This window comes from Rhizobium sophorae, assembly GCF_013087515.1.
GTDB classification, from domain to species: domain Bacteria; phylum Pseudomonadota; class Alphaproteobacteria; order Rhizobiales; family Rhizobiaceae; genus Rhizobium; species Rhizobium sophorae.
On the sequence record NZ_JABFCN010000016.1, the window covers coordinates 224,500 to 338,875 of the forward strand.

General features: G+C 60.8%; 102 protein-coding genes, 4 tRNA genes, 3 pseudogenes and 1 riboswitch (1 of these 110 cut by a window edge). Of the genes and pseudogenes, 63 read left to right on the forward strand and 46 right to left on the reverse strand.

Going from position 1 to position 114,376, the window contains the following annotated elements; genetic code table 11:
* From G9X64_RS10560 to G9X64_RS10580, 5 genes are all read left to right on the forward strand, one after another.
* Nucleotides 1–1,647, forward strand: the 3' portion of a protein-coding gene (locus G9X64_RS10560) for a cellulose biosynthesis cyclic di-GMP-binding regulatory protein BcsB (protein WP_171376536.1). 810 nt of this gene lie to the left of the window's left edge; only the last 1,647 of its 2,457 coding nucleotides appear in the window; its start codon lies off the left edge, out of view; it ends in the stop codon at nt 1,645–1,647.
* Complete coding sequence (locus G9X64_RS10565) at nt 1,644–2,690, forward strand: family 8 glycosyl hydrolase (RefSeq protein ID WP_171376537.1); 1,047 nt, start codon at nt 1,644–1,646, stop codon at nt 2,688–2,690. Before G9X64_RS10560 ends, G9X64_RS10565 begins: the two co-directional genes overlap by 4 nt.
* Nucleotides 2,687–5,032, forward strand: a complete 2,346-nt coding sequence (locus G9X64_RS10570; protein ID WP_312864035.1) for a tetratricopeptide repeat protein — start codon at nt 2,687–2,689, stop codon at nt 5,030–5,032. The genes G9X64_RS10565 and G9X64_RS10570 overlap by 4 nt, the downstream gene beginning before the upstream one ends.
* A gap of 76 nt (nt 5,033–5,108) precedes the next feature.
* Entirely contained in the window at nt 5,109–5,777 is a 669-nt protein-coding gene (locus G9X64_RS10575) for an HAD family hydrolase (RefSeq protein ID WP_171376538.1), read from the forward strand.
* 98 nt (nt 5,778–5,875) lie between these two features.
* Nucleotides 5,876–5,952 (forward strand) — tRNA-Pro (locus G9X64_RS10580).
* A gap of 187 nt (nt 5,953–6,139) precedes the next feature.
* Here G9X64_RS10580 and G9X64_RS10585 read toward each other — a convergent pair.
* Complete coding sequence (locus G9X64_RS10585) at nt 6,140–6,772, reverse strand: class I SAM-dependent methyltransferase (RefSeq protein WP_168309885.1); 633 nt, start codon at nt 6,770–6,772, stop codon at nt 6,140–6,142.
* Between the two features lie 521 nt (nt 6,773–7,293).
* On the opposite strand from G9X64_RS10585, the gene G9X64_RS10590 reads away from it, so the two are divergent.
* The gene (locus G9X64_RS10590; RefSeq protein WP_017990988.1) at nt 7,294–7,515 is read left to right on the forward strand and encodes a hypothetical protein; all 222 of its coding nucleotides are present in this window, start codon (nt 7,294–7,296) and stop codon (nt 7,513–7,515) included.
* A gap of 5 nt (nt 7,516–7,520) precedes the next feature.
* Here G9X64_RS10590 and G9X64_RS10595 read toward each other — a convergent pair whose 3' ends face one another.
* Nucleotides 7,521–7,754 carry a DUF982 domain-containing protein gene (locus G9X64_RS10595; protein ID WP_017990989.1) on the reverse strand — a complete coding sequence of 78 codons (234 nt, stop codon included), beginning with the start codon at nt 7,752–7,754 and terminating at the stop codon, nt 7,521–7,523.
* Between the two features lie 197 nt (nt 7,755–7,951).
* Between G9X64_RS10595 and G9X64_RS10600 the strand changes: the two genes are divergently transcribed.
* A complete protein-coding gene (locus G9X64_RS10600) occupies nt 7,952–8,164 on the forward strand; it encodes a hypothetical protein (protein ID WP_029872887.1) in 213 nt (70 codons plus the stop codon).
* Nucleotides 8,165–8,167: 3 nt separating this feature from the next.
* Here the strand turns inward: G9X64_RS10600 and G9X64_RS10605 are convergent, their stop codons facing one another.
* The 4 genes from G9X64_RS10605 to G9X64_RS10620 all read right to left on the reverse strand — a co-directional run bounded on the left by G9X64_RS10605 (nt 8,168) and on the right by G9X64_RS10620 (nt 11,026).
* Complete coding sequence (locus G9X64_RS10605) at nt 8,168–8,317, reverse strand: hypothetical protein (protein ID WP_171376539.1); 150 nt, start codon at nt 8,315–8,317, stop codon at nt 8,168–8,170.
* Nucleotides 8,318–8,392: 75 nt separating this feature from the next.
* Entirely contained in the window at nt 8,393–8,686 is a 294-nt protein-coding gene (locus G9X64_RS10610) for a helix-turn-helix domain-containing protein (protein ID WP_011651330.1), read from the reverse strand.
* Nucleotides 8,687–8,759: 73 nt separating this feature from the next.
* Nucleotides 8,760–9,941 (reverse strand): ROK family transcriptional regulator, encoded by a 1,182-nt coding sequence (locus G9X64_RS10615; RefSeq protein ID WP_171376540.1) that lies wholly within the window; start codon nt 9,939–9,941, stop codon nt 8,760–8,762.
* 470 nt (nt 9,942–10,411) lie between these two features.
* Nucleotides 10,412–11,026 carry a GNAT family N-acetyltransferase gene (locus G9X64_RS10620; RefSeq protein ID WP_171376564.1) on the reverse strand — a complete coding sequence of 205 codons (615 nt, stop codon included), beginning with the start codon at nt 11,024–11,026 and terminating at the stop codon, nt 10,412–10,414.
* Nucleotides 11,027–11,203: 177 nt separating this feature from the next.
* On the opposite strand from G9X64_RS10620, the pseudogene G9X64_RS10625 reads away from it, so the two are divergent.
* Nucleotides 11,204–11,545: pseudogene (locus G9X64_RS10625) on the forward strand (extracellular solute-binding protein); the annotation flags it as partial.
* A 29-nt stretch (nt 11,546–11,574) separates the two neighbouring features.
* Here the strand turns inward: G9X64_RS10625 and G9X64_RS10630 are convergent.
* Nucleotides 11,575–12,794 (reverse strand): IS3 family transposase gene (locus G9X64_RS10630; RefSeq protein ID WP_096772081.1). Its coding sequence is split into 2 segments (ribosomal slippage): nt 11,575–12,458 and nt 12,458–12,794, totalling 1,221 coding nucleotides; the frame shifts between segments, so codons are not numbered across the junction.
* A gap of 65 nt (nt 12,795–12,859) precedes the next feature.
* Here G9X64_RS10630 and G9X64_RS10635 point away from each other — a divergent pair.
* The 3 genes and pseudogenes from G9X64_RS10635 to G9X64_RS10645 form a co-directional block, all read left to right on the forward strand.
* Nucleotides 12,860–13,876, forward strand: a pseudogene (locus G9X64_RS10635) (extracellular solute-binding protein); the annotation flags it as partial.
* Between the two features lie 125 nt (nt 13,877–14,001).
* Complete coding sequence (locus G9X64_RS10640) at nt 14,002–14,895, forward strand: carbohydrate ABC transporter permease (RefSeq protein WP_168309872.1); 894 nt, start codon at nt 14,002–14,004, stop codon at nt 14,893–14,895.
* A complete protein-coding gene (locus G9X64_RS10645; RefSeq protein WP_168316308.1) occupies nt 14,895–15,728 on the forward strand; it encodes a carbohydrate ABC transporter permease in 834 nt (277 codons plus the stop codon). The genes G9X64_RS10640 and G9X64_RS10645 overlap by 1 nt, the downstream gene beginning before the upstream one ends.
* 20 nt (nt 15,729–15,748) lie before the next feature.
* Here G9X64_RS10645 and G9X64_RS10650 read toward each other — a convergent pair whose 3' ends face one another.
* Genes G9X64_RS10650 through G9X64_RS10665 form a run of 4 tightly spaced genes read right to left on the reverse strand, consistent with a single transcriptional unit; the run spans nt 15,749 to nt 20,345 of the window.
* Nucleotides 15,749–16,981, reverse strand: a complete 1,233-nt coding sequence (locus G9X64_RS10650; RefSeq protein WP_168309874.1) for an O-antigen ligase family protein — start codon at nt 16,979–16,981, stop codon at nt 15,749–15,751.
* On the reverse strand, nt 16,978–18,540 hold the full coding sequence (locus G9X64_RS10655) for an undecaprenyl-phosphate glucose phosphotransferase (RefSeq protein ID WP_168309875.1): 1,563 nt from the start codon (nt 18,538–18,540) through the stop codon (nt 16,978–16,980). The genes G9X64_RS10650 and G9X64_RS10655 overlap by 4 nt, the downstream gene beginning before the upstream one ends.
* 56 nt (nt 18,541–18,596) lie before the next feature.
* Nucleotides 18,597–19,766 carry a glycosyltransferase family 4 protein gene (locus G9X64_RS10660; RefSeq protein WP_168309876.1) on the reverse strand — a complete coding sequence of 390 codons (1,170 nt, stop codon included), beginning with the start codon at nt 19,764–19,766 and terminating at the stop codon, nt 18,597–18,599.
* 3 nt (nt 19,767–19,769) lie between these two features.
* The gene (locus G9X64_RS10665) at nt 19,770–20,345 is read right to left on the reverse strand and encodes a polysaccharide biosynthesis/export family protein (RefSeq protein WP_017959905.1); all 576 of its coding nucleotides are present in this window, start codon (nt 20,343–20,345) and stop codon (nt 19,770–19,772) included.
* A 189-nt stretch (nt 20,346–20,534) separates the two neighbouring features.
* Between G9X64_RS10665 and G9X64_RS10670 the strand changes: the two genes are divergently transcribed.
* On the forward strand, nt 20,535–22,715 hold the full coding sequence (locus G9X64_RS10670) for a GumC family protein (protein WP_168309877.1): 2,181 nt from the start codon (nt 20,535–20,537) through the stop codon (nt 22,713–22,715).
* Nucleotides 22,716–22,822: 107 nt separating this feature from the next.
* On the opposite strand, the gene G9X64_RS10675 is transcribed toward G9X64_RS10670, so the two are convergent.
* Nucleotides 22,823–24,064, reverse strand: a complete 1,242-nt coding sequence (locus G9X64_RS10675; RefSeq protein ID WP_168316309.1) for a GNAT family N-acetyltransferase — start codon at nt 24,062–24,064, stop codon at nt 22,823–22,825.
* Between the two features lie 223 nt (nt 24,065–24,287).
* The gene (locus G9X64_RS10680; RefSeq protein ID WP_003547289.1) at nt 24,288–24,497 is read right to left on the reverse strand and encodes a DUF2842 domain-containing protein; all 210 of its coding nucleotides are present in this window, start codon (nt 24,495–24,497) and stop codon (nt 24,288–24,290) included.
* Between the two features lie 116 nt (nt 24,498–24,613).
* Between G9X64_RS10680 and G9X64_RS10685 the strand changes: the two genes are divergently transcribed.
* A complete protein-coding gene (locus G9X64_RS10685; RefSeq protein WP_171376541.1) occupies nt 24,614–25,717 on the forward strand; it encodes a COX15/CtaA family protein in 1,104 nt (367 codons plus the stop codon).
* A 30-nt stretch (nt 25,718–25,747) separates the two neighbouring features.
* On the opposite strand, the gene G9X64_RS10690 is transcribed toward G9X64_RS10685, so the two are convergent.
* The 7 genes from G9X64_RS10690 to G9X64_RS10720 all read right to left on the reverse strand — a co-directional run bounded on the left by G9X64_RS10690 (nt 25,748) and on the right by G9X64_RS10720 (nt 32,540).
* On the reverse strand, nt 25,748–26,539 hold the full coding sequence (locus tag G9X64_RS10690) for a sulfite exporter TauE/SafE family protein (protein ID WP_171376542.1): 792 nt from the start codon (nt 26,537–26,539) through the stop codon (nt 25,748–25,750).
* A gap of 178 nt (nt 26,540–26,717) precedes the next feature.
* Nucleotides 26,718–27,650 carry an N-acetyl-gamma-glutamyl-phosphate reductase gene (gene argC, locus G9X64_RS10695; RefSeq protein WP_171376543.1) on the reverse strand — a complete coding sequence of 311 codons (933 nt, stop codon included), beginning with the start codon at nt 27,648–27,650 and terminating at the stop codon, nt 26,718–26,720.
* Between the two features lie 60 nt (nt 27,651–27,710).
* A complete protein-coding gene (gene speB / locus G9X64_RS10700; protein ID WP_003547297.1) occupies nt 27,711–28,673 on the reverse strand; it encodes an agmatinase in 963 nt (320 codons plus the stop codon).
* A gap of 223 nt (nt 28,674–28,896) precedes the next feature.
* Nucleotides 28,897–30,084: a CmlA/FloR family chloramphenicol efflux MFS transporter gene (gene cml, locus G9X64_RS10705; RefSeq protein WP_171376544.1), complete on the reverse strand. Its 1,188-nt coding sequence runs from the start codon at nt 30,082–30,084 to the stop codon at nt 28,897–28,899.
* A 307-nt stretch (nt 30,085–30,391) separates the two neighbouring features.
* Complete coding sequence (gene rpsI / locus G9X64_RS10710) at nt 30,392–30,859, reverse strand: 30S ribosomal protein S9 (protein WP_018241561.1); 468 nt, start codon at nt 30,857–30,859, stop codon at nt 30,392–30,394.
* Between the two features lies 1 nt (nt 30,860).
* Nucleotides 30,861–31,325, reverse strand: coding sequence for a 50S ribosomal protein L13 (rplM, locus tag G9X64_RS10715; RefSeq protein WP_003558420.1), 465 nt, complete (start codon nt 31,323–31,325; stop codon nt 30,861–30,863).
* Nucleotides 31,326–31,640: 315 nt separating this feature from the next.
* Complete coding sequence (locus G9X64_RS10720; RefSeq protein ID WP_171376545.1) at nt 31,641–32,540, reverse strand: LysR family transcriptional regulator; 900 nt, start codon at nt 32,538–32,540, stop codon at nt 31,641–31,643.
* A gap of 73 nt (nt 32,541–32,613) precedes the next feature.
* On the opposite strand from G9X64_RS10720, the gene G9X64_RS10725 reads away from it, so the two are divergent.
* Nucleotides 32,614–32,844: a DUF1127 domain-containing protein gene (locus G9X64_RS10725; RefSeq protein WP_168310705.1), complete on the forward strand. Its 231-nt coding sequence runs from the start codon at nt 32,614–32,616 to the stop codon at nt 32,842–32,844.
* A gap of 94 nt (nt 32,845–32,938) precedes the next feature.
* On the forward strand, nt 32,939–33,772 hold the full coding sequence (locus G9X64_RS10730) for an enoyl-CoA hydratase (RefSeq protein WP_168310706.1): 834 nt from the start codon (nt 32,939–32,941) through the stop codon (nt 33,770–33,772).
* On the opposite strand, the gene G9X64_RS10735 is transcribed toward G9X64_RS10730, so the two are convergent.
* Nucleotides 33,773–34,609 (reverse strand): EamA family transporter, encoded by an 837-nt coding sequence (locus G9X64_RS10735; protein ID WP_171376546.1) that lies wholly within the window; start codon nt 34,607–34,609, stop codon nt 33,773–33,775.
* 478 nt (nt 34,610–35,087) lie between these two features.
* Nucleotides 35,088–35,411: a hypothetical protein gene (locus G9X64_RS10740; protein ID WP_168310708.1), complete on the reverse strand. Its 324-nt coding sequence runs from the start codon at nt 35,409–35,411 to the stop codon at nt 35,088–35,090.
* A 120-nt stretch (nt 35,412–35,531) separates the two neighbouring features.
* On the opposite strand from G9X64_RS10740, the gene G9X64_RS10745 reads away from it, so the two are divergent.
* The gene (locus G9X64_RS10745; protein WP_168310807.1) at nt 35,532–35,960 is read left to right on the forward strand and encodes a CoA-binding protein; all 429 of its coding nucleotides are present in this window, start codon (nt 35,532–35,534) and stop codon (nt 35,958–35,960) included.
* Between the two features lie 117 nt (nt 35,961–36,077).
* Nucleotides 36,078–37,361, forward strand: a complete 1,284-nt coding sequence (locus G9X64_RS10750; protein ID WP_168310709.1) for an O-acetylhomoserine aminocarboxypropyltransferase — start codon at nt 36,078–36,080, stop codon at nt 37,359–37,361.
* Nucleotides 37,362–37,503: 142 nt separating this feature from the next.
* Here G9X64_RS10750 and G9X64_RS10755 read toward each other — a convergent pair whose 3' ends face one another.
* A complete protein-coding gene (locus G9X64_RS10755; protein ID WP_312864036.1) occupies nt 37,504–38,451 on the reverse strand; it encodes a YeeE/YedE thiosulfate transporter family protein in 948 nt (315 codons plus the stop codon).
* 140 nt (nt 38,452–38,591) lie between these two features.
* Nucleotides 38,592–39,119, reverse strand: a complete 528-nt coding sequence (locus G9X64_RS10760) for a YkgB family protein (protein ID WP_168310710.1) — start codon at nt 39,117–39,119, stop codon at nt 38,592–38,594.
* Nucleotides 39,120–39,396: 277 nt separating this feature from the next.
* Between G9X64_RS10760 and G9X64_RS10765 the strand changes: the two genes are divergently transcribed.
* The 7 genes from G9X64_RS10765 (at nt 39,397) to pstB (ending at nt 47,581) form a co-directional block, all read left to right on the forward strand.
* On the forward strand, nt 39,397–39,966 hold the full coding sequence (locus tag G9X64_RS10765; RefSeq protein WP_138328270.1) for a TetR/AcrR family transcriptional regulator: 570 nt from the start codon (nt 39,397–39,399) through the stop codon (nt 39,964–39,966).
* 663 nt (nt 39,967–40,629) lie between these two features.
* Complete coding sequence (locus tag G9X64_RS10770) at nt 40,630–40,974, forward strand: cupin domain-containing protein (RefSeq protein ID WP_168310809.1); 345 nt, start codon at nt 40,630–40,632, stop codon at nt 40,972–40,974.
* 265 nt (nt 40,975–41,239) lie between these two features.
* Entirely contained in the window at nt 41,240–43,369 is a 2,130-nt protein-coding gene (locus tag G9X64_RS10775) for a bifunctional diguanylate cyclase/phosphodiesterase (RefSeq protein ID WP_171376548.1), read from the forward strand.
* 346 nt (nt 43,370–43,715) lie between these two features.
* Entirely contained in the window at nt 43,716–44,738 is a 1,023-nt protein-coding gene (gene pstS / locus G9X64_RS10780) for a phosphate ABC transporter substrate-binding protein PstS (RefSeq protein WP_168316320.1), read from the forward strand.
* Nucleotides 44,739–44,940: 202 nt separating this feature from the next.
* Nucleotides 44,941–45,918, forward strand: coding sequence for a phosphate ABC transporter permease subunit PstC (gene pstC / locus G9X64_RS10785; protein ID WP_171376549.1), 978 nt, complete (start codon nt 44,941–44,943; stop codon nt 45,916–45,918).
* Between the two features lie 2 nt (nt 45,919–45,920).
* Nucleotides 45,921–46,778 (forward strand): phosphate ABC transporter permease PstA, encoded by an 858-nt coding sequence (gene pstA / locus G9X64_RS10790; RefSeq protein WP_168310714.1) that lies wholly within the window; start codon nt 45,921–45,923, stop codon nt 46,776–46,778.
* The gene (gene pstB, locus G9X64_RS10795) at nt 46,775–47,581 is read left to right on the forward strand and encodes a phosphate ABC transporter ATP-binding protein PstB (protein WP_168310715.1); all 807 of its coding nucleotides are present in this window, start codon (nt 46,775–46,777) and stop codon (nt 47,579–47,581) included. The genes pstA and pstB overlap by 4 nt, the downstream gene beginning before the upstream one ends.
* Nucleotides 47,582–47,672: 91 nt before the next feature.
* Here pstB and G9X64_RS10800 read toward each other — a convergent pair whose 3' ends face one another.
* Nucleotides 47,673–48,917, reverse strand: coding sequence for a cytochrome P450 (locus G9X64_RS10800; protein ID WP_168310716.1), 1,245 nt, complete (start codon nt 48,915–48,917; stop codon nt 47,673–47,675).
* A gap of 58 nt (nt 48,918–48,975) precedes the next feature.
* The gene (locus G9X64_RS10805) at nt 48,976–50,229 is read right to left on the reverse strand and encodes a GGDEF domain-containing protein (protein ID WP_168310717.1); all 1,254 of its coding nucleotides are present in this window, start codon (nt 50,227–50,229) and stop codon (nt 48,976–48,978) included.
* A gap of 436 nt (nt 50,230–50,665) precedes the next feature.
* Here G9X64_RS10805 and clpP point away from each other — a divergent pair, with 436 nt between their 5' ends.
* The 6 genes and pseudogenes from clpP (at nt 50,666) to G9X64_RS10835 (ending at nt 59,846) form a co-directional block, all read left to right on the forward strand.
* A complete protein-coding gene (gene clpP / locus G9X64_RS10810) occupies nt 50,666–51,295 on the forward strand; it encodes an ATP-dependent Clp endopeptidase proteolytic subunit ClpP (RefSeq protein WP_003547334.1) in 630 nt (209 codons plus the stop codon).
* Between the two features lie 303 nt (nt 51,296–51,598).
* On the forward strand, nt 51,599–52,876 hold the full coding sequence (gene clpX, locus G9X64_RS10815; RefSeq protein WP_017963839.1) for an ATP-dependent Clp protease ATP-binding subunit ClpX: 1,278 nt from the start codon (nt 51,599–51,601) through the stop codon (nt 52,874–52,876).
* A 404-nt stretch (nt 52,877–53,280) separates the two neighbouring features.
* Nucleotides 53,281–55,698 (forward strand): endopeptidase La, encoded by a 2,418-nt coding sequence (gene lon, locus G9X64_RS10820; protein WP_025394086.1) that lies wholly within the window; start codon nt 53,281–53,283, stop codon nt 55,696–55,698.
* A 206-nt stretch (nt 55,699–55,904) separates the two neighbouring features.
* Nucleotides 55,905–56,180 (forward strand): DNA-binding protein HupB, encoded by a 276-nt coding sequence (hupB, locus tag G9X64_RS10825; protein ID WP_003558438.1) that lies wholly within the window; start codon nt 55,905–55,907, stop codon nt 56,178–56,180.
* Between the two features lie 122 nt (nt 56,181–56,302).
* Nucleotides 56,303–56,457, forward strand: a riboswitch (FMN riboswitch).
* A 187-nt stretch (nt 56,458–56,644) separates the two neighbouring features.
* Nucleotides 56,645–57,552: pseudogene (ribN, locus tag G9X64_RS10830) on the forward strand (riboflavin transporter RibN).
* Nucleotides 57,553–57,635: 83 nt separating this feature from the next.
* Nucleotides 57,636–59,846: an esterase-like activity of phytase family protein gene (locus G9X64_RS10835; protein WP_171376550.1), complete on the forward strand. Its 2,211-nt coding sequence runs from the start codon at nt 57,636–57,638 to the stop codon at nt 59,844–59,846.
* Nucleotides 59,847–59,928: 82 nt separating this feature from the next.
* Here G9X64_RS10835 and G9X64_RS10840 read toward each other — a convergent pair whose 3' ends face one another.
* Complete coding sequence (locus G9X64_RS10840) at nt 59,929–60,915, reverse strand: aldo/keto reductase (RefSeq protein WP_168310720.1); 987 nt, start codon at nt 60,913–60,915, stop codon at nt 59,929–59,931.
* Between the two features lie 214 nt (nt 60,916–61,129).
* Here G9X64_RS10840 and G9X64_RS10845 point away from each other — a divergent pair, with 214 nt between their 5' ends.
* Nucleotides 61,130–61,552, forward strand: a complete 423-nt coding sequence (locus G9X64_RS10845; RefSeq protein ID WP_168310721.1) for a (R)-mandelonitrile lyase — start codon at nt 61,130–61,132, stop codon at nt 61,550–61,552.
* Here the strand turns inward: G9X64_RS10845 and G9X64_RS10850 are convergent, their stop codons facing one another.
* Complete coding sequence (locus G9X64_RS10850) at nt 61,553–62,158, reverse strand: class I SAM-dependent methyltransferase (protein WP_168310722.1); 606 nt, start codon at nt 62,156–62,158, stop codon at nt 61,553–61,555.
* A 165-nt stretch (nt 62,159–62,323) separates the two neighbouring features.
* Here G9X64_RS10850 and G9X64_RS10855 point away from each other — a divergent pair, with 165 nt between their 5' ends.
* Nucleotides 62,324–62,677: a hypothetical protein gene (locus G9X64_RS10855; RefSeq protein ID WP_018241586.1), complete on the forward strand. Its 354-nt coding sequence runs from the start codon at nt 62,324–62,326 to the stop codon at nt 62,675–62,677.
* A gap of 132 nt (nt 62,678–62,809) precedes the next feature.
* Nucleotides 62,810–63,358 carry a glutathione peroxidase gene (locus G9X64_RS10860; protein ID WP_168310723.1) on the forward strand — a complete coding sequence of 183 codons (549 nt, stop codon included), beginning with the start codon at nt 62,810–62,812 and terminating at the stop codon, nt 63,356–63,358.
* Nucleotides 63,359–63,469: 111 nt separating this feature from the next.
* Here the strand turns inward: G9X64_RS10860 and G9X64_RS37095 are convergent, their stop codons facing one another.
* The 3 genes from G9X64_RS37095 to G9X64_RS10870 form a co-directional block, all read right to left on the reverse strand.
* Complete coding sequence (locus tag G9X64_RS37095) at nt 63,470–63,682, reverse strand: hypothetical protein (RefSeq protein WP_168316327.1); 213 nt, start codon at nt 63,680–63,682, stop codon at nt 63,470–63,472.
* 410 nt (nt 63,683–64,092) lie between these two features.
* Nucleotides 64,093–64,491 (reverse strand): hypothetical protein, encoded by a 399-nt coding sequence (locus G9X64_RS10865; RefSeq protein WP_168310725.1) that lies wholly within the window; start codon nt 64,489–64,491, stop codon nt 64,093–64,095.
* Nucleotides 64,492–64,590: 99 nt separating this feature from the next.
* Nucleotides 64,591–64,666: transfer RNA gene (locus G9X64_RS10870), tRNA-Val, on the reverse strand.
* A 403-nt stretch (nt 64,667–65,069) separates the two neighbouring features.
* Between G9X64_RS10870 and G9X64_RS10875 the strand changes: the two genes are divergently transcribed.
* The 25 genes from G9X64_RS10875 (at nt 65,070) to G9X64_RS10995 (ending at nt 88,990) form a co-directional block, all read left to right on the forward strand.
* Nucleotides 65,070–65,146 (forward strand) — tRNA-Asp (locus tag G9X64_RS10875).
* 84 nt (nt 65,147–65,230) lie between these two features.
* A tRNA-Asp gene (locus tag G9X64_RS10880) sits at nt 65,231–65,307 on the forward strand.
* A gap of 246 nt (nt 65,308–65,553) precedes the next feature.
* Nucleotides 65,554–65,919, forward strand: coding sequence for an NADH-quinone oxidoreductase subunit A (locus tag G9X64_RS10885; protein WP_010055493.1), 366 nt, complete (start codon nt 65,554–65,556; stop codon nt 65,917–65,919).
* The gene (locus G9X64_RS10890; RefSeq protein WP_003547368.1) at nt 65,910–66,494 is read left to right on the forward strand and encodes a NuoB/complex I 20 kDa subunit family protein; all 585 of its coding nucleotides are present in this window, start codon (nt 65,910–65,912) and stop codon (nt 66,492–66,494) included. Before G9X64_RS10885 ends, G9X64_RS10890 begins: the two co-directional genes overlap by 10 nt.
* Nucleotides 66,495–66,512: 18 nt before the next feature.
* The gene (locus G9X64_RS10895; RefSeq protein ID WP_003558447.1) at nt 66,513–67,115 is read left to right on the forward strand and encodes an NADH-quinone oxidoreductase subunit C; all 603 of its coding nucleotides are present in this window, start codon (nt 66,513–66,515) and stop codon (nt 67,113–67,115) included.
* 66 nt (nt 67,116–67,181) lie between these two features.
* Nucleotides 67,182–68,372, forward strand: coding sequence for an NADH-quinone oxidoreductase subunit D (locus tag G9X64_RS10900; protein ID WP_168310726.1), 1,191 nt, complete (start codon nt 67,182–67,184; stop codon nt 68,370–68,372).
* Nucleotides 68,372–68,644 (forward strand): hypothetical protein, encoded by a 273-nt coding sequence (locus G9X64_RS10905; RefSeq protein ID WP_012756961.1) that lies wholly within the window; start codon nt 68,372–68,374, stop codon nt 68,642–68,644. Before G9X64_RS10900 ends, G9X64_RS10905 begins: the two co-directional genes overlap by 1 nt.
* A gap of 16 nt (nt 68,645–68,660) precedes the next feature.
* Entirely contained in the window at nt 68,661–69,827 is a 1,167-nt protein-coding gene (locus G9X64_RS10910) for an NADH-quinone oxidoreductase subunit E (protein ID WP_168310727.1), read from the forward strand.
* 10 nt (nt 69,828–69,837) lie between these two features.
* A complete protein-coding gene (nuoF, locus tag G9X64_RS10915; RefSeq protein ID WP_003558451.1) occupies nt 69,838–71,142 on the forward strand; it encodes an NADH-quinone oxidoreductase subunit NuoF in 1,305 nt (434 codons plus the stop codon).
* Between the two features lie 2 nt (nt 71,143–71,144).
* Nucleotides 71,145–71,828 carry a helix-hairpin-helix domain-containing protein gene (locus G9X64_RS10920; RefSeq protein WP_171376551.1) on the forward strand — a complete coding sequence of 228 codons (684 nt, stop codon included), beginning with the start codon at nt 71,145–71,147 and terminating at the stop codon, nt 71,826–71,828.
* 218 nt (nt 71,829–72,046) lie between these two features.
* A complete protein-coding gene (gene nuoG / locus G9X64_RS10925; protein WP_171376552.1) occupies nt 72,047–74,128 on the forward strand; it encodes an NADH-quinone oxidoreductase subunit NuoG in 2,082 nt (693 codons plus the stop codon).
* Between the two features lie 12 nt (nt 74,129–74,140).
* Nucleotides 74,141–75,184 (forward strand): NADH-quinone oxidoreductase subunit NuoH, encoded by a 1,044-nt coding sequence (gene nuoH / locus G9X64_RS10930; protein ID WP_168310730.1) that lies wholly within the window; start codon nt 74,141–74,143, stop codon nt 75,182–75,184.
* A 40-nt stretch (nt 75,185–75,224) separates the two neighbouring features.
* Nucleotides 75,225–75,716 (forward strand): NADH-quinone oxidoreductase subunit NuoI, encoded by a 492-nt coding sequence (nuoI, locus tag G9X64_RS10935; protein ID WP_003547385.1) that lies wholly within the window; start codon nt 75,225–75,227, stop codon nt 75,714–75,716.
* A 144-nt stretch (nt 75,717–75,860) separates the two neighbouring features.
* Nucleotides 75,861–76,475, forward strand: a complete 615-nt coding sequence (locus G9X64_RS10940; RefSeq protein ID WP_011651373.1) for an NADH-quinone oxidoreductase subunit J — start codon at nt 75,861–75,863, stop codon at nt 76,473–76,475.
* Between the two features lie 23 nt (nt 76,476–76,498).
* Nucleotides 76,499–76,807: an NADH-quinone oxidoreductase subunit NuoK gene (gene nuoK / locus G9X64_RS10945; protein ID WP_003547388.1), complete on the forward strand. Its 309-nt coding sequence runs from the start codon at nt 76,499–76,501 to the stop codon at nt 76,805–76,807.
* Between the two features lie 7 nt (nt 76,808–76,814).
* Nucleotides 76,815–78,815, forward strand: coding sequence for an NADH-quinone oxidoreductase subunit L (nuoL, locus tag G9X64_RS10950; protein ID WP_171376553.1), 2,001 nt, complete (start codon nt 76,815–76,817; stop codon nt 78,813–78,815).
* On the forward strand, nt 78,815–80,326 hold the full coding sequence (locus G9X64_RS10955; protein WP_168310732.1) for an NADH-quinone oxidoreductase subunit M: 1,512 nt from the start codon (nt 78,815–78,817) through the stop codon (nt 80,324–80,326). Before nuoL ends, G9X64_RS10955 begins: the two co-directional genes overlap by 1 nt.
* Nucleotides 80,327–80,344: 18 nt before the next feature.
* A complete protein-coding gene (gene nuoN, locus G9X64_RS10960; protein ID WP_128404361.1) occupies nt 80,345–81,790 on the forward strand; it encodes an NADH-quinone oxidoreductase subunit NuoN in 1,446 nt (481 codons plus the stop codon).
* Nucleotides 81,790–82,554: a biotin--[acetyl-CoA-carboxylase] ligase gene (locus G9X64_RS10965; protein ID WP_168310733.1), complete on the forward strand. Its 765-nt coding sequence runs from the start codon at nt 81,790–81,792 to the stop codon at nt 82,552–82,554. Before nuoN ends, G9X64_RS10965 begins: the two co-directional genes overlap by 1 nt.
* A gap of 17 nt (nt 82,555–82,571) precedes the next feature.
* A complete protein-coding gene (locus G9X64_RS10970) occupies nt 82,572–84,242 on the forward strand; it encodes a ribonuclease J (RefSeq protein ID WP_168316333.1) in 1,671 nt (556 codons plus the stop codon).
* Nucleotides 84,243–84,244: 2 nt separating this feature from the next.
* On the forward strand, nt 84,245–84,649 hold the full coding sequence (mce, locus tag G9X64_RS10975) for a methylmalonyl-CoA epimerase (protein ID WP_168310735.1): 405 nt from the start codon (nt 84,245–84,247) through the stop codon (nt 84,647–84,649).
* A 132-nt stretch (nt 84,650–84,781) separates the two neighbouring features.
* Nucleotides 84,782–85,057 (forward strand): DUF1467 family protein, encoded by a 276-nt coding sequence (locus G9X64_RS10980; protein WP_171376554.1) that lies wholly within the window; start codon nt 84,782–84,784, stop codon nt 85,055–85,057.
* Between the two features lie 589 nt (nt 85,058–85,646).
* The gene (proS, locus tag G9X64_RS10985) at nt 85,647–86,969 is read left to right on the forward strand and encodes a proline--tRNA ligase (protein ID WP_168310736.1); all 1,323 of its coding nucleotides are present in this window, start codon (nt 85,647–85,649) and stop codon (nt 86,967–86,969) included.
* A 15-nt stretch (nt 86,970–86,984) separates the two neighbouring features.
* Nucleotides 86,985–88,292: a lipoprotein-releasing ABC transporter permease subunit gene (locus G9X64_RS10990; protein WP_168310737.1), complete on the forward strand. Its 1,308-nt coding sequence runs from the start codon at nt 86,985–86,987 to the stop codon at nt 88,290–88,292.
* Nucleotides 88,293–88,306: 14 nt separating this feature from the next.
* Nucleotides 88,307–88,990: an ABC transporter ATP-binding protein gene (locus tag G9X64_RS10995; RefSeq protein WP_168310738.1), complete on the forward strand. Its 684-nt coding sequence runs from the start codon at nt 88,307–88,309 to the stop codon at nt 88,988–88,990.
* Nucleotides 88,991–89,120: 130 nt separating this feature from the next.
* Here G9X64_RS10995 and G9X64_RS11000 read toward each other — a convergent pair whose 3' ends face one another.
* The gene (locus G9X64_RS11000; RefSeq protein WP_168310739.1) at nt 89,121–89,585 is read right to left on the reverse strand and encodes a DUF5680 domain-containing protein; all 465 of its coding nucleotides are present in this window, start codon (nt 89,583–89,585) and stop codon (nt 89,121–89,123) included.
* A gap of 501 nt (nt 89,586–90,086) precedes the next feature.
* On the opposite strand from G9X64_RS11000, the gene dnaE reads away from it, so the two are divergent.
* Nucleotides 90,087–93,581, forward strand: a complete 3,495-nt coding sequence (gene dnaE, locus G9X64_RS11005) for a DNA polymerase III subunit alpha (protein WP_168310740.1) — start codon at nt 90,087–90,089, stop codon at nt 93,579–93,581.
* Nucleotides 93,582–93,601: 20 nt separating this feature from the next.
* Here the strand turns inward: dnaE and G9X64_RS11010 are convergent, their stop codons facing one another.
* Entirely contained in the window at nt 93,602–94,858 is a 1,257-nt protein-coding gene (locus tag G9X64_RS11010; RefSeq protein WP_171376555.1) for a L,D-transpeptidase family protein, read from the reverse strand.
* A gap of 92 nt (nt 94,859–94,950) precedes the next feature.
* Nucleotides 94,951–96,243: a DNA polymerase IV gene (locus tag G9X64_RS11015; protein WP_168310742.1), complete on the reverse strand. Its 1,293-nt coding sequence runs from the start codon at nt 96,241–96,243 to the stop codon at nt 94,951–94,953.
* 76 nt (nt 96,244–96,319) lie between these two features.
* Between G9X64_RS11015 and G9X64_RS11020 the strand changes: the two genes are divergently transcribed.
* On the forward strand, nt 96,320–96,907 hold the full coding sequence (locus G9X64_RS11020; protein WP_171376556.1) for a GNAT family N-acetyltransferase: 588 nt from the start codon (nt 96,320–96,322) through the stop codon (nt 96,905–96,907).
* Here G9X64_RS11020 and G9X64_RS11025 read toward each other — a convergent pair.
* Complete coding sequence (locus G9X64_RS11025; RefSeq protein ID WP_168310744.1) at nt 96,882–97,556, reverse strand: hypothetical protein; 675 nt, start codon at nt 97,554–97,556, stop codon at nt 96,882–96,884. The genes G9X64_RS11020 and G9X64_RS11025 overlap by 26 nt on opposite strands.
* A gap of 2 nt (nt 97,557–97,558) precedes the next feature.
* The gene (locus G9X64_RS11030; RefSeq protein WP_168310745.1) at nt 97,559–97,867 is read right to left on the reverse strand and encodes a DUF3572 domain-containing protein; all 309 of its coding nucleotides are present in this window, start codon (nt 97,865–97,867) and stop codon (nt 97,559–97,561) included.
* A gap of 133 nt (nt 97,868–98,000) precedes the next feature.
* Between G9X64_RS11030 and G9X64_RS11035 the strand changes: the two genes are divergently transcribed.
* Together G9X64_RS11035 and G9X64_RS11040 are read left to right on the forward strand one after the other, a co-directional pair.
* Nucleotides 98,001–98,372: a response regulator gene (locus G9X64_RS11035; RefSeq protein ID WP_003547430.1), complete on the forward strand. Its 372-nt coding sequence runs from the start codon at nt 98,001–98,003 to the stop codon at nt 98,370–98,372.
* An 18-nt stretch (nt 98,373–98,390) separates the two neighbouring features.
* Nucleotides 98,391–99,764, forward strand: a complete 1,374-nt coding sequence (locus G9X64_RS11040) for a PleD family two-component system response regulator (RefSeq protein ID WP_168310746.1) — start codon at nt 98,391–98,393, stop codon at nt 99,762–99,764.
* A gap of 747 nt (nt 99,765–100,511) precedes the next feature.
* Here the strand turns inward: G9X64_RS11040 and rpmG are convergent.
* The 9 genes from rpmG to G9X64_RS11085 all read right to left on the reverse strand — a co-directional run bounded on the left by rpmG (nt 100,512) and on the right by G9X64_RS11085 (nt 112,247).
* Nucleotides 100,512–100,679, reverse strand: coding sequence for a 50S ribosomal protein L33 (rpmG, locus tag G9X64_RS11045; RefSeq protein WP_003547442.1), 168 nt, complete (start codon nt 100,677–100,679; stop codon nt 100,512–100,514).
* Between the two features lie 92 nt (nt 100,680–100,771).
* On the reverse strand, nt 100,772–101,956 hold the full coding sequence (locus G9X64_RS11050; RefSeq protein ID WP_168310747.1) for an MFS transporter: 1,185 nt from the start codon (nt 101,954–101,956) through the stop codon (nt 100,772–100,774).
* A 358-nt stretch (nt 101,957–102,314) separates the two neighbouring features.
* Nucleotides 102,315–102,767, reverse strand: a complete 453-nt coding sequence (locus tag G9X64_RS11055) for a DUF983 domain-containing protein (protein ID WP_168310748.1) — start codon at nt 102,765–102,767, stop codon at nt 102,315–102,317.
* A gap of 120 nt (nt 102,768–102,887) precedes the next feature.
* Nucleotides 102,888–105,260, reverse strand: a complete 2,373-nt coding sequence (gene rnr, locus G9X64_RS11060; protein ID WP_168310749.1) for a ribonuclease R — start codon at nt 105,258–105,260, stop codon at nt 102,888–102,890.
* Between the two features lies 1 nt (nt 105,261).
* Nucleotides 105,262–107,916: a type I DNA topoisomerase gene (topA, locus tag G9X64_RS11065; protein ID WP_168310750.1), complete on the reverse strand. Its 2,655-nt coding sequence runs from the start codon at nt 107,914–107,916 to the stop codon at nt 105,262–105,264.
* 247 nt (nt 107,917–108,163) lie between these two features.
* Nucleotides 108,164–109,306, reverse strand: coding sequence for a DNA-processing protein DprA (gene dprA / locus G9X64_RS11070; RefSeq protein ID WP_168310751.1), 1,143 nt, complete (start codon nt 109,304–109,306; stop codon nt 108,164–108,166).
* Nucleotides 109,306–109,926 (reverse strand): glycerol-3-phosphate 1-O-acyltransferase PlsY, encoded by a 621-nt coding sequence (plsY, locus tag G9X64_RS11075; protein ID WP_168310752.1) that lies wholly within the window; start codon nt 109,924–109,926, stop codon nt 109,306–109,308. Before plsY ends, dprA begins: the two co-directional genes overlap by 1 nt.
* Before the next feature lie 78 nt (nt 109,927–110,004).
* Complete coding sequence (locus G9X64_RS11080) at nt 110,005–111,294, reverse strand: dihydroorotase (RefSeq protein ID WP_171376557.1); 1,290 nt, start codon at nt 111,292–111,294, stop codon at nt 110,005–110,007.
* Entirely contained in the window at nt 111,291–112,247 is a 957-nt protein-coding gene (locus tag G9X64_RS11085; RefSeq protein ID WP_171376558.1) for an aspartate carbamoyltransferase catalytic subunit, read from the reverse strand. The genes G9X64_RS11080 and G9X64_RS11085 overlap by 4 nt, the downstream gene beginning before the upstream one ends.
* 179 nt (nt 112,248–112,426) lie before the next feature.
* On the opposite strand from G9X64_RS11085, the gene G9X64_RS11090 reads away from it, so the two are divergent.
* Nucleotides 112,427–114,085 carry an acyl-CoA dehydrogenase family protein gene (locus tag G9X64_RS11090; RefSeq protein WP_168310755.1) on the forward strand — a complete coding sequence of 553 codons (1,659 nt, stop codon included), beginning with the start codon at nt 112,427–112,429 and terminating at the stop codon, nt 114,083–114,085.
* A gap of 67 nt (nt 114,086–114,152) precedes the next feature.
* On the opposite strand, the gene G9X64_RS11095 is transcribed toward G9X64_RS11090, so the two are convergent.
* A complete protein-coding gene (locus tag G9X64_RS11095) occupies nt 114,153–114,362 on the reverse strand; it encodes a type II toxin-antitoxin system VapB family antitoxin (protein WP_168310756.1) in 210 nt (69 codons plus the stop codon).
* Nucleotides 114,363–114,376: the final 14 nt, after the last annotated feature.

Sequence of the window (114,376 nt, forward strand, 5' to 3'; positions counted from 1 at the left end):
ACCAAGCCGCTGCTGCGGCTGGCGCAGGGCCTGTCGGTGCTGAGCAGCATGCCGAACCAGATCTTTGCCTTCAGCGCCGTCTCGCTTCCAACCGCCGGGCCTGGCAAGCTCAGCGTGCTCGTCGGTACCGCGGCGGAGCTGCGGCCGCTCTTTCCCAGCCTGCCGCCCGGCGCCGAAAGTGCGGCATTCGCCGCTTTCGCCACCGATCCGCGCAGCGGTTCGCCCGTGCTTCTGATCAGCGGCCCCTCCTGGCAGGCGGTCTCCTCGGCGATCGATACCATCGTCTCGCCGACGGACAGGTCCTCGGATGTCCGCCGCGACGTGCTGACCACCGAGCGCTGGAGCGCGCCGAACGCGCCGCTGGTCTTTTCCGATACCAACATCGCCTTGTCTCAGCTCGGCGTGAAGACCACCGAATTCTCCGGCCGGCGGCTGCGGACGAGTTTCAATATCGCCGTGCCGGCCGATTTTTATGCCAATGCCTATGGCGAGGCGAAGGTGTTGCTCGACGCCGCCTATACCGACAACGTGATGCCCGGCAGCCACATCGATATCTACGTCAACGACAACATCGCCTCCACCGTGCCGATCACCACGACATCAGGCGGCATTCTCCGTCATCTGCCGATCCGCGTGACGATGCGGCACTTCAAACCCGGTCTCAATTCGGTGGCGATCGAGGCGATCCTGATGACCAAGGATGATGCGGCTTGCGCGCCGGGCGCGACGGCGGGTGCGACCCCGCGCTTTGCCCTGTTCGATACGTCCGAACTGCAGATTCCGGATTTCGCCCGCGTCGGTCAACGTCCGAATTTGGCGGCAATGGCCGGCACCGCCTATCCCTATGGCCGGGCCACGGAACCGACGCCGCTTTTCATAGACCGCGTCGATGCCGACACGCTTTCGGCAGCCGCCACGTTGCTCGGCCATATGGCCATCACTGCCGGCCATCCGATCGCCGTCGAAACCGTCGCCTCGCCGAATATGATCGGCGATCGCGACGCCATCTTCATCGGCTCCGTCTCGCAGATGCCGGCGACAGCGTTGACGCAGACCAATATTTCGACGGAGAGCCAGGCCTCGTGGCGTCCGGTGGCCGATACGCAGGCGGGCGTCGTCGATACCGGTACGGCCTTCGAGGAATGGAATTCCAAGGTCAGCGGCGGTGTCTTGCGCAACCGGATCACGGCTTTGCGCGAGTGGGTGTCGCGCAATTTCGATATCTCCCGCAGTTCGCTGCAATTTGTGCCCGGCGCCGAGGAGATTTTCACGCCATCCAACGTAGACACGCTGCTGGTTGCCCAGGGCTCCAGTCCTGCAGGGGCGGGCGCATGGACCGTGGTGACGGCGCCGTCGGCGAAGGATTTGCGCGAAGGGCTGGAGGTTTTGACCACGCAGCTGAACTGGCCGCAGATATCAGGCCACATCACCACCTATTCGAGCAAGACAGGCAAGATCGACGCGGTGCCCGTCACCCGTTTCGATTTCGTGCCCTCCACCCCCTGGTCGATCTCCAATTACCGCCTGATCGCCGCCAACTGGCTGTCGACGAATATCCTCTCCTATGCCTTCCTGCTGGTCGTCTTCGTACTGCTGATCGGGATCACCACCTCGAGCATGCTTGGAAGGCTGGGTCGGTCGAAATGAGACGATTACACGCACTCCTGCTTGCTGCATCGGTCGCGCTCGCTCCCGCGGGAGCGCCTGCCTTTGCGCAGCAGGCGATGATCAATGCCGGCGCATGGTCGGCCTACAAGGCGAAATTTCTCGATCCGACCGGCCGCATTGTCGATAACGGCAACGGCAATATCAGCCATAGCGAAGGGCAGGGCTATGGCCTGCTGCTCGCCTATCTCGCCGCAAGCCCGGCCGATTTCGAGCAGATCTGGTATTTTACCCGCACCGAGCTGCTGCTGCGCGACGATGGCCTGGCCGTCTGGAAATGGGATCCGAACGTCAAGCCGCACGTCGCCGATACCAACAATGCCACCGATGGCGACATGTTGATCGCCTATGCTCTGGCGCTTGCCGGTACGGCGTGGAAACGCGACGACTATATCCTCGCCGCCTCCCGCATGGCGCAGGCTTTGCTTGCCGAAACCGTCGCCAGCTCGGAGGGCCGCACCTTGCTGTTGCCGGGGACCGAAGGTTTTACCGGCAGCGACCGTGACGACGGTCCCGTCGTCAACCCGTCCTACTGGATCTACGAGGCGATTCCGGTGATGGCTGCGCTCGCTCCGTCGGATGCCTGGAAAAAACTCTCGGATGACGGCGTGGAGCTGTTGAACAGGATGCAGTTCGGCCCGCGCAAGCTTCCTGCCGAATGGGTGAGCCTGCATGATAAGCCGCGGCCGGCAAAGGGGTTCGACGCCGAGTTCGGCTATAACGCCATCCGCATCCCGCTCTATCTCGCACGTGGCGGCATCACCGACAAGGCGCTGCTCGTCCGCCTGCAAAAGGGGATGTCGCAAGACGGCGTTCCCGCCACCATCGATCTGACCACCGGCCGGCCGAAGACCGTCCTGTCGGACCCCGGTTATCAAATTGTTAACGATGTTGTGGCCTGTGTTGTCGATGGGACCAAGCTGCCAGGCTCGGCCCTGCAATTTGCGCCCGCACTCTACTATCCGTCCACGCTCCAGCTTCTGGGGCTGGCCTATATCGGGGAGAAGCATCCGGAGTGTCTGTGAAGTCTTCTCTCGTGGCGGTTTCAGCGGCAGTCGTGGTGGCGACCCTCGTCACCGGACTGAAGGATCGTGCCGCTCTGCAGGAAAGGTTCGGCCTTGGGTCTGCCGGCAAGCCGGCGCCGGAGCTGATGATGATGGGCCGCATCAAGCCGACCGAGGCTCCCGCCGGCAATTCCGAATTCAATGCGCAGCTCGTCGCCGACAAGATCGAGGCAATCACCTCCTCGCCGCCGCCGAGACCTGAGACACCCGGGCCGGATGCCGCAGCACAGCAGCCTGCAGCCCCGCAACCTGCGGCACCTCAGACGGCACCGGTGACACCTCCAATCGTTTCCGACCCGCCGCCACCGCAGCAGGCCACCGCGCCTGCGCAGCCTGCCGTCGATGAAAGTGCGCTTCGTTATTTCGCCAGCCGCGGCGACAAGCTCCGCCTGCAGGCCGAAATCTCCCGCCTTCAGGCGCTCTATCCGAACTGGGTTCCACCAGCCGATCCGCTCGCCGTGCCGCAGAATGGCGACAAGCAGCTCGAGGCCATGTGGCAACTCTATTCCGATGGCCGGTATGCCGAGCTGCGCAAGGCTGTCGCCGATCGCCAGGCCGCCGACGCCGGATGGCAGCCGCCGGCCGATCTGCTCGACCGGCTCGACGTCGCTGAGGCCCGTGCCCGCCTCGTCAATGCTTCCGACCTCAAGCAATATGCGACGGTTGTCGATACCGCCGCCGCAACGCCGAGCCTGCTCACCTGTAGCGAGATCGATATTCTCTGGCGCGTCGCCGAAGCCTTCATCCGGACGGAGAGGGCGCAGCGCGGCCAGGACGCATACACTTATATCCTGAAGAACTGCACCAATCCCAGCGAGCGGCAGGCGACGGTCGAAAAGGCCTCGACGCTGCTTGGCTACCTGCCGATGCAGACGCTGCTCGCGCTGGAGAGGCCTTCTGCCGACGGTAGCAAGGAATTCGACGCGATCCGTGACAATCTCGCCCGACGCTTCATGGCCGAAGGCAACGACGATCCGAATCTCGCCCTCGCGCCGGATTACGTCGCCCGCCTCGAAAAGCTCGCCACGACGGAGGGACTTGCCTCCGATGCGCTGCTGCTCGGCTGGTATCAGCTTCGCCGCAACAACGATGCCGATGCCGAAAAATGGTTCCGCGCCGCCCGCGCCAAGCAAGATTCGGCGGCCGCTTCGCAGGGGCTGGCGCTGGCGCTGATCGCCCGCAAGGCGCCTGAGGAAGCCGAAGAGGTGATGTTCCGCTGGCGCGCCGATTCCGATGACGCGACATCAACCTATCTCGCCGCTACCGCCAACCTGATGGCGTTGCAGCCGCCGGCCGATCTGGCCGAAGAGGTGCTGCACCGCATCGCCACCGAGGTCATCGCCCGTAAATACGTGCCGACGGCGCAGCAGTTCGGCTGGTATGCCCGCTCCCTCAACCAGTTCCAAACCGCCGCCCGTTGGTTCGAGACGGCGCTTGCCTGGAAACCCGATGACGAACCGTCCGCCTATGGCCTTGTCATCACCCGCGAGCAGCTGAGCGACCGCAAGGGCGTGCTCGACCTCCAGCGCGCCTGGGCCGGCCGGTCGACTCGGATCACCGATCTCGAAGACACGTCGTCCCTGACGCCAAACGCCGTCACGCCGCCGCCAGTGAAGGGGGCGCTTGCCGCACAGCAACCGGCTCAACCGACGCAGCGTCCCCCGGCCGAGCCGCTTCCGGCCGAGCGCCGCATCACCCTGCAGCCGGGATCGGAAGTGGTCGTTCGCGCGGCGAGACCGGCGATGGACACGGTGACCGTTCCGCGCGGTCCACGCCAGACGCGCGGCTGCTCGACGACAATCGACGCGGGGCAGCTTAAGCCGGCCGATGCGCTGTCGCGCGGCTGGTGTCTGATGGATATCAATCGGCCGATGGAGGCGATCTCGGCCTTTGAGGCGGCATTGCAAAGCCCGTCCCGCAAGGTCCGTGAAGACGCAGCATACGGCCAGAGCCTTGCTTATCTCCGCGCCGGCCTCTCCGGCAATGCCGCCGTCGCGGCCACCAAGGCGCCGCAGAACCGCCAGCGCGCCGCCGAGCTTCAGGTGGCGATCCTCGCCGACCGTGCGCTTTCAGCCTTCGACGCCGGCCGTTATCGCGAAACCCTCATCTATCTCGATCAGCGCGCCCAGCTGCAGCAGGAGCGCATCGACCTGATGGTTCTGCGCGGCTACTGCTACCTCAATCTCAAAATGTACGGCGATGCGACCCGTATCTTCGAAGCCGCTGCCGCGACCGGCAGCCGCGACGCCGCCCACGGTCTTGCCGACGTCCGTAACGTCACCCACCCAGACACCAACAACTGACGTTGACGCCGCTTCCGCTCTCCGCTAGTCGCCTGCGCAAAGGCCGCCCCGGCCTCATGCTTGCAAGGAAACGCCCGTGCCCGCTCTCCATGATATCCTCGACAGAACCTATGACGCCTTCCTTTTCGACATGGACGGAACGCTCTTGAATTCCATTGCGGTCGTCGAACGCGTCTGGAGTGAATGGGCAAGACGCCACGGCTTCGAGCCGGAGGTCTTCCTGAAGACGATCCACGGCATCCGCGCCTCCGATGTGATCCGCGGGCTTGGCCTGCCCGGCGTGGATGCTGCCCATGAGGCGGATCTGCTGCTCGCCGAAGAAATGGACGATGTCTCCGGCATCGTTGAGATCCCCGGCGCCGTCCGCTTCCTCTCGGCCATCGCTGAGGGCCGATGGGCAATCGTCACCTCGGCGCCGATCGAGCTCGCCAAGCGCCGCATGGCCGCCGCCGGCATCCCGATGCCGAAGGTCATCGTCAGCGGCCAAGAGGTCAAATCAGGCAAGCCCAGCCCCGAAGGTTATCTGCTCGGCGCAAGCCGCCTCGGTGTCGATCCGAAAAAATGCCTGGTCTTCGAAGATGCCGTCGCCGGCATTCTCGCCGGCGAGGCTGCCGGCGCCGACGTCACCGTCATCACCGAAACCCACGCCACACCGTTCGAAACACCGCATTTTTCGATCGCCAACTACCAGGCATGGCAGCCTCGTCAAATCGCCGAAGGCCGGCTGAAGCTCGCGGCGATCTGACCATTCGCGCAAACCGCCTCCTTTTTGTGGGAGGCAAGGTTTTTCCGCTTGCATTGCACGCGCTGAAAAACTAAACGAAGCAAGCCGTTTCGGCAGGTCGGGGCGTAGCGCAGCCCGGTAGCGCACTTGACTGGGGGTCAAGGGGTCGCTGGTTCGAGTCCAGTCGCCCCGACCATTTATCCCCTTGAAATCCCAGTCAGAATGTCACTTTCTTCGTCCCGCTAGCGGCGGAAAGCGGAACGAGGCATCGGCAGAAATGCTGGAAACGGGAGCCGACCATCTCGAATGAAAATGTCATTTGTTGATGTTGCAGGCGAGCTATAGCGCCGCCATTGCAAAGGGTGGTGGGCCTTCGACCGCCTTCAGTGCGGTTTCTGAGCGATCGCGATCATCGATTTCGCCAGCAGCGGAATCCTCCCGACATATTCGAAGTCGACGTCTTCGAAGCCTGTTTCGACGAGCAGGGTGCTGAGCGTTTCGGGAGACCAGAATTTGATATGGCCATGGTCCTTTAGCGGCATGAAATGGTCATCCATCTTTCCACTGACCGCCAGCGCCAGATTTTTCCAGTAACCGTGAAAAGGCGTCGAAACGACTGCGATGCCGCCGGGCCTCACCAGATCGTAAATGGTGGCCGAAAATGCCTTGGGATCATAAACATGCTCCACTACTTCGAGGCTTATCACCGCATCGAAGGTTCCATACCGGCTGGAAAGATCCTCGTAGCCGGAGCCTATTTCCAGCGGAAGATCGGGGTGGGCCGTTCTCGCTTTCGCGATGCCGTCCTGGGAGGGATCGACACCGACGACGTCATATCCTTTTGCCGCAAGCACGGCTGCAGCACCGCCGGTGCCACAACCGAGGTCGAAGACTGCAGTTTCGTTTGCCTCCTGGAAACTGTTATCGAGAACATCGACAACGGCCGGCAAAATATAGGAATGGGCGGTCGCCGGTTTGGCGTGTACATAAGTAGTAGCGTCCAGTTCGATAGACATTTTACCTCCTGAAAACTGAAGAAGTGAGCCGCCGCAATGGTACGGCGGACTTTGACGGGAGTGTGGTGTCGTTGTGGTATTAAGGTGATTAACGCCGAAGGCGTCCGCGGCGACTAAGCGCCACCGCCGATTGGCTGCACCGACTGCGCGAGACATCCTCCAGCACACCCGACGCCCGCCCATGTCGCATCCCGACGCTAATTGACAGGGTGCCCTGGAGATGCTGAAAACGGCCCGCGTTCAGATTTGCCGCAACGCGCCGCTGCATCCGGCTCCGCTTCGACTATTTAAACTAAATAACGCGATGAAATGCCATTTGAAGGTGCATCGTAAATAAATCATTTAGTTCTTTTTGGTACTCCATCAGTTGGGAGAGGTGGTATTTGTTGCATTTTGTTAAGGTTATACGCAGTTTCGAAGTTAATAACCCAATTTTGGATTGAAAAAACCTGAAGCCTCTTCGCATTCTCGTGAATATGTGTAGATTAACATTGTCCCTGTCCCAGATAGCCTAGTCGAGCATAGCGGATATGAAGCACAATCTAACTTGCAGGCAGAGCCTCGCCAGCGCGTTCCAGGCTCTGTCGGACGAGGCCGTCAAAGCCGGTTGGTCGGAAGGCGATGTCGCACTCGCGCTTGCTGAACTCGCCGAGGAGCGGGTGATCGAGGTTACCGCCAAGGTGATCATGGAAGGCTCAGTCCATCCTCAGCTCATCGCTGCCGGCGGTGGACGCAACAGCTAACGATCTTACACCAGCAATCCCGCCGTTTTCGCTGCCGTGATGAAGGATGCCTGTGCTGCACGCGGGCTGCGCAGTCCATCGAGCGCATCTAGGCAGTGCTGGCGCGCAACGCGATAATCGCGCCCCCGCTTGCTCGGCCACCGCTTCAGATATTCGACGGCCTCCCAGACGGTGGAAACGATCAGGCTGCTGTTTGGAGAAACGACCCGGACGGGGGAGGGAAAGCGTTTTTCACTCACGTCTGTACTCACTGATTCCTGCTACCAAACGCGCCAAGAACGCGCGGGATAAAATTTTGTTCCATAATTTTGTTCCATGGAAATTTGCGTAGTTGCTAAAGTTCAGACCCTCGCGCATAATGACTTTATGGTCGGTTGCGGAGGGCGGCCGGCGATGCAAGCGTGGATGCGTTTGCCCTCGGAGGGAATGCGGCGTGATGTTACGATCATCAATTCATCCGCATGATTTACCGCTGTTTTCGGAAGATCTCGATCTGCTTTCGCAGGTCCTCGACAAGGTCTGCGACGAACGCGGCCTCGCCAGGACGACGCCGGAGGCCGAGCGGATCGGTGCGGTCATCATTCAGCTCTACAGACAGGGCGTGAAGGACGGCGGCAAACTTGCCGACCTTGCAAAAACCTATCTTTAACGATCAGTTCTGCTCGATCGAGACACCGTTCTTACCGATGCTCATCTCGATGCCTTGCGGCTTGCTTTCCTCGTGGAAGACATAGGCGCCGAGGCCGATGACGGCGACGACAAGAACGCCGATGACGACGTATAGACCATTGCTGCGGTTCAAGACACTGCCCCCGATATGTGATAGGCCCCAATATATCATGGGACAGCGAAACGCCCGGGCGCCTGATTGGTTCCGTCAGTCGTCGTTGGCGGCGTTGAGGTTTTCCGGTCGGATGCCGTCATCGCTGGAGGTGCGTGCGCGTAACCGGATGCCTGGACCACCTTCATCCTGATTGCCGCTGGAAAGGAAGATGATGCCGTGCGCCTCGAGCGTGCTGCGCACATCAAACAGCGCGTGCGGCTCGCCTGCGAATTCGCCGTTTTCCAGCGCCATCACAGTCTCGACCGGCAGGCCGCTGGCAGCGGCGAGCTCCTCGATGCTCATTCCGATCATGGCGCGCGCGCCGCGTATCTGCGTTGCTGTTATCATGGCGGAAAATCTAGCGCATTTCCAGCGCTTCTCAAGTGGCGACACTGCACGTTGGCCCTGCGGCATGCGCTCTTCAAACTTCCCTCAATTTGACACCAAATAGATCGTCATGCATGCGCTCGACCGCGATCCCCATTCCTCCCATCAGGGCGGCGCGGTTCCCAAAGCGACTGATCTCGATGCGCGGCGGATAAGGCGTACAACGCGGCAGGAAACCGCGGATGGCGTTTACGAGTTCCGGTCTTGCGCCGATGCTGCCCCCGGTGATCACCAGTTCAGGATCGAGAGCCGCTCCGATTGCAGCAATGGCGACTGCGACCAGCCTTGCCGTCTCTTCGATGGCAGCCGCGGCGCTTGTTTCTCCTGCATTAAACGCGGCGAAGAGATCGGCCACGGTGGATGCGTTACGCCCGCCGAAACCGACGTAGCGGCGCAACATCGCGACGCTGCCGACCGCACTCTCAAAGGTTCCAAGCGTAAATCCGCCAGGATCAAAAGCATCTCCGCCGATCGGAAGATAGGCGATTTCGCCAGCCGCCCCACGCGCGCCGCGCAACAGAGTTCCGTTGGCGATGATGCCCATGCCGACGCCGGTGCCGAGAGCAACGAAAGCAAAATTGCTGGTTTCGACACCGTGTCCCCGCCATCTCTCCCCTTGCGCGGCCAGGTTGACATCATTTTCAACGATCACCGGTATCCCCATTCTGTCGCTGAAGGCTTGCCGCAGATTTATGGCGTCGATGCCGGGGATGCTTGGCGCAACGTTGATATGTCCGGTGGCCGGATCGAGCACACCGGGACTGCCCAGAACGACGAGACGGAGTTTGTCGGCAGTCGTCCCGGCCGCAGACGCGAGTTCCACGATAAGATCGCTGAACTGATTGACGAGATGCATTCCGCCGCGCGGGTCGGTGGATACTTTGGTTTCAGCAACCACGTTCCCCAACAGATCGCAAATAGCCGCTGCAATCTTGGTGCTCCCGAGATCGATAGAGACGGCCAGTCCCGCCCTGGCATTGATTTCATAGGTGATCGCATTCCGGCCCGGGCGACCATCAGTCTGCCCGACTGGTTTCAGCCATCCGTCATCCTCAAGGTCGCGCACGACATCGGAAATCGTCTGCTTTGACAAGCCGGTCAGCTTGGCAATATCGGCGCGAGAGATCGACCCGTTCGCGAACACGGTTCGGATGACGGCATTGGTTGAAATTTTCCGTGCGATCGGGGTCTGTGCGACAGAAGATGTCATTGCCATCCGGCTAGCTCAGTCCAATTAGTTCGGAGCGCACACTTAATGGACGCAATATTAAGCCACAACTATCGCGGCTAACTGGAATTTAATACATTGAAGCAGGCAATTTGTCTATGTCCTTGACAAATGGGAGGCCAGCTGTAGGCTTGAATTAACGTGCGGTGAAAATGCGCGATGAAATAAAGAGGGTCGATGAGAAGTATGCGCCATACCTATCGTCCGGTTAGCCGTGCGCCCGCGAAGATCGCCCAAAGAGGAACTGGCCTGGTCTTGACCGGCTATTTCCTTTTTTGCGTCCCGCGGACTCCTTGAACCTGGCTGCCGAGGATTTGCTCATGATGAAGCCCTCGACTGATGGACGGCTTTTCGCGAAGCAGCCTGTTTTACTGCCAATAATGAAATCACGCCTTCAGGCCGACGTTCATACCCGGGAGACAGGACCTTTCCGTGCCTCGGAGAAACCAGGACATGCTTCAACCCAATCCCTCATCGATCTGCATAGCAAAGGCGACGGAGCCATCTTGCTCGAATTCGGAAAAGCCGAGGTGACGGTAGAAACCCCTGGCGCGTTGGTTGTTTGGGTCGACCCCGAGATGCACGCCGCCGACCCCGTGGTTTCGAAGCGCCTGAAGCTCCGTGCCGATCATCCTGCGTCCCCAACCGCTTGCCTGAAGTCCGGGAAGGATGTTGATGTGGAGATGCGCGGGGTACTGGTCTTGAAGCCACGCCGTTCCGCTGCGCGGATCTTGAATTCGTTCCATCACGTCGGCGTCGCGCGGACGGGTGGGTGTCAGTCCCGCAATCTGCTGGCGGACGAACGGCCACCAGTTTGTCTGCAAGTCTCTATCGAACCTGCTGGTGTCCGGCACCCCGACGACGTAGCCGACAGGCCGGCCGTCCTGAACGAGAACAAAGGCAAAGTCCTTGGCGAATTTGAGGTAGGGTACCGACCACACGTAGCCGGGCAGATGCGGGTCGCTATAAAGCGCGCTGGCATCCTCACCGCCATTCGCGGTTTTCAGGCAGATGTCGAAAAGGGCGTCGATATCCGCTTCAATCGCGGGGCGGATGAAGCAGCTGGTGTCCATCACTTTGCCACCTCCTGCGTGGCGCTTTGTCATTTTGGGTCGCGAGAGGAGCGGATGCGTTGACGATTACCTCAGATTCGCCAGCCAGGCAAAGCTCTGGGGGAAGAAAACGTTCGGCCGCTGCTTGGCGCAAGGCCTGAACGGGGAGTGGAGAATAAACCAGATGAGGTGGAACAGATGAAAAGACCCGTGAAATCGATCAGCATACTGCCGGCATACCGATTGAAAGCAGCTGTCGCGCTTGTTGGCGCGGCGCTTTTGAGTTTTGGCCTTTCGGCAGCCGCGCGCGCCGACGACCTGGCTGTGTGGGATGACCAAACCTATGAAGGTCAGAGTGCGGTCATAGAGCAGCTCAACAAGGAGTTCGAAGCTGCGCATCCCGGCGTCACGATCAAGCGCACCGCCCGCACCTTTGACGACATGAAGTTGACGCTAAAGCTTGCGGTTTCGGCAGGTGATGGCCCTGTCATCACCAAAGTCAATCAGGGTGCCGGTGACATGGGGGCGATGGTCAAGGAGTGGAGTTGCCCCCAAAAGACCGGACATGCTCAGGTTTGAGATTGCGAGCTGATGAACTCGCGCGGCGATTGATATCCTAAAGCACTGTGTGGATGAAGATTGTTGTAATGCTCGAACCAGAATGGCAGTTGAGCGATGACGGTTTCAGCATCCGGGGTTGGATTGACCGAGACGTAGTCGCGCTTGAAGGTTTTGACGAACGCCTCCGCCATTCCGTTCGACTGTGGGCTTCGCACCGGTGTCGTGCACGGCTCCATGCCGATGTCGCGTAGCAAGGATGCGGTGTCCTTCGCGATGAAGCAGGAGCCGTTGTCGGTGAGCCATTCGATGGGCTCGGATAGCACGTTGATGCGGCCGAAACGGTTCTCGACAGCGGTGATCACGAGGTCCTGCACGTCTTCGCTTTTGATGCCCTGGGTGGTGGCGACATGGGCGATTGCCTCGCGGTCGCAGCAGTCGAGGGCGAAGGCGACGCGGACCTTCTCTTTGTTGTCACAGCCGATCTCGAAGCCGTCGGAGCACCATCTGACGTTCGAACGCTCGACGGCGACTTGGCCGTCGTGAAGGCGATCATCGACCGCTCCGGTATGACGCACCAGCAGCAGATTGTGCAGCTTCATCACCCGGTAGACACGCTTGGCATTGGGCCACGAACGCCCATCTTTCCGGGCATTCCGACGCAGGATGGCATGGACACGCCGATAGCCGTAGGTGGGCATGTCGGCGATGATGGCCTTGATGTGCTCCACCAGTTCTCGATCCGGGAGTGGCGGGCGTCCTCTGGCTCTGGAAGGGGAGCTTGCGGCACGCGCGGCGATATTCGAGCGGGCGACACCTAGAGTTTCGCAGACGGTCTTCATTCCAAAATCCCCCTCGGAAGAGAGAGCGAGCGCAACAGATGTTTTTTTGGGCCACCGGCGATTTCGAGAGCTTCCTTCAGGATTTCGCTCTCCATCGTCTTCTTGCCCAACAGGCGTTGCAACTCCTTCACCTGGGCCTGAAGCGCCCGGTATTCGGAAGCCGGAACAACCTCCTCTTCGGCGGCCGTCGCCGTCAGAGCCCCTTGGGACGCCAGTTTGCGCCAGGCGAACAACTGGTTCGGCTGGATGCCGTGCCGACGCGCGACGATGCTCACCGTCGCGTCCGCCTCATAGGTCTCGTGGATGATCGCGAGCTTCTCTGCCGTGCTCCAGCGCCGCCGACGTTCCGGCCCCCCGAGGACTTCCATCTTAAAATTGCTGCTAGTCATATTACCAACATTACTCCTACCCACTTAGCTAAGTGGTGGAGCATGTCCGGACCTTTCGGGGGCTAATTCAGGCGATGGTCAAGGAGGGATTGCTCCAGCCGGTCGACGATTACATCAAACAATATGGCTGGGATAAGCGTCAGTCGGATTCGGTGCTTGCTCGAGACCGCTGGGAAGATGGAAAATTTGGGGTCGGTAAAACCTACGGCATATCAGGTCTCGGCGAGATCGTTGGCCTCTACTACAATAAAAAGATCCTAGGCGATGCGGGAGTAGCGCTGCCGCAAACCTTCGAGGAGCTGTTGGCCGGTCTCGATAAGCTGAAGGAAAAGGGCGTCCCACCCTTCATGATGGGCTCGGCAAAGCAGCATCTGGCCCTGCACATGATCGGCGCCATCGAGCAAGCGCATATCGACGCGAGCAATCGTGCCGAGCTTGACGATCTGATTTACGGCCGGGGCGGCTCCTGGAACACCAAGGGGAACATCGAATCCGCCAAACTCGTGCAGCAATGGGCACAGGGCGGTTATTTTTTCCCCGGTTTCGAAGGCATCTCGGGTGACGACGCCGTCCAGCTTTTCATTTCCGGGCAGGGCGCGTTCCTGATCTCCGGGACCTGGTATTTCGGTGACATGCAACACAATCCGGATATCGGCTTCATGGCAATTCCCGCTCCCAAAGGTATTTCCAAGCCCATGAGCGTCGGGGGCGTTGATCTTGCCTGGGCGATAACGAGCCTTGCCAAAACGAAGCCGACACAGGACGTAGCCGGCGCATATATCGACTATATGGTCTCGGAAAAGGCTGCTGAAACCTGGGCCAATGCTGGCTATCTTCCGGCAACTTCGCTCGCGGCTGACGCAAAGCCAAAGCTCACGCCGCTCCTCAGCTCCGGCATCGAAATGTGGAAGACACTCAACGCAAACGACGCTCTCGGCCATTACCCCGATTGGTCGAGCCCGACGATGCTGAAGACAATAGACGACAACACGCCGCTTCTTCTGTCCGGCAATATCACGCCCGAAGCCTTTGTCGATGCTATGGACAAGGATTATCAGGCGTACCTGAAGGATAAGAAATAAAGATTGCGGGCGCTGGTCACGGCCGTCCCCTGCGGTCGTGACCTCAGTCTCGTCGATCCACATAAATGAGCACTGCGATCGGCTTGCTGCGCGATGATCACAGCTTTAGCTTTATGGAGTAATGGATGAAACGCTCCGCACTTGATGGCTCGCAACAAACCAATTTTATCTATTTATTGCCTGGATTGCTGTTCTACGCGGCTTTTGTCTTTGGACCGATCGTCGCGGCTTTGGGTTTGAGCCTGACCAGCTGGGACGGCCTGAGTATGCCCAAGTGGGTTGGTCTCGGCAATTACGTCGCTCTCTTTTCTGACAGCCGTTTTTATATTGCCTTGCGCAACAATGCCGAGCTTATGATCTTCTACTGTGTCCTGCCGCTCGTGCTCGGCATAACTCTTGCTGCTTGCGTCTGGAATCTGAAGCAGCGCGAACAACTCGCGCTCCGGACCTTCCTGTTCCTGCCTTATATCATGCCGACCGCCGTGTTGGGCATCATCTGGGCATGGCTCTACAATCCTGCATTTGGCCCGTTCAATCAGTTTCTGAGAGCAGTAGGGTTGGGCGCATTCGCACTCCCGTGGCTGGGAGATTTCAATTTTGTACTTCCCGCGGTCGGGATCGTTGCCACATGGTATTTCTTCGGTTTTTGCATGGTCATTTTCCTGACCGGAATTCAGCGCATCGACCCGTCTCTTTTCGACGCTGCCAAGGTCGACGGCGCCTCGGCGCGAAAAACTTTTTTCTGGATAACGCTGCCGCTTCTCTTGCCTGAGATAAGGGTGGTTTTGCTCCTGACGGTCATAGCGTCAATCAAAAGCTTCGACCTGATTTTTACAATGACCAGGGGCGGACCCGCCAACGCGACGCTCGTGCCGAACATCTACATGTATCAGCTCGGCTTCGAACTCAATCGCTTCGGCGCCGCGGCGGCCATCGCCATTGTCGGCGCGGTACTCACCTTCGTCATCAACTATGCAATTCACCGATTTGTGGGATCGCAGAACAAAGGACGGGCTTAATGAGCCGTTGGTCTAACATCTCCGCCGGTACGCTATTCCTTCGCATTGTCCTCTGGCTTCTTGCTTTCGTCACGATCACGCCGTTCCTGCTTCTGCTTCTGACGTCGATAAAGAGCAAGGCCGACGTTCTCAAGGGTGCGTTCGCGCTGCCGGCATATCCACACTTCGAAAATTACGTCGACGCTTGGAATGCCGGACATTTCAACATTTACTTCTGGAATTCGATCATCGTTGTCATACCCGTCGTTGCTGCAAGCGTCTTTTTAGGCCTGCTGACTGGTTTTGCCTTCGCCTACCTGTCGTTTCCGTTCCGGCGCACGCTGTTCGCTATCCTGACGCTCGGCATGATGGTGCCGGCGGAGGCCTTCATCATCCCGCTTTATTATGAAATGCGGTATCTGGGGTTGATCAACACCTATGCGGCTCTCATTCTGCCGCAGATCGCGATGTCGATACCATTCTCGACGATCTTCCTCGCCAGCGCGATGCAGCAACTGCCGGAAGAAGTTCTCGAAGCGGCGGTTCTCGATGGTGCCGGACGTTTCTATATCCTGCGCAAGATCGTTATCCCGCTCATGGTGCCGGCAATGTCGACACTGGCGCTGTTCCTGTTCATATGGACCTGGAACGAGTTTCTGATCCCGTTCATCCTGGTCAACGACGACGACTATCGGACGCTGCCCCTCGGCATGCTATTTTTCCAAGGGCGTTATACCGTCAACACGCCGGTTCTGACCGCCGGTGCGGTGATTGTCATTGCCCCGCTCATCCTGACGTATCTGGTTTTCCAGCGGCGGTTTATTGCCGGCTTGACCGCAGGCGCGACGAAATAGACAGGCACGCGCTTGGGAAGCTATGGCCTCCGGCCACGCTTGTGGCGCACTTCCAGCGCCGCGCAGCCCCAGACCGTGCCAAGCAGCAGATAGACATGGCGCCAGTGGTCGATATCGATGACATTGCCGATGGTCGCATGGCCGAGAACCGAGATCCAGGCGATCATCAGGAAGGGCTGCCACGGCCGGTCGAGTAGCAGGTTTCGGAAACCGAGAGCCAGCGTCCAGAGAAGCATGCCGACATAGCTGATGAAGCCGAGCCAGCCATAGGAGGTGAGCGATTTCAGCCAGATATTGTGCTCGTCCTCGGGAAACATCGTGCCGAACACCAGCGGGCCGATGCCGAGCGGGCGCTCCATCATCATGGTGAAGCCGATCCGGTGGCGCTCGAAGCGGCCGAGATGTTCACCGTCATATTGCTGCACCAGCTGGGCGCGCGCCGAAAACAGTTCGGCGACCTTCGGGATCTGCAGCGCCACCAGCAGCGACGCGATCAGCATGATGATCGCCGCCAGCGACAGAACCAGGACACGCAAGCGAAAGGCGCCGCTGCGCTCCTTCAGCAGCATGATGAAGATCAGCAGCACCACGCCGAGCGCAAAGAGCCCCCAGGCGGCGCGGGAAAAGGAGAGGAAAATGCCGAGCGCAAGCACGAGCAGGGCGGCGGCCTTCAGCGGCGATTTCTTCAGGTCACCGACCAGGATACCGTGGACCAGATAGAGCGATGGCGGCACCAGGAAGGGGCCGAAAACATTCGGATCCTGGAAGGCGCCTTTGGCGCGGTCGTAGAGCGTGAAGATTTCCGCGCCCGGGAAGGCGTGGAAATAGCCGAGTATGCCGAGCGCGGAGGTGGCGACGGCGGCGAAGGTCCAGGCGTTGAAGATCAGCGGCAGCCGCTTGTGGCTGTCCTCGATGATTGCCGCGTAGAAGACCGCCGTCAGCGCCAGGAAGGTCGACACCGCGATATACATCGGCGCCGTTGCCAGGTCCTTCATCTGCGTCAGCGACAGCATGCCGCCGATATTGAAGGTCAGCAGCAGGGCGAGCAGCGGCGCCACGCTGCGCGAAATCCTGAGGCCCAGGATGAACCAGAGGCCGATCAGCCCCGCCATCCAGAGTTCATATGGCGCCGGCTCGTCGATCACGAAACCGGAAAGAAAGACGCCGAAGGCGACGAAGGCCGAGCCGATCAGGCGCAGCGTCATCCGCTGCGGTTGGGCGACACGGGGATATGTCGCCTCGATCGCGGTCAATAGGCGTTTTCCGTGTTGAGCAGCCGGATCGGCGTCAGGAACAGGATCTTGAGATCGAACCAGAGCGACCAGTTCTCGATGTAATAGAGGTCGTAGGCCGTGCGGAACTTGATCTTCTCGTCATTGTCCACTTCGCCACGCCAGCCGTTGATCTGCGCCCAGCCGGTGACACCGGGCTTGACGCGGTGGCGGGCGAAATAACCCTCGACGACATCGGCGAAGGCGCGATCGCGCGCCTGGGCGAGAACGGCATGCGGGCGTGGGCCGACCAGCGAGAGCTCGCCCCTCAAAACGTTGAAAAGCTGCGGCAATTCGTCGATCGAGGTTTTGCGGATGAAGCGGCCGACGCGGGTGACGCGCGGATCGCCCTTGGTCACCGCGGCCTTGCCGGTGGGGTCGGCCATGTTGGTGTACATCGAGCGGAACTTGAAGACGTTGATGATTTCGTTGTTGAAGCCGTGCCGCTTCTGCATGAAGAAGACCGGGCCTTCGGAGGTCGCCTTGATGGCGATCGCGGTCGCGACCATGATCGGCCAGAGCAGCGCGAGCGCGACCAAAGTGAAGAAGATGTCGAAGCCGCGCTTGGCGACGGAATCCCAGTCGCGGATCGGCTTTTTGAAAATATCGAGCATCGGCACCGAGCCGACATGCGAATAGGCGCGCGGCCGGAAGCGCAGCCGGTTGGCATGCGCGGCAAGGCGGATATCGACCGGCAGAACCCAGAGCTTCTTCAAAAGGTCGTAGATACGGGCCTCAGCCGACAGCGGCAGGGCGATGATCAGCATGTCGATGCGCGTCAGCCGCACGAATTCGACGAGTTCGGCGACAGTGCCGAGCTTCGGATAACCGGCGACCATGATCGGCGAGCGTTTCTCGCCGCGGTCGTCGAAGATGCCGCAGATGCGGATGTCGTTGTCGGCCTGCTGTTCGAGGATGCGGATCAGGTCCTTGGCCGGCTCGCCGCCGCCGACGATGACGGCGCGGCGTTCCATGATGCCGTTGCGCGCCCAGTTGCGGATGCCGTAGGCGACGAGGAACCGCTCGGCCGCGAGGAAGAGCGCGCCTGCGACGAACCACGGGATATAGGCATCGACCATCGCCCATGTGGTGCCGCGAATGAGCGCGAACAGGCCGACGGTCAGGAGAAGCGCGATCGTCCACGCGGCGACGATGCGCGGCATCGGCCGGAGCTTCGCCCGAAGGGCGGGAATGGTGTAGGTGTCGGCAAGCTGCAGGCCGATGACGGTCAGGGCCGAAGCGATCGCTGCCATGCCCGTCCGCAGCCAGGTGGAATCGCTGCCGTCACCGGGCCAGAAATAGTGGACGATCAGGGCAATCGCGAAGAGCGCCAGGAATTCCAGCAGCCGCAATTGCCCGATGATGATCACAGGCGAATTGGTTCCGTCGCGGAACTGTTCGGCGATCTGCCGGGCATAGGGGTTGATTTCGGTCGGGTCGGAAGGCTTCTCCTGACCCGCGCCGCCGCGCGCCTCGACGTCGGAGACCTGCTTGCGCAGGGCTTCCACGTCGAATTGATCGCCTTTTTCCAGCTTGTTCATGGGGGCTTTTCGCTCGTTGTCACCAAGCGAAATACCAGAAAGCCCCTAAGAAATATTTACGAGGCGACGGGCATTGCTTGGCCGGCAGCGGGATTGACGAGCTCATGGTACAATTTCAGGACATCACGTGCCATGACGGCGGAAGAAAACACCGCCTTCACCGCCTCGGGCTTCGGCATCGTCCGGGCGTGCCAGCCGGGCGTGCTCAGCGTTTCCGCCATGACGCGGGCGAGATCGTCGGAATTGCCGGGCTCCACCAGTGCTGCGCTGTCCGCGCCCAGCACCTCGGGAATGCCGCCGACACGGCTTGCAATGATCGTCTTGCCGGCGCCGAGCCCCTCGAGCACGATATAGGGCATGGCTTCGGCGCGCGAGGGAACGACGAGGTTTTGCGCCATGGAGAAGGCTTCGTGGACCCGCATGGCCGGCAGCATGCCGATGCGTTTGCCAAGGCCGCGTTCGACCATCATTTCACGGTAACGGTCGCGATCCGGCCCGTCGCCGATCATCAACGCCGACAGCGGCCTGCCGAGCAGCCGTTCGGTCTTGGCGAAGGCATCGACAAACAGATCGGGACCCTTGAGGTCCCGGAGCATTCCCACATAGATGAAATGCACGGCATCCGAGCGGGTCGGGATCGGCTCGAAATCGCGCTCGCCGATGCCGTTGTAGATCAGTCTCGTCTTCGTCCGCGGCCGTCCGACCTTGCGCGCATAGGTGTCGCGCTCATATTCGCAGATGAAGACCAGCGCATCGGTGAAATATTCCTGCAGGCGCTCCATCCTGAGGACGAACTGTCCGCTGAGCGAGGAGCGCGAATAATGCAGGCTTCCGCCATGCGCGGTATAGAGGCGGGCTACGCGATACCTGTTCACCCGCAACGCTGAGCCGGCAAGTCGCGCGAGCACGCCGCCCTTGGCGCCGTGCCCGTGCAGCACATCCGGCCGCAAACTTTTGATTTTCTTGTATGTATCCCACATCGTCGCAATATCGGACGGGCTGATCGAGCGCCGGATCGGCACGCGCGTCAGGCCGAGCGAGAGATAGGGACGGATATCGTCGAACAGGCTGTCCTCGTATTCGCCGCCGGTCGAGCTGTCGCAGAGGATACCGATTTCATGGCCGGCTTTGCTGTGCTCCTCGACGAGATCGCGGACATGGCGGAAAATTCCGCCGACCGGCGACCTGAAACAATGAAGGATGCGGAGCGGCTGCTGTTTTGCCATCGCTCAGAAAAGCCGTTCGCGAACGTAGATCGTGTCACCTGCGATGATCGGCCCCGATATATTGATGCGGCCGGTCAGCACCTGTCCGTTGATCTTGCGAGTGACATCGACCATGCGCTGGTTGGCGCGGCTGGTGAAACCGCCGGCAACCGCGATGGCATTCTGCACCGTCATGCCGGGAACATAGGCATACTGGCCGGGCTGGCCGACTTCACCCATGATGAAGACCGAACGGTAGCGATCGACATCGATGGTGACGTCGGGATCGCGAAGATAGCCCTGCTGCAATTTCTGGGCGATCTGTCCCGAGAGCTGCTGCAGGGTTCGGCCGCGGGCAGGGACCTGGCCGATGAGCGGGAAGGCGACATAACCGGCCTGATCCACCGTATAGGTATTGGTCAGGCTCTGCTGGTCGAAGACGGTGATGCGCAGCCGATCGCCGCTGTCCAGCGTATAGGGCTGGATGGTGGCCTCGTTGAAGGCCTTCGGCGCAGGCCTGTACGTCGTGCAGCCGCTCAGTGCTGCCGTCATGGCTGCAAGGCTCAGGGCCAAAAGGATTTTGGGCTGGACGACAGACATCCGCTTGTGCTCACAAAAATGAACTCGGTGCAGTCGTTATCGATCCGTTAGGGTTAATGCCCGGTAAAGGACGCCTGCAATTTCCCGGTATCCTTCATCGGTCATCGCTCTTTCCCGGCGAGATCGCCATTAACCGTTGAGTTACCATGGTCGTTTACGCTTACGGCACCTTTGTTGTGGAGTAAGAGCATGTCCGGCGTAGCTCGTGATCAGGATGTGGACATCGACCTCGGCCAGTTGGTCCGTGCGGTCTGGGCGCGCCGTCTGCGGATTTTGACAATCACCCTCGTGGGGGCAGGCGTCGCCTTTGCCGGCGCTAAGATCATGTCGCCGCAATATCGCAGCGAAACGCGCATCCTTATCGAACCCCGTGCGCCGGCTTTCGCCAGCACGCAGCAGGCCAATGACGCCAGCGCCGGTCCGCTGATGGACGAGTTGAACATCGCCAGCCAGGTGCAGCTTCTGCAATCGGCCGATCTCCTCAAGAAGGTCATCAACGATCTGAAGCTTTTTAACCTGCCGGAATTCGACGATGCCGCCAGCGGCTCTGCCATGAGCAGTATCCTGGTGAAGCTGCACCTGAAGAAGGACCCGCTGGAAAATCCGCCGGAAGAGCGTGTCATCGACGCCTTCGTCGAACGCCTGCAGGTCTATCAGGTGCCGGGTTCACGCGTCATCGGCATCACTTTCACCTCCAAGGATCCGAAGCTCGCCGCCGCCATCCCGAACGCCATGGCGAATGTCTATCTTTCGACCCAGAGCGGCGCCAAGCTCGATTCCAATTCCGAGGCGACCCGCTGGCTGGAGCCGGAGATCGAAGGTCTGCGCCAGAAGGTCAGCGAAGCCGAGAAGAAGGTCGCCGAATACCGCACCTCGCACGGGCTGCTGCAGACGAACGGCACAACCACTTTTCCGGCCCAGCAACTGAACGATATTTCCGCTGAACTGACCCGCGTGCGGGGCGACAAGGCCAATGCCGAGGCGAGGGCGCAGGCGGTGCGCAATGCACTGTCTTCGGGCGAAGCCTCCGATACGCTGCCTGACATCATGTCCTCCCAGGCGATCCAGCGGCTGAAGGGGACGGAATCCGGCCTGCAGTCGCAGATCTCCGATCTGCAGACCAGCCTTCTCAACAACCATCCGCGGCTGAAAAGCCTGCGTGCCCAGCTTTCCGATATCCGCACTCAGATCCGCCAGGAGACGCAGAAGATCCTGGCGAGCATCGAGAACGAGTCGAAGGTCGCGGATCTGAGGGCGAGCGAGCTCGAGCGCCAGTCGGACACGGTGCAGGCCAACAGTGCTCGCGCCGGTGAGGACGAGGTCGGTCTCAATGCGCTGGAGCGCGAGGCGAACGCCCAGCGCCAACTGCTCGAAACCTATCTGGTGCGCTACCGCGAGGCAGCCTCCCGCGCCGACAGCAATTCGAGCCCGGCCGATGCCCGGATCGTTTCGAGGGCCGTCGAGCCGGTCGATCCTTATTTCCCAAAGGTGGTGCCGATCGTCGTCGTCGCTGCCGTCGCGACGCTGATCATGAGCGCCATCGTCATCATGCTGGCTGAACTCTTCAGTGGCCGGGCACTCCGCCCGACAGATGCGGCTTCAGAGACAATCGAGGCAGAAGCAGTCGTCGACGAGAAACATGTGCCGCAGGCCGCTCCGATCGCCGCTGCCGCCGGAAAACCCGTTCAGCTGAGCATGCTCGCCGTCGTCGCGGACGAAGAGGATACGATCGAGGACGTGAAGGTTGCGGATGAGGCGCCAGAGGACGAGCCGGAGGATGACAATGAATTCTCTGTCGCCTCAGTTGCGGATTATCTCACCGGCAGCCGCGCGCCGCTGGCAATCGCCATATCTCCGACTGGTGACAACGGCTCGGGGGCGACGGTTTCACTGACCCGCATGCTCGCCGATGCCGGCCACCGCGTCATCCTGATCGATATGACCGGCTCCGGCTACCCCACGGAACTGATGGCCGAGGACCCGGCCGCCCTTGGCGTCACCGATCTGCTTTGCGGCGAGGCCGCCTTCGGCGACACGATCCACGGCGACCGCCTCTCCGATGCCCATCTCATTCCCCAGGGCCAGAGCGACGTGCGCCGCGCCATGCGCGGTGTCGACCGGCTCTCGTTGCTGCTCGATGCGCTCGCCGCCGCCTACGATCTCGTGGTGGTCGAATGCGGTTCGGCCGATGTCGCCGGCGTCTCGCGGCTGACGCGCAGCCGGGACGTCGAGATCATCCTCTCGCTGCCTGAGGTCGAGGAGACCATTTTCGTTGCGTTGATGACGGAATTCCAGGCTGCCGGCTATGAGCGCGTCGTGCTGATGTCGGGCGGCGAAGGGGCCGAGCAGGCACTCGGCCGGGCCGCTTGAACGGTTAAAGCATGTCGCGCAAAAGTGTGCAGCGGTTTTGCGGCAACGACATGCGTAAAACAAAGAGCTAAAACGCAAGGAGCGAATCTGAAAGATCGCGACGCGCTTTAACCGATCCGTGCCCGGATGCCCTGGGCGAATTTATAGAGCTTCGGGCGCACCTTGATGTGCGCCTTGCCGCGGGTGACGAGCCGGTGGGCGGCGCCGGCGACGACGCCGAACGGCGATACCGGCAGCACCACGTCGTAATGCGCGGTCTCGACCGGCGCCCAGGAACGCTTGTAGGTCTGGTCGCCGAGGCCGAAATCGAACAGCGCGACGCCCTTGCCATGCAATCCCGAGATGGTCTGCCAATAGAGAAATTCGCCGGGGCTCGTATCCGGCACGAGCTCTTCATCGATCGCGCCGAACTGGCAGATGATATGGTCGCCCTTACGCGAAATCCCTGAGATCGCGGCGATCTTACCCTCATGCTCGCCCTTGAGCCGGAGCATATGCATCTGCAACCCGGAGTACTGCCTGGTGTCGTCCTGCTTGTCGATGAGACCGTGCAGGAAGGTCTGCGTCTCCCTGTCGGCAAAGACGTCGGGCAGACCGAGGCTGGCGAAGCGGGCGCTTTTCAGGCGGAAGAAGATATCGAGCATGCCATGCTGTTCTGCCGATGTCTCGGGAATGACGTATTCGAAGCCGCCGGCCGCCTCGAGACGCTTCGACTGAACACGGAATTTCTTCCGTCGGTTCTTGGCGTTGAGCTGCTTCAGCGTGTCCTCGAAAGCGGGAAGGAACGGCAGTTGGTAGGCATGATTCTGGTTCTGCACCATCGGCAGCCCGGCGAGCGGACTCTCTCGCCCGCGCCATTCGAGCGGAATGTTCTGCAGGAGCAGCAGATCGGCGCGGCCCTTCAGCGCATGCCGGAGCTGGCCGGCGAACTCATGGGGGGCGATTGTCCTGCCTGCTTCGGCAAAGCTCTCTGCGAAGAGGCCGGTATTGATATTGCTGTGATCGGCGGCAATGAATTTCGCCGTCCTGAGGCCGCGAGACTTGACGATCTCGACCGGCAGAATGAAGGCGGTCTGACCCGCATGAGTGGCCTTGAGGATCGCAAGCGGCCGCTGGAAGGCGCTCACCCAGGCGGCGCACCAGTCGTAGCTCTGATGCAGGGACTGGAGGTTGTCACGCTCCAGCGCCCGCCAGTCATCCTCCAGCGGCTGCATCGCGTCGAAGACTACGATGTCGAGTTGGGCCATGGCAAGTTTCATGCTCAGCTGGCGCAGGCGCGAAATGGCCGCATCGGCCAGCGCCACGTCGTCGGACGGCTGTTCATGGACATCGAGCTGTTGCGTCTGCACGGTTTTCTCCGGTCAAGAATGCTGAACCGAAAGGTAGGTATGCCGGACGTATATTTGGTTTAACCGCAGCCGATGGGCGAGGTTTTCCGCGGATCACGGTTATTTGGCCGTTAATGGCCCTAAAGCACGTCGCGCAAAAGTGTGCAGCGGTATTGCGCTAACGACATGCGTAAAAACAAAGACCTAAAGCGCGACAAGCGAATCTGAAAGATCGCGACGCGCTTTAGCGCTGCGGCGGTCCGGCCATCCATTTGATGATCACCATGGCCGGCAATACCCAGAGGAGGCCGGTGAGCAGGAAATAGAGCAAGTGTCCCCACCAGGGCGCGTTGCCGAGCGTTGCCACCGCGATCGTGTTCGCCACCAGCGCATAGACGACTACGAGCACGATGATGAGGATAGTGCCGATGAATTTGCGAAGGCGGACGGGCATCGGCTATCTCTTGCAATGGACGGGTCGAACCCGGCGCGACGGCATGCCGCAAAGATTCGGGGCTTGTTTTGCATGAGCCGGTGGGGCAAATCAACTGCCGGATAGAAGGAGACATCATGGCCATCGCTAACCCGACCACGGAACAGGCGATTCTGAGCGAAGTGCGCAAGCAGAATCGCGACCGCCGCGCCTTGCGCTTCTGGCTTGGCTTCGTGCTTCTGGCGCTATTCTGTCTCGTGCTCGTCGGCGGCGCCACGCGGCTGACCAATTCCGGCCTGTCGATCACCGAGTGGAAGCCGATCCACGGTGTCATCCCACCGCTGTCGGCCGCCGAATGGGAGGAGGAATTCCGCCTCTACCAGCGCATTCCCGAATTTCAGCAGTTGAACAGTTCCATGACCGTCGACGAGTTCAAGGGCATCTTCTGGTGGGAATGGGCGCACCGGCTGATCGCGCGTGCCATCGGCGTGATCTTCGCGCTGCCGCTCATCTATTTCTGGCTGACGGGGCGGATCGAAAAGCGTCTGCGCTGGCCGCTCGTCGGCATCCTGGCGCTCGGCGGCCTGCAGGGGTTTATCGGTTGGTGGATGGTGTCCTCGGGCCTTTCCGTCCGCACCGACGTCAGCCAGTACAGGCTGGCGACGCATCTCGTCATGGCCTGCCTGATCTTTGCCGGCTGCATGTGGATCATGCGTGGTCTCTCACCGCATTCCGACGATCCGCCGCCGGCACGAAGCTCGCGCGGTTTTGCCGCCGCGATCGCCATTTTCTCACTGTTCCAGATCTATCTCGGCGCGCTGGTGGCGGGGCTTGATGCCGGTTTCTCCTACAATACCTGGCCGCTGATGGATGGCGCCGTCATCCCTTCCGATCTGCTGATCCAGCAGCCCTTCTGGATCAATGCTTTCGAGAACCCGAAGACGGTGCAGTTCATTCACCGCATCGGCGGCTATACGCTCTTCGCATTGACGCTGATCAGCATGATGATCGCCCTTCGCGCAGCACCTTGGACCACCCATGCACGCCGCGCCATCCTGCTCTTCGTGCTGGTGACGCTGCAGGCAGCGATCGGCATCGCCACGCTGCTGATGCAGGTGCCGCTTCACTGGGGCCTGCTGCATCAGGCCGGCGCGCTTGTCGTTTTCGGCTTCGCCGTCGCCAACTGGCGCGGCTTTTACGGCGAATATCCGCACGGGACGATGATCGCCGAGCGCGATTGAAGCGAGTGGTCTTAGCCTCCGCGGCCGGTTCTAGCGCAGCACACCATCGAGCAGCGGCATGCCGATGATTGCGGCGGCGGCGATCAGCACGTAGCAGGCGATGCGGAAGCTTCGTTCCTCGGCAAGCCCGAACAGTTTCGAGCCGCCGTAAAGCCCGACCGCATAACTCGGCAGGATGACGGCGGTGAGCGCGAAGACGGCAGGCACGAACAGTCCGCCGAAATAGTAGCTGATAGCGCTGATAGCGCTCGAAATCGAGAAATAGAGCACGACATTGGCCCTGACGCGGGTGAAGTCGCTCTTCCCGCCGAGCCAATAGGCGACGACCGGCGGCCCGCCGAGCTGCGCGGCGCCGCTGAAAAGCCCGGCGATCAGCCCGACGCCGCTGGTCAGCGGTGCGGACGCCTCACCGTGATAGCGCCATCCCGATACCAGCAGCGCAAGCAGGCAGATGGCGATGATCGTGATGCTCCAGCGCAAAAGCAGCGGGTCGAGCAACGCCAGTATCGCCGTGCCAGCCGGGATGCCGAGCGCGGCACCTGCCGCCATGACGAAGACTTCTCGCCGATTGGCGCCACGCCATGCCGGTGGGATCATCCCGAGTGAGGCGATGCCGTCGATGACGAGCAGGATCGGTGAGATCAGCTTCGGCCCGACGATCGCGCCGCCGAGCGGAATGAAGATCAATGCAGCGCCGAAACCCGAAAAGCCGCGGGCAAGCCCGGCAATGAAGGCAAACACCATCAGCGCATAGATGCCATGATCGGGCAAGGCTGCGGCAAACCATGCGCCGACGCCAGCGATAAGCGCATCCAGCGTCATGACATCGGCTCCGTGATTCGGGATGGGCAGCGAGGAAGAATGCGGTTTCATAGCCCAATCGTCATCGATGATCGAGGGCGAAAACGATGCTGCGGTCGCCGAGGCAGGCGGCCGCGAGATGGATGATGAGATCGACATGAAGCTTGAGCGGCATCACGTCGATGCCGCCGATCTCGCCTCACGAGGCGAGCATCAGGTCCATGTTCTGGACGGCGGCGCCAGAAGCGCCCTTGCCGAGATTGTCGAGCAGCGCCACCAAATTGACCTGCGAAGCCCCTGATGTCCCGAAGACGAAGAGCTTCATCGTGTCCTTGCCTTCGAGTTCGACGGCATTGACGCGGGGCAGGGCCTTGCTTTCGGCCAGCGGCACGACACTGACGATATCCTGGCCGGCATAATGGGCGACGAGGGCCGCATGGATGCTCTCCATCGTCGTGCCCTCGGCGAGATCGTCGAGATGCAGCGGCACCTGGACGATCATCCCTTGCGCGAACTTGCCGACCGACGGCGAGAAGATCGGCGCGCGGTCGAGCAGGCCGTGCACGGTCATTTCCGGCACATGTTTGTGGGTAAGCGGCAGGCCGTAGAGGAAATGCGGTGCGGTGATCGCATCGGGGTGATCCGGGTTTTCCATCTGCGCGATCATCTGCTTGCCGCCGCCGGTATAGCCGGAGACCGCGTTGACCGTAATCGGATAGCCGTCCGGCAGGATTCCGGCAGCGCGCAGCGGCCGGATGAGGCCGATCGCTCCGGTGGGATAGCAGCCGGGATTGGCGACGAAGCGGGCGGCAGCGATCTTGTCGGCCTGCTGCTTGTCCATTTCGGCAAAACCATAGGCCCAGCCGGGATTGACGCGGAAGGCGGTCGAGGTGTCGATGACGCGCACGTTGTTGTTGGCCGAAACCATCTGCACCGCTTCCTTCGACGCATCGTCGGGCAGGCAGAGAATGGCGATGTCGGCGCCGTTCAGCATGTCCTCGCGCATGGCGGCGTTGCGCCGCTCGGCTTCGGGTATGGACAGAAGTTCGACATCGCGGCGGCCTGCCATGCGCGTGCGGATCTGCAGACCCGTCGTGCCGTGTTCGCCGTCGATGAAGATTTTCGGTGCCATGTTAAACCTGCGCTTTCAATGGGTTCTGAAGGTTTCCGGATTCAGTTTGAGGATGATAGGTCAGCCTTGTGACACCGCGATGGCGCGTCTCTCGGCATGAAGCCCCAGCATATACATCGCCACCGTTGCCCCCGCAATGGCGGTGATATCGGCATGATCGTAGGGCGGCGATACCTCCACGACGTCGGCGCCGCGGATATCGAGCTGGTGCAGACGCTGCAGCACCGAGAGGATCTTGGCGCTCGATGGTCCGCCTGAAACCGGCGTGCCGGTGCCCGGCGCAAAGGCTGGATCGAGGCAATCGATATCGAAGGTGAGATAGGCCGGCGCCCCGCGCGTATGGGAGATGATCGCCGAGGCGATATCGCTGGCGCTCATCTCCTCGACCTGATGACCGTAGAGAATATTGACGCCGCAATCCTCCGGCGCATGGGTACGGATGCCGATCTGAATGGAGCGGTCGGGATCTATGATGCCTTCGCGGGCTGCCCGCGCCACGAAAGAGCCGTGGTCGATGCGCCGTTCCTCGTCGAACCAGGTATCCTGGTGCGCGTCGAACTGCACGAGCGCCAGTGGCCCATGTTTTGCCACATGGGCTTTCAGCAGCGGCCAGGTGACGTAATGATCGCCGCCGAGCGTCAGCAGGAAGGCACCGCTGTCGAGGATGACATTCGCCTGTCGTTCGATGGCGGCTGGTGTGTCCTGATGATTGCCATAGTCGAGCAGGCAATCGCCGTAGTCAATCACCGCCATTTCGGCGAAGAGCTCGCGGTTGAAGGGATATTGCGCATCATTGTCGAAGATCGCCGAGGCGCGCCGGATCGCCTGCGGCCCGAAGCGTGTGCCTGGCCTGTTCGATGTCGCAGCATCGAAGGGAATGCCCCAGACGGCGACGTCGACGCCGGCGAGCTCCTTGGTGAAGCGGCGGCGCATGAAGGACAGCGCGCCGGCAAAGGTCGGATCGCTGGCAGCGGAGGTGAGGCTGGTCGCCGTAAAGGCGTGGTCAATCGATCTGTTCGCCAAATCATGCTCCTTTTTCGGTCGCAAAATCATAGTCGCGTTCGATACGGACACTGCATTGCAGGATCACCGCTCGACGCCAGAGCGTCGGGCGGCGGGTCTCTCGCGAAGGAATTGGCCGATCCCCCGCGCGCAGAAAGGGGTAGGCGAGGTGCGGACGGATTTCAAGCAATCGTTCGGACGACGGCCGCTCGTTATCGTCGAGCGACCGTCATTTGTCCGCTGCCTATCCGGCCGGCTCCCGCAGGCACCACAATCCAGTCAGCGTCGTCAGCGCGGTCGCTGAGACATAGCCCACGAGCGGCCAGGCGCTGTCGCCGCCGATCAGAATCACGAAGAAGGTTCCGGCAAAGCCGACGATGAGGCTCGCGATGCAGGAATAGAGCGCGACCGCCGTCCCGGCCGTGTCGCCAAAGGCGTCGAGCGCGCCGTTGGCGGTGACCGCCGTTGCAACGACGATGCCGATCGCGATGATCCACATCGGCACGACGAAGCTGACCAGGGAAGGCTGCAGAAACAGCTCTCCAAAGGCAAGCAGCACGGCACCGAGAAGCAGCATCGCCATGCCTCTGGCAAGGCTGCCTGCAATGCCCCAGCGCATGACGAAGCGTTTGGCGAAACGTGCCGTCACGATCATCACCAGCGCCACCGTGGCAAAGATAAAGCTGAAGGCGATGCCGGAAAAACCGGCTTTGTCGATCAGGATACGGGGTGCCGTCGAGAAGAAGACGAAGAAGGCGCCCATCGCCGTGCTGAAACCGCCCGTATAAACCCAGAAGGGAAGGCTTGTGAGGATCGGGCGGAGAGCGATCTTCGCGGTAACGGCAGGGCGGGTTTCATGCCACCGCATGCCGGCGTTAAAAAGGGCGACAACCGAAAGGAGGCCGATGACGAGGAAGATGGCGCGCCAGCCGAAGCGATCCGCGATCAAGGCTCCGATGATCGGACCGAGTGCGGGCACGAAGGAGAGGATGGATCCGAGAAGGCTATAGATCGTGCTGCTTTCGGGACGTCCGGCGTAGACGTCACGCACCGTTGCGAAAGTTGCGACGAGGGTCGCCGACGCGCCGACTGCCTGCAGCAATCGCAAGACCACGAAGATCGGTGCCGACGAGGAGCCGGCAAGCAGGAAGGATGAAGCGGCAAAGAGTGCAGCACCCCCAAGCAGGACAGGCCGTCGTCCGACAATATCGGAAATTGGCCCGAAGACGATCTGGCCGACACCGAGCACGAGCATGTAGAGGCTGAGGGTCAGTTGGATGACCGCCGGCGAAGTGCCGAGCGCCGCCGGCATGACCGGCACGATCGGCAGATAGATATCCATGGCGAGCGAGGCCAGGATGTCGAACGGCGCCATCAGCAGCAAGGCTGCCGGCAGGGAATAGGTCCATTGCTGGATTTTGGGATAAGACATGGGAAAGAACCCGCTCAAATGATTTCATTCGGCGGCGATCTGTCTCTTCAGCAGTATCGGGATTGGCCGGACAGACGCCGCAACAACAGGGCAGAGTTGTTGCGGCCTATTTGTCTGCGGACTTGGTTATTCCCATGATGCGACCCTGAATGCGGCTTTGCTTATTTTCGAAGCGCTTTGCCAAGTTTCTACCAGCAGAACCGGAATGCGACAATGGCGCGCCGGCACGCTTCCGATTGGTTTAAACAGCGCAAAACAAAAAGGCCGGGTTGCCCCGGCCTTCGTAAATTCCATCTGTCCGAAGCGATTAACGCTTGGAGAACTGGAACGAGCGGCGGGCCTTTGCCTTGCCGTACTTCTTGCGTTCGACGACGCGGCTGTCGCGGGTCAGGAAGCCGCCCTTCTTCAGCACCGCGCGCAGGCCCGGTTCGAAGTAGGTGAGCGCCTTGGACACGCCGTGGCGCACCGCACCGGCCTGGCCGGAGAGGCCGCCACCGGCAACCGTTGCGATAATGTCGAACTGGCCGTCACGGGCAGCCGCGACGATCGGCTGGCGCAGGATCATCTGCAGCACCGGACGGGCGAAATATTCCGCGAATTCCTTGCCGTTGACGATGATCTTGCCGGAGCCCGGCTTGACCCAGACGCGGGCGACGGCGTTCTTGCGCTTGCCGGTCGCGTAGGAGCGGCCGAGCGAATCGACCTTGCGGACGTGGGCCGGAGCAGCAGCTTCGGAAGCCGTGCCGAGATCCTTCAGGGAGGAGAGGTCAGCCATATCAGGCGCTCCTTACGTTCTTTTTGTTGAGCGCGGCAACGTCGAGGGCGACCGGCTGCTGGGCTTCATGGGGATGGTTGGAGCCGGCGTAAACGCGCAGGTTCTTCATCTGGCGACGGCCGAGCGGGCCACGGGGAACCATGCGTTCGACGGCCTTTTCGAGGACGCGCTCCGGGAAGCGGCCTTCGATGATCTGGCGTGCGCTGCGTTCCTTGATGCCGCCGGCATAACCGGTGTGCCAGTAGTAGACCTTGTCGGAATACTTCTTGCCGGTGAAAACGACCTTTTCGGCATTGATGACGATGACGTTGTCGCCGTCGTCAACGTGAGGCGTGAAGGTTGCCTTGTGCTTGCCGCGCAGGCGCATAGCGATGATGGAAGCGAGACGGCCAACGACCAGCCCTTCGGCGTCGATGATCACCCACTTCTTCTCCACCTCTGCAGGCTTCTGGGAGAAGGTTGCCATAGTGAATACTCTCTTTTGGGACCCTTGGCCCGAAGGCTTGAAGGGCGTTTCTTGTTGCTTGGATTGGCACGCTCGAGGCATGCCAAAAAGAAAGCAGCCCGGATAGGCTGCGTTCTGGCGCGGTGTATAAAGGGAATATGACATCGGGTCAATATCGGCCGTCCGTAGGTTTGGAAAAAAAATCAAGCGAAAACAATTACTTAATTATGTGGTATTTTGATACCTCATATTTCCGCGATCGCGGACTGCTGCGCCTGACGTTTTTCACGTCGCCTCTACCGGTTTGAAATAGCGTCCGACGGTCGAAAGCAGCTCTCAACCTTTGAACGCGCGCAGGCATTTCATCATTTCGCGAAGGCCGCGTGTCAGATGTTTGTCTCGGCGTAGAACCATGCCGAGACGGCGCGTCAGCCGCGGGTTCAGCGATGCAGTCGTCACAAGGCCGGCGCGGTCGCGCTTCAGCGCCAGGCCCGGCAGGATCGACCAGCCGAGCCCCACGGCCACCAGCTCCTTTATCGCCTCGATACTGCCGAACTCCATCGCAGGTCGGATCCTGGTATCCGGTGCAGCTAGCCACGCGTCGATTGCGCGCCTGGTATTGCCGCCCTCGTAAAGCAGCAGCGTCCTGTCGCGCATGAAGGCGGCGTCCGGCCCGCCTTCGGGCATCAGGCTGCCTGCAGGCGCGACGGCCAGCAGTTCCTCCTCGTAGAACGGCTCGATCTCGAAGTTGCGTCCGGATGCCGGCAGAGCGACGACCGCGATATCGAGGCTGTTGGCCTCCAGATCGCGCAGAATGTCGTCGGCATCACCGATGCGCACGGTGATTTCGAGGCCGGGCATGAATTTTCTGGCAACGGCGATGGCGCGAGGAAGCAGATGGATCGATGCCGTGCCGCCACTGCCGATGCGCACGCGGCCGCTGGCGCCATCTCTATACGGCATCATCGCTTCTTCCGCGGCGGCCGATTCCTGGAGCAGCCGCCTTGCATGCACGAGCAGGTCGAGGCCTGCCGCGGTCGGCTGCGCCCGCCGCCCGACGCGTTCAATCAGCCGGACGCCGAGCCGCTGTTCGAGCCCCTTGACCTGCAGGCTGACGGCCGGCTGCGTCAGGCCTTCCTTGTCGGCCGCAGCCGTAAAGCTTCCGAGATCGGCGACATTGACGAAGGCGGCAAGCTGATCGAGGTGGAGAGGCATACAAAAGAAATCCTTATGCATATCATAATATCCATAAACTTCTTTCGGGGCATCTTCCAGCGCATCTTTCATCCGTTGAAGAAAGGAAGTAGAGATGGCCTTGGAATTAAGGGGGATCCTTGACACACCTCGCGATATCGTTCGGTCGAGACTTCACGGAACGGCGCGCTGGAGCCTGCGGCTGCTGATGACGATCGACCATCACCTCGAAAAGCGCCGCAGCCGCCGCACGCTTTTAGAACTCACCGACGACGAGCTTTGCGATGTTGGTCTGACCCGTGCGCAAGCGAGGGCAGAAATATCGAAGTCCTGGTTCTGGTCCTGACGGCAGCGGTCTCTGCGGGAGTGCGGATCCTGCTCGAAATTTCCGGCGCCTTGTGGCAAAACGTCTGCCTGGAATCGAGCGCAGGGAGCAGCACATGGCCGAAATCGTATCCTTCCGGAAGGACGCCGCCGGAGCGGAAGAGGGCGGCTTGCTGACCCGCTCGTTGCGCGACGGCGTGCTGCGGCTCGTGCTCAACAACCCACCGGCCAATGTGCTTTCGATCGCGCTTCTCGAAGCGCTGATGGAACAGCTCGATACCGCCGCGGCCGAGCCAGATGTGCGCGTCGTCGTCATCGCCTCGACCGGCAATGTCTTTTCCGCCGGGCATGATCTCAAGGAACTCACCGCCCATCGCGTCGATGAAGATCAGGGGGTCGGTTTCTTCGAAAGGTCCTTCCGGCTCTGCGCCGATCTGATGCTGAAGATCGCGCATCTGCCAAAGCCTGTCATCGCCGAGATCGACGGGCTTGCAACGGCTGCGGGCTGCCAGCTCGTTGCTTCCTGCGATCTGGCGATCTGCACGGACAGTTCGACATTCTGCACACCGGGGGTCAACATCGGCCTGTTCTGTTCGACGCCGATGGTGGCCATTTCCCGTGCCGCGCACCGCAAGCAGGCGATGGAGATGCTGCTGACTGGCGAGACGATCGACGCCTCGACCGCCAAGGATTTCGGCCTCGTCAACCGTATCGTGCCGAAGCAGTATCTGGCGCAGGTGGTTTCCAAATATGCGGATGTGATCGCCAGCAAGTCGCCGCTGACACTGAAGATCGGCAAGGAAGCCTTCAACCGGCAGCTCGAACTGCCGGTGGAGGCGGCATATGATTATACCGCCAGGGTGATGGTCGAGAATATGCTGACTGAGGATGCGCGGGAAGGGATTGGTGCCTTCCTCGGCAAGCGCAAGGCCGAATGGACGGGTGAGTGATCACGCCAGTCTCAGAAGCAGCCCGCCGATCGCGATGACGACGCCGGCGACGTAGCGCCAGATGCTGGCTTTTTCCTTGAAGACGGTGATCGAGATTACCAGCGCAAACAGGATTGCGGTTTCGCGCAAGGCTGCGACGGTCGCGACCGGGGCTTTCGTCATCGCCCAGAGCGCCAGTCCGTAGGAAGCGATCGAGCCGGCGCCGCCGATAAGGCCGCGCCACCAGTTGCGGCGAACGTGACGCACTACTGCGAAAGCGCCGCGCTGGGACGCTGCCCAGGAAAACAGCAGTACTGGCGGCAGCAGCGACATCCACAAAGTGTAGGAAACCGCATTGCCGGAGATGCGCGCGCCGATTCCGTCGACATAGGTGTAGCTGGCGATGACGCATGCATTGGCAAGCGAGAGGATGACGGCGCGGCTGCTGCCACGCCGCGCCTCCAGGGCGAGCGTCAGCACGCCAGCGCAGATCGTCATCGTGCCTGCAAGGGCGCCGCCGGAAAGATTTTCCTTCAGGATGAAACCGCTTGTCGCGGCGATCAGGAGTGGCGCGCAGCCACGCATCAGCGGATAGACGAGGCCGATATCGCCGGCCCGGTAGGCGGCGGCGACCAGCTGAAAATAGGCGAACTGCAGGATGGCCGAGGCGCCAATGAACGGCCAGGCCGAGGCGTGCGGCAACGGCAGGAATGGCAGGAACGGCAGTGCCGAAACCGCGCCGCCGGCCGAGATCAGCGCCGCATCGAGGGGCTTATCGCTCCCCGCCTTGATGATGGCGTTCCATGTCGCGTGCAGCAGTGCGCCGAAGAGAACGAGCAGGATAACGTCGAGAGGCAAGGGAGTAATCCGGAAAGGATGAGAGGAAGCGGAACACGCCTCGCCCTCGGCGTTTCAAATTCCTGAAAAGACAACTGAGATTTGCACGAAAATGCGCGGCGGCGGTCGCTTATGCGTTCATATGTCGAATAGCATCCTTTCAGTATGCGAACAATGGCGGCCCATTTGAGCAATTTTTACGTGCGCGCGACATGCGTTCAATCCAGGTCGATCCTTTCAACTATGAGATGTTTCTAATGGATGCGGGAACAAAGCGCGGAGTTATCACGAACAAAAAGAGAAAACATCTGCAGAAATTCGGGAGCTGTTTATTCTATGCTGCTGAAATATAGATATTATTCTATAACTTCGACATAGGGGAAAATTAAAGCTCCTGATTGTACAATCGTTGCGAAATCGCAGCGCGGAATTGATCCTCCAACCTTTCGCAAGCGCGAAAAGCGTGCAGTTTATGCGCCCGACATGACGGCAAAAATCATCAGAGCTGATGATGCGGAACGAAGAGCATCCCGTCAAGGTTGTCGATGTTCTGGCAGTTCAGCACCTGGCAGCGAGGAGTGTCTTTCGAAGGGATGTACGTCCATTCCGCATAATCGGTCGCGTCGCAATAATTGCTGTTGCGGACATAGCGATCGTAGAGCGGCAAGCCACGGGGAGACTGGTAGCGGAAGATGACGGCGCCCTGATTGTGGATGGCGGCGCGAACGCTGGCACAGCTCATGGTGAGCGGATTGTAGCGCGAAACCGCCAGCGCCGGCGATGCGGCGAGCACGAGCATGAGGGCAAGAGCGATTTTTTTCATCGAATCATCCTCAGGGAGTATCCAATTCATATATACGGAAAAGATGCCCAGTCGGTTTCACGGACACGCAAAAAAATATGCCGGCCGTGCCGAAAGGCTTTCGGGAGTGGAGAAATGGACATGAATCACGACGCCTACACGGATGATTACCTCGCCGGAATCCTGCATTCGGTAAAGACTATCGCGCTGACCGGCGCTTCGCCAAATCCGGCCCGGCCGAGCAACGGCGTCATGGGTTATCTGCTGTCGCGCGGCTACGAGGTCATTCCTGTCAATCCGGGGCAGGCGGGCAAACAGATCCAGGGCCGTACCGTGTATGCCCGGCTCGCCGACATTCCGGTACCGATCGACATGGTCGACGTCTTTCGCGCCTCCGAATATCTGGACGGGGTCGTCGAGGAGGCACTGGCGCTGAGGCCGCTGCCGAACATCATCTGGTCTCAGCTTGGGGTCCGCGACGACGCGGCTGCGGCAAAGGCGGAGGCCGCCGGCATCCAGGTGGTGATGAACCGCTGCCCGGCTATCGAGTATCCCCGTCTTATTGCTTGAGTTGCTGTCCGCTGGGACGGATTTTCCACCGAACGCCCATGGGTTGAAACGGATCGCGATTAACTTTCGCAAGCGACCGGCTATGATCCTGGCCGTCAGCAACAACTGGAGGACGACATGGCCAAGAACGATCCGGGATTCAACACGTTGGCGATCCATGCCGGTGCGCAGCCCGACCCGACGACTGGTGCGCGGGTAACGCCGATCTACCAGACGACCGCTTTCGTCTTCAATGATTCCGATCATGCCGCCGCCCTTTTCGGCCTGCAGGCCTTCGGCAACATCTACACCCGCATCATGAACCCGACGCAGTCCGTGCTCGAGGAGCGCGTCGCAGCGCTCGAGGGCGGCACCGCAGCCCTTGCCGTCGCCTCCGGCCATGCGGCGCAGGTGATCGTCTTCCACAATATCATGCGCCCCGGCGAGAATTTCATCGCTGCCCGCCAGCTCTACGGCGGTTCGATCAACCAGTTCGGCCATGCCTTCGAGAATTTCGGCTGGCAGGTGCGCTGGGCCGATGCCACCAATCCGGCAAGCTTCGAAAGCCAGATCGACGACAAGACGCGCGGCATCTTCATCGAGAGCCTCGCCAATCCCGGTGGCACTTTCGTCGATATCGCCGCCATCGCCGACGTCGCGCATCGCAACGGCCTGCCGCTGATCGTCGACAATACGATGGCAACACCCTATTTCATCCGTCCGATCGAGTACGGCGCCGACATCGTCGTGCATTCACTGACGAAGTTTCTCGGCGGCCACGGCAATTCCATGGGCGGCCTCATCGTCGACGGCGGCACCTTCGACTGGTCGAAATCCGGCAATTACCCGATGCTGTCGAGCCCGCGGCCGGAATATAACGGCATGGTCCTGCACGCGACTTTCGGCAATTTCGCCTTTGCGATCGCTGCGCGTGTGCTCGGCCTGCGCGACCTCGGGCCGGCGATCTCGCCCTTCAACGCTTTCCTGATCCTGACCGGCATCGAGACGCTGCCGCTCAGGATGCAGCGCCACAGCGACAATGCGATCGCCGTCGCGAAGTGGCTGAAGGCGCACAGCAAGATCGCCTGGGTAAACTATGCCGGCCTCGACGATGACCCGAACCACGCCCTGCAGCAGCGCTACTCGCCGAAGGGCGCCGGCTCCGTCTTCACCTTTGGCGTCAAGGGCGGCTATGAGGCGGGCAAGACGCTGGTCGAGGGGCTGGAGCTCTTCTCCCATCTTGCCAATATCGGCGACACCCGTTCGCTCGTCATCCATCCGGCCTCGACGACGCACCGGCAGTTGACCGACGAGCAGAGGATCGCTGCCGGCGCAGGCCCTGACGTGGTGCGCCTCTCCGTCGGCATCGAGGACGTCAAGGACATCATCGCCGATCTCGAACAGGCACTCTCGAAGATCTGACTGTCCTTCGCAACAAACGTTTTTTAATTTCGCAGATGATGTTTGTCGGCATACAGCCATAAAATCAGCGCCGAGGCGACGATCGCGCAGCCATACGGTCGTAACGATCAAGCGTGAGCGCGCTCGGACTTTGGGGAAGGGTTCAAGACCACGATCGCGCTGTTGAACCAAATCTAGCGATCAGCACGGCAAGCGCTGCCACCATGATAAGATAGGCGACGAAGGCCTGCCACGCTCCCATTGGGAGACCGACAAGCAGGAGAGTGTCATTTCCACCAGGGATAAGGAGCGCCCCAAAGCCCATCAGCAAGCCTCCAATTGTTCTTCGCGACACGCCCTTCCATGTCGGCGGCCAGCTCAGTGAAAACTGATGCCGGCGAATTCTCGCCGAGACGAGACTGCCGCTAAACATGCAGACAAAGATGAGTGAACTCGTCACCGGGATCGAAAGCATCGATCCGACCGAGGTCGTGACTGAGAAGCGAGGGGCGAACGCCGATAAGGTGGCCGAAGTTATGCCAATAGTACCCATTGCCAAAGTCAGCCGACGGAAGTTGGTCTCCGATTTGATGGAGATGCCGAGTCTCAGGAGTAGGAACACGAACAAAACCACCAACAAGGCTTCTAGCGCAAGCGGCGGTGAAGCGCTGATTGGCATCGGCTCCGCGCGCAGATTGAACACAGAATCGAGGGACAGGATCACAAGAATCCCGAGGAAGGTGAAACCGAAATCCATCTCTCCGTTACCAAAGTGCCCTACCGATCCAAAAATGCAGGCACCGTTTACATATACGCCGACACCAAAAAGGATGGCTGCGCCGACCATGTGAACCAAAGGCGACCATCCACCATTCATGGTCGGCAACTTGTCGAGGATGATATAGGCGATCGCGGCCCACACTGCGCATTCGGCCAGAGCGAGAAATCGCGCGGGTCTGCGTTGGGAAATCAATTCCGTCGTAGCGATGAAGGTGCAGATCGATCCGTGGTTCATCGCGAAGCCGAGGACGAAGCCCAGCCCTCCAATCAAACCGAAACTGGCCCACGTCTCGAAGTCTGCCACCCCAATGCCGTGGGACAACCCGTTCACTGCACCAATCCTCCGTACGTTCAGTGAAGAAGATCGCGGGCACAATGACACGAGTTTGGAACTTAATGAATGGCGAACGCCCCGATCCAGGCTTGGATCGGGGCGTTCGCACGAATGGCAGATGTGCCGAGCTTCCGGATTTAGGTTCTCGTGAAGCGGATTGCGGTAAGGGAATCCATTGCAATCCAGAGTGATAGCGCCAGAAGGCCGACGTCTTTGAGCAGGAACTGGCCAGGAGCGACCGAGATGGCCGGGAACCCGAGTTCGGGAACAATCACGCCAGGGGTCGTAATCATGAAGCTGATGGTGGAGACAAACAGTCCGGACGACAGGACGCCACCCACAAGCGAATAAATCGGGTTGACAAGTCTTGCGGCTATAAGTGCGCCGATGCTGAGTTCGAGGACTCCCAGGAAGCTCGAAAAGCCTCGCACGCTCAAGATGGAGTACATCCAGCTTACAAGAGGGTTGTTGCTGACCAGATCGACCAGTCCTTGGGCCTCGTAGGCTGTGAATTTCATGCCGCCAAACCAGGCATAGATCACGATGATTGATACGTAGAGGCCACCGGTGGTTGCCGTGCGGCCATAGGTCTCTGCTAGATGCAGGATGCCTGCGATGCGTTTCGATTTCGGCTGGATGCCGACATGATCGATAAATTGGGTCATTTCCTTCTCCCATTGATGTCTGGACTTTGCGGTCAGTTCGACGACCCAAATCCAGAACGATACAGATCTGTATCGATATTGAGTTAATGCTACTTATCTGTATCGTTTTCAAATCACGAAATCGCGATCCATGTCGCTTCCGATTGACGGTGCAGCATGGCGACTTGCGCGCAGCTGTCAGCTGCAGCCGTATTCTGTTCCCAGCCAACAAGCCATTGCTTACCATCCGACGAGTGATTAAGTATCACTACAGATCAGTATTTTTCGGTGAGGGATAATGCGGCGATCGGAAATCAGGGACCATCTGCTCGAAACATCTTTGCGCCTGTTCAACGAGCATGGTTACCATGCGACTGGCATTGACTTGATTATCGCGGAAAGTGGCGTAGCGAAAACGACCCTATACCGACACTTCGAGACAAAGGAGGACCTGATCCTCAAGGCGCTCGAGCGGCGCGACGAAGAGGATCGCCGTAAGATGCGCGAGTTTGTCGAGAAGCGTGCGACCGATCCGATGGAGCGAATTCTGTCGACGTTCGACTTTCTGGAACTCTGGTTCAAGGACAAGGATTTTAGAGGCTGTGGATTTATGGCTGCTGCTGGAGAACACAAGGACATCGCTGATCCCGTGTTCCGAGCGGCGGAGATGCACAAGCGCTTGGCGCTCGCCTACTTCGAAGAACTGGCTCATGCTGTGCGATTCCGCGACCCTCGGCGTGTGGCGGATGAAATCAATCTTCTCCATGAAGGAGCAACGGCGGTAGCCCAAATGGTTCGCTCAGCGGAGCCTGCCGGTCAGGCTAAACGAATGGCAACGGCGCTCCTTTCAACGATGGATCGCGGTTAGTCTGAAACGAGACTGTGCGGTCACGCATGAGGGCATTACCAGCGAAGTGAGATAGCCAGACCTTCGTCCGCAATTTGTCGCGTGCTGCGTAGTCGTGAATTGCCTGTTCGAGGTCGCCGAAAACGGGGCTGTCCTCGTCCGCGCCGATCTCTGCCAGCCGCATCGTGTACCACGCGGTGATCCCACCCTCGGGGGCTTGCGAGAACCTTGGATTTCTGATCGTCTTTCCAGAGATTGGGAAGTGAAGGCTCAAGGACGAGCGCACGTGCGAGGCCGACGATGTCGACTGCACCGCTTGCCACAGCGTCTTCGCCCTGAGCGCGCGTCCTGAAGCAGCCTGTCAGCATAAGAGGCTTGGGGCCGTCATAGCGTGCGCGTTTTGCGAAATCGAGGAAATAGGGTCCGCGTCCGGACCTGTCGGAGGCGGATTTTGCTCCAGGAAAGCAGAAGGCAACTGAAGCGGCTCGAACAGGGGTCCACGAGTTTGCATTAGAGATTCCACGAGAAATAACTCCGGCATGCATTTTTATCGGCGAAACGGGGGGCACGGCAACACCAGCACGAAGATCTATGCGACGGGATACAAAATCGCTAATGATTTCAAATAATCCCACGCAGGCATTGGCTGCGAAGGAGACCACATCAGAGAGGTCCATGACGACGATGGCAAATTTCATCACCTTCAGCATCGACGGCGTCGAAGCCGAGTTCGGCGCCCCGGAGCCTGGCCGGATCATCGCCGGCGATCCGCAATTCCGTACGTGGAACCTGGAGGAGAGAGAAGGTGGCCTTTATTCCGGCATCTGGGAGGCGACACCCGGCAAGTGGCGGATCGTCTACGAGGAATGGGAATATTTCAGCCTGCTGGCCGGCCATTCGATCGTGACGGAGGACGGCGGTGAGCCGGTTCATCTGAAGGCAGGTGACCGGATGATCCTCAAGCCCGGCTTCAAGGGAACGTGGGAAGTCGTTGAAACGACTCGCAAGGACTACGTGATCAAGGTTTGAGCGGGCCGGCAAATGGGGCGCGACGAAGCCGGGCCTTTCCCGTTTTCGGCTTCCTTTTGTCGTCACGGTCGCAGCGATGATCCGAAACGGCAAGCCGGCAACGACGGTGCTAGCGGCCCTTTATCCCGGATTAAATACTTTTAACCAATCCCATTAATCGCGCCTACATCGGCAAATGCTAAACCTTATCTGCAGCGCATTGCGGACATGATGTCTCCTGCCGTCTCACAGACATGGCCTTGCAATTAATCTTTGCGGAATTTGCATGTCGTCGAATCTTGCAGCCAGGCACGTTCGGACTCAAACGTCTTCCATCATTGCGACAACCGTCTGCTTTCTTGTCGTCGCCCTCGTATTGACCGGCCTTATGGCGCATGTCGTCGTCACGATGACCCGGTCGGCGAACGAGATCGACGATGCCAGGGCAAGTCGCGCCGCCCGCGCGGCGGTCGCAGCCTTTGTGGCTCGCTTGAGCGGAACAACGACGGACAATGCCATATGGGACGATGCCTATAGTGCCGTCTCATCTCCGGCCGCTGCGGATTGGGCCTATGAGAATTGGGGAAAAACCAGCGAGGATTATGCGCTTTATGACGGCGCGATCGTGAGCGGCCCTGACCGGTCTTCGATCGTCTCGGCCTATGCCAAAGGCAAGCCATTCCAGCCGAGCACGTTTTTCGGGGAAGCCTTTTATCGGCAGATCAATGCGGCTGCGGCTCCGGCCAAGGCGCCTGTGGTCAATTTCATCAAGACCGAAAGCGGTATAGCGCTGATCGCCTCGCAGGCGATCCAGCCGTTCGAGGCCGCCGCCGAGGTTCCGAAGTTCAGCGTGCTGAGTTTCTACAAGGCTTTTACGTCGGAAGTTCTCGACACTCTCTCCAACGAACATGAACTCGAGGGGCTGAGCCTCGAGACGACGCCCAAGCCGGGATTCCTGAACACGCCGATTACCGACATGAAGGGAGCCGTCATCGGCTATCTCGTTTGGCCCAGCAAAGCGCCCGGAAGCGCCGTGTTTCAGCAGGTCTATCCTTATCTTGCAGCTTCTATCGTCATCCTTTCGCTATTCTTGATCGGCGTTCTGTTGGTTGGCGCCTCCGAGGCGCGGCGCCTGCGCCAACTGGCGCAAACAGCTCGCTTTGAAGCGAGCCATGACAGCTTGAGTGGCTTGTTGAACAGACAGGGGCTTCTCCGCCTGCTGGAGGATATGGAGAGCCCGGATCCTTCGTCGCCGCGGCTTTACTTGGTTGACCTCGACGGCTTCAAGGCGGTCAACGATGCTTGGGGGCATGCGGTTGGGGATGATTTGATCCGGATCGTCTCGAACGCGCTGATGACCAGTCATCCCGAAGTCCTGGCCGCGGCCCGGCTAGGAGGCGACGAATTCGCGCTGGTGCACATTGGGTCCACTGCACGCGAAGAGCTAGAAGAGGCGATTCTGGCGCTGTTTGCCGAGCCCTTCAAAATTGACGGGCGAACGATCGAAGTTGGCGCAAGCATCGGAGCTGCGGCGCGCGATGGGGGCATATCGCCTTTGGAGCTTCTTCGCAGAGCCGACATGGCCCTCTATCGTGCCAAGGCAAATGGCAAAGGTCAGGCGGTTGAATACGACCCCGAACTGGACCGGGAACGCATACGGGTCGCCGAGCTGGAGGGTCTCTTGAAAAACGCCATCGGCAGCGGCGCAATCGAAGCCGTATTCCAGCCTCTCGTCTCTGCTTCTACCGGCGCTGTCACCGGTCTTGAAGCATTGGCGCGCTGGAAAACTGCAACGGGAAACGTCAGCCCGGAAATATTCATCCCTCTTGCTGAAAGGTGCGGCCTCATCGATGCCCTTGGCGTCCATATGCTGAGAACGTCGATCGGGCATGCCAAGAGCTGGCCCGATCTGACTTTGTCGGTGAACGTTTCGCCGATCCAGCTCTGCAATCCGGAATTTGCTGCCCAAGTGATCGCGATCCTGCAGGAGCTGGATTTCGATCCAAACCGCCTGACACTGGAAATCACCGAAGGCGTTCTGATGACAAATCCGGATCAGGCCCGTCGCTCGATAGACCAACTCAAGCGCGTCGGCATAAAGTTTGCTCTTGATGATTTTGGCTGCGGCTACGCCAGCATCGGCGCATTGCGGCAGTTTGGGTTTGACCGCATGAAGATCGACCGCTCGCTCGTATCCGCTCTCGATGTAACTTCAAATGGCGCCGATATTCTTCGGGCAACCATCTCCCTGGCGACTGCTCTGCAGATTCCCGTGACCGCCGAAGGTATTGAGAATACCCGTCAGGCGGCGATCTTGCGAGAAGCCGGCTGCGACCAGCTTCAAGGGTATATGCTCGGAAAACCCATGTCGGCATGCGACATATCCAGCAGGCTGCGAGAAGAGTCGGCCGCATGAACTCGTAAGGCCATCGCACAATTCGGTATCGGGCCCGAGCCCGGCATTTCGAAATCCTGAAAACGACATTTGCAGGCATCGCTGCGGCGATCCACCACAGCCATGCGTCAATCTATCCCAATGTTTTTGCTAAGGCTTTGTTAAATCCGCGATTCAATCGAAAGGCCGTAACTGCCGCGTTTGACGCACGGCCCTGCATTCGGTTTCGGCGGCCAAAACCGTCATCAAACTGTAATAAAACGCGCCTAGCCCGCCTGATGTGACGAGAATTTCAGCGCCCGACAATGGACACCCCCTCCATGGCGCTGGCCTCGTTGTTTTTCAAATCCATTAGGGAAGCGCTCATATGCTCACCAAGAAACTTCTTTCCGCCTGCCTCGGTGCGGGCCTGGTCGCCGCGCTGGCGGTTTCGGCCTCCGCCGCCGATATCACCGGCGCCGGCTCCACCTTCGTCTATCCCGTCCTGTCCAAGTGGTCTGCGGATTACAACAAGCAGACCGGCGACAAGCTGAACTACCAGTCGATCGGTTCGGGCGGCGGCATCGCCCAGATCAAGGCTGCAACGGTTGACTTCGGCGCGTCCGACGCCCCGATGAAGCCGGAAGACCTGACGACCGGCGGCTTCGGCCAGTTCCCGCTCGTCGTCGGCGGCATCGTGCCGGTCATCAACGTCAAGGGCATCAAGTCGGGCGAACTGAAGCTCACCGGCAAGGTTCTCGCCGACATCTACCTCGGCAACGTCACGAAATGGAACGACAAGGCCATTGCCGATCTGAACCCGGGCCTGAAGCTGCCCGACAGCCAGATCGCCGTCGTCCATCGTTCGGACGGTTCGGGCACCTCCTTCAACTGGACCAACTACTTCTCCAAGGTCAACGAAGACTGGAAGAGCAAGGTCGGCGAAGGCACTGCCGTCAACTGGCCGGTCGGCATCGGCGGCAAGGGCAATGAAGGCGTTGCCGCTTACGTCACCCGCGTCAAGGATTCGATCGGTTACGTCGAATACGCCTACGCCCTGCAGAACAAGCTGCCCTACGTGCTGATCCAGAACGCCGCAGGCCAGTATCCGAAGCCGAATGCGGAAAGCTTCTCGGCTGCAGCTGCGAGCGCCGAATGGACCAAGGCTCAGGACTTCTACCTGATCATGACCAATGCCCCGGGCGAAAAGGCCTGGCCGGTGACAGCCACGACCTGGGCGATCATGTACAAGGAGCCGAAGGATGCGGCGCGCTCCAAGGCTGCCTTCGCCTTCTTCAAGTGGGCGCTCGAGAACGGCCAGAAGGAAGCTTCCTCGCTGGACTACGTTCCGCTTCCGGAGACCCTGGTAAAGCAGATCGAAGATTATTGGACGGCCTCCTTCAAGGGCTGATCCTTGGCAAGACACCCGGTCGGAGCGGAAAGCGAGGCTTTCCGCTCCTAGAACAGGATGATTTTAGGCCGAGCCGGCCTAAAATCCGAATCCTGTTATAAATTAGGGGGTTAGAGCCTGATGTCGGCCGAAAAGCGCTAACACGTTTCGGCATCATGCTCCGATGCCTTGGACATCTCTCAAAGCAGCAGAGCGGACGGATATGAGCGAAGCAATGGCATCGCTGCCCGCCACAACCGCGGGCGTGAAGCGCCGCGACGGCGCGGCAGGCGATCGTATTTTTTATTGGATAGTTTTGGGCTGCGGCCTGTTTGTTTTGGTCGCACTGTTCGCGGCGGCGTTCTCCATGGTCTGGGACGGGTTTCTCGCGTTCCGGACCTTCGGCTTTGGCTTCCTGACCGGCATGGAATGGGATCCGGTTGCCCAGCGGTTCTCGGGCCTTGTACCGATTTACGGCACGCTGGTCACCTCGGCGCTCGCCATGATCATCGGCGTTCCCGTGAGCCTCGGTATCGCCGTTTTCATTACCGAAGTTGCGCCGCGCTCCATTCGCGGCCCGATCGGCGGCGCCATCGAGCTTCTCGCCGGTATCCCCTCGATCATCTACGGCATGTGGGGTCTCTTCACGTTTGCTCCCTTCATGTCGGATTATGTCCAACCGGTGCTGATCGACTGGCTGGGCCCGATCCCGATAATCGGCGCATTGTTCACCGGTGCCCCGCTTGGCATCGGCATGCTGACATCAGGCATCGTGCTGGCGATCATGATCATCCCCTTCGTCTCCTCGGTGATGCGCGACGTCTTCCTGGTCGTCCCTGCGCAACTGAAGGAATCGGCCTATGCGCTTGGTTCGACCAAGTGGGAAGTGGTGCGCGACATCGTCATCCCGCACACCCGCACCGCTGTCGTCGGCGGCATCTTCCTTGGTCTCGGCCGCGCGCTCGGAGAGACCATGGCTGTCACCTTCGTACTCGGCAACACCCATAACATCGCGGTGTCGTTGATGGAGCCCGGCACGTCGATCGCTGCGACGCTCGCCAACGAGTTTGCCGAAGCTTCGGATGACCTCTACAGGTCGTCGCTCGCCGCACTTGGTCTCATCCTCTTCGTTGTCACCTTCATCGTTCTGGCAGCCGCCAAGCTCATGCTGGTGCGCATGGCAAGACAGAGGGGAGAGTAGTCATGGCCAGCCATTCGGGTTCCATTTACCGCCGCCGCCAGATCGGCAGCATGATCGCGCTGTCGCTCTGCGGCACAGCGACCGTGGTCGGCCTGGTCTTTCTGGTTTGGATCCTCTGGACGACGCTGATACACGGCCTGTCTGCGCTCAGCCCTAGTCTCGTCACGGAAATGACGCCACCGCCCGGCGAAGATGGCGGCGGTCTCGCCAACGCGTTCATGGGCAGCCTGCTGATGGTCGGTCTGGCTGTTATCATCGGCACGCCGATCGGCGTGCTGGCCGGGACCTTCCTGTCGGAGTTCAGCCGCGGCAAGAAGATTGGCGAGGCAATCCGCTTCGTCAACGATATCCTGCTTTCGGCGCCGTCGATCATCATCGGCTTGTTCGTCTATGAACTGGTCGTCCGCCCGACGTCACGCTTCTCCGGCTTTGCCGGCGGCATCGCGCTCGCCTTCATCTTTCTGCCGGTCGTGGTGCGCACGACCGATGAGATGTTGCGGCTGGTTCCGGATGTCATGCGTGAGGCAGCACTTTCGCTCGGCATCCCGCGCTGGAAGGTAACGGTCAACGTACTTTACCGCGCCGCTTCCACAGGCATCCTGACCGGTATCCTCCTCGCGATCGCCCGCATTTCGGGCGAAACCGCGCCACTCCTTTTTACGGCTCTGAACAACCAGTATTGGAGCTTGGACATGTCGCAGCCGATGGCGAATATTCCCGTCGTCATCTTCCAGTTCGCTATGAGCCCCTATGAGCAATGGCAGAATCTTGCCTGGGCAGGCGCCTTCGTCATGACGGCGATCGTGCTTCTCCTCAGCGTGGGCTCCCGCGCCATCCTCAACCGCAGGAATGCGAAATGATGCTTGAGAACAAAGCCTTCGAAACTCGCCCGGCCCATCCGGCCATAACAGTCGATAAGATGGCGCTGACCGGCGTCAACTTCTACTACGGCAATGCCCACGCGATCCGCGATGTCACCCTGAGCTTTCCGGAACGCCAGGTCTCGGCCCTGATCGGCCCGTCGGGCTGCGGCAAGTCGACGCTACTGCGCATCCTGAACCGCATCTACATGCTCTACCCGAAGATGCGTGCCACCGGCTCCGTCACGCTCGACGGTCAGAATATCCTCGACCCCGGCTATTCGATGAACGAGTTGCGCGCCCGGGTTGGCATGGTCTTCCAGAAGCCGGTGCCGTTCCCGATGTCAATCTACGACAATATCGCCTACGGTATCCGCCACCACGAGCGCCTCTCCAAGGCCGAGATGGACGTCCGCGTTGAGCAGGCGCTGCGTTCGGCAGCGCTCTGGGAGGAGGTCAAGGACAAGCTGAAGGGCAGCGGGCTCGGCCTTTCCGGGGGCCAGCAGCAGCGCCTGTGCATCGCGCGTGCCGTGGCGCTTCGCCCCGAGGTGCTTCTCCTCGACGAGCCGACCTCCGCCCTGGACCCGATCTCGACCGCCAAGGTGGAAGAGCTGGTCGCCCGGCTGAAGGCGGATTTCACCATCGTCATCGTCACCCACAACATGCAGCAGGCAAGCCGCATCTCCGACAACACCGCCTTCATGTATCTGGGCGAACTGGTGGAATACGGCCCGACCGCTGAGATTTTCCGGTCGCCGAAGGTCAAGCGCACGGAAGACTACATCACCGGCCGCTACGGCTGATCCTCGAAGTCGGATGTCGTTTGCGCGGCACCCCTGAACAGAACCCGTGTGCTCGATCGTTTGCAGGCATTCCCCAGCTCAGAGAAACGGATCACCACTGCAAGTCCAGCCGGTCCAGCCCGTGGAAGTGGTAGACGTCCTTGACCACCGGTGTCTTTGCCAGCCTCAGGCCGGCAAGCCGCTTGAACAGGATCGGCAGCACGACGTTGAGCTCCAGCCGTGCCAACGGCGCGCCGATGCAGAAATGGATGCCGGCGCCGAAGGAGAGGTTCGCCGCCTCGTTGCGGTCGGGCTTGAAGGTGAGGGGATCGGTGAATTTCGCCGGATCGAGATTGGCGGCGGCGAGGATAAGGCTGACCTTGTCGCCGCGCTTGAAGGAGACGCCGTCGATTTCGGCAGGCTCCAGGGCCCAGCGCTGGAAGATGTGGACCGGCGCGCAGATGCGCAAGGTTTCCTCGACGGTGCGCTCCGTCGTCGCCTCGTCCCGGAAGAGTTCCGCCGGATCGCAGCCGCTGTCGAGGATGGTGCGCACGGAGTTGCCGATCTGGTGCACGGTCGCCTCATGTCCGGCATTGAGCAGCACGATCGTCGTCGAGACGAGCTCCTCCTCGGTCAGATACTGGCCCTTATGCTCGGTATGGATCATGTGGGTCAGCAGGTCGTCGCGCGGTTCGGCACGGCGTTCCGTGATCACCGTCTTGACGTAGTCGGAAAATTCCTTCGCCGCCTGCTCGGCCTCTTCCTCCTGCTCGCGCGTACGGCCGAACATGTACATGCGGACATAGGCGTGCGACCAGGCGAGCAATTGCGGCCCCATCTCCTCGGGAATGCCGATCATCCGGGCGATCATCGTCACCGGGATGATGTCGGCAAAGGCCGAGAGCAGCTCGACCTCACGCTTCTCCGCGAAGCCGTCAATCAGCCGGTTGGCAAGTTCCGCAAGCTCCGGTTTCATCTTCTCGACATGGCGGGAAACGAAGGCGCGGTTGACGAGCGTGCGCAGCCGCGTGTGTTCCGGCGGTTCGAGTTCGAGCAGGGAATAACGTTCCGAGAGATCGAAACTGGCAAGATGCGGCATCGGCTCGGCAAGGCCGAGCTCCTCGCGGCTGGCGATATGCAGGATCTGCCGGCCGAAGCGGCGGTCGCGCAGCAGGCCGTTCACATGGTCGTAACCCGTGAAAAACCACTGCTTCTGCTCGCTCCAGTAGAAGGTCGGGCAATGGGCATGAAGTGCGGCATAGACGGCATTCGGGTCGCCGTAGAAGGCCGGGTTGCGGCTATCAAGCGAGACCTGACGGTTGGCGCGGTCGATCGAGAGAAAGGATGGGATCATCATGCCCCGAGCCTTATCGGATTTGGCGGACCTCGGAAAGATGTGGGCAAGCGATCCCGGACTACCCGGCTCGTGACAGCGTACCCATGCGTCGCAGCGCGTCGACCTGGTCGTCGACCGTCGGCACGAGTTCGCCGGCGGTGCTGCTCGGCGTGGCCGGTGCAGGGGCTGCGGCCTCCGCTTCGCCGAAGGTGACCGTGCAGTTGCGGCCGGCGGCCTTCGCTGCATAGAGCGCCCGGTCGGCGGCCGAGATCAGCTTGTCGATATTGGCTTCGATCGAGGAGGCGAGCGCGATGCCGATGCTGACGGTGACCGGAACGATCGCTTCGCCGGTGCTGATGGGAAGACGGCAGAATTCGGTGCGGATCGCTTCGGCGATCGCCTCGGCTTCCGTCTGGTCCGCGACGGCGGCGAATGCGGCGAATTCCTCGCCGCCCATGCGGCCGAAGATGTTGTTCGGAATATACTGGCGGGCCATGCGCGCAAAGGCGGTCAGCACGGCATCGCCGGACTGGTGGCCGAAACGGTCGTTGACGCGTTTGAAATGGTCAAGATCGAAAAGGATCACCGCAACCTGGCGCTGCTCGTTATGAGCACGTTCCTGGATGCCGTCGAAATAGCCGAGCAGGCCGCGGCGGTTGAGCACGCCGGTCAGCGAGTCGGTCAGGGTGAGGGCACGCAGGTGCCGTTCGGAGCGCTCCATGATCAGACGGCAGGTGAACGCGAAGGCGATGGTCAGCAGGAAGGCGCTGGCCATGGCGGAGGCGCCGCCAAGATTGGTCGCCTCGATATCGCTTGGCATCGTCAATGCCATCGTCAGCGCCGAGCCGAAGCACAGGCAGCCCTGGAGGATAAACACGCCCATCAGCTTGATGCGGGTACGCTCACGGCGCATGTCGCCGGCGGCGACCGCCATGGCAAGTGCCGTCGCACCCGTCGCCGAAGCAAGGTTATAGAGCACCACCCGGTTTGAATAATCGCTGTTGACCCAGGGCAGGAAGACCCCGGCGAGCCAGATTGCCGGCGGCAGCAGCGCCCACCATTCGATCCGCTTGCGGTCGAGTGCCAGAAAACCAGCCACCCAGGCGCTCTGGCCGAGCAGGGCGATGGCATTGCCCGCCTCTACTGAAAGCACGCTGGGGATTTCGCCGCGCAGCGCGACCATCGCAAAGCCGATGCCGGTCAGGAGGAAGCCCAGGCCCCAATAGAGATAGGCCTCGTTCCTGACATTGTGGCGCCAGGCGACGAACAGCACCAAAGCGAGCGTCATGGCCTCGGAACACCAGATGGCGAGACCTGTAGCGAAATTGAACACGGCAGCAACCCCTTGTCTGTCCGTTCGCATCCTTGGCGAGGAAGCTCGCTACTTCCTTAATGTCGCTGCGCTGCGGCATTGTTTTAGGCCGATATCTGCCCGTAGGCTTTCCGTCGGGTAAACGTGTATGAGCACAGTCGAATAGAGTAAGCCTTCCTTCATCCTGTCATGGAGAAAAGCCGGGGGAGACCGGACCGAGGGCTCGCCGTTAACGGGCGTTTGAGGGAAAGAGGCTCAATGCATGTCGCCCGGAAGTGTGCAGCGGTTCCGGGATAACGACATGCATGAAAAGAAGGAGCTTAGCTGCCTTGCCCCGCCTTCTTAACGTTATCCTCATGCGTGTCTTGAAGAGGAGGGCCGGGACACTCTATGTAGGGGTAAGATATTTTTCTTTGATTCCCGGCGCCGGCCGGCGAGACGTTGACAAAGGACGCACATGAGAAACCCAGTCGATACCGCAATGGCCCTCGTTCCGATGGTCGTGGAACAGACCAACCGCGGTGAACGCTCCTACGACATCTATTCCCGCCTGTTGAAGGAACGCATCATCTTCCTGACAGGTGCTGTCGAGGACCATATGGCGACGCTCGTCTGCGCCCAGCTGCTCTTCCTCGAGGCTGAAAACCCGAAAAAGGAAATCGCCCTCTACATCAATTCGCCCGGTGGCGTCGTCACCGCCGGCATGGCGATCTACGATACGATGCAGTTCATCAAGCCCGCGGTTTCGACGCTCTGCATCGGCCAGGCCGCATCCATGGGCTCGCTGCTTCTCGCGGCCGGCCACAAGGACATGCGCTTTGCCACGCCGAATTCACGCATCATGGTACACCAGCCCTCGGGCGGCTTCCAGGGCCAGGCTTCGGACATCGAGCGTCACGCCCGCGACATCCTCAAGATGAAGCGCCGCCTGAACGAGGTCTACGTCAAGCACACCGGCCGCACCTACGAGGAAGTTGAAAAGACGCTCGATCGTGACCATTTCATGGATGCGGACGAAGCCCAGAGCTGGGGCGTGATCGACAAGGTTCTGACGTCGCGCCTCGAAATGGAAGGCGAACAGGCCTAGTAATTAATAGGGATGGTGTTTTCCTCGCCACAGTTCTATCCCATTTGTGATTGAACAAGGGCTTTCATACGGCGACGAAGACGCTAATAGTAACTATTAATGCTATGTTGAATTTTTATGACATAGCATTCGGCATTCGAAGGGGAATTCGTTGCCGCCGGAACCCGGACATGATTGATTGGGACCGGTTCGTAGCCCCTGAAGCCCTTCTCGGCAAAGGCTCCGGAAACGGAGTGCCGCCAGGAGCTGATAGAGTGGACCGCGATTTCGCCTTGAAATGCGGCGTGCTGGAAGGAAAGTGATATGAGCAAGGTCAGCGGCAGCAACGGCGGCGACTCCAAGAACACGCTTTATTGTTCGTTCTGCGGAAAGAGCCAGCACGAAGTCCGGAAACTGATTGCCGGACCGACCGTCTTCATCTGCGATGAATGCGTCGAATTGTGCATGGACATCATCCGCGAGGAGAACAAGTCCTCGATGGTCAAGTCCCGCGACGGCGTTCCGACGCCCCAGGACATCATCAAGGTTCTCGACGAATACGTCATCGGCCAGCGGCAGGCGAAGAAGATCCTGTCGGTCGCGGTTCACAACCATTACAAGCGCCTGGCGCACGCCTCCAAGAACGGCGAAGTCGAGCTGGCGAAGTCGAACATCATGCTCGTCGGCCCGACCGGCTGCGGCAAGACCTATCTTGCCCAGACGCTCGCCCGCATCATCGACGTTCCCTTCACCATGGCCGATGCGACGACGCTGACCGAGGCTGGTTATGTCGGCGAGGATGTCGAAAACATCATCCTGAAGCTGCTGCAGTCGGCCGACTACAACGTCGAGCGTGCGCAGCGCGGCATCGTCTATATCGACGAAGTCGATAAGATTTCGCGCAAGTCCGACAACCCGTCGATCACCCGCGACGTCTCGGGCGAGGGCGTGCAGCAAGCGCTGCTGAAGATCATGGAAGGCACGGTCGCTTCCGTTCCGCCGCAGGGCGGCCGCAAGCACCCGCAGCAGGAATTCCTGCAGGTCGACACGACGAACATCCTGTTCATCTGCGGCGGCGCTTTTGCCGGTCTCGACAAGATCATCTCTGCCCGTGGCGAGAAGACCTCGATCGGCTTTGGCGCTACCGTCAAGTCGCAGGATGACCGCCGCGTCGGCGAGGTCCTGCGCGAACTGGAGCCGGAAGATCTGGTCAAGTTCGGCCTCATCCCCGAGTTCATCGGCCGTCTGCCGGTTCTGGCGACGCTCGAAGACCTCGATGAGGACGCGCTGATCCAGATCCTGTCCGAGCCGAAGAACGCGCTGATCAAGCAGTATCAGCGACTGTTCGAGATGGAAGACGTGGAACTGAACTTCCACGAGGACGCTCTGCGCGAAATCGCCCGCAAGGCGATCGTGCGCAAGACCGGCGCCCGCGGCCTTCGCTCGATCATGGAGAAGATCCTGCTCGACACGATGTTCGAACTGCCGACGCTGGAAGGCGTGCGCGAGGTCGTCATCTCCGAGGAAGTGGTGCGCGGTTCGGCCCGTCCGCTTTACATCTACGCCGATCGCCAGGAAGAAAAGGCCAACGCTTCGGCGTGATCTTTACGGCTTTCGCGTGATTATTTTGGGGGCTTGCCATAGGCAGGCCCCTTTCTATTTGAAAAACCATGCGAGGCCCTGTTAGTATTTGCCCGTGGGAACCGAAATTGCCTTTGCCGATGTTGCGCAAAGGGTCGTGCTTGGCAATGATGCAATGATTCCGTAAACCTCTTGCTGGCGTTTGTATTTTAGCCGGGTCGGAAGTGGTAAGCGCCGGTCCAGCCACGCGCTTCATAGTGTTGGCGTTCCGTTGTAATAAAGCTGTCACATCCGAGGGACGCGGGCGTTTGCGTGGCTTGAAAAGCGTAGTCAGAACCTCCACTTGTAGCAACAAGTGAGAGTGCCGGCCGGTCCCAAGCGGCCGTGCAGAGAGCCCGGCAACGGGACGATGGAAAGGACATAAAATGACGAAGAAAACGTCTGTAGCGAGCAGCACTGCCTACCCTGTTCTGCCCCTGCGCGACATCGTGGTTTTCCCGCATATGATCGTGCCGCTGTTCGTCGGACGGGAAAAATCGATCCGTGCGCTCGAAGAGGTCATGGGTTCCGACAAGCAGATCATGCTGGTCACGCAAATCAACGCCAGCGATGACGATCCGGATCCTTCCGCGATTCACAATGTCGGCACCGTGGCGAACGTGCTGCAGCTCTTGAAGCTGCCCGACGGCACCGTGAAGGTTCTGGTCGAAGGCCGCGCCCGCGCCGAGATCGACACCTATACCAGCCGCGAGGATTTCTATGAGGCGCTCGGCCATGTGCTTGAGGAGCCGCACGACGATCCGGTCGAGCTGGAAGCCTTGTCGCGTTCGGTCGTTTCCGAATTCGAGAGCTACGTGAAGCTCAACAAGAAGATTTCGCCCGAAGTGGTCGGCGCCGCCAGCCAGATCGACGACTATTCCAAGCTCGCCGATACGGTCGCGTCGCATCTGTCGATCAAGATCACCGAGAAGCAAGAGATGCTGGAGACCACCAGCGTCAAGCAGCGCCTCGAAAAGGCCCTTGGCTTCATGGAAGGCGAGATCTCGGTTCTGCAGGTCGAAAAGCGCATCCGCTCGCGCGTCAAGCGCCAGATGGAGAAGACCCAGCGCGAATACTACCTCAATGAACAGATGAAGGCGATCCAGAAGGAACTCGGTGACGGCGAGGAAGGCCGCGACGAGATGAGCGAACTGGAAGAGCGCATCTCCAAGACCAAGCTGTCCAAGGAGGCCCGTGAAAAGGCCGATGCGGAGCTGAAGAAGCTGCGTCAGATGAGTCCGATGTCGGCGGAAGCCACCGTCGTGCGCAACTATCTGGACTGGCTGCTCGGCATCCCCTGGGGCAAAAAGTCGAAGATCAAGGCCGATCTCAACAATGCCGAGAAGATCCTCGAAGCCGATCACTTCGGTCTCGACAAGGTCAAGGAGCGCATCGTCGAATATCTGGCCGTGCAGGCCCGCGCCACCAAGATCAAGGGCCCGATCCTCTGCCTTGTCGGCCCTCCGGGCGTCGGCAAGACCTCGCTCGCCCAGTCGATCGCCAAGGCGACCGGCCGTGAGTATGTCCGCATGGCGCTTGGCGGCGTTCGCGACGAAGCTGAAATCCGCGGTCACCGCCGCACCTATATCGGCTCGATGCCCGGCAAGGTCATCCAGTCGATGAAGAAGGCGAAGAAGTCCAACCCGCTCTTCCTGCTCGACGAGATCGACAAGCTCGGCCAGGACTATCGCGGCGATCCGTCCTCGGCCCTGCTCGAAGTGCTCGATCCGGCCCAGAACATGACCTTCATGGACCACTATCTGGAAGTCGAATACGACCTGTCGGATGTGATGTTCATCACGACGGCGAATACGCTGAACATTCCAGCGCCCCTGATGGACCGCATGGAGATCATCCGTATCGCCGGCTACACCGAGGATGAAAAGCGCGAAATCGCCAAGCGGCACTTGCTGCCGAAGGCCATCAAGGAACATGCGTTGCAGCCGGAAGAATTCTCGGTCAGCGACGACGCCCTGATGGCGATCAGCCAGCAGTACACCCGCGAAGCCGGTGTCCGCAGCTTCGAACGCGAACTGATGAAGCTCGCCCGCAAGGCGGTCACCGAGATCATCAAGGGCAAGACGAAGTCCGTTCACGTTACGGCCGCCAACATCGCCGACTATCTGGGCGTCCCGCGTTTCCGCCATGGCGAAGCCGAGGGCGAGGATCAGGTCGGCGTCGTGACCGGTCTTGCCTGGACGGAAGTCGGTGGCGAGCTGCTGACCATCGAAGGCGTGATGATGCCGGGCAAGGGCCGCATGACGGTCACCGGCAATCTGAAGGAAGTCATGAAGGAATCGATCTCGGCAGCGGCCTCCTATGTCCGCTCGCGCGCTGTCGATTTCGGCATCGAGCCGCCGCGCTTCGACAAGAGCGACATCCACGTGCACGTGCCGGAAGGCGCGACGCCGAAGGATGGCCCCTCGGCCGGCGTCGCCATGGCAACCGCGATCGTCTCGATCATGACCGGTATCCCGGTGGACAGGCATGTGGCCATGACCGGTGAAATCACCCTTCGCGGCCGTGTGCTGCCGATCGGCGGTCTCAAGGAAAAGCTGCTAGCTGCACTTCGCGGCGGCATCAAGAAGGTGCTGATTCCGGAGGAAAACGCCAAGGACCTGGCGGAGATTCCGGACAACGTGAAGAACAATATGGAGATCATCCCGGTATCCCGCATGGGCGAGGTGATCAAGCACGCACTGATCCGGCGGCCGGAGCCGATCGAATGGGACGGCACGGTGGAAACCCCGGTCATCGCAACGGTCGAAGGCCTCGACGAGACAGGCGCAACCATAGCGCATTGAGCGGCCTTTGCCACATTTATGCCCCATTGGCGCAAAACACGGAAAAAGGCTGGCGGAAACGCCAGCCTTTTTTGTGAAAACGTCATGTAGACGCTTGCTTTTCCTTGATTTGCAGGGCTTTTGGGTTTTCGGCGGGCCTGATGAAACCTATTCTGCGCCTAGCTTACTTTTGAGTCGTTTCATACCATTTAGAAAGGGGTGGAAACATGAACAAGAATGAACTCGTGTCCGCAGTAGCCGAAAAGGCAGGACTGACGAAGTCTGACGCGGCTTCCGCTGTTGACGCGGTTTTTGACGTTGTCCAGGCTGAACTCAAGAACAAGGGCGACATCCGCCTCGCGGGTTTCGGCAGCTTCACCGTTTCTCATCGCGCTGCAACGAAGGGCCGTAACCCGTCCACGGGCGCTGAAGTCGACATTCCGGCTCGCAACGTGCCGAAATTCACGCCCGGCAAGGGCCTGAAGGACGCCGTCAACGGCTGATCTGAGATTATCCACCAGCCGGAAACGAGACCGGCTGTGCAGGATTTGAGAGGGGTTCGGCTTTGCCGGGCCCCTTTTGTTTGGGCGGGTATTGCCGCCGCGTGGGCTTTGATCTACGACATTTCTGTTCTCAGGGCGGGGTGAAACTCCCCACCGGCGGTAAGGGTTTCGGCCTGAGCCCGCGAGCGCCTCCTTCCGCGCCCATGCGGAGGAAGGGTCAGCAGATCCGGTGCGATTCCGGAGCCGACGGTTAAAGTCCGGATGAAAGAGAATGAGTGTCGGTCGTGCGAAGGGCAGGGATCTGCTCTGTGTCGCCCGTCCGTGGCTCATGCGTCCTGATTTATGTTGGTCCCTGCATAATTCCTTAAATCGGAATCGATTTAAGGATTAAAATTATGCAGCAATTTAAAGTTCTACAGCGTCCTTTGCGCGTCTGAAAAGACGCGCGGCGCTGTAGTTTTCGGATGAAAGACATGAATCAGACTTCCCTTGCAGTCTCGCCGTCCCGCGCCGTTGTCGGTGCACTCTGGATGGTCCTTGCCGGTATTGCTTTTTCGCTTCTCAACGTCATCACCCAATGGCTGACGATGAAGCTTGCCTTCCCCTCGGCCTCGGCAGCCTTCTGGCAATATGGCTTCGCCTTCCTGTTTTCTCTGCCGTTCCTGAAGAGGCTCGGCCTTGCGGCGATGAGGACGCGCTATCCCTGGCGTCACCTCGCGCGCGTCGTGCTTGCCGCGCTCGGCGTCGAGGCTTGGGTCGCCGGCCTTGCCACAGTGCCGATCTGGCAGGCGATCGCACTGGTGATGACCTCGCCCTTCTTCATCATTCTGGGCGCCCGGCTTTTCCTCGGTGAGCGCGTCGGCCCGGCCCGCTGGGCTGCGACGGCGGCGGGCTTCACCGGAGCGATGATCATCCTGCAGCCATGGTCGGACGGCTTTGGCTGGGCGGCTCTCTTGCCTGTGCTCTCGGCGCTGCTGTGGGGCGCCTCGTCGCTGATCACCAAGAGCCTGACGGGAATCGAACAGCCGGAGACGATCACTGTCTGGCTGCTCGTTCTGCTGACGCCGATAAATGGCGGGCTGGCGCTTGCGGCAGGATTTGCAGTGCCGACGGGCGCAACCCTTGCCTGTTCCTGCTGGCGGGGCTGCTGACTGCCGTAGCGCAGTATTTCCTGACGCTTGCCTATGCCGCAGCGGATGCCGCTTACGTCCAGCCGTTCGACGATCTGAAACTGCCGTTGAACGTGCTGGCCGGTTGGCTGTTCTTCGGTTATGCGCCGGCGGGCTACCTCTGGCTGGGAGCGGCTCTCATCCTGTCTGCTTCGCTGTTCATCATGCGAAATGAGATGCGCCGGGAGCGGAAACTCGCCTGACATGATCTGACGCAAAATGCCGCATCTGTCATGCCTCTGTCATGCCGCTCGCGCAGAAAACTCATGTTTCGAATGTTCGACACATGGGGGATTTCATGACAACTTCATCGCGCAAGGCAGCACTTGCTGCCGTGCTTCTCGCATCCGTTGCCTTTCCGGCCGCTGCCGAGCCGGTTTTCAACCGCATCGCGTCCTTCCCGGTCGCCGAGAACCTGCCGGCCGACAAGGACAAGCTTTCGGTGAGCTCGGCCGAAATCATCACCGCGACCGACGACGGCAACACGCTGATCTATAGCGACAGCCCGCTCGGCGCGATCGGCTTTATCGACATTACCGATGCCAAGGCCCCGAAGGCCGGCGGCGCGCTGATGCTGGACGGCGAGCCGACCTCGGTCACCTCGAGCGCCGGCAAGGCGCTCGTTGCCGTCAACACTTCCGAAAGCAAGGCAAAGCCCTCGGGGCGTCTCGCGATCGTCGACGTGGCGACCAAAAAGATCGAAAACACGTGCGATCTCGGCGGCCAGCCGGATTCGATCGCCCTCAACAAGGACAAGACGCTCGGCACCATCGCGATCGAAAACGAGCGCGACGAAGACGTCAATGACGGCAAGATCCCGCAGATGCCGGCCGGCGACCTCGTCGTCTTCCAGGTGAAGAACGGCACTGTCGATTGCGGCACCATCAAGCACGTGGCGCTGACCGGGCTTACCGGCGTCGCCCCGGAGGATCCGGAGCCGGAATTCGTCGCCTTCAACAGCCTGAACGAGATTGCCCTGACGCTGCAAGAAAACAACGAGATCGTCATCGTCGATGCCAACACGGCTGAAGTGAAGACGCATTTCTCCGCCGGCAGTGTCGATCTCATCGGTATCGACACCAAGCGTGACGGCGCCCTGAAATTCTCAGGCGAAGCCAAAGGCGTGCCGCGCGAACCGGACGCCGTGAAGTGGCTGGACGACAACCGCCTCGTCGTCGCCAATGAAGGCGACTACCAGGGCGGCTCGCGCGGCTTCACCATCTTCGACAAGACGGGCAAGCTTCTCTACGAATCGGGCGCCTCCTTCGAACGCGCCGTCGCCCATATCGGCCACTATCCGGAAAGCCGCTCGGGATCGAAGGGCGTCGAGCCGGAAGGCCTCGAAGTCGCCAAGTTCGGCGACGACCAGTATTTCTTCCTGCTCGCCGAGCGAGCCTCGGTGGTCGGCGTTTTCAAAGATACCGGCGCCGATCCCGAACTCGTCCAGCTGCTGCCATCAGGCATTTCGCCGGAAGGCGCGATCGCCATTCCCGCTCGCAATCTTCTTGCGACCGCCAACGAGGTCGATCTCGGCAAGGACGGCGGCACGCGCTCGCATGTGATGATTTACGAGCGCTCCGAAGGCGAGAAGGCCTATCCGCAGATCGTCTCCGCCGAGAAGGACGGCAATCCGATCGGTTTCGCAGCCCTTTCGGGTCTCGCCGCGGTTCCCGGCAAGCCGGGCATGCTCTATGCCGTCAGCGACAGCGTTCTCAGTTCGCAGCCGACGATCTACACGATCGACGCCAGCAAGAAGCCGGCCATCATCACCGACGCCCTCGTCGTCAAGCGTGACGGCGCCCCGGCCCAGAAGCTCGACATCGAAGGCATTGCGGCTGCCGCCGACGGCTCCTTCTGGCTGGCCTCGGAAGGCTACAGCGAGCGTCTCGTCCCGCACGCCCTCTACAACATTAACGCCAAGGGCGACATCAAGGCCGAGATCGCCCTGCCGAAGGAGCTCGTCGCCAACGAAATCCGCTACGGTTTCGAAGGCGTGACTATTGTCGGCACCGGCGACGACACCACGCTCTGGATGGCGGTCCAGCGTGAGTGGAACGACGACGAGAAGGGCTTCGTCAAGCTTGTCTCCTACAATCCGAAGAAGAAGGAATGGGGTGCCGTTCGCTATCCGCTCGACAAGACGGAAAGCGGCTGGGTCGGCCTGTCGGAAATCTCGGCTCAGGGCGACAGCGTCTACATCATCGAGCGCGACAACCTCGTCGGCGACGCCGCCAGGCTGAAGAAGCTCTACAAAGTGGCGATTTCGGAACTGAAGCCCGCCAAGCTCGGGACCGGGCTGCCGGTCGTCAAGAAGACCGAAGCCCACGACTTCCTCGGCGAACTCAAGGCTGCCACCAACGGCTATGTGCTCGACAAACTCGAAGGTTTCACCTTCGACGCATCGGGAAAACCCTACGCGGTCACCGACAATGACGGCGTCAGCGATTCCTCCGGCGAGACCCTGTTCTTCCCGGTCGAACTGGTCGGCACGAACTGAGCTTCTGACGGTTCCACCGCATGAAAATGGCCGGGCAAAAACCCGGCCATTTTGCATTTCGGTCATTTGGGATGTCGATGGCCTACCAGCGCTGATGCACATGCGGCGCGATCAGCCGCTCATAGATCTCGCGCGTGGCCGCCATGACATCGGCCGAAAGCGGCGCAAGTTCGGCGGCGGCCGCGTTGGCCTTGGCCTGCTCGGCATTGCGGGCACCGGGGATGACGACGGTGACGGCATCGCTCATCAGGATCCAGCGGAGCGCGAAGGCGGCCATGGTCGCGCCTTCGGGCACCAGCTTGCGCACCTCTTCCACCGCCTGCAGGCCGACCTCGAAGGGAACGCCGGCAAAGGTCTCGCCGACATCGAAGGCTTCGCCGTTGCGGTTGAAATTGCGGTGGTCGTCGCTGGCAAAATGTGTATCCCTGGTGATCTTGCCGGAGAGAAGGCCGCTCGCGAGCGGCACGCGGGCGATGATCGCCACATTCCTGCGGCGCGCTTCCTGGAAGAACAGGTGATCGGGGCGCTGGCGGAAGATGTTGTAGATGATCTGGATGCTGACGACGCCGGGATATTCGATCGCCTTCAGGCCGTCCTCGACCTTTTCGACGCTGACGCCGTAGCCTTTGATCTTGCCGGCCTTCTGCAGTTCGTTCAGGCCCTCGAAGACATCGGGCTGGTAAAGCACGTTGCGCGGCGGGCAGTGGAGCTGCACGAGGTCGAGACTGTCGACGGCAAGATTCATGAGGCTGCGGTCGATAAAGCCTTCGAGATTGGCCTTTGTGTAGCCTTCCGCGACATGCGGGTTGAGGCGGCGGCCCGCCTTGGTGGCGACCATCGGCCGTTCGCCGCCGCGCGTCTTCAGCACGTCGGCGATGATCTTTTCCGAGCGGCCATCGCCATAAACGTCAGCCGTATCGATGAAGGTCATGCCGGCATCGAGCGCGGCATTCAGCGCCGCGCGCCCGTCCGCCTCGCTGATATCACCCCAGGAGCCGCCGATCTGCCAGGCGCCGAAGCCGACATTGGTGACGGTGAAGGGCATGCGGCCAAAAGCATGGTGTTTCATGAAATGTCCTCCCTACCGCATGTCGCCCGGAAGTGTGCGGGGACAACGACATGCATAAAAACAAAGAGCCAAAGCGCGTCGCATGATTCAAGCAAGATGCGACGCGCTGATGAAAGACACTGGCACTATCAGCCGGGTGACTTTGCGGCAATGTCGATCAGGCTATGATTGGTCGCCCCGATGAAATATCGTTCTGCTACAAGGCTTCAACCGCATGGATGGAAAAGGAAAGATCATGGAGATCAAACCCGTCGGCTCTCGCCCCTCGACGAAGCCACCGGCCGACTATTTCACCGGCGCCGTTCGCCAGGATCCGCTGATGGAAGCACCGGCGCCGGCACGGGCGAGGGCGGTCTCCGTCACCTTCGAACCCGGCGCCCGCACGGCCTGGCATACGCATCCGCTCGGCCAGACGCTGATCGTGACATCAGGCAAGGGTCTCGTCCAGAGCTGGGGTGGGGACGTCCGGGAGATCCATGCCGGCGATACCGTCTGGTTTGAGCCGGGCGAAAAACATTGGCATGGTGCTGCCCCGGACACGGCGATGACGCATATCGCCGTTCACGAGGCTCTGGACGGCCGCCACGTCGACTGGATGGAGCACGTTAGCGACGAGCAATATTCCGGCAAGGCCTGATCAGAGCCGCTTCAGGCAATAGGAAAAATGCGCGTGCGATTCGACCGTCAGGAACTCGAATTGCCAGCCATAATCCTTGCAGAATTTGGTAACCGCCTCGACGACACCATAGACGATCGGCTTGACCGTATTGCCGGTGCAGAAATCATGCCCGGCAATGCGCCCCGTCCGTTTCACCTTCTTTTCGCAGAGCAAGAGTTCCTGCCAGGTGAGCTCGAAGGAATGATCGGTATCGATATAGGCCCAGTCGAGGAAATCGTCCTCAAATTCGGCAAGCTTGTCGAGCGATGTGCCTTGCATCAGATGCAGCCGTCCGGCCCCGATCTCGGCCGCGAAATTCGTGTGGATCGCGTCGAGCCCGGAACTGTAGCGGTCCATCGACCAGGGATCGATGAGATAGAGCTGCGCCGGGCGGTTCTTTTCCAGGATCTCTGCCGTATATTCGCCGAAGGCGGCTCCCACCTCGACGCCGATGCCGCCGTTCGGAATCCGGTAGAGCAGTTCGCCGCGATCCGGCAGCAGCCGGGCGTTTTCCATATGATGGGCGCTGAGCGGAGTGCGCGGCATGCTCGCCCGGAGCGCCTGCCTTTCTTCACGTGTCTTCATCTCTGATCTCGGGATTGCGGGCGACTGACGGCCCTGATGCGGTTTGACGGGAAGGTAGGAGCAGCCGGCACCGATGACAACCGCATGACAGGAATTTGCTTCTTTCGAACAAACCGCTAAGTTCCATCTGTGAACTGACGAAAAAGCCTCGGGAGGAGCGATTTCATGAGACGCATGTGGCCTGAAGAATTCAACGCCATCATCAGCGGAGCTGAGGAGGTGATGTTGGAAACACCAGCCGAGGCCGGCGAAGCGCCGCTGCAGCGCAAGGCGCTGAAGGCGCGAATCACCATGCAGGATTACGAGCGGATCTGGCCGCTCGCCGAGATGCGCTTCCGGCTTGGCGAAAGAGATGGCAAGGCCATCACGCTGATCACCACCAATCCCCATTACCACGCGTGGCACCCGAAGGACGGCGGCAGCGTCGATTCCGTGTCGGACAGTGGCCGCCATTACAAGACGGATTATCTCGTCGTGCACTTCCTGCTCGACGACGTGAAGGAAACGTCTCCCGCCTGAGGTGCTGAAGCCCGGTGCGGCCGGAAGCCGCATCGGCGTCCTGTGGAGGCCAAGTTGATCCCGACGCTGATGACAACAGCGGCGATATCGCTAAACTTGGCGAAACATATCCTTACGAAATTGGAGGTTCCCGTGACGGGCAATGTGCTGGATATCCCGGTCAAAACAGTGGATGGTCGCGAGACCACGCTCAACGAATACAAGGGCAGGGTGCTCCTGGTCGTCAATGTGGCCTCGAAATGTGGGCTCACGCCGCAATATGAGGGGCTGGAAAAGCTCTATGGCGAAAAGCGCGAGCGCGGCTTCGTCATCGCCGCTTTCCCCGCCAACGACTTCAAGGGCCAGGAGCCCGGCACCGACGCCGAGATCCTCGATTTCTGCACCAGCACCTACGACGTCACCTTCCCGATCTTCTCGAAGATCTCGGTCAAGGGCGAGGCCCAGCACCCGCTTTACCGGCAACTGACCAAGTCGGGCGTGAAGACGACGGGCGACGGCCCGATGCGCGAACGTCTGAAATCCCACGGCATGACAGGCAGCGACGAGGACGACATCCTCTGGAACTTCGAAAAGTTTCTGATCGGCCGCGACGGCAAAGTCGTCGCCCGCTTCGCGCCGGATGTGACCGCAGACGATTCGCGGCTGGTTTCCGCTGTGGATAAAGAACTGGCGAAGGGATGAATGGTGGGCGATGAGCATCCACCGGACAGCGGGATGCTCATTACCCCGATCACGCTCTCACATCTCAGCCGGAGAAAATGACAAGGCGCATCCCGCGCCGTTCCAAGATCCTCAGATCCCAAGCACGGTCACAAGCGGGGGCGTAAAGTCCTTGAAGCCCACTCTCGGCCAGTCGCACCTCTTGTCGAATTTCGTCTTTGGTTCGTGGCGCTGGCATGTCGGATTCGTCTTGAATGCATATCCGGGCAGGATGACATACCTTGCACTTGGCGCGCAAAGAGCAATCGCGATGCACAGCGTCAATGCGGAGCATAGGGTCCTCATGGCACACCTCCAGGCGTCGTAAGCCTTCAAGCGCGGAGACTTTCCGAGCGGCGAATTCTCCCACTTTTGCCGACGCCCATCCATTCGCCCAATAGGAGGTGGCGTGACGGCCGGGAGTAGTCCGTTTGGTGGAGCACTGCCGGGATGGCGCGCATCCGAAGCTGCCGAGCGTAACGCCTTGCTGCGCCGGAACGTCTTGCCGGATGCCGCATCGAGAACGCAGTCCTGCCCACAACTCGGACCGTGGCGTGCCGCCGCGGGGCATCGCTCAGCCGGTTCACCGGATAGGGAGAGTCATGACGAATCGATGGGCAGCGGGTGGGTTTTCGGCGTGGATGTAATCGCCATGAAATGGCAGGCGATCGGTGTCCTCCAAACGGCGAGGGATGCCCATCACCCCAATCACACGGTCACATCTGCGTCAGAGAAAATGAGAAGGCGCATCGGGCGCCGCTCATAAATGAAACGCGGTTCTGGAAAAACGAAAACGTATATTTATCGCCACTTTGACCGCTGTCTCTGAAAGATGCGGGGAATCGGCTGATCGTGCTTAAAACGCCGCGCTGGCTGGCTTTGCTGATTTCCAAGCTGCAGGCTGAATTGTCTGCATCGACCGAAAAGTTAATCGGCAGATCTGACTGCATCCTCAGGAGATATGTTCTGGCTTCACGCGCCGGGGTTTCTCCCGATGTCGTGATCGTCTGATCACCGGCAGATAGGAACACCTCTTGCGCCGGCTCTCTGGCAATGCATGGCGGCGCAGCCACGCTGGCGAGAAGCAGCGTAGAGATGATGGCAACGGTTTTCATGAGGTGTCTCCTGACAAAACACCTTGCGCAGATCGTGGCCGGATTAGCGAGCTAATTCGGAAGCCTAGTCTGATGAACAGCAGCGGGAAACTTTAGAAATGGTGGGCGATGAGAGACTCGAACTCCCGACATCCTCGGTGTAAACGAGGCGCTCTACCAACTGAGCTAATCGCCCATCGCAAACGAAGCCGGATCGGCCTGCCGCGTTGGTGGCCGTGATCTATGCGGATCGCGGCAAAACCGCAAGAGTGTTTGTGAAGATTTTTTGATTTTTTGTTGGTGGTCCCCTGTCTTGCAATGCCCCTTAGGCTCGGTTCGGCTGTGGAAAAGTAGGGGGAGGGCGGCGAGCATCTCCGTTTCGAAGGCGCTGTGTCTGCGCGTGAGCATCGCTACGGAAGACGGAAGTGGCGGCTTTTGTTCGTATGGCGCCCAACCCGCCGAAACAATTCGCGGACTGCCATGGTTTTGTCTCCAAACCTGCTTGACACTAAAAGGCGAACCCCGTAGTTAGCCGCTCATCGAAACGGGCAGCCGTTTTGGAGAGGGTGCGAAGGCATCCGGACTGCTTGAAATGAATTGCGGGTGTAGCTCAGTTGGTTAGAGTGCCGGCCTGTCACGCCGGAGGTCGCGGGTTCGAGCCCCGTCACTCGCGCCATTTCAAGTCTTGTAAAACGCAAATGCGATTTGTCGTTTGTCCGGTTCATTTCATCCTTGCGGCCGCAAAATGGCCGATCAATGCGCGGGTGTAGCTCAGTCGGTTAGAGTGCCGGCCTGTCACGCCGGAGGTCGCGGGTTCGAGCCCCGTCACTCGCGCCATTTCTTCCGAAAGCCATGCAGTTTCCGATGGTCAGGCATGCAGGTTCAAACGGCTTGCACGGATTTGTCGCGACATCGTTGCATCTGCTTGATAATGTCCGCGCGACACGCGTCGAATTGCCTCTGTAAAAGTCTTGCGCCGGGGCCTCGGCTGCGCTAACCACGGCTTGTTGCAACGCACGTTCGCTTGCCGGGCATTTGCCCAAATGCGCCGCCTGGCGTCACCGGCAAGCAGGGATGAACATGATGACTGAACTGCTCAGTTCTTATATTCCGATCGCTATCTTCATTGCTATTGCGCTCGTTATCGGCCTGGCGCTGCTCATTGCGCCGTTCGCCGTGGCTTTTAAAGCGCCCGATTCGGAAAAGCTCTCGGCTTACGAATGCGGCTTCAACGCTTTCGACGACGCCCGCATGAAGTTCGACATCCGTTTCTACCTCGTGTCGATCCTCTTCATCATCTTCGACCTGGAAGTCGCCTTCCTCTTCCCCTGGGCCGTCTCCTTCGGTGCCATCGGCTGGTTCGGCTTCTGGTCCATGATGGTCTTCCTTCTCGTGCTGACCATCGGCTTTATCTATGAATGGAAGAAGGGAGCCCTGGAATGGGAGTAGCCCCTGTGAGCAATCAGCCGCTTGTCGCACAGCAGCCAAAGGGGATCATCGATCCCTCGACCGGCAAGCCGATCGGCAGCAACGACCCATTTTTCGGTGAGATCAACAACGAGCTTGCCGACAAGGGTTTTCTCGTCACCTCGACCGATGAGTTGATCAACTGGGCCCGTACCGGCTCGCTGATGTGGATGACCTTCGGTCTTGCCTGCTGCGCCGTCGAAATGATGCAGCTGTCCATGCCGCGTTATGACGTCGAGCGCTTCGGCTTTGCGCCGCGCGCCTCGCCGCGCCAGTCCGACGTAATGATCGTCGCCGGCACGCTGACCAACAAGATGGCGCCCGCTCTGCGCAAGGTCTATGACCAGATGCCAGAGCCGCGTTATGTCATCTCGATGGGCTCCTGCGCCAATGGCGGCGGCTATTATCACTATTCCTATTCTGTCGTGCGCGGCTGCGACCGCATCGTGCCGATCGACATCTACGTGCCGGGCTGTCCCCCCACGGCAGAGGCGCTGCTTTACGGCGTGCTTCTGCTGCAGAAGAAGATCCGGCGTACCGGCACGATCGAACGCTAAGGGTTAAGGACAAGGCATATGAGTGAAGCCCTGACTGAGCTTGCGTCCTACCTTGGCGAAGCGCGCGGCAACCTGATCGCCGCATCGCAGATGAAGTATGGCGAACTGACGTTGACGACGACGGGTGAAAACCTGGTCGCGCTGCTGACCTTCCTGCGCGACGACGCCAAATGCGGTTTCGTCAACCTGATCGATATTTGCGGCGTCGACTGGCCGCAGCGCGAGCTGCGTTTCGACGTCGTCTACCACCTGCTGTCGCCGAAGAAGAACCTGCGCATCCGTGTCAAGGTCGCAACGGATGAAGATACGCCGGTTCCTTCGGCCTGCCCCGTCTATCCCGGCGCCGACTGGTTCGAGCGTGAGACCTGGGACATGTATGGCGTGCTCTTCACCGGCCATCCGGACCTGCGCCGCATCCTGACCGACTACGGCTTCGAAGGCCACCCGCTGCGCAAGGACTTCCCGACAACTGGCTTTGTCGAAGTGCGCTACGACGACGCGGCAAAGCGCGTCGTCTACGAGCCAGTGGAACTGAAACAGGAATTCCGCAATTTCGACTTCATGTCTCCCTGGGAAGGCACGGAATATGTGCTGCCGGGCGATGAGAAGGCGAAGCAGTAGGATCTAAAAACTACATTATTGCCTATTGCCCACTGGCTAATGCCTGCAATAGCGGAGCGCTTGCAAATGACCGAACATAACGTCCGCAACTTCAACATCAATTTCGGACCGCAGCATCCGGCGGCGCACGGCGTTCTTCGTCTTGTCCTGGAGCTTGACGGCGAAATTGTGGAGCGAGTCGATCCGCATATCGGCCTTTTGCATCGCGGCACTGAGAAGTTGATCGAGACCAAGACCTATCTTCAGGCCGTACCCTATTTCGATCGCCTCGACTATGTCGCGCCGATGAACCAGGAACATGCCTATGCGCTAGCCGTCGAAAGGCTACTCGGTATCGAGATCCCGATCCGCGGCCAGCTGATCCGCGTGCTCTATTCGGAAATTGGCCGGATCCTTTCGCACCTCCTGAACGTCACGACGCAGGCCATGGACGTCGGCGCGCTGACGCCGCCGCTCTGGGGCTTCGAAGAGCGTGAAAAGCTGATGGTGTTCTATGAGCGCGCCAGCGGCTCGCGCATGCACGCCGCCTATTTCCGTCCGGGCGGCGTCCACCAAGATCTGCCCGAACAGCTCGTGCAGGATATCGGCGCCTGGTGCGACCCGTTCCTGAAGGCGCTCGACGACATCGACAACCTGCTGACCGGCAACCGCATCTTCAAGCAGCGCAACGTCGATATCGGCGTCGTCTCGCTGGAGGAGTGCTGGGCCTGGGGCTTTTCCGGCGTCATGGTGCGTGGTTCGGGCGCGGCCTGGGATCTGCGTCGCGCCCAGCCCTATGAATGTTATTCCGATCTCGAATTCGACATCCCGATCGGCAAGAATGGCGACAACTACGACCGTTATCTGATCCGTATGATCGAGATGCGCGAATCGGTCCGTATCATGAAGCAATGCGTCAACCGCCTGCTCTCGGATGCCAGGACCGGTCCTTTCTCGTCGATCGACGGCAAGGTCGTGCCGCCGAAGCGAGGCGAGATGAAGCGCTCGATGGAAGCGCTGATCCACCACTTCAAGCTCTATACCGAAGGCTATCATGTGCCGGCCGGCGAGGTTTATGCTGCCGTCGAAGCGCCGAAAGGCGAGTTCGGCGTCTATCTCGTCTCCGACGGCACCAACAAGCCCTATCGCTGCAAGATCCGTGCGCCGGGTTACGCCCATCTGCAGGCGATGGACTTCATGTGCCGCGGCCACCAACTTGCCGACGTCGCTGCCGTCCTCGGCTCGCTCGACATCGTCTTCGGCGAGGTGGACCGCTGATGCAGCTTCTGCCGCTGGCCGTTGTAATCCTTCTTTCGGCATCCGGGGTTTCGGCTCAGGAGTCCGATAGCCTTGGCACGCCGCTGGGCCATAAGGAAGAGACGCCGCCGGCGCAGCAATCGTCCATGGGCGAGCTTCTGTCCAAGGGCTATCAGATCAAGGCTGCCATTCCGAACGGCAGCAAATTCGTAGTGTTTATGCAAAAAGACCAGTCGGCCTATGCCTGCGAAATGCAGTCTTTGACCGCTTCGCGGTGTGGAACCCTAAACTGACAAGGCGTGAGAAAGAATGTCCGTTCGTCGATTAGCCGAAGATCAATTCCAGCCTGCCGCATTCGCATTCAGCGATGACAATGCGGTCTGGGCGGACAAGACGATCCAGAAATACCCCGCCGGCCGCCAGCAATCGGCGGTCATCCCGCTGTTGATGCGGGCGCAGGAGCAGGACGGCTGGGTCACACGCGCGGCGATCGAAAAGATCGCCGACATGCTTGATATGGCCTATATTCGCGTGCTCGAGGTTGCGACCTTCTATACGCAGTTCCAGTTGCATCCGGTCGGTACCCGCGCCCATGTGCAGGTCTGCGGCACGACGCCCTGCATGCTGCGCGGCTCGGAAGCGCTGATGTCGGTCTGCAAGAGCAAGATCCATGCCCATGCCTTCGAGCGCAATGCCGAAGGCACGCTGTCCTGGGAAGAGGTTGAATGTCTCGGGGCCTGCGTCAATGCGCCGATGGTGATGATCGGCAAGGACACTTATGAGGATCTGACGCCAGAGCGTCTCGAAGAGATTATCGACATCTTTGCCGCCGGCAATGGCGCCAGCATCAAGCCCGGCACGCAGATCGACCGGGTGTTTTCGGCGCCTGAAGGCGGCCCGACCTCGCTGACGACCGAAGAGCCGAAGGCAAGGGCGCGCGCCAAGAAGGCCGATGCCGAAACCGTCTCGGTCCCAGTCGACGGCGCTCCGGTTCCGCCCTCCGAGGCGGCCCGCCCGAAGAGCACGGATGCCGAGACCAATCCTGCTCTGAAGACGCCTGCAACGGCGCCGAAGGCGGCTGCGAAAAACGCAAAGGCAACCGAGGAGCAGCCGGTCTCCGGCACTGTGGCTGCCGAGCCGGCGCCGGAGACTGCCGTCAAGGCCGAAGCCGCTCCGACGGTAAAGCCTGCTCTGACCGACAAGAACCGTCCGGCCGGCATCGAAAAGCCCGCTGCCCCGGACGATCTGAAGATGATCTCGGGTGTCGGCCCGAAGATCGAGGCGACATTAAACGAAATCGGCATCTTCACCTTCTCGCAGGTCGCAGGTTGGAAGAAGGCCGAACGCGAATGGGTCGACGGCTATCTGAATTTCCGCGGCCGCATCGAGCGCGATGACTGGGTCAAGCAGGCCAAGGCGCTCGCCAAGGGCGGGGAAGCGGAATATATCAAGGTCTTCGGCAAGAAGCCGCGGTAAGAGGTGAAGCATGTTACAAGATAAAGACCGCATCTTTACCAACATCTACGGCCTCAAGGATAAGTCCCTGAAGGGCGCGATGAGCCGCGGCCACTGGGACGGCACCAAGCAAATCCTGGAAAAGGGCCGTGACTGGATCATCAACGAGATGAAGGCGTCTGGCCTTCGCGGTCGCGGCGGCGCCGGCTTCCCCACGGGCCTCAAATGGTCCTTCATGCCGAAGGAAAGCGATGGGCGGCCGCACTACCTCGTCGTCAACGCCGACGAATCCGAGCCCGGTACCTGTAAGGACCGCGACATCATGCGCCACGATCCGCATACGCTGATCGAAGGCTGTGTCGTGGCGAGCTTCGCCATGGGCGCCAATGCGGCCTACATTTATGTGCGCGGCGAATATATCCGCGAGCGCGAGGCGCTGCAGGCGGCGATCGACGAATGCTATGATTATGGTCTACTCGGCAAGAACAACAAGCTCGGCTGGGACATGGACATCTTCGTCCATCACGGTGCCGGCGCCTATATCTGCGGCGAAGAAACCGCACTGCTCGAAAGCCTCGAAGGCAAGAAGGGCCAGCCGCGCCTGAAGCCGCCGTTCCCGGCCAATATGGGCCTCTACGGCTGCCCGACGACGGTCAACAACGTCGAATCGATCGCCGTTGCGCCGACGATCCTGCGCCGCGGCGCCGGCTGGTTCTCGGCCATCGGCCGTCCGAACAATGTCGGCACCAAGCTGTTCATGCTCTCCGGCCATGTCAACAAGCCGTGCACGGTTGAAGAGGAAATGGGCATCACCTTCCGCGAATTGGTCGACCGCCATGCCGGCGGCATCCGCGGCGGCTGGGACAACCTGCTTGCCGTCATTCCGGGCGGGGCATCCTGCCCGATCGTTCCGGCCAAGGACATCATTGACTGCCCGATGGATTTCGACGGCCTGCGCGGCGTCGGCTCTTCCTTCGGCACGGCCGCCGCGATCGTCATGGACAAGTCCACCGACGTCATCAAGGCGATCGCCCGTATTTCCGCATTCTTCAAGCATGAGAGCTGCGGCCAGTGCACGCCCTGCCGCGAAGGCACGGGTTGGATGTGGCGCGTGATGGAGCGCATGGCCAAGGGCAATGCCCAGAAGCGCGAAATCGACATGCTGTTCCAGGTGACGAAGCAGATCGAAGGCCACACCATCTGCGCGCTCGGCGACGCCGCCGCATGGCCGGTGCAGGGTCTGATCCGTAACTTCCGTCCCGAGATCGAAAAGCGCATCGACCAGTATACGGCGAGCGCGCTTGATCACGGCGCGGTTCTGGAGGCGGCTGAATAATCATGGCGGACAATGCATCCAAGGGTAGGAAAAACGAAGAAGCTGCCGATTTTGCGGCCGGTTTCGGCCGTCTTGCCGCCGAGATGCTGGAAAATGCACGGGCGATGCCGGTGCATCCGCTAATGGCGCATCCCGCTGCAGCCTTTGCCGCCGCAACGGCGATCGGCTTCGGTTTCTCGACCCAGATGGCCGGCGCCTTCTTCGGCGCCTTTCAGAGTGCCCTGGAAACGACCGGCAAGGTCGCGGCCGCCCTCGATGCCACGCCGCCGGACGAGTTGAAGCCCGATGTCGATATCCGGCCGGAGAATATTCGCCCTGATGTCAAGGCTTTCACCAAGCCGCCGGCCGAGCAGAAGGCAGGACCGAGACTGACCGTTGTCAAGCCGGTCAGCGCGCCGGTGCCGGCCAGCCAAAAGAAGCCCGTCAGCCAACCGAAGCCGGCCGTGCAGGCAAAACCGGCTGCGTGGCGAAAGGCCGACGATCTCAAGCTGATCGCCGGCATCGGCCCGAAGCTGGAGCAGGTGCTGAATTCCAAGGGCATTCGCAGCTTCGCCGAGGTTGCCGCCTGGACCGAGGAAGACATCGCCCGGCTCGACGCCGAGCTCGGCTTCAACGGCCGCATTCTGCGTGACGACTGGACCGGTCAGGCAAAAGTTCTGGCAGGGCGGGGCCGCAGAAAGAAATGAACTGTCCGGCCGTGTAAATCGGCCGGAAAAATGGGCAGATCGGCGGACGGGCGGGGGCCTCAGGATGCCGGTGCGGGTTCCGGACCTGGAACGCGTGACAGAGAATTTGGGCGACATCAGCTGCCGGCAGGACGGAAGGTCCGGCTTGGCAATGAGAGTGCTGCAAAAATAGGTTTGTTTGCCGTCATCAGGCAAACGGGAAACAGGACTGAGCGACGATGGCAAAACTGAAGATTGACGGCAACGAGATCGAAGTTCCGGATCATTACACGCTGTTGCAGGCGTGCGAAGATGCCGGTGCCGAGGTTCCGCGCTTCTGCTTTCATGAGCGCCTGTCGGTTGCCGGCAACTGCCGCATGTGCCTTGTCGAGGTGAAGGGCGGCCCGCCGAAGCCGCAGGCTTCCTGCGCCATGAGCGTGCGCGACATTCGCGGCGGCCCAAACGGCGAACTGCCTGAGGTCTTCACTAACACGCCGATGGTCAAGAAAGCCCGCGAAGGCGTGATGGAATTCCTGCTGATCAACCATCCGCTCGATTGCCCGATCTGCGACCAGGGCGGCGAATGCGACCTGCAGGACCAGGCGATGGCCTTCGGCATCGACACCTCGCGCTATCAGGAAGACAAGCGCGCCGTCGAGGACAAGTATATCGGCCCGCTCGTCAAGACGGTGATGAACCGCTGCATCCACTGCACGCGCTGCGTCCGCTTCACGACCGAGGTCGCCGGCATTTCCGAACTCGGCCTGATCGGCCGCGGCGAGGATGCCGAGATCACCACCTATCTCGAACAGGCGATGACCTCCGAGCTGCAGGGCAACGTCGTCGACCTTTGCCCGGTCGGCGCACTCACCTCGAAGCCCTTCGCGTTCACCGCGCGCCCATGGGAATTGAATAAGACCGAATCGATCGACGTCATGGATGCCGTCGGTTCGGCGATCCGCGTCGACACCCGTGGCCGTGAGGTCATGCGTATCCTGCCACGCGTCAATGAGGCGATCAACGAGGAGTGGATTTCCGATAAGAGCCGCTTCATCTGGGACGGCCTGAAGACCCAGCGCCTCGACCGGCCCTATGTTCGCCGCGACGGCCGCCTGCAGCCCGCCACCTGGGCCGAAGCCTTTGGCGCCATCAAGGCCGCCGTCGGCGCCACCTCGGGCGACAAGATCGGCGCAATCGCCGGCGACCTTGCTTCCGTCGAGGAAATGTTTGCGCTCTCCGAACTGGTGAAGTCGCTGGGGTCGGTCAATCTCGACTGTCGCCAGGATGGGGCGGCACTCGATCCGTCGCTCGGCCGTGCAAGCTACCTCTTCAACCCGACCATATCGGGCATCGACCAGGCCGATGCGCTGTTGATCATCGGCGCCAATCCGCGCTTCGAGGCAGCCATCCTCAACGCCCGCATCCGCAAGCGCTGGCGCCGCGGCAAGTTCCCGATCGGCGTGATCGGCGAGCCGGGCGAACTGCGCTACAGCTATGATTACCTCGGCGGCGGTCCCGACACGCTGAAGGATCTGGTCGACGGCACCCACGCCTTCGCTGATGTGCTGAAGAACGCAGCCAAGCCGATGATCATCATCGGCCAGGGCGCGCTGTCGCGCACCGATGGCGCCGGCGTTCTCGCCAGTGCCGCCAAGCTTGCCGGTTCGGTCGGCGCTGTCGTCGAAGGCTGGAACGGCTTTGCCGTCCTCCATACCGCAGCCTCGCGCGTCGGCGGCCTCGACCTCGGCTTCGTGCCGGGCGCCAAGGGTGTCAATGCCGCCGAGATGCTGACGGCGATGGATGTGCTCTTCCTGCTCGGTGCAGACGAACTCGACTTCACCGCCAAGAAGGCCAAGCTCACCGTCTATATCGGCTCGCATGGCGATAACGGCGCGCACCATGCCGACGTCATCCTGCCGGCCGCAGCCTATACCGAAAAGTCCGGCACCTGGGTCAATACCGAAGGCCGAGTCCAGATGGGCAACCGCGCAGGTTTTGCGCCGGGTGACGCCCGCGAGGACTGGGCGATCATCCGTGCCCTTTCCGACGTGCTCGGCAAGAAGCTTCCCTTCGATTCGCTCAGCGAATTGCGTGTCCGGCTCTATGCCGCTTTCCCGCATTTCGCTGCCATCGACGAAATCGCCGAAACCGATAGCGCCCAAATTGCCGCAGTTGCGAAAAAAGCCGGCAAGATGAACAAATCCGGGTTTGCGTCGCCGGTGAAAGACTTCTATTTGACGAACCCGATCGCGCGTGCCTCGGCTGTCATGGCGGAGTGCTCGGCATTGGCCCGCAACAACTTCAAAGTCGCGGCAGAGTAAGGGCAGGGGACTATGGATTCTTTCTTTTCGACCTATGTCTGGCCGGCGATCATCATGATCGGTCAGTCGCTGCTGCTTCTGGTCTGCCTGCTCGTCTTCATCGCCTATGTGCTGCTCGCCGACCGCAAGATCTGGGCGGCCGTGCAGCTGCGCCGCGGCCCGAACGTCGTCGGTCCCTTCGGCCTGTTCCAGTCCTTCGCCGATCTTTTGAAGTTCGTCTTTAAGGAGCCGATCATTCCGGCCGGCGCCAACAAGGCGGTCTTCCTGCTTGCCCCGCTGGTGACGGTGCTTCTGGCGCTGTCCACCTGGGCGGTGGTGCCGCTGGCCGACGGATGGGTGATCGCCAACATCAATGTCGGCATCCTCTATATTTTCGCGATTTCCTCGCTCGAGGTTTACGGCATCATCATGGGCGGCTGGGCTTCGAACTCGAAGTATCCGTTCCTCGGCGCGCTGCGTTCGGCCGCACAGATGGTGTCCTATGAAGTCTCGATCGGCTTCGTCATCGTCACCGTGCTTCTCTGCGTCGGCTCGCTGAATCTGACCGATATCGTCAATGCGCAGCATACCGGCCTCGGTACCATGCTCGGCCTGCCGGCGTCGTTCCTCGACTGGCACTGGCTGTCGCTCTTCCCGATGTTCATCATCTTCTTCATTTCGGCGCTTGCCGAGACGAACCGTCCGCCCTTCGACCTTCCGGAAGCGGAATCGGAACTCGTCGCCGGCTTCATGGTCGAATACGGCTCCTCGCCATACATGATGTTCATGCTCGGCGAATATGCGGCCGTCTGCCTGATGTGCGCGCTGACGACGATCCTCTTCCTCGGCGGCTGGCTGCCCCCGGTCGATATCTGGATCGTCAACTGGGTCCCAGGCATCATCTGGTTCACGCTGAAGGCCTGCCTGGTGTTCTTCATGTTCGCGATGGTCAAGGCCTTCGTTCCGCGCTACCGCTACGACCAGCTCATGCGCCTCGGCTGGAAAGTTTTCCTGCCGTTGTCGCTCGCTATGGTCGTCATCGTTGCATTCGTGCTGAAACTGACGGGTTGGGCATGATGATGCCCGCTCTCGTTTTCGGCAAAATTGGAGGTTGAAGATGGCAAGCTTGTCTGGCTCCATCAGCTCGCTGTTTCTCAAGGAATTCGTCGGCGCGTTCTTTCTGTCGATGCGCTATTTCTTCCGCCAGAAGGCGACGATCAACTATCCCTTCGAAAAGGGTCCGGTCTCCCCGCGTTTCCGCGGCGAGCATGCGCTGCGCCGTTATCCGAACGGCGAGGAACGCTGCATCGCCTGCAAACTCTGCGAGGCGATCTGTCCTGCACAGGCGATCACCATCGAGGCCGGTCCGCGCCGCAATGATGGCACGCGCCGTACGGTGCGCTACGACATCGACATGGTGAAGTGCATCTATTGCGGCTTCTGCCAGGAAGCCTGCCCGGTCGACGCGATCGTCGAAGGCCCGAATTTCGAATTTGCGACGGAAACCCGCGAAGAGCTCTATTTCGACAAGGCGCGGCTTCTGGATAACGGAGACCGGTGGGAGCGCGAAATCGCCCGCAACATCGCGATCGACTCGCCGTACCGCTGATTGAGATTTTGAAATGCCGCGGTGGAGCGCTGTTGCTCCTGTCGCGGTCAACATGCACAGGAGCTTTTCCGGTTAACGCCAGGAAGAGCTCCATCGGGCAGGGAAACTCCCGGCTGCCCGGGGGAAGATGAAAAAGGCACCAACATGGGTCTGCAGGCTCTATTTTTCTATCTTTTCGCCTTTGTCGCGGTGGCGTCGGCGTTCATGGTCATCTGGGCGAAGAACCCGGTTCACTCGGTTCTGTTCCTGATCCTGGTGTTCTTCAATGCAGCCGGCCTCTTCCTGCTGCTCGGTGCCGAATTCCTGGCGATGATCCTGCTTGTCGTCTATGTCGGCGCCGTCGCCGTCCTCTTCCTCTTCGTGGTGATGATGCTCGATATCGACTTCACCGAACTGAGGGCCGGCGTTCTCGAATATGCGCCGATCGGCGGGCTGATCGGGGTGATCCTCGCAGCCGAACTGATCGTCGTCATCGGCGGCAGCGTCATCTCGCCTGAGATCGCCAAGACTGTCGCCATGCCGATCCCGGCGCTGAGCGAGCGCACCAATACGGCCGCCCTCGGCGACGTGCTCTACACCAACTACGTCTATTTCTTCCAGATCGCCGGTCTGGTGCTCCTGGTCGCCATGATCGGCGCGATCGTGCTGACGTTGAGACACCGCACCAACATCAAGCGGCAGAATATTCCGAGGCAGGTTGCCCGCACGCCCGCCACCGCCGTCGAGGTGGTTTCGGTCAAGCCCGGGCAGGGCGTCTAAAGGCAGGTCAAGGAACAAAGAACATGGTCATCGGACTTTCCCACTACCTGACGGTCAGCGCCATCCTCTTCACGCTCGGCGTCTTCGGCATCTTCCTGAACCGGAAGAACGTCATCGTCATCCTGATGTCGATCGAACTGATCCTGCTTGCCGTCAACATCAACATGGTCGCCTTCTCCTCCTTCCTGAACGACATCGTCGGCCAGGTCTTCGCGCTGTTCATCCTGACGGTCGCGGCTGCCGAAGCGGCGATCGGTCTTGCAATTCTCGTTGTCTTCTACCGCAACCGCGGCTCGATCGCGGTCGAAGACGTCAATATGATGAAGGGCTGAGTGGCTCATGTTCCTCTATAAGGCTATCGTCTTTCTTCCCTTGATCGGTGCGATCATCGCCGGCCTTTTCGGCCGCGCAATCGGCGCCAAGGCTTCGGAATATGTCACCAGCGGCCTGATGATCATCGCCGCCATCCTGTCCTGGGTCGTCTTCTTCACCGTCGGCATGGGTCATGCCGAAGGCGGCCCGATCAAGGTCGAGGTGCTGCGCTGGATCCAGTCCGGCGGCATCGACGTCTCCTGGTCGCTGCGTGTGGATACGCTGACGTCAGTCATGCTGATCGTCGTCAACACTGTCTCGACGCTGGTGCATGTCTATTCGATCGGCTACATGCACACCGATCCGCATCGTCCGCGCTTCTTCGCCTATCTCTCGCTCTTCACCTTCGCCATGCTGATGCTGGTCACCGCTGACAACCTTGCCCAGATGTTCTTCGGCTGGGAAGGTGTCGGTCTCGCCTCCTATCTGCTGATCGGCTTCTGGTTCAAGAAACCCTCGGCGACGGCTGCGGCGATGAAGGCCTTCATCGTCAACCGCGTCGGCGACTTCGGCTTCGTGCTCGGCATTGCCGGCGTGTTCGTGCTGTTCGGCTCGATCAACTTCGACACGATCTTCGCCAATGCCTCGAACTTCGCCCCGCATGAAGGCGGCGGCGAGGCGAGCGAGGTGATCCTCAATCTCTTCGGCATGCAGCTCGACAAGGCGCATGCGCTGACCGGCATCTGCCTGCTGCTCTTCATGGGCGCGATGGGCAAGTCGGCGCAGTTCTTGCTGCATACCTGGCTGCCTGACGCCATGGAAGGCCCGACCCCGGTCTCGGCCCTCATCCATGCCGCCACCATGGTCACCGCGGGCGTCTTCCTCGTCGCCCGCATGTCGCCGCTCTTCGAACTGTCGCACGATGCGCTGGTTGTCGTTACCGTGATCGGCGCGATCACCGCCTTCTTCGCGGCAACCGTCGGCCTGGTGCAGAACGACATCAAGCGCGTCATCGCCTATTCCACCTGCTCACAGCTCGGCTACATGTTCGTGGCGCTCGGGGTAGGGGCCTATGGCGCGGCGATCTTCCATCTCTTCACGCATGCCTTCTTCAAGGCGCTGCTCTTCCTCTGCGCCGGCTCGGTCATCCACGCCGTCGATGGCGAGCAGGACATGCGCTACATGGGCGGCCTGCGGCCGCACATCAAGGTGACGTTCTGGCTGATGATCATCGGCACGCTGGCAATCACCGGCGTCGGCATCCCCTTCACGCCGATCGGTTTTGCCGGCTTCTTCTCCAAGGACGTGATCATCGAGGCGACCTATGCATCGCATTCGCCGGTCTCGGGCTTCGCGTTCTCGCTGCTGGTCATTGCGGCTCTGTTCACCAGCTTCTATTCCTGGCGCTTAATCTTCATGACCTTCTTCGGCAAGCCACGCGCTTCGCATGAGGTCATGCACCACGTCCACGAGTCGCCGCAGGTCATGCTGGTGCCGCTCTATCTGCTGGCGATCGGCGCGGTGCTTGCGGGTGTGATCTTCGAGGGCCGGTTCTACGGCGAGGAATATGCCGAGTTCTGGAAGGGTGCGCTCTTTACCGGCGCCGAGAACGAACTGGTCGAAGAGTTCCATCATGTGCCGGCGCTCGTGGCTTTGAGCCCGTTCATCGCCATGGTGCTCGGCTTCGTCACCGCCTGGTACATGTATATCCGCTCGCCGCAGACGCCGCGCATCCTGGCGCAGCAGCACCGCGTGCTCTACCAGTTCCTGTTGAACAAGTGGTATTTCGACGAGCTCTACGACTTCCTCTTCGTCCGCACCGCCAAGGCGCTCGGTCGCTTCCTGTGGAAGAGGGGTGATGTCGGCGTCATCGACACCTACGGCCCGAACGGTGTCGCCGCCCGCGTCGTCGCTGTCACCGATCGCGTGGTGCGCCTGCAGACCGGTTACCTCTATCACTACGCCTTCGCCATGCTGATCGGCATTGCGGCGCTCGTTACCTGGATGATGCTCGGGAGTTCCTTCTGATGACCGATTGGCCTATTCTTTCAACGGTCACCTTCCTGCCGCTGGTCGGCGTGGTGCTCCTGCTACTGATGAATGGCGAAAGCGAAACCGGCCGGAAGAACGTGTTGTGGATCTCGCTGATCACCACCGTCTTCACCTTCGTCGTCTCGCTCTTCATCTGGACCGGCTTCGACAATGCCAATCCGGGCTTCCAGATGATCGAGAAGCATAACTGGCTCGGCACCGGCATCGGCTACCACGTCGGCGTCGACGGCATCTCGATGCTGTTCGTCATCCTGTCGACCTTCCTGATGCCCTTCTGCGTGCTGGCGAGCTGGCTCTCGATCGAGAAGCGCCTGAAGGAATATATGATCGCCTTCCTCATCTTGGAAACGATGATGGTCGGCGTCTTCGTCTCGCTCGATATCGTGCTGTTCTACGTCTTCTTCGAGGCGGGCCTCATTCCGATGTTCCTGATCATCGGCGTCTGGGGCGGCAAGGACCGCGTCTATGCGAGCTACAAGTTCTTCCTCTATACGCTGCTCGGCTCGGTGCTGATGCTGCTCGCCATCATGGCGATGTACTGGCAGGCCGGCACGACCGATATCACCGCGCTGCTCGCCTACAAGTTCCCGCCGGCGCTGCAGACCTGGTTATGGCTTGCCTTCTTCGCCTCCTTCGCGGTGAAGATGCCGATGTGGCCGGTCCATACCTGGCTTCCCGATGCCCACGTTCAGGCGCCGACGGCAGGCTCGGTGATCCTGGCCGGCGTGCTTTTGAAGCTCGGCGGCTACGGTCTCATCCGCTTCTCGCTCGGCATGTTCCCGGTCGCGTCCGATTATTTCGCGCCGCTCGTCTTCGCCTTGTCCGTCATCGCCATCATCTACACTTCTCTGGTGGCGATGATGCAGGACGATATCAAGAAGCTGATCGCCTACTCCTCCGTGGCGCACATGGGCTACGTGACCATGGGCATCTTTGCCGCCAACATGCAGGGCGTTCAGGGCTCGATCTTCCAGATGCTCTCGCACGGCATCGTCTCCGGCGCGCTCTTCCTCTGCGTCGGCGTCGTCTACGACCGTACCCACACCCGCGAGATCAACGCCTATGGCGGCCTCGTCAACAACATGCCGAAATATGCCGTGGCGATGATGGTCTTCACCATGGCCAATGTCGGGCTTCCCGGCACGTCGGGCTTCGTCGGCGAATTCCTGACGCTGATCGGCGTTTTCCGGGTCAATACCTGGGTAGCGCTCTTTGCCGCCACCGGCGTCATCCTCTCGGCCGCTTACGCGCTTTGGCTTTATCGCCGGGTGATCTTCGGCGCGCTGGAGAAGGAGAAGCTGAAGGCGCTGCTCGATCTTTCGCCGCGCGAACAGCTGATCCTCTACCCGCTGGTCGCGCTGACCATCTTCTTCGGCGTTTACCCGGCTCCGGTCTTCGATGCGACGGCTGCCTCGGTGGATCTGCTGGTCAACAACTACACGGCCGCCGTGCACGCAGCGCAGAATGTTGCGCTGTCTATGAAATGATGACGGGACTTATTGGACATGACCGCTGAAACAATTCTCCTCAGTCTGCATCTTTCCGCGCCGGAGCTCATCCTCGCGGTCGGCGCCCTTGTCCTGTTGATGGTCGGCGTCTTCTCAGGCGAGCGGTCGGGCCTTGTCGTCACCGGCTTGGCCATCGTCCTGCTCCTGGCCTCCGGCCTGTGGCTGCTCTTCGTGCCCGCAGAAGGCCTTGCCTATGGCGGCGTCTACATGGCGGACGGCTTCTCGCGCTTCATGAAGCTGGTGGCGCTCATTGGTTCGCTGGTCGCCATCTTCATGTCCATCGGCCACGCCCGCGAAAATCAGCTCGACAAGTTCGAGTTCCCGGTTCTCCTGGTGCTCGCGACCCTCGGCATCCTGCTGATGATCTCGGCCAACGACCTGATCTCGCTCTATCTGGCGCTGGAACTGCAGTCGCTGGCACTCTACGTCGTCGCCGCGATCAACCGCGACAGCCTGAAATCGACCGAAGCCGGCCTGAAATATTTCGTCCTCGGCGCGCTTTCCTCCGGCATGCTGCTCTACGGCATGTCGCTGGTCTACGGCTTCACCGGCCACACCCACTTCTCCGAAATCGCCCAGGCGCTGTCCGTCGAGGGCGCGCGTTCGCTCGGCCTGATCTTCGGCCTGGTCTTCATCCTCGCCGGCATCGCCTTCAAGATCTCCGCCGTTCCCTTCCATATGTGGACGCCGGATGTTTACGAAGGCGCGCCGACGCCGGTGACCGCCTTCCTTGCCGCAGCACCCAAGGTTGCTGCCATGGCGATGATGACCCGCATCGTCATCACCGCCTTCCAGCCGGTTCTGGCGGACTGGCAGCAGGTCGTCGTCTTCATCTCGATCGCCTCGATGCTGCTCGGTTCGTTTGCCGCGATCGGCCAGAAGAACATCAAGCGACTAATGGCCTATTCCTCGATCGGTCACATGGGTTATGCGCTGGTCGGCCTTGCCGCCGGCAACCAAACCGGCGTCACCGGCGTCATGCTTTATATGGTCATCTACATGGTGATGACGCTCGGCACCTTTGCGATCATCATGTCGATGCGCCGCAAGGACGGCACCGTCGTCGAGAATGTCGACGATCTCGCCGGCCTCTCCACAACCAACCCGTTCATGGCCGTGGTGCTGACGGCGCTGATGTTTTCGCTTGCCGGCATCCCGCCGCTCGCCGGCTTCTTCGCGAAGTACTTCGTCTTCGTCGCCGCCATCGAGGCCAAGCTCTATGCGCTCGCCATCATCGGCGTTCTCGCCTCGGTCGTCGGCGCCTATTATTATCTGCGTGTCATCAAGCTGATGTGGTTCGATGAGGCGACCGGCGAATTCGCCCGTGTTTCCGGTGCTCTGCGTCTGGTCTTTGGTCTCTCCGGTCTCTTTGTCACCGCCTATGTCCTCATCGGCGGCCCGATCGGCGGTGCGGCAGAGCTAGCTGCTGCGACGCTCTTTTGATGGCTTCCGACGGACGGCGCCGGATATCGCTCGGCGATTTCAGGCACGAGGCTCTGTCGGAAACATCGTCTACCAACAGCGAATGCCTCGCCCGGGCTCGGGCGGGCGATGGCGGCAATCTCTGGGTGACCGCCGAGAGGCAGACCGGCGGCCGCGGCCGCCGCGGCAGGCTCTGGGTTTCCGAACGCGGCAATCTCTACGCTTCTCTTCTCCTGATCGACCCAGCGCCGATGGAGCGCCTGGGCTCTCTGCCGCTGGCGATCGCCGTTGCGGTGCACCAGGCGATCCGCAGGGTGCTGCCACTCGGCGCCGAACCGCTCGAGGTCAAATGGCCGAACGATATTCTCATCGGTCGAAAGAAGACCTGCGGCATTCTCGTCGAAGGCGAGGGGCTGCCGGACGGACGTTACGCGCTGATCATCGGCATTGGCATCAATATCTCCGTGATGCCGGACAATCCGCTCTACCCCGTCACCTGCCTGCGCCAGCAGGGAAGTGCGGCGTCGCCGGAGGAACTCTTCGCGCATCTCTTCGCCGCGACGGCGGAAGTGCTTGAAATATGGGACCAGGGCCGCGGTGTCGGCGAGATCACGGCGCTCTGGCGCGCGATTGCCTGCGGCATCGGCGAAAAGATTACGGTGAATTTGCCGGACCGATCGATTTCCGGACAATTCGCCGGAATTGATGATAATGGCTTGTTGATGCTCGATACCGGCACTGGCAGGATAATGCCCATTGCTGCCGGTGATGTGTTTTTTGGATAGCGGAACAAACGAAAATTATGGCGAAACAGGACGAACTGGTATTCCTGCCTTTGGGCGGTGTCGGTGAGATTGGCATGAATCTCGCTCTCTATGGCTACGGCCCGCCCGAGCATCGCCAGTGGATCATGGTCGATTGCGGCGTCACGTTTCCCGGCCCCGACCTGCCGGGTGTCGACCTCGTGCTGCCCGATATCCGCTTTCTTGCCAGCGAACGAAAGAACCTCAAGGCGATCATCATCACCCACGCGCATGAAGACCATTATGGTGCGCTGGCCGACCTCTGGCCTGGGCTCAACGTACCGGTCTATGCCTCTGGTTTTACCGCCGGTCTGCTCGAAGCCAAGCGCAATTTCGAGAAGGCGACGATCGGCGAAGTGCCGGTGACGCCGTTCAAGGCAGGCGATACGATCAATGTCGGCCCCTTCAGCATCGAAGGTGTGGCCGTCAACCATTCGATCCCCGAGCCGATGTCGCTGATGATCCGCACGCCGGTCGGCAATGTCATCCATACCGGCGACTGGAAGATCGACCACGAGCCTTCGCTCGGACCCCTGACCGATGAGACACGTTTCCGCCAGCTCGGCGACGAGGGCGTGCTGGCGCTGATGTGCGATTCCACCAATGCGCTGCGCGACGGTGTTTCACCCTCCGAGAAGGATGTGTCGGAAAGCCTGCGCAAGATCATCGAGAATGCCGAGGGCAGGGTGGCGATCACCACCTTTTCGTCGAATGTCGGACGTATCCGCACCGTTGCCGAGGCTGCCGAGGCGGCAGGCCGTGAAGTGCTGCTGCTCGGCAGTTCGCTGAAGCGCGTCGTCAACGTCGCCCAGGACATCGGCCTGATGGAAGGCGTGAAGCCCTTCATCTCCGAGGACGAATACGGCTATATCCCGCGCGACAAGGTCGTCGTCATCCTGACCGGAAGCCAGGGCGAGGCGAGGGCAGCGCTTGCCAAGCTCTCCCGCGACGAGATGCGCAATGTGGCGTTTGCGGCAGGTGATATCGTCGTCTTTTCTTCGCGCGCCATTCCCGGCAACGAGAAGGCGATCCAGGACATCAAGAACGGCCTCGTTGAGCAAGGTGTGCACATCATCACCGATACCGAGGCGCTGGTCCACGTTTCCGGCCATCCGCGGCGCAATGAGCTGCAGAGGATGTACGAGTGGACGCGGCCGAAGATCGTCGTGCCGGTGCATGGCGAGGCGACGCATCTGACGGCGCATAAGGAACTTGCCGAGCAATCCGGCATCGCCCTGGTGCCGCGCGTGCGCAACGGCGATATCCTGCGGCTGGCGCCCGGTCCCGTCGAGGTGATCGGCGAGGCGCCGCATGGCCGCATCTATAAGGACGGCTCGCTGATCGGCGATTTCGACGAGATGGGTATCGGCGAGCGCAAGAAGCTCTCCTATGTCGGCCATGTCGCAGTCAACGTCTTGCTCGACGCCCGCTATGACATCGTCGGCGATCCCGATCTCGTTTCGATCGGCCTGCCGGTCTATGACGACGAGGGCGATGAGATGGAAGACACGCTCTTCGACGCCGCGATCAGCGCCATCGAGAGCATTCCGCGCGCCCGCCGCAAGGATATCGACATGCTGCAGGAGGCCGTGCGCCGGGCCATTCGCTCGGCTGCGAACCAAGCCTGGGGCAAGAAGCCCGTTGTCACCGCCTTCGTCACCAAGGTCTGACCATGCTCGGCCGGGTCAACCATATCGCCATTGCCGTGCCCGATCTGGCCGCGGCGACGGCGGCCTATCGCGATACGCTGGGCGCTGCCGTATCGCAGCCGCAGGCTCTGCCGGAACACGGCGTCACCGTCGTCTTCGTCGAATTGCCGAACACCAAGGTCGAATTGCTGCAACCGCTCGGCGATACTTCGCCGATCGCAGCCTTCCTCGAAAAGAACCCGTCCGGTGGCATGCACCACATCTGCTATGAGGTGGACAATATCCTTCTCGCCCGAGACCGGCTGGTAGAGGCCGGCGCGAGGGTGCTCGGCGACGGCCAGCCGAGAACCGGCGCGCATGGCAAGCCGGTGCTCTTTCTGCACCCCAAGGATTTCTTCGGCACGCTGATCGAACTCGAACAGGCCTGAGCCCTGCCGCTGAGTGAAAGCCCTGCTGCGGCAGAGTGACCCGAAGACGGCTAAACCTTTCGTCCTCTTTGAGTTGGTCGCCATTCCGCCGTATAAGGACGCGATATCGGCGCGACACCAACGGGAACCGTAATGCTCCAGATCTTTCTTCAGGGATTTGCCGTCTACTTCATCATCTGGTGGATGACGCTTTTTGCCGTCCTGCCGATTGGCCTGCGCACCCAGGCGGACGACAATGACGTCGTGCTCGGCACCGTTCCAAGCGCGCCCACCCGGTTTCGGGCCGCTTTCGTGTTTTCGCTTACGACGCTGATTTCAACCCTGGTCTACGGCCTCTGGTATGTCTGCGACACCTATTTCGGCTGGGGCTTCGACGCCCTGCCGCAACTTGGCCCCAGCTTCTATTAGGCATGGCTTTTGCTCAAACTTTGAGCAGATGTAAACCTATTGCAAGCGAACTTCGTCATACCAGCGTCATACTGTTGCGGCAAAGAGCTCTCGTAACGGAATGAGGGTCATCCCCTAACGGAAGTCGCCGGATTTTTGGATCGGATGGAGGCCGAAAAGCCAAAAAAAAACAAGGCTAAAAGCCTTGTTTTAAGTATCGCGTGATCTGTAACCGTTGCCGGGGCTGCGACGAGCGCGCCTAAGATCTGATCCTCCCAAGACTTGACCGCGAATTCGGCAAGAATTTAACTTCCTGCCTGTTTTGTGAGCTAAAACTAGCTCAAACATTGGGCTTTGTCATCAGCTTTTTTTGCATTTTTGCTACACTCTAGCAAAATTTTTCTGTTGACAAGATTTTCGTTCAAGTCCTTATAAACACGCGCTTTTTCATGCCCTTTCATTTTGCGGGTGCGAACATGCGCTTCCGGGAGGTTGCCGGCATCCGTTGCGGGTTTCCTTCCTGCCGCGAAGCGGCTATGAACGCTCCCGACATTAACAATGGTCTTTCGATTCCGCCTGCTGCGGGATCTCAACTGCTCCGGAATCCGCCATGCGTCTGTCCCGCTATTTCATGCCCATCCTTAAGGAAAACCCCAAGGAGGCGGAAATCGTCTCCCACCGGCTGATGCTCCGCGCCGGCATGATCCGTCAGCAGTCTCAGGGCATTTATTCCTGGCTGCCGCTCGGCAAGCGTGTGCTCGACAAGGTCAACGCCATTATCCGCGACGAGCAGAACCGCGCCGGTGCCATCGAGCTGTCGATGCCGACCCTGCAATCGGCCGAGCTCTGGCAGGAAAGCGGCCGCTACGACGCCTACGGCAAGGAGATGCTGCGCATCAAGGATCGTCAGGATCGGCCGATGCTCTACGGCCCCACCAACGAAGAGATGGTGACGGATATTTTCCGCTCCTCCGTCAAGTCCTACAAGGACCTGCCGCTCAATCTCTATCATATCCAGCTGAAGTTCCGTGACGAGATCCGTCCGCGCTTCGGCACCATGCGCTCGCGTGAATTCATGATGAAGGATGCCTATTCCTTCGATCTGACGCGCGAAGCGGCGGAGCATTCCTATAACAAGATGTTCGCCGCCTATCTCAGAACTTTCGATCGGCTCGGCCTGCGCGCCATTCCGATGCGCGCCGACACCGGCCCGATCGGCGGCAATCTCAGCCATGAATTCATCATCCTCGCTGACACCGGCGAATCCGAGGTCTTCTGCCACAAGGATTTCGTCGGTTTCGATATTCCTGGCGACCGCACCGATTTCGACAGTGTCGAGGGCCTGCAGGCGATCTTCGACAAGTGGACCTCGCTCTATGCGGCGACCTCGGAAATGCACGACGAGGCGGCTTTCAACGCCGTTCCCGAAGGCGACCGGCTTTCGGCGCGCGGCATCGAGGTCGGCCACATCTTCTATTTCGGCACGAAATATTCCGAGCCGATGGGCGCGAAAGTGCAGGGACCGGACGGCAAGGAACACTTCGTTCACATGGGTTCCTACGGTATCGGCCCGACGCGCCTTGTTCCCGCCATCATCGAAGCATCGCATGATGATAACGGAATCATCTGGCCGGCATCTGTCGCGCCCTTCGATATCGTTGTGATCAACATGAAGGCGGGCGATCAGGCCTGTGACGATACTTGCGAGCTGATCTATGCCGCGCTGACCAAGGCCGGCAAGGATGTGCTTTACGACGATACCGACGACCGGGCCGGCACGAAATTCGCGACCGCCGACCTGATCGGTGTACCCGTCCAGATCATCGCCGGCCCGCGTGCGGTCGCAAACGGCGAAGTGGAAGTGAAGGACCGCAAGACCGGCGCCCGCGAAACGATGACCATCGAAGCGGCGATCAATCGGTTCGTGGCTTAAGGAAACGGAGGCGAAATGGCAGAGGCAGCAGTGGACCGGAGTTCGAAATCCGGCTTGGGTCCGGCTGGCAAGCCATTTTCCACCTTTGAACGCCTCGTGGCGTGGCGTTATCTGCGCGCCCGCCGCAAGGAGGCCTTCATATCGGTCATCGCCGGCTTCTCCTTTGTCGGCATCATGCTCGGCGTTGCGACGCTGATCATCGTCATGGCCGTCATGAACGGTTTTCGTACCGAGCTCGTCTCGCGTATCCTCGGCATCAACGGCCACATGATCGTCCAGCCGGTCGACGGCCCCTTCACCGATTATCCTGTCCTCAGCAGCAAGCTCGCCGCCGTGCCCGGCGTCAAGATGGCGCTGCCCTTGGTGGAGGGCCAGGTGCTTGCTTCCGCCCAGGCCGGCGGCAGCACCGGCGCGCTGGTGCGCGGCGTCCGCGCCGAGGATCTGGGCAAGCTCAAGATGGTCTCCGAGAGTATCAAGCCTCCCGGCGACATGGTGGGCTTTGCCTCCGGCCAGGGCGTAATGATCGGCACCCGCATGGCCGACCAACTCGGTCTGCGCGTTGGCGATCTCATTACGCTGACGTCACCGGATGGCGATATCACGCCGATGGGCGTCAGCCCGCGCATCAAATCCTACAAGATCTCCGGCCTCTTCGAGATCGGCATGTCGGAATATGACTCCTCGATCATCTTCATGCCGCTCGAGGAAGCGCAGCTCTATTTCAATGCCGAGGGACTGGTGCAGTCGATCGAGCTCTTCGTCGACAACCCCGACGATATCGACGATCTGAGGCCCAAGGTGGAGGAGGCGGCCGGCCGCCAGATCGCCATCACCGACTGGCGCCAGCGCAACCAGACCTTCTTCTCGGCACTACAGGTCGAGCGCAACGTCATGTTCATGATCCTGACGCTGATCGTGCTCGTGGCGGCGCTGAACATCATATCCGGCCTCATCATGCTGGTGAAGGACAAGGGCAGCGATATCGCCATTCTGCGCACCATGGGTGCCAGCGCCGGCGCAATCATGCGCATCTTCTTCATGACCGGAGCGGCGATCGGCATTGTCGGCACCATTGCCGGCGTTCTGCTCGGCGTCCTTGTCTGCGTCAACATCGAATCCGTCCGCCAGTTCTTCTCCTGGATTTCAGGCACCGTGCTCTTCAATCCGCAGGTCTATTTCCTCAGCCAACTGCCGGCCGAGATGGATCTGAGTGAAACGATCTCGATCGTCGTCATGGCGCTGACGCTCTCCTTTATCGCGACCATCTTCCCGGCCTGGCGTGCCTCCAGGCTCGATCCGGTGCAGGCCCTGCGCTACGAATAAGGAATGCCGCCTTCATGAAACGCAACGTCGTTCTCGAGCTTACCGGCGTCGAGCGCCATTACGGGCAGGGCGATACGCTGCTCTCGATCCTGAAGGGCGCAGACTTTTCGATATCGAAGGGGGAGACTGTCGCTCTCGTCGCCCCTTCCGGCACCGGCAAGTCGACACTGCTGCATGTCGCCGGCCTGCTGGAGCATCCGGACGGCGGTGAGGTCAACATCAACGGCCATGCCTGTGACGGCCTGAGCGACGAGAAACGCACCGCGATCCGCCGCAGCGAAATCGGCTTCGTCTACCAGTTCCACCACCTGCTGCCGGAATTCTCGGCGCTCGAAAATATCATGATGCCGCAGCTGATCGCCGGGCTTTCCTGGAAGGAAGCCGGAGAGCGGGCCGGTCAGCTTCTCGATTATATGCGCATCGGCCATCGCGGCTCGCATCGCCCTGGCGAGCTTTCCGGCGGCGAGCAGCAACGCGTTGCAATTGCCCGCGCCGTCGCCAATGCGCCGACCCTGCTTCTTGCCGACGAGCCGACCGGCAATCTCGACCCCGAAACGGCAAGCTACGTCTTCGACGCGCTGGAAGCGCTGGTGCGCCAGTCCGGCCTTGCTGCCCTCATCGCCACCCACAATCACGAACTCGCCCGCCGCATGGATCGACGCGTGACGATCTCCGACGGCAAGATCGTCGATTTCTGAGACCGCGATCCATGGCTGTCCGGTTTGCGCCGATGGCTGCCCCTCACCCTAACCTACCGGGGGGTCGAGCCAACTCGTCTCGACGCGTCCTTCGGACCCCCGCGAGCGGGGAAGGTGCAGCGGGCCGCAATCAGAGGATGACCAGTCCGCCGCGATAATCGAGTGCATAGGCCTTCTGGCCATCGACCATGATGCATTCGTGGCCGATGAACCGCTCGCAGCCGCCTTCGCTACTGTCGACATAGCGGCCGAACGGATGGTCGAATTCCATCCCGCCAAGAAACCGGCCCTCGCGATACATCGCCGAAAGTGCAGCCTTGATCACTGTCCCGGCTGCTGCGCCGTCGATCAGCTTCGGCGCAATGACACAGCCGAAATAATTCATCGCCCAGATGGGCTCGCCGGCAAACCACACCACTTCCTGTCCGGCGAAATCGGTCCCGCCGAAATAGCTGTCGAGATAGCGCCAGTCGCCGCGTTCGTAACCGATATCGTGGGCACCCGGCCGGCAGGGCACGCGCGCCACGCCGCCGCCGACATAGGTCGCAGCCTTCGCCTCTACGATGAATTCGTTCAGCACCGCAATGTCCAGCATGTCGTTCTCCTATCACCCCGATGCTGGCAAATAGGCCGCCACATGTAAAGAACAAAAAGAGAACTGTGGATGGAACAAGCGGATTACCCTGGCGGAAGTCGGCCGCCCGAAAACAAGATGTCTGATCTGCGGGGGCGGCGAAAGGGCATGGCGGCTGCCGTTACAATAAGTGCCGGCTCGTGCGATTCGCCACGCGCATCCGGGATTTTTCAAACACAAGAAAGAAGGAAAAGATTCCTGTTGACAACGGAACATACATGGAACAAATTGAAAACATAACGAGTAAAGGAGAGACCGATGACTGACATGATCCGTGATATCGCAGCATTTACCTCCATCGCAATGTTCGTTGCAAGCTTCTCGCTCATCGTCATGGCGCTCTAAACTTTTCAGGGGACCGCATGGTAATCATGCGGTTCGGACGCGGGACTTCTTCTGGACATCATCGCCCTCTATGCCGACAATGCGTCCGATTCATTCGGGTGATTGGGAAGGCATGTCATGGCGGATACGGCAAAGGGTTCAACGGGTGAGGCGACCGGCACACCGGGCTTCATCCACCTGAGGGTCCATTCCGCCTATTCGCTTCTCGAGGGCGCACTGCCGCTGAAGAAGATCCTCTACAAGGCGACCGGCGACAGCCAGCCGGCGATTGCGATTACCGACACCAACAATCTGTTCGTTGCCCTCGAATTCTCCCAGAAGGCGATGGAAGACGGCCTGCAGCCGATCATCGGCTGCCAGGTCTCGATCGACATGGAAGACGGGTTGGAAACGGAAAAGCGCGGCGGCCAGCAGGCCCTGGTCAAGCTGCCGTCGATCGTGCTTCTCGCCGCGACGGATGCCGGTTATGAAAGGCTGGTCGACCTCGTGAGCCGGGCCTATCTCGGCGGCGAGAGCAACCAGGCGGTCCATATCAGCGCCTCCTGGCTGGAGGAGGCCGGTACCGAAGGGCTGATCGTATTGAGCGGCGCGTTGACCGGGCCGGTCGACGTGGCGATCAAGGAAGGCCATCCCGCTCAGGCCGAAGCCCGGCTGCTCACGCTGAAGCGTCTCTTCGGCGACAGGCTCTATGTCGAGCTGCAGCGGCACGGCACTTACGACAAGCGGCACGAGCAGAAGATTATCGGGCTCGCCTATGCCCACGACCTGCCGCTGGTTGCGACCAATGAGGCTTTCTTTCCGACCCGCGACGATTACGACGCCCATGATGCGCTGATGGCGGTCGCGCACAACGCCATCGTCTCCGACGACAGCCGCTTTCGCCTGACGCCGGATCACTATCTGAAGAGCCGGGCCGAGATGGTCAAGCTCTTCGCCAACCTGCCGGAAGCGCTGGAAAATACGATCGAGATCGCCAGGCGCTGCTCCTTCGTGCTGAAGACGCGAAAGCCGATCCTGCCGCGCTTCACCGGTGCGACCGACGATGCCGAGGAGGCCGAACGCGCCGAGGCGAGCGAGCTGCGCCGCCAGGCGGTCGAAGGGCTGGACATGAGGCTTGCAACGCTCGGCATGTCGCCGGGTTACGAGGAAAAGGATTATCGCGAACGGCTGGATTTCGAGCTCAGCGTCATCGAGCGCATGCGTTTCCCCGGCTACTTCCTGATCGTTGCCGACTTCATCAAATGGGCCAAGCAGCATGACATTCCGGTCGGTCCCGGCCGCGGTTCGGGCGCCGGCTCGCTGGTCGCCTATGCATTGACGATCACCGATGTCGATCCCTTGCGTTTTTCACTGCTCTTCGAGCGCTTCCTCAATCCGGAACGCGTCTCGATGCCCGACTTCGATATCGACTTCTGCCAGGACCGCCGCGAAGAGGTGATCCGCTACGTCCAGGCCAAATATGGCCGCGAGCAGGTGGCGCAGATCATCACCTTCGGTTCGCTGCAGGCGCGCGCCGCCCTTCGTGACGTCGGCCGCGTGCTGGAAATGCCCTATGGCCAGGTCGACAAGATCTGCAAACTCGTGCCGAACAACCCGGCCAACCCGACGCCGCTGTCCAAAGCGATCGAGGAAGAGCCGAAGCTGCAGGAGGAGGCGGCGAAAGAACCGGTTGTCGCGCGCCTGCTCGACATCGCCCAGAAGATCGAGGGGCTTTACCGCCACGCCTCGACCCATGCCGCCGGCATCGTCATCGGCGACCGGCCGCTTTCCAAGCTGGTGCCGATGTATCGCGATCCGCGTTCGGACATGCCGGTCACCCAATTCAACATGAAATGGGTGGAGCAGGCAGGCCTCGTCAAGTTCGACTTCCTCGGCCTGAAGACGCTGACCGTGCTGAAGGTCGCGGTCGATTTCGTCGCGAAGCTCGGTATCAAGGTCGATCTCGCAGCAATTCCTCTCGACGACAAGAAGACCTACGAGATGCTGTCGCGCGGCGAGACGGTCGGCGTGTTCCAGGTGGAAAGTGCGGGCATGCGCAAGGCGCTGATCGGCATGAAGCCGGACTGCATCGAGGACATCATCGCGCTGGTGGCGCTCTATCGTCCAGGCCCGATGGAGAACATCCCGACCTACAATGCCCGCAAGCACGGCGACGAAGAGCTGGAATCGATCCATCCGATGATCGACCACCTGCTCAAGGAAACCCAGGGCGTCATCGTCTATCAGGAACAGGTAATGCAGATCGCCCAGGTGCTGTCCGGCTATTCGCTGGGGGAAGCCGACCTTCTGCGTCGCGCCATGGGCAAGAAGATCAAGGCCGAGATGGACCAGCAGCGCGAACGCTTCGTCGTTGGCGCGGTCAAGAACGGCGTATCGAAGCCGCAGGCCGACAATATCTTCGAACTGCTGGCGAAGTTCGCCAATTACGGCTTCAACAAGTCGCATGCCGCCGCCTATGCCATCGTCTCCTACCAGACGGCCTACATGAAGGCGCATTATCCGGTCGAATTCCTCGCCGCTTCGATGACGCTCGACATGTCCAACACGGAAAAGGTCAATGATTTCCGCCAGGATGCCAAGCGCCTCGGCATCGAGGTGATCGCACCCTCGGTGCAGACCTCCTTCCGCCATTTCGAGACCGGCGACAACCGCATCTATTACGCGCTCGCCGCCCTCAAGGGTGTCGGCGAATCCGCCGTCGACCATATCGTCGAGGTGCGTGGCGACAAGCCCTTTGCCAGCATCGAGGATTTCTGCCTGCGCATCGATCCGCGTCAGGTCAATCGTCGCGTGCTCGAAAGCCTGATCTATGCCGGCGCCTTCGATTGTTTCGACATGGACCGCGCCCAGCTGGCAGCCGGCCTCGACCGCATTCTCGGTTATGCCCAGCGCGCCCAGGAGAACAAGCTGAGCGGCCAGTCGGACATTTTCGGCAGCACGCTGACGTCGGGGCCCGAGAAGATCTCCCTGCCGCCGTTCTCGCCCTGGCTCCCCTCCGAGCGGCTGCTCAAGGAATTCCAGGTGCTGGGCTTTTATCTGACAGCCCACCCGCTCGATTCCTACAACAACATCCTGCAAAAGATGCGGGTGCAGACCTTTGCTGAGTTTTCCGCCGCCATCAAACAGGGCGCGGCCAATGCGCGCCTTGCCGGTACCGTCATCTCGAAGCAGGAGCGCAAGACCCGCACCGGCAACAAGATGGGCATCATTGTCTTCTCCGATTCTTCGGGCCAGTTCGAAGCGGTGCTGTTTTCGGAAATGCTGAACCAGTATCGGGACGTGCTCGAGTCGGGAAAATCTTTCGTGCTGACTGCGACGGGCGAGGAGCGGCCGGAGGGCATCGGCCTGCGCATCCAGACGATCCAGTCGCTGGAGGAAAAGTCACTGCAGATGCAGAAGGCGCTACGCGTCTATGTCCGCGATTCCGGACCGCTGAGAATGGTTGCCGGCCATTTGAACGCCAAGGGCGATGGCCTGGTTTCCTTCATCGTTATCAAGGAGGAGGGCAAACGCGAGGTGGAAGTGGCGCTGCCGGAGAAATACCGCATCACGCCGGAGATTGCCGCCGCCCTTCGCGCCGCCCCCGGCGTCGTCGACGTCGAGCTTGTCTGACCAGCCCCGCGTGATCGCCATCACCCGCGGGTGATCGTGATGAAATCCGTGCCTTCGCCGGTCTCCCGGCCGAGGCCGGTATCGGAGATCGTCAGCGTCGAGCCGGGCGCGATCAGCGCATCGATCCTGCGGCGGGTCTCGTCGGGGATCGTGATGCGGCTGAGCGAACGGGCGATCGGCTTGCCTGTGACGATCGAGCTTTCCTGATTGGTGATGCCAAGCCGCTTCATCGTCTCGCGGGAGAGATTGTTCTCGAGCGTGATGCTGAGCCAGTCCGCCGTGCCGGCCTTTGCATCGACGGCATGCAACGTGAAGAAATGTGTGCCGAGCGACAGTCCCGGATCGGCGATCGTCACCGGCGCTTCGAAGAGCGGCTTGAAGGCCTGCCGCACCATGATGACGCCGTTCGGCGGCTGACCCCTGCCGGTTGCGGCATAAACTTCCTTAAGGAGCATGTCGGAGACCAGGCTCCTGTCGCCGGCAAATTCGGCCGGTCGCAGCGCCCTGAAAGCCTTGATTGCCTGCACGGTCGACGGACCGAGCAAGCCGTCCGGATCGCCGGCGGAAAAGCCGAGTTGGTTGAGCAGGGTCTGGATGTCGATCACCGTCTCGCGCAGCGTCCGGCGCGTGATCAGCATGCTGATTGGCTCGGACGGCGGCTCAGGTTCGGGCGCTACAATCAGCGGTGCGGCCGGCATCGGCATCGCAGTCGTATCGTTCATCGCCACCTGCACCGGCTTCCCGGGGCTGTCGGGCATGGAGGGCCGCAGTTCGACATCCGAAAGCAGCGGCATCGCTGCCGGCGCATCCGGATGGAAAAGCGTCGGATGGTCGATCGGCTGCGGCACGACTTCACCGTCGCTGATAATGACGGGTACACCTCGGTCGGTCATCCCATAGAGCATCTTTGCGAAGGCTCCAGGCATGCGCACGCAGCCATGCGAGGCCGGATAACGCGGCACCGAATTCGATTCATGCAGCGCGATGCCGGACCATGTCAGCCTTTGCATGAACGGCATCGGGGCGTTGGAATAAAGATTGGATTCGTGGTATTTCTGCTTTTCCAGCACCGAGAAGATGCCGCTCGGCGTCGTGTGACCGTCCTTGCCGGTCGAGACGTTCGAGGTGGCGACGACCTCGGTGCCGTCATAGACCGCAAGCGACTGCTTGTCCTTCGAGACGATGATCTGCAGCGTGCGCGCATCCGCAGCAAGAGCAGGGTGCACGAGTGCGGTGGCCGACAGCAAGCCGAGGCCGAAGACAAGACGCGAGAACATGATACCCAACCATACGCAATACTTGCCCGGCACATTATGGGACGAAGTTTAAGGAAGTTTTTATAGACTGGATCGCCCGCAGGTTTCACGCGTTAGTGATCGCGCTTGCTGCCGCCGAACGTATAGCCGGTCTCGACCGTCCGCTTGCCGAATTTGTCGCGCAGCTTGTCCATCGCGGCTTCGGCCGCCGCCCGCCGGCCCGATTGCTGGTCGATGAGATCGGGCGGGTCGGCGCGGGCGGCATCGCCGAGATCGGTGACGCCGATGCCGATCAAACGGAACTTCGTACCGTCAGTCTCTTTTTCGAGAAGCTCGAGCCCGGTGCGGAAGATCCTGTCGGCAAGCTGGGTCGGGTCTTCGAGCTTGCGGTTGCGGGTGCGCGATTTGAAATCGGCGCTCTTCATCTTCAGAACCACGGTTTGGCCGGCAATGCCATTTTTCTTCAGCCGCCAGGAGACCTTTTCGGAGAGGTTGCGCAGGATCGGCACCAGATCGTCATATCGCGAGATGTCGTCGAAGAAGGTCGTCTCGGACGAAACGCTCTTGGCCGCATCATTGAGGTGCACTTCGCGGTCGTCGATGCCGCGCGACAGCCGTGCGAGCCGCTGGCCGATGCTGCCATAGCGGCGCATCAGGTCGTTTTCCTCCATCTGCTGCAACTGGCCGATGGTGCGGATGCCGTCCGCCTCCAGCGTCGCTGCAAAGGCCTTGCCGACGCCCCAGATCGTGGTCACGGGACGCGGTGCCAGGAACTCGACCGCTTCCTCGCGGCCGATGACCGAAAAGCCGCGTGGCTTCTGCAGATCGGAGGCGACTTTGGCGAGAAATTTGCAATAGGAAAGCCCTACCGAAACTGTGATGCCGATCTCCCTTTCGATGCGACGGGCGAATTTGGCGAGCGTGCGCGCCGGCGGATCGTGATGCAGCCTCTCGGTGCCGCCAAGCTCCAGGAAGGCCTCGTCGATCGACAGAGGCTGCACAAGCGGCGTCAGATCCTGCATCATGGCGCGCACCTGCCGCCCGACCCGGACATATTTCTCCATGTCGGGGCGGATGACGATCGCTTGAGGGCATGCCTCCAGCGCCTTGAACATCGGCATGGCCGAACGCACACCGTGGATGCGGGCGATATAGCATGCGGTGGAAACCACACCGCGTTTGCCGCCGCCGATGATGACAGGCTTGTCCGCAAGCTCCGGATTGTCGCGTTTCTCCACCGCTGCGTAGAAGGCGTCGCAATCGATATGCGCAAGCGTCAAGGCGTAGAGTTCGCGATGACGCACGAGACGGGGGCTGCCGCAGGCAACGCAACGGCGCGCCTCGCCCTTCTGCTCGGCAAGGCAGTCGCGACAGAAGCCGGGTGTCTTGTCAGGCGCAGGCGTCATGATGAGAACAAAGATTGAACGGTCGAAGATTACGCCTTAAGCTTCCGAGTCACAAGACGGGCCGGGAGCTTTGCCTTTGGATAACGATCTTCGTTTCGAGCCGGTAACGCCAGAACGCTGGGACGATTTCGAAATCGTCTTCGGGCCACAGGGCGCCTTCTATAACTGCTGGTGCGTCGCGTTGCGTCTACCGCATGCAGTGAGGACGAAGATGGCGGCCGATGAGCGCAAGGCGCATATGCGGGGATGGATCAAGGCGGGTCCGCCGCCTGGCATCCTCTGTTATGCCGACGACGCGCCGGTCGCCTGGGTGCAGGTCGGGCCACGCCACGACGTACCGCAGTTCAATTCGCCGCGCACCGTCTCGCGGCCGCTGGAAGAGGGCGATGCGCATGATCCATCCATCTGGGCCGTCAGTTGCTTTTTCCTGCTGCCCAAACTGCGCGGCAAGGGAATGAGTCATCGTCTGCTCGCCGGCGCGATCGACCATGCGCGGCGCCAGGGCGCGCGGCTGCTCGAAGCCTGTCCGATCGATCATGTGAAGCAGTCGAAATCCGTGACGCTCTGCATCGGCTCGACGGTGATCTTCGATGCCGCTGGTTTCGAGACGGTAGCCCGGCGCAAGGACGGCCGTCCGCTCATGCGGCTGGAACTGAGTGCGTGAAGGTGCCGGAAACAAAATGCGCCTCGATCAGCTCGGCTGCATGCGTCCAGTCGGTGGCGCGAGTGATGTCGTCGGCGGCGGCCGGTGCGAAACGATGGACGGGCGAGTTCGGCATCAGGTGGATCAGCAGGCAATCGGCGACGTGATCCCTGACGGAATGCAGATTGCGCGCCATATCATCGATGAAGACGACGGGAAGGGAGCGGCTGGCATGCAATGCGTGAACGATCGGCCCCTTGGGTTGTTCGGAGGCAAGCAGCGGAAAGAGCAGGCCCATCCTGTCGAGCAGCCGACGGCGCTGGTCCTGGAATCGCGGCCGCATGGCCGTCAGGAAAAGCACATCGGCCTCTTCCGAAAGCCGGTCGAGCGTTTCGACGACGCGGTCGAGCGGCGTCTGCCACAGCTCTTGGGCCTCGAAGAATTCCTCGATCAGCCGGCTGACCTCTTGATCCTCGATCTCCACGCCGTCGGCTTGCGAGACGATGTTGCCGTGCAGCCGGAACGATCGCGGCAGAAACGCGTGGCCCTGGCTCTCAAGGAAAAGCTGGAAGGGACCGATGAACTGCAGCACGACGTCGTCGACGTCGCAGACGATCAACGGCCGTTCGCCGAGGCGGATATGCGAGATGTCGAGTTCCCCGGAGGTCACGGTCAGTATTCTCCGGAATCGAGGCCCGGTGAAGAGAAATGCCGCCAGGCCGCCGTCACGGTCTCCGGACTGATTCCGCTCGCCGCGCAGAAGGCCATCGCCGTCGGTTCGTGGTTCATCAGGAAATCCATCATGCCGGTGAGGAATCCGGGATCGTTGACGGCGTTGCGCACCTGGCCGGGCGCCACCCCTGTCAGGGCGAGGAAGCGGCCGAACATTTCCGGATCGTTGGCAAGCCAGCCAAGCACGGCGATCGCTGTCTCGTGCGGGTCGGCGGCCTGTTGTTTCGAAGTCTTGAAGTTGCTTTGCATTTCGCTGGGTAAGTTACCTTTTCTTCAACCAAATACCGGTAGCGTGCGCTATCGGTTTCACGGAGCTATTTGTCCGCATGTGCCTTTCTCATGGGACGAACCGCTGCGCGAACGGACGTAGGGACAGCTTGTCATGCCCAAACAGGTGATGATTGTAGAAGATAACGAGCTCAACATGAAGCTCTTTCGCGACCTCATCGAGGCGTCCGGTTATACGACGATCCAGACCAGAAACGGTATGGAGGCGCTCGATCTGGCGCGCAAGCACCGCCCCGACCTCATCCTGATGGATATTCAGCTTCCCGAGGTCTCCGGCCTTGAAGTCACGAAATGGCTGAAGGAAGACGACGAGCTGCATGTGATTCCCGTCATCGCCGTTACGGCTTTCGCGATGAAGGGCGACGAGGAACGGATTCGCCAGGGCGGCTGCGAGGCCTATGTTTCCAAGCCGATCTCGGTTCCGAAATTCATCGAGACGATCAAGACCTATCTGGGCGATGCCTGACGCATCGGAAAGACGCTGATGACTGCGCGAATACTGGTGGTTGACGATATTCCGGCCAACGTGAAGCTGCTCGAAGCGCGGCTGCTTGCGGAGTATTTCGACGTGATGACCGCAGCCGACGGCTACACGGCACTGGCGATCTGCGAGCGCAACCAGGTCGATCTCATCCTGCTCGACATCATGATGCCCGGCATAGACGGTTTCGAGGTCTGCGAGCGCCTGAAGGCCAGCCAGAAGACCGCCCATATTCCAGTCGTCATGGTCACCGCACTCGACCAGCCGACCGATCGCGTACGCGGCCTGAAGGCTGGCGCTGACGATTTTCTCACCAAGCCGGTCAACGATCTGCAGCTGATCTCCCGGGTGAAGAGCCTGCTGCGGCTGAAGACGTTGAGCGATGAGCTGCGCATTCGCGCCGACACCGCCCATACGATGGGGATCGACGACCTCACACGGGCAGGCGAGGGCCGCGCCGACGAGACTGCTCAGGTCCTGCTCGTCGACGGCCGCGCCAATTCGCAGGAGCGGATCATCAAGGCGCTGAAGCCCGTCGCCGACGTGCTTGCCCTCTCCGATCCGCAGGCCGCCCTGTTCGAGGCAGCCGAAAGCGCGTTCGATCTGGTTATCGTCAACGCCAACTTCGACGATTACGATCCGCTTCGCCTCTGCTCGCAGCTGCGCTCGCTGGAGCGCACGCGCTTCCTGCCGATCCTGATCATCACCGAGCAAGACGCTGACGAAATGGTCGTGCGCGCGCTCGATCTCGGCGTCAACGACTACATCATCCGCCCGGTCGATCCCAACGAACTGGTTGCCCGCAGCCTGACGCAGATCCGCCGCAAGCGCTATAACGACCGCCTGCGCGCCAGCGTCAAGCAGACGATCGAGCTTGCCGTGACCGATCCGTTGACCGGCCTTTATAACCGGCGCTATCTCGATAATCACCTGAACGTGCTCTTCAACCGTTCTATGGCGCGTGGCCGGCCGCTTTCGGTGCTGATCACCGATATCGACCGCTTCAAGCATGTGAACGACACCTACGGCCATGATGGCGGCGACGAGGTGCTGCGGGAATTTTCAAATCGCGTCCGTTCGACCATCCGCGGCGCCGATCTCGCCTGCCGCTACGGCGGAGAGGAATTCGTCGTCGTGATGCCCGACACCTCGCCGGAAATTGCCGCCGCCGTCGCCGAGCGCCTTCGTGCGGCGATCGAAAACGCTCCCTTCATGCTGAAGCATTCCGGGGCAGCGCTGAACGTCACTGCTTCCTTCGGCATCGCCTCGCGTATTGCGTCGGTACTGACCCCGGACCAGCTGATGAAACAGGCGGATCTGGCTCTTTACGAAGCCAAGAATACCGGCCGAAACCGTGTGGTTGCCGCGGCCGCGTAACGAATCACTTGCCGCCATATGCGCCATTTGCGGGTTTTCCACTGCGGTAAGCGAATTGTTACCGATTCTTAATTTTCGCCTGTGCAATGCAGGGCGAAAATTTCGTAACTCAATAGCCCAAAAATGGACTCGCCGCGTTGCCGCTGATGTGTTGCCGCGCGATAGTCTTGAGGGTGTCAAGTCGTAGCTCAAAATGAAATGAAGACTATAAAAAATGCCTGCCGCCAACACGGTCAAATAGATTGCGGCGACATCACCTCACGTAAGGGGAGGGGAGGCGTAAGTTGTTAAGTTATATTGTCGAATTTCTTGGAAGGGCGAAGCGCTACGCTTCGAGTTCAAGCAGAGCCGATAAATCTTTGTATGTCCCAAATCCGGACTTTTAACCATAGAATCAAGATCAGAAAATTCATCATTAAGAATTTGTTGATTTTCTTTCATTTTTGCGCAAATTATCGGCTCATAAGAGAAGCGCTCCCGTTGAGGAGTTGTCGATACCCCATGATGCTCAGGTCCGCCGCATCTCCTGGGTCGTGGGGTCGGTCGGCTAGTAGGCAAGTTATAGCGGTTCCTCGTGCCGTTTTGCATGCTGGCCGACCCCCTTTCACGAAAACGCCGCCACTTCCCGAAGATGGAAGGGCGGCGTTTTGTCTGTTTGCGCTATCATCTTTAAACCCACAAAGCCGGGCAATAAGAAACGCGCAACCCGAAGGCGCGCGTTTTTTTGAAATCCGTCAGGCCAAGTGATTACTTGATCTTGGTTTCCTTGAACTCGACATGCTTCTTCGCAACCGGGTCGTACTTCGTCTTAGTCATCTTGTCCGTCATCGTGCGGCTGTTCTTCGTGGTGACGTAGAAGAAACCGGTGTCGGCCGTCGACAGCAGCTTGATCTTGATTGTTGTAGCCTTGGCCATGGTCGTCCTGCCTTTAAGAAAATGAAAGCCGTGGAAGCCGGATGGGCTCCACGGCAAATCCTGGCGCGAAACTACGAATCCCGCCCGAAAAGTCAAGCCCGTTTTCGAATGAACATCAGTCTGATGCCTGAAAGAAGGGCGTAGAGGCCGAAGAAAGCGGCGATCGCCCAGGCAAAGCCATTATTTCCAGCGACATCGATCGCCGCGCCGATCGCCTGCGGCCCGGCCACGGTTCCCATCGCATAACAGAAGACGAAGGCGGCATTGGCCGCCGCAAGATCGGAGCCCGTCAGCCGCGAGCCGAGATGGCTGAGACCGACCGTATAGAGGCCTGAGACGCAGCCACCCCAGAAAAGCAGGAGCCCGGCCATCAGCAGCCAGTTGTCGACCAGCAGCGGCAGCATCATCGAGCCGATGAACCCCATCAACGCCATGCCGGCCAGCAGCGGCCGCTTGTCGCCGATGCGGTCGGAAAGCAGACCGAGCGGGATCTGAAAGATGACGTTGCCGACGCCCATCATGGTGAGCAGAAGTGCTGCCTGTGATTCGGTGAAATGGGCGCGCACGGCAAAGATCGGGAAAAGCGACAGCCCGCCCGCTTCGACCGCGCCGAAGATGAAGACCGCCGCCGTCGCCGTCGGCACCAGGAAAACGTAGCGCATGAAATGCAGCTCCGGTTTTTCCTCGAGCACCGGGCTTTCGTTACGGGCGATGAAGATCGGGATGGCGGCCAGCAGGATCGCGCCGGCGCCGATCAGGAAGGGGAAGATGCCGTCGCTGCCGAGGATCGAAAAGAGCAGTGGTCCGGCGGCGAAGCCAAGGGAAAGCACCGTCGCGTAGATGCCGAGCACGAAGCCGCGCTTGGAAGGCGGCGAAGCGGCGTTGATCCAGAATTCGGAGAGGATGAACAGCGTCGTCGTCGCGCCATGGAAGGCGAAACGCAACGGAAACCACATCCAGAAATCCTGGGCGTAGTAGAAACCCAGCGCGCTCAACGCCGAAATCAGCACGGCCCAGATCATTGTCGGCGCAACGCCATATTTATGGGCGAGCTTGGTGGTGATCGGTGCGGCGGCCATCGCCGCGACCCCGGCCATTGCCGTGTTAAGCCCGATCAGGGTGGACGAGATGCCGCGTTTTTCGAGGATGATGCTGAGGAGGGGCAGACCGAGGCCGATTGCTATGCCAACGGCTGATATGGACGAGATGGCTGCCACCAGAGAAGGCCAATGGATTTCTTCGACATCGCCCGGTGTGCCGGTTCTCGGCTGAGACATTTATCCATCCTTAGAGAGGTGCGCGAACGAATCGGCCGATCCCGTCAAATAGATAGACACAGGCGTGCCAAATCCAGGTGACGGATGCCGCTTCGCAGTATTTCCGATGTGAGTGACCATCTGCGGAATGTAAAGCCCGTTTGGGCAAGAAATGCTTACCATGTCAGGTCTTGAGGATCGTTGGCTCCCGCAATCGGGTGGTGGTCGGTGGAGGGCTGGCACTACACGTTAAATATGTCTGGAAGGTGAAAGCGCTAAAGCGTGTCGCGACCTTTCAGATTCGCTCTTCGCGCTTTAGGTCTTTGTTTTTACGCAAGTCGTTATCGCAAAACCGCTGCACACTTTTGCGCGACATGCTCTAATTCGGCCGGCCGGGGATGTCATAATCGTCCGGACCATCACTCTCGCTACCGAAGCCGTGCATGCGCAGCGCCCATTGCAGACCGATGACCCCGCCCTTGATCGGCTGGATCGAGGCAAGCGCGGTGATGACGGTGATCGGCGCCCAGATGGCCAGATGGACCCAGACCGGCAGCACGAAGGTCATGTCGATCAGCATATAACCGCCGACCACGACGTGGCCGAGCACCAGGATGACGATATAGGGCGGCAGGTCGTCGGCGCGTTGGTGATGCATCGCCTCGCCGCAGGCCGCGCAATGATCGACCGGCTTCAGGAAGGCACGAAAGAGCTTGCCATTGCCGCAGGCCGGGCAGCGGTTCATCAGCCCGCGCATGATGGAGCGCCCAAGTGGACGCTCGACCTCGGGCGTATCGCCGTAGCGGGCGGCTGGATCGGTCGGTGTGCTCATCGCATATTCCTCTTTCAGACCGAAAGCATCGGATTCATTTTGTGAACCACGTCCAACACCGGCGATCTGCGTTGTTGCCGCGTTTTGCCGAAAACCATCGTCGGCCTCCGGCACGATGCTTTAATGACGTCCGCGCGGCGGCCTCGTTCCGGGCTTCTTGCGGACCTGGCCTCTGTCGCGGCGGCCCGCCTTGTGGAAGGAGCGCACCGCCGCCGGCATTTCGCGGCCCTCGCTGATCATCTCAAAACGCAGTGCACCGGCAAGCGGGATCGCTTCGGCAAGTTTCACGGTGACGCTATCGCCCAGGCGATAGCCGAGCCCTGTTCGTTCACCCGAGAGTGCCTGATGCGCCTCGTCATAGATGAAATAATCGCTGCCGAGCGTGGATATAGGGACGAAACCGTCGGCGCCATAGTCCGGCAGAGAAACAAAAAGTCCTGATTTTGTCACGCCCGAGACCCGTCCGGCAAATTCCTCGCCGACGCGGCCGCTGAGGTGATGGGCGATCAGCCGGTCGACGGTCTCGCGCTCGGCTGCCATGGCCCGGCGCTCGAAGGTCGAGATTTCGGCGGCGATATCGTCGAGCGCCGCCTCTTCTTCGGGCGTGATGCCGCCTTCGCCGAAGCCGAGTGAGCCGACGAGGGCGCGATGCACGATGAGGTCGGCATAACGGCGGATCGGCGAGGTGAAGTGGGCGTACTTCATCAGGTTGAGGCCGAAATGGCCAATATTCTCCGGGCCATAGATCGCCTGGCTCTGCGAACGTAGCACCATCTCGCTCACCATGGTCTGATGCGGCGTGCCGTCCGCCTTCGCAAGAATGCCGTTGAAGTTGTTGGCGCGCATGTTGCCGCCCTTGGCAAGCGAGATGCCGAGCGTGGCCAGGAACTCACGCAGGATCTCCTGCTTGGCAAGCGTCGGCCCGTCATGGATGCGGTAGATCAGCGGCTGGCGTTTCTTTTCCAGCGTCTCAGCGGCGCAGACGTTCGCCTGGATCATCATCTCTTCGATCAGCTTATGCGCATCGAGGCGTGGCGGCACGACGACCCGGTCGACCGTGCCGTCAGGCTTCAGCAGGATCTTGCGCTCCGGCATATCGAGTTCCAGCGGCTGGCGCCGGTCGCGTCCGCGCTTCATTACCTCATATGCGTGCCAGAGCGGCTTCAGGATGGGCTCGAGCATCGGTCCGGTCTGATCGTCCGGCTTTCCGTCGACCGCTGCCTGCGCCTGCTGGTAGGAGAGCTTGGCGGCACTCTTCATCATGATGCGATGGAAAGTGTGACCGATCTTGCGGCCTTCGCCGGAAAAGCTCATGCGCACCGCAAGCGCCGGGCGGTCGACGCCTTCTTTCAGCGAGCAGAGATCGTTGGAGATGCGCTCTGGCAGCATCGGCACGACGCGATCGGGGAAATAGACGGAGTTGCCGCGCTTCAGCGCTTCGCGGTCGAGCGGAGAATTGGGGCGGACATACCACGAGACGTCGGCGATCGCGACGGTGACGAGCACGCCGCCGGGATTGTCGGGCGAGGGATCGGGCTCGGCATAGACGGCGTCGTCATGGTCCTTGGCGTCGGCGGGGTCGATGGTGATCAGCGGCACGTCGCGCCAATCCTCGCGATGCGACACGCTGGCGGGCCTTGCGGCCTCCGCCTCGGCGATGACGGCCGGCGGGAAGACATGCGGGATGCCGTGCGCATGGATCGCGATCATCGAGATCGCCTTTTCCGAACCGACGGAACCGACGACGGAAAGCACCTTGGCGCGCGGCAGGCCGAAACGGCCGAGACGGGCGATTTCGACTTCGACCAGATCGCCGTCCGTGGCGCCGCCGGTGAAGTCGGGATCGATCACCATCTCCTCGCCGCGCCGTTCGATCGGCAGCAGCCGGCCGCCGCCGCCCGGCGCCGTGCGGAAAACACCCATCGAGGCGCCGCGGCGCCTATCGATCACCTTGATGATCCGCGCCGTATAGGCCGGCCCGCCGCGATCGACAGCCGGGAAGATCTTCGCCAGGATGCGGTCGCCGAGGCCAGCAACGGGCGCCTTGCCCTTGCCCTGGCGGCCTGCGGGCGACTGCTGGCGGATGGCGACGGCGGGTGCGACGCCCTGGTCCTCCGGCCATTCCGCCGGCCGGCCGATCAGATCGCCATCCTTGTCGCGCGTGGTGATATCGAGAACGGTGACAGGCGGCAGCGCACCGGGCCGGATCAGCGACTTGCGGTTCTTCTGCAGCATGCCTTCCTGCTCGAGTTCCTGCAGCATGTGCTTGAGTTCGACGCGGTTGTCGCCCTTCAGGCCGAAAGCCTTGGCGAGTTCGCGTTTGGACGCTTTCTGCGGATGGTCGGCGATGAAGCGCAGGATCACCTCGCGCGAAGGCAGCGCGCCGTGGACGATGTTCAGCGGCTCGACGGCGGGGGCATCCTTGCCGGCGCGGCCGATCTTGCCCGGACGCTTGCCCGCAGGGTTCGTTCTGTCGCGCGGTATCCTGCTCACGTCAGCTCTTTTTCGATTTCGCGGGCGCTTTCGCCTTTGCTGCCTTCGGCTTGGCGGCCGTCTTGGTGGCCTTGGCTTCGGCGGCTGCCGCCTTCGGCTTGGCTTTCGCCTTGGCCGCCTTGCCGACCGGTGCCTTGCCGGCCTTTTCGACGATCAGCGCGAGTGCCTCCTCGACGGTGATCGCCTGCGGATCCTTGCCCTTCGGCAGTGTCGCATTGACCTTGCCCCAGTTGACGTAAGGGCCGTACTTGCCATCGCGAACGGTGATGGGGCCGCCATCAGGATGATCGCCGAGCGTCTTCAGCGCCGCCGGCGTACCGCGCGCGCCTCGGCCAGGCCCCTGGTTCGCCTTTTCGGCGATAACAGTCACGGCACGGTTGAGGCCGACCGAGAACACGTCCTCGATGGTTTCCAGATTGGCGTAGGAGCCGTCATGCAGGAGGAACGGCCCGTAGCGACCGATACCCGACGAAATCATCTTGCCCGATTCGGGGTGTTTGCCGATATCGCGCGGCAGCGAGATCAGCGCCATCGCCTTTTCATAGTCGATCTCCTCGGGCTTCCAGCCCTTCGGCAGCGAAGCACGTTTGGCTTCTTTGCCGTCGCCACGCTGGACATAGGGGCCGAAGCGGCCGGAACGCAGCGTCAGCTCCTCGCCGGTCGTCGGATCGGTGCCGAGGTTCTTCGGCTCGTTGAGCGCGGCACCGTCCGCTTCCCCTCCGTTTTCGGAGGAGAGCTGGCGGGTGTAGTTACATTCAGGATAGTTCGAGCAGCCGACGAAGGCACCGTATTTGCCGAGCTTCAGCGACAGGTTGCCGGTCCCGCAGACCTGACAGATCCTTGGATCGCTGCCGTCCTCCCGTTTCGGGAAGACGAGGGGTGCCAGCGCCTCGTTCAGCGAATCGAGCACGTTGGTGACGCGCAGTTCCTTGGTGTCCTCGATCTGGGCGAAGAAATCCTTCCAGAAATCGCGCAGCACCTGCTTCCAGTTCAACTCGCCGGCGGAAATCCGGTCGAGCTTTTCCTCGAGATCGGCGGTGAAGTCGTATTCGACATATTTGGTGAAGAAGCTTTCGAGGAAAGCAGTCACCAGCCGGCCCTTGGCCTGCGGGATCAGCTTGCGCTTGTCGATCGTCACATAGTCGCGGTCGCGCAGCGTCGCAAGCGTCGCGGCATAGGTGGAGGGGCGGCCGATGCCGAGCTCTTCCATCTTCTTGATCAGCGAGGCTTCCGAATAGCGCGGCGGCGGTTCGGTGAAATGCTGCGTCGAATTGATCTTCTGCTTGGCGAGCGCCTCGCGCGCATTGATCTCCGGCAGGCGGCCATCCTCGTCGCCGTCGTCGCTCTGCTCGCCATCCTCCTTCTGGTCGGTATAGGCGGCGATGAAGCCGTCGAAGCGGATGACCGAACCGACGGCGCGAAGCCCGGCCTTCTCACCCTTGTTGTCGGCGGTGATTTCAGCCGTCGTGCGCTCGATCTCGGCCGACGCCATCTGGCTGGCAATGCCGCGCTTCCAGATCAGCTCGTAGAGCCGGATCTGGTCGGCATCGAGGAATTTGCGCACACGATCGGGCGAGCGGTAGAAATCCGTCGGGCGGATCGCCTCGTGCGCCTCCTGGGCGTTCTTCGCCTTGGTGGAGTAGAAGCGCGGCTTTTCCGGCATGTAGCGCTCGCCGAACTGGTCGACGATGGCGTTGCGCGCAGCATCGATCGCCTCGGGCGCCATCTGCACGCCGTCGGTTCGCATATAGGTGATGAGACCGACCGTCTCGCCCCCGATATCGACACCCTCATAGAGTCGCTGCGCGATCTGCATGGTGCGCGAGGCGGAGAAGCCGAGATTGGAGGAGGCTGCCTGCTGCAGCGTTGAGGTCGTAAACGGCGGTCCCGGGTTGCGCTTGACCGGCTTCGCCTCGACCGTATCGACGACATAGCTCGCACCTTCGAGCAAGGCCTTGAGCCGGCCGGCATCCTCACCGTTGCCGATTGCGCGCGGCTGCAACCGTTTGCCGTTCGCCGAAACCAGTCTTGCTTCGAACTCGTCGCCGCGCGGCGTCTTCAGGAGCGCCGAGATGTTCCAGTACTCTTCGGAAATGAAGCGCTCGATCTCGGATTCGCGGTCGCAGACCAGGCGAAGCGCCACAGACTGAACGCGGCCGGCCGAACGTGCGCCGGGCAGCTTGCGCCACAGCACCGGCGAAAGATTGAAGCCGACGAGATAATCAAGCGCGCGGCGCGCGAGATAGGCATCGACCAGCGGCACGTCGATGTCGCGCGGATCCGCCATCGCGTCGAGCACCGCTTTCTTGGTGATCGCATTGAAGACGACGCGCTTGACCGTTTTGCCGTTCAGTACGCGCTTCTTGTTCAGCATGTCGAGAACGTGCCACGAAATCGCTTCGCCTTCGCGATCCGGGTCAGTCGCGAGAAACAGGCCATCGGCGGACTTCACCGCGTCGGCAATGTCCTTCATCCGCTTGGCGGAGGCGCTGTCGACCTCCCAAAGCATTTCGAAATCCTGATCAGGAAGAACTGAGCCGTCCTTGGCAGGCAGATCGCGTACATGGCCGAAGGAGGCGAGCACTTTGTATCCCGGACCCAGATACTTATTGATCGTCTTGGCCTTGGCAGGCGATTCCACCACTACAACATTCATGATGATTCTCTAAAAAGGAAACGACGCCAGCGTTGAAGCCAGCGCGACACACACCGCAACATGGATATCGGCCCTCCGACATGGACAGGGAAATCGCCGCGGTCAAGGGGTTTGCTACAATTTTACCTCTTGCGTCCTCTGCAGCCAAAGGAAGAATATTGGAAAAATACAATCCCAGATAGGTTGCAAGGTTTTCGACCTAGGGTTCGGCAATGCGCAAAGCCACGGCCTGATGTCGTCCCCAGGTTCAATCGGAAAGCGAGACGAGGCCACCCTGATGCCGGTGCAGCCTGCCTGATATATCGAGTTCCAGAAGGATGAGATAGACCGCGGATGCCGACAGGCCGGTATGGCGGATCACGTCGTCGATCTCGACCGGCGTCGGCCCGAGCGCATCGATGATGCGGTTTCGATCGGAATCGCCGGGCGGCACCGACATTGCCTTGCCGTCAGGCGCCGGTTCCTCCACCATCGATGACGGGAACAGGTCGAATTGTGCAAGCGGCGCCAGGGCCTCGACGACATCGGCGGGTGCGGTGACGATCGAAGCGCCGTCCTTCAGCAGGCCGTTGGTGCCATGGCAGCGCGGATCGAGCGGCGAGCCGGGCACGGCAAACACCAGGCGGCCGAACTCGCCGGCAAGCCGCGCCGTGATCAGCGAGCCCGAACGCGTCGCCGCTTCGATGACGACGAGGCCGAGTCCGATGCCGGCGATCAGCCGGTTTCGGCGCGGGAAGTCGCGGGCGCGGGGTTCCCAGCCGAAGGGCATCTCGCTCACCGCCAGGCCATTGCCACTGGTTATCTCTTCGAGCAGGCCGATATTCTCCGGCGGGTAGGGCTGGTCGAGGCCGCCGGCGAGTGCTGCGATCGTGCCTGTGTCGAGGCTTGCCCGGTGGGCTGCGGTATCGATGCCGCGCGCCAGGCCGGAGACCACGGTATGACCCGCCCGGCCGCAGTCGCGCGCCACCATCGCCGCGAATTTCGCGCCCGCGATCGAGGCGTTGCGCGAGCCGACGATGCCGACGGCCGGTCGTTTGGCGGCCGCAAGCGCGCCCTTGACGGCCAGAAGCGGCGGCGCGCCGTCGATCTGCTTCAACGCTTGCGGATAGTCCGGCTCACCGATGCCGACGAAGCGGGCACCGAAGCGACGGGCCGCCTCTAACTCCCGATGCGCCTCGGCCTCGCTGGCGATGCGGATTGCCCGCGTGGCGCCGCCACGCGCCGAAAGCTCCGGCAGCGCGGCAAGCGCTGCCTCGGCCGAGCCGAAGTGATTGATGAGGTCGCGAAAGGTGGCAGGGCCGATATTGTCGGAACGAATGAGACGCAGCCAGGCAATTCTTTGCCGCTCTGTCAGCACTACGCCTTTTGATTCGGCGCTCAGCGCATCCATTATCCCTTTGCCCCGATCTTGCTTTCCGTCCCGCCCATCAGGCGCGAAATATTCGCCTTGTGCTTCCAGTAGGAGATGAGGGTCATGATCGCCATCACTGCCGCAACCTTTTCGTTGCCCAGTATCCACAGCGCTACCGGAATGACAAGCATGGCAACCAGCGCCGACAGCGAGGAGTAGCGGGTGGTGAAGGCGACCGCCAGCCAGACGGCGGCGAAGAGCACGACCATGATCGGCGCGACGCCGAGCAGAGTGCCGATATAGGTGGCGACACCCTTGCCGCCCTTGAAGCCGATCCAGACCGGGAAGAGATGGCCGATGAAGGCGAAAAAGCCGGCGATGATCGCGGCCTCCTCACCGAGGAAATAGCCGACGACCCAGGCCGCGGCCGATGCCTTCAGTGCATCGAGGAGCAGTGTCGCCGCGGCGAGCATCCGGTTTCCTGTTCTCAGCACATTGGTCGCGCCGATATTGCCGGAGCCGATGCTGCGCACGTCGCCGAGGCCGGCGGCGCGCGTAAGGATCAGGCCGAACGGGATCGAGCCGAAGAGATAACCGATAATAGCGGCGGCAAGCGCGATCGGCAGCGTGATCTGCCATGACATGAGATTGGATAACATATGCCCCCTCAGCCTCTTCGTGGCCTATCCTTGAGTCAGCCTTCTCCCGCTGGGGGATGGACGGCGATCCTGTCGGTTCTAAATTGCGTGGACAAGCTTTCCCGAGACGTATGTCTCGACCGCCCGCCCACTGAAGCGCGCATCCTCGAACGGCGTATTCTTCGAGCGGGAGAGAAGCATGTCTTTGGCGACAAGCCAAGGCTCATCGAGATCGACCAGCGCGATATCGGCCGCAGCGCCCGGCTTCAGCGTGCCGGCATTCAGGCCGAAAATCTGAGCGGGGCGGGTCGACATAGCGTCGATCAGGCGCATCAGGCTCACCTGGCCGCCATGATGAAGTCTGAGCGCTGCCGCCAGCATGGTTTCGAGGCCGATTGCGCCATCCTCTGCCTCGCCGAAGGGCAGGCGCTTCGTATCGACATCCTGCGGGTCGTGCGAGGAGACGATGATATCGATCGCACCGCTCGCAACGGCGTCGGCCATCGCCACCCGGTCGTCTTCCGGGCGCAGCGGCGGATAGAGCTTGAAGAAGGTGCGGTATTCGCCAATGTCGTTTTCATTGAGCGCCAGATTGTTGATCGAGATGCCGCAGGTCACCTTGGCGCCGCGGCTGCGGGCGCGCTCGATCGCCTCGACCGATTCCGGCACCGAGATCATCGCGGCGTGATAACGGCCGCGCGTCAGCTGCGCGATCCTGAGATCGCGTTCGAGCGGGATGAGCTCGGCTTCCTTTGGAATGCCGGAAAGCCCGAGCCAGCTGGCGAAAAGCCCCTCATGCATGACGCCGTTGGCGCCGAGATATTTGTCGCGCGTTTCGCAGGAGACGACGGCGCCGAATTCGCGCGCATAGGTCATGATCCTGCGCAGCACCTGCGTGTCGTGGACGCTGGAATGAGCATCGGTGAAGGCGACGGCGCCCGCCTGCATCAACAGTCCGATCTCCGTCATCTCTTCGCCGGCAAGGCCCTTGGTGATGGCGGCTGCGGGATAGACGTTGACCGCGGCCGTATCTCGCGCCGTCTTCTTGACGAATTCGACGAGCGCAATGTCGTCGATGATCGGATCGGTGTCCGGCATCATGATGATCGAAGTGACGCCGCCGGCCGCTGCCGCCCGGCTCGCCGAGGCGATCGTCTCGCGGTGTTCGCCGCCGGGTTCGCCGACATGGACGCGCGCATCGACAAGGCCGGGCGTCGCGACAAGGCCCGTGCAGTCGCGGATGACGGCGCCTTCCGGTGCGCCCTGGTTCTGCGCCTTGTGACCGGCGGCGAGAATCACGCCGTTTTCGGCAATAATCGTCCCGATTTCGTCGAGATTGCGCGATGGGTCGATGATACGGACGTTCTTGAGGACGATCGGGTTGCTCATGCCATCATTCCATCGCTTCGGGGGCCCTGGTTCTGCGAGACGAGCAGCGTCTCCATGACGGCCATGCGCACCGCGACCCCCATTTCCACCTGTTCGGCGATGACGCTCTGCGGTCCGTCCGCCACTTCCGAGGCGATCTCGACGCCGCGGTTCATTGGGCCTGGATGCATGACGAGCGCATCATCCTTCGCTGCCTTCAGCGTTTCGGCGTCGAGTCCGTAGAAGTGATAGTATTCGCGCACCGAGGGCACGAAGGCGCCGGACATGCGCTCGCGCTGTAGCCGCAGCATCATCACGACGTCGGCGTCCTTCAGCCCGTCCTTCATCGAATGGAAGACCTCGACGCCCATCTCGGCGACGCCGGCAGGCAGGAGGGTCGCTGGCGCAACGACACGGACGCGGGCGCCCATCGCATTGAGCAGCAGGATATTGGAGCGCGCCACCCGTGAATGCAGCACGTCGCCGCAGATCGCCACGATGATGCGCGAAAGCTTGCCTTTGGCACGGCGGATCGTCAGCGCGTCGAGCAGCGCCTGGGTCGGATGTTCATGCTGCCCATCACCGGCATTGACGACCGAGCAGGAAACCTTCTGGGCGAGAAGGGCGGCCGCACCGGCGCTCGAATGGCGGATCACCAGCACGTCGGGGCGCATCGCATTCAGCGTCATCGCCGTATCGATCAGCGTTTCGCCTTTCTTGACCGAGGAATTGCCGACCGACATGTTCATGACGTCGGCGCCGAGCCGCTTGCCGGCAAGCTCGAAGGAGGCCTGCGTGCGGGTCGATGCCTCGAAGAAGAGGTTGATCTGCGTCAGCCCGCGCAGCGTCGACGTTTTCTTCTCTCTCTGGCGGCTGATCTTGACGGCCTCATCGGCCTTGTCGAGAAGATAGGTGATATCCTGCTCGGTGAGGCCCTTGATGCCGATGAGGTGGCGGTGGGGGAAAAAGACCATGACCCTGCCTCTTGCTGTCTCTGGCGGGTCTATAAAGAGTGCTGCCCGCCGGGGCAAGCATGTGCTGTGGGCAAAGGCTTATGTCCCCATGCATTTTCGCCAAAATTCCGATAGAGCAGAATGAACCGAATCATAACTTCCGGTTTCCCTTTGCCGGGTTCTTACACTAGAAGCGAATTATGACCTCCGCCAACCGGACTGACGACAAACTCGCAGAACTCAACCAGCCGAGCCTGTGGTCCGGCATCAACGCCTATCGATCCGATCCTCTGATCGTCGACCTGACGGCAGCCCTGCCGCGCGGCATCCGCGAAGACCTGGAAAACATTGGCCGCTACGTCACCTCGCCAGAGGCGCAGGAGATGGCACGCATGGCAAACCAGGGCGCGCCGCAGCTGCGAACCCACGGTCCGCGTGGCGAGCGCCTCGACGTCGTCGAATTTCACCCCGCCTGGCATGCGCTGATGCGCCGCTCCATGTCGGTCGGCCTGCATTCCTCCGTCTGGGATCCCCAGGCCGATACCGAAGCCAAGGACGAGGCCCACAAGGTTCGCGCCGCGCGGTTTTATCTGACGTCGCAACTGGAATCCGGCCATCTCTGCCCGCTGACGATGACGAGCGCCTCCGTTGCGGCACTCTCGGCTTCGCCCGCGGTGCAGAAGGACTGGGCGCCAAAAATTCTCTCGCGCAAATATGATTCGTCGAACAAGCCCGCCATGCAGAAATCCGCCGTGACCATCGGCATGGGCATGACGGAAAAGCAGGGCGGCACGGATGTGCGCGCCAACACGAGCACAGCCGAAAAAGTCAGCGAGGGCATCTACCGGCTGTCCGGGCACAAGTGGTTCATGTCGGCGCCGATGAGCGATGCCTTCATCATGCTAGCGCAGACGAAGGAGGGCATGGGCTGCTTTCTCGTGCCGCGCCTTCTGGAGGATGGTTCCGCCAACGGGCTGCAATTCCAGCGGCTGAAGGACAAGGTCGGCAACCGCTCCAACGCCTCTTCCGAGGTCGAGTTTACAGACACGTTCGGTTTCCTGCTCGGTGGTCCGGATGCCGGCGTCCGCACTATCCTCGACATGGTGACGTTGACCCGGCTCGACTGCGCGCTGGCCTCGTCAGGCATGATGCGCGCCTCGCTCGCCGAAGCTGTGCACCACACCCGCGGCCGCAGCGTCTTCGGCAAGATGCTCGTCAACCAGCCGATCATGACGCGCGTGCTCGCCGACATGGCGCTCGATGTCGCCGCCGCGACGGCACTGTCCTTCCGTCTTGCCGACGCATTCGACAAGGCGCGCGGCAATGCCGAGGAAGCGGCCTATGCCCGCGTCATGACGCCGGTCGCCAAATACTGGTGCTGCAAGATCGCGCCCGCGCTGATCTACGAGGCGATGGAATGCATTGGCGGCAACGGCTACATCGAAGAGCGCCCGATCGCCCGCCATTACCGCGAAGCTCCGGTCAACGCCATCTGGGAAGGCTCCGGCAACGTCATGGCGCTCGACGTGCTACGCGTGCTCAACCGTGGCAAGGATCTGTTCGAAACGGTCTTCGCCGGCCTTGCCCGCGATCTCGGCCCTGCCGGTAAGAAGACCATCGACGTGCTGCGCGCCGCAATCGCGCTCTGCGAACAGGATGAGGGCGCCGCGCGCCTGCTCGTCGAACAACTGGCGCTCGCCGCCGGTGCTGCTGAACTCTATCGGCTGGGGGCAGGGCGCATTGCCGATGCCTTTATCGAAACGCGTCTTGCCGGCGGCTGGCGCTCCACCTACGGCATGCTCGATTCCCGCTTCGACGCGAGCTACATCGTCGACCTGCTCTATCCCCCGGCCGCCTGATCGCAAGCAGGGTCAGGCGATCCTGAGGCTGAGACGCTCGGCCATCGGATTGAACTGTCGACGACGATCACCTTGTTTCGTCCAACCGGTCGCGACGTATCTCGTCAAGGTCGCCCTCCCAGCCGATCCTCGCGAGATCTGCAATCGCATTTTTCCGCCGGTGTTTCTCGACAAGACTTCGCAAAGCCTGCTCGACAGTGGCCTTTTTCGTCGCCAACCCCGCGGCGGTCATTGCCGCGTCGAGCAAGGCATCATCGATATCGATATTTGTCCGCATGATCGCGCCCCATA

Excerpts from the sequence above, each read along its gene's own strand:
- G9X64_RS10565 (WP_171376537.1), top strand. The coding sequence starts at position 1,644 with ATGAGACGATTACACGCACTCCTGCTTGCTGCATCGGTCGCGCTCGCT.
- G9X64_RS10585 (WP_168309885.1), bottom strand. The coding sequence starts at position 6,772 with ATGTCTATCGAACTGGACGCTACTACTTATGTACACGCCAAACCGGCG.
- G9X64_RS10600 (WP_029872887.1), top strand. The coding sequence starts at position 7,952 with ATGTTACGATCATCAATTCATCCGCATGATTTACCGCTGTTTTCGGAA.
- G9X64_RS10610 (WP_011651330.1), bottom strand. The coding sequence starts at position 8,686 with ATGATAACAGCAACGCAGATACGCGGCGCGCGCGCCATGATCGGAATG.
- G9X64_RS10615 (WP_171376540.1), bottom strand. The coding sequence starts at position 9,941 with ATGGCAATGACATCTTCTGTCGCACAGACCCCGATCGCACGGAAAATT.
- G9X64_RS10620 (WP_171376564.1), bottom strand. The coding sequence starts at position 11,026 with ATGGACACCAGCTGCTTCATCCGCCCCGCGATTGAAGCGGATATCGAC.
- G9X64_RS10640 (WP_168309872.1), top strand. The coding sequence starts at position 14,002 with ATGAAACGCTCCGCACTTGATGGCTCGCAACAAACCAATTTTATCTAT.
- G9X64_RS10645 (WP_168316308.1), top strand. The coding sequence starts at position 14,895 with ATGAGCCGTTGGTCTAACATCTCCGCCGGTACGCTATTCCTTCGCATT.
- G9X64_RS10655 (WP_168309875.1), bottom strand. The coding sequence starts at position 18,540 with ATGAACAAGCTGGAAAAAGGCGATCAATTCGACGTGGAAGCCCTGCGC.
- G9X64_RS10660 (WP_168309876.1), bottom strand. The coding sequence starts at position 19,766 with ATGGCAAAACAGCAGCCGCTCCGCATCCTTCATTGTTTCAGGTCGCCG.
- G9X64_RS10665 (WP_017959905.1), bottom strand. The coding sequence starts at position 20,345 with ATGTCTGTCGTCCAGCCCAAAATCCTTTTGGCCCTGAGCCTTGCAGCC.
- G9X64_RS10670 (WP_168309877.1), top strand. The coding sequence starts at position 20,535 with ATGTCCGGCGTAGCTCGTGATCAGGATGTGGACATCGACCTCGGCCAG.
- G9X64_RS10680 (WP_003547289.1), bottom strand. The coding sequence starts at position 24,497 with ATGCCCGTCCGCCTTCGCAAATTCATCGGCACTATCCTCATCATCGTG.
- G9X64_RS10685 (WP_171376541.1), top strand. The coding sequence starts at position 24,614 with ATGGCCATCGCTAACCCGACCACGGAACAGGCGATTCTGAGCGAAGTG.
- G9X64_RS10690 (WP_171376542.1), bottom strand. The coding sequence starts at position 26,539 with ATGACGCTGGATGCGCTTATCGCTGGCGTCGGCGCATGGTTTGCCGCA.
- argC (WP_171376543.1), bottom strand. The coding sequence starts at position 27,650 with ATGGCACCGAAAATCTTCATCGACGGCGAACACGGCACGACGGGTCTG.
- cml (WP_171376544.1), bottom strand. The coding sequence starts at position 30,084 with ATGTCTTATCCCAAAATCCAGCAATGGACCTATTCCCTGCCGGCAGCC.
- rpsI (WP_018241561.1), bottom strand. The coding sequence starts at position 30,859 with ATGGCTGACCTCTCCTCCCTGAAGGATCTCGGCACGGCTTCCGAAGCT.
- rplM (WP_003558420.1), bottom strand. The coding sequence starts at position 31,325 with ATGGCAACCTTCTCCCAGAAGCCTGCAGAGGTGGAGAAGAAGTGGGTG.
- G9X64_RS10720 (WP_171376545.1), bottom strand. The coding sequence starts at position 32,540 with ATGCATAAGGATTTCTTTTGTATGCCTCTCCACCTCGATCAGCTTGCC.
- G9X64_RS10725 (WP_168310705.1), top strand. The coding sequence starts at position 32,614 with ATGGCCTTGGAATTAAGGGGGATCCTTGACACACCTCGCGATATCGTT.
- G9X64_RS10730 (WP_168310706.1), top strand. The coding sequence starts at position 32,939 with ATGGCCGAAATCGTATCCTTCCGGAAGGACGCCGCCGGAGCGGAAGAG.
- G9X64_RS10740 (WP_168310708.1), bottom strand. The coding sequence starts at position 35,411 with ATGAAAAAAATCGCTCTTGCCCTCATGCTCGTGCTCGCCGCATCGCCG.
- G9X64_RS10745 (WP_168310807.1), top strand. The coding sequence starts at position 35,532 with ATGAATCACGACGCCTACACGGATGATTACCTCGCCGGAATCCTGCAT.
- G9X64_RS10750 (WP_168310709.1), top strand. The coding sequence starts at position 36,078 with ATGGCCAAGAACGATCCGGGATTCAACACGTTGGCGATCCATGCCGGT.
- G9X64_RS10760 (WP_168310710.1), bottom strand. The coding sequence starts at position 39,119 with ATGACCCAATTTATCGATCATGTCGGCATCCAGCCGAAATCGAAACGC.
- G9X64_RS10765 (WP_138328270.1), top strand. The coding sequence starts at position 39,397 with ATGCGGCGATCGGAAATCAGGGACCATCTGCTCGAAACATCTTTGCGC.
- G9X64_RS10770 (WP_168310809.1), top strand. The coding sequence starts at position 40,630 with ATGGCAAATTTCATCACCTTCAGCATCGACGGCGTCGAAGCCGAGTTC.
- G9X64_RS10775 (WP_171376548.1), top strand. The coding sequence starts at position 41,240 with ATGTCGTCGAATCTTGCAGCCAGGCACGTTCGGACTCAAACGTCTTCC.
- pstS (WP_168316320.1), top strand. The coding sequence starts at position 43,716 with ATGCTCACCAAGAAACTTCTTTCCGCCTGCCTCGGTGCGGGCCTGGTC.
- pstC (WP_171376549.1), top strand. The coding sequence starts at position 44,941 with ATGAGCGAAGCAATGGCATCGCTGCCCGCCACAACCGCGGGCGTGAAG.
- pstA (WP_168310714.1), top strand. The coding sequence starts at position 45,921 with ATGGCCAGCCATTCGGGTTCCATTTACCGCCGCCGCCAGATCGGCAGC.
- pstB (WP_168310715.1), top strand. The coding sequence starts at position 46,775 with ATGATGCTTGAGAACAAAGCCTTCGAAACTCGCCCGGCCCATCCGGCC.
- G9X64_RS10800 (WP_168310716.1), bottom strand. The coding sequence starts at position 48,917 with ATGATGATCCCATCCTTTCTCTCGATCGACCGCGCCAACCGTCAGGTC.
- clpP (WP_003547334.1), top strand. The coding sequence starts at position 50,666 with ATGAGAAACCCAGTCGATACCGCAATGGCCCTCGTTCCGATGGTCGTG.
- clpX (WP_017963839.1), top strand. The coding sequence starts at position 51,599 with ATGAGCAAGGTCAGCGGCAGCAACGGCGGCGACTCCAAGAACACGCTT.
- lon (WP_025394086.1), top strand. The coding sequence starts at position 53,281 with ATGACGAAGAAAACGTCTGTAGCGAGCAGCACTGCCTACCCTGTTCTG.
- hupB (WP_003558438.1), top strand. The coding sequence starts at position 55,905 with ATGAACAAGAATGAACTCGTGTCCGCAGTAGCCGAAAAGGCAGGACTG.
- G9X64_RS10835 (WP_171376550.1), top strand. The coding sequence starts at position 57,636 with ATGGGGGATTTCATGACAACTTCATCGCGCAAGGCAGCACTTGCTGCC.
- G9X64_RS10840 (WP_168310720.1), bottom strand. The coding sequence starts at position 60,915 with ATGAAACACCATGCTTTTGGCCGCATGCCCTTCACCGTCACCAATGTC.
- G9X64_RS10845 (WP_168310721.1), top strand. The coding sequence starts at position 61,130 with ATGGATGGAAAAGGAAAGATCATGGAGATCAAACCCGTCGGCTCTCGC.
- G9X64_RS10850 (WP_168310722.1), bottom strand. The coding sequence starts at position 62,158 with ATGAAGACACGTGAAGAAAGGCAGGCGCTCCGGGCGAGCATGCCGCGC.
- G9X64_RS10855 (WP_018241586.1), top strand. The coding sequence starts at position 62,324 with ATGAGACGCATGTGGCCTGAAGAATTCAACGCCATCATCAGCGGAGCT.
- G9X64_RS37095 (WP_168316327.1), bottom strand. The coding sequence starts at position 63,682 with ATGAGGACCCTATGCTCCGCATTGACGCTGTGCATCGCGATTGCTCTT.
- G9X64_RS10865 (WP_168310725.1), bottom strand. The coding sequence starts at position 64,491 with ATGAAAACCGTTGCCATCATCTCTACGCTGCTTCTCGCCAGCGTGGCT.
- G9X64_RS10885 (WP_010055493.1), top strand. The coding sequence starts at position 65,554 with ATGACTGAACTGCTCAGTTCTTATATTCCGATCGCTATCTTCATTGCT.
- G9X64_RS10890 (WP_003547368.1), top strand. The coding sequence starts at position 65,910 with ATGGGAGTAGCCCCTGTGAGCAATCAGCCGCTTGTCGCACAGCAGCCA.
- G9X64_RS10895 (WP_003558447.1), top strand. The coding sequence starts at position 66,513 with ATGAGTGAAGCCCTGACTGAGCTTGCGTCCTACCTTGGCGAAGCGCGC.
- G9X64_RS10900 (WP_168310726.1), top strand. The coding sequence starts at position 67,182 with ATGACCGAACATAACGTCCGCAACTTCAACATCAATTTCGGACCGCAG.
- G9X64_RS10905 (WP_012756961.1), top strand. The coding sequence starts at position 68,372 with ATGCAGCTTCTGCCGCTGGCCGTTGTAATCCTTCTTTCGGCATCCGGG.
- G9X64_RS10910 (WP_168310727.1), top strand. The coding sequence starts at position 68,661 with ATGTCCGTTCGTCGATTAGCCGAAGATCAATTCCAGCCTGCCGCATTC.
- nuoF (WP_003558451.1), top strand. The coding sequence starts at position 69,838 with ATGTTACAAGATAAAGACCGCATCTTTACCAACATCTACGGCCTCAAG.
- G9X64_RS10920 (WP_171376551.1), top strand. The coding sequence starts at position 71,145 with ATGGCGGACAATGCATCCAAGGGTAGGAAAAACGAAGAAGCTGCCGAT.
- nuoG (WP_171376552.1), top strand. The coding sequence starts at position 72,047 with ATGGCAAAACTGAAGATTGACGGCAACGAGATCGAAGTTCCGGATCAT.
- nuoH (WP_168310730.1), top strand. The coding sequence starts at position 74,141 with ATGGATTCTTTCTTTTCGACCTATGTCTGGCCGGCGATCATCATGATC.
- nuoI (WP_003547385.1), top strand. The coding sequence starts at position 75,225 with ATGGCAAGCTTGTCTGGCTCCATCAGCTCGCTGTTTCTCAAGGAATTC.
- G9X64_RS10940 (WP_011651373.1), top strand. The coding sequence starts at position 75,861 with ATGGGTCTGCAGGCTCTATTTTTCTATCTTTTCGCCTTTGTCGCGGTG.
- nuoK (WP_003547388.1), top strand. The coding sequence starts at position 76,499 with ATGGTCATCGGACTTTCCCACTACCTGACGGTCAGCGCCATCCTCTTC.
- nuoL (WP_171376553.1), top strand. The coding sequence starts at position 76,815 with ATGTTCCTCTATAAGGCTATCGTCTTTCTTCCCTTGATCGGTGCGATC.
- G9X64_RS10955 (WP_168310732.1), top strand. The coding sequence starts at position 78,815 with ATGACCGATTGGCCTATTCTTTCAACGGTCACCTTCCTGCCGCTGGTC.
- nuoN (WP_128404361.1), top strand. The coding sequence starts at position 80,345 with ATGACCGCTGAAACAATTCTCCTCAGTCTGCATCTTTCCGCGCCGGAG.
- G9X64_RS10965 (WP_168310733.1), top strand. The coding sequence starts at position 81,790 with ATGGCTTCCGACGGACGGCGCCGGATATCGCTCGGCGATTTCAGGCAC.
- G9X64_RS10970 (WP_168316333.1), top strand. The coding sequence starts at position 82,572 with ATGGCGAAACAGGACGAACTGGTATTCCTGCCTTTGGGCGGTGTCGGT.
- mce (WP_168310735.1), top strand. The coding sequence starts at position 84,245 with ATGCTCGGCCGGGTCAACCATATCGCCATTGCCGTGCCCGATCTGGCC.
- G9X64_RS10980 (WP_171376554.1), top strand. The coding sequence starts at position 84,782 with ATGCTCCAGATCTTTCTTCAGGGATTTGCCGTCTACTTCATCATCTGG.
- proS (WP_168310736.1), top strand. The coding sequence starts at position 85,647 with ATGCGTCTGTCCCGCTATTTCATGCCCATCCTTAAGGAAAACCCCAAG.
- G9X64_RS10990 (WP_168310737.1), top strand. The coding sequence starts at position 86,985 with ATGGCAGAGGCAGCAGTGGACCGGAGTTCGAAATCCGGCTTGGGTCCG.
- G9X64_RS10995 (WP_168310738.1), top strand. The coding sequence starts at position 88,307 with ATGAAACGCAACGTCGTTCTCGAGCTTACCGGCGTCGAGCGCCATTAC.
- G9X64_RS11000 (WP_168310739.1), bottom strand. The coding sequence starts at position 89,585 with ATGCTGGACATTGCGGTGCTGAACGAATTCATCGTAGAGGCGAAGGCT.
- dnaE (WP_168310740.1), top strand. The coding sequence starts at position 90,087 with ATGGCGGATACGGCAAAGGGTTCAACGGGTGAGGCGACCGGCACACCG.
- G9X64_RS11010 (WP_171376555.1), bottom strand. The coding sequence starts at position 94,858 with ATGTTCTCGCGTCTTGTCTTCGGCCTCGGCTTGCTGTCGGCCACCGCA.
- G9X64_RS11015 (WP_168310742.1), bottom strand. The coding sequence starts at position 96,243 with ATGACGCCTGCGCCTGACAAGACACCCGGCTTCTGTCGCGACTGCCTT.
- G9X64_RS11030 (WP_168310745.1), bottom strand. The coding sequence starts at position 97,867 with ATGCAAAGCAACTTCAAGACTTCGAAACAACAGGCCGCCGACCCGCAC.
- G9X64_RS11035 (WP_003547430.1), top strand. The coding sequence starts at position 98,001 with ATGCCCAAACAGGTGATGATTGTAGAAGATAACGAGCTCAACATGAAG.
- G9X64_RS11040 (WP_168310746.1), top strand. The coding sequence starts at position 98,391 with ATGACTGCGCGAATACTGGTGGTTGACGATATTCCGGCCAACGTGAAG.
- rpmG (WP_003547442.1), bottom strand. The coding sequence starts at position 100,679 with ATGGCCAAGGCTACAACAATCAAGATCAAGCTGCTGTCGACGGCCGAC.
- G9X64_RS11050 (WP_168310747.1), bottom strand. The coding sequence starts at position 101,956 with ATGTCTCAGCCGAGAACCGGCACACCGGGCGATGTCGAAGAAATCCAT.
- G9X64_RS11055 (WP_168310748.1), bottom strand. The coding sequence starts at position 102,767 with ATGAGCACACCGACCGATCCAGCCGCCCGCTACGGCGATACGCCCGAG.
- topA (WP_168310750.1), bottom strand. The coding sequence starts at position 107,916 with ATGAATGTTGTAGTGGTGGAATCGCCTGCCAAGGCCAAGACGATCAAT.
- dprA (WP_168310751.1), bottom strand. The coding sequence starts at position 109,306 with ATGGATGCGCTGAGCGCCGAATCAAAAGGCGTAGTGCTGACAGAGCGG.
- plsY (WP_168310752.1), bottom strand. The coding sequence starts at position 109,926 with ATGTTATCCAATCTCATGTCATGGCAGATCACGCTGCCGATCGCGCTT.
- G9X64_RS11080 (WP_171376557.1), bottom strand. The coding sequence starts at position 111,294 with ATGAGCAACCCGATCGTCCTCAAGAACGTCCGTATCATCGACCCATCG.
- G9X64_RS11085 (WP_171376558.1), bottom strand. The coding sequence starts at position 112,247 with ATGGTCTTTTTCCCCCACCGCCACCTCATCGGCATCAAGGGCCTCACC.
- G9X64_RS11090 (WP_168310755.1), top strand. The coding sequence starts at position 112,427 with ATGACCTCCGCCAACCGGACTGACGACAAACTCGCAGAACTCAACCAG.
- G9X64_RS11095 (WP_168310756.1), bottom strand. The coding sequence starts at position 114,362 with ATGCGGACAAATATCGATATCGATGATGCCTTGCTCGACGCGGCAATG.